This window comes from Streptomyces sp. SP18CS02 (assembly GCF_036322365.1).
GTDB lineage: Bacteria > Actinomycetota > Actinomycetes > Streptomycetales > Streptomycetaceae > Streptomyces.
On sequence record NZ_JAQYXC010000291.1, the window covers coordinates 112,982 to 227,665 of the forward strand.

Annotated in this window: 96 protein-coding genes and 2 pseudogenes (2 of these 98 only partly in view); 61 read left to right on the top strand and 37 right to left on the bottom strand. The window is 72.7% G+C overall.

All coding sequences use genetic code 11. The features are described 5' to 3' along the window. From PUR26_RS23185 to PUR26_RS23205, 5 genes and pseudogenes are all read left to right on the top strand, one after another. Positions 1–359, top strand: partial view of a hypothetical protein gene (locus PUR26_RS23185; RefSeq protein WP_329874528.1) — the 3' portion only. 13 nt of this gene lie to the left of the window's left edge; 359 of the gene's 372 nt are visible here — the last part of the coding sequence; its start codon lies beyond the left edge, outside the window; the stop codon is at positions 357–359. Positions 360–534: 175 nt separating this feature from the next. Next, positions 535–1,068: an ATP-binding protein gene (locus PUR26_RS23190; RefSeq protein ID WP_329874530.1), complete on the top strand. Its 534-nt coding sequence runs from the start codon at positions 535–537 to the stop codon at positions 1,066–1,068. A gap of 238 nt (positions 1,069–1,306) precedes the next feature. Continuing rightward, entirely contained in the window at positions 1,307–1,891 is a 585-nt protein-coding gene (locus tag PUR26_RS23195) for a TetR/AcrR family transcriptional regulator (RefSeq protein ID WP_329874532.1), read from the top strand. An 11-nt stretch (positions 1,892–1,902) separates the two neighbouring features. Beyond that, a pseudogene (locus PUR26_RS23200) lies at positions 1,903–2,424 on the top strand (DUF4865 family protein); the annotation flags it as partial. A gap of 260 nt (positions 2,425–2,684) precedes the next feature. Then, positions 2,685–3,626 (top strand): phosphotriesterase family protein, encoded by a 942-nt coding sequence (locus tag PUR26_RS23205; RefSeq protein WP_329874534.1) that lies wholly within the window; start codon positions 2,685–2,687, stop codon positions 3,624–3,626. 85 nt (positions 3,627–3,711) lie between these two features. Here PUR26_RS23205 and PUR26_RS23210 read toward each other — a convergent pair whose 3' ends face one another. Then, a complete protein-coding gene (locus tag PUR26_RS23210) occupies positions 3,712–4,941 on the bottom strand; it encodes an ROK family protein (protein WP_329874536.1) in 1,230 nt (409 codons plus the stop codon). Positions 4,942–5,237: 296 nt separating this feature from the next. Between PUR26_RS23210 and PUR26_RS23215 the strand changes: the two genes are divergently transcribed. From PUR26_RS23215 to PUR26_RS23225, 3 genes are all read left to right on the top strand, one after another. Then, positions 5,238–5,885: an endonuclease gene (locus PUR26_RS23215; RefSeq protein WP_329874538.1), complete on the top strand. Its 648-nt coding sequence runs from the start codon at positions 5,238–5,240 to the stop codon at positions 5,883–5,885. Between the two features lie 136 nt (positions 5,886–6,021). Beyond that, the gene (locus PUR26_RS23220) at positions 6,022–7,296 is read left to right on the top strand and encodes an MFS transporter (RefSeq protein WP_329874540.1); all 1,275 of its coding nucleotides are present in this window, start codon (positions 6,022–6,024) and stop codon (positions 7,294–7,296) included. Positions 7,297–7,528: 232 nt separating this feature from the next. Further along, on the top strand, positions 7,529–8,272 hold the full coding sequence (locus tag PUR26_RS23225; RefSeq protein WP_329874542.1) for a maleylpyruvate isomerase family mycothiol-dependent enzyme: 744 nt from the start codon (positions 7,529–7,531) through the stop codon (positions 8,270–8,272). A gap of 84 nt (positions 8,273–8,356) precedes the next feature. On the opposite strand, the gene PUR26_RS23230 is transcribed toward PUR26_RS23225, so the two are convergent. Further along, positions 8,357–9,211 carry an alpha/beta fold hydrolase gene (locus tag PUR26_RS23230; protein ID WP_329874544.1) on the bottom strand — a complete coding sequence of 285 codons (855 nt, stop codon included), beginning with the start codon at positions 9,209–9,211 and terminating at the stop codon, positions 8,357–8,359. Beyond that, positions 9,211–9,900: a TetR/AcrR family transcriptional regulator gene (locus PUR26_RS23235; protein ID WP_329874546.1), complete on the bottom strand. Its 690-nt coding sequence runs from the start codon at positions 9,898–9,900 to the stop codon at positions 9,211–9,213. Before PUR26_RS23235 ends, PUR26_RS23230 begins: the two co-directional genes overlap by 1 nt. 284 nt (positions 9,901–10,184) lie before the next feature. On the opposite strand from PUR26_RS23235, the gene PUR26_RS23240 reads away from it, so the two are divergent. Further along, positions 10,185–10,640 carry a nitroreductase family deazaflavin-dependent oxidoreductase gene (locus PUR26_RS23240; protein WP_329874548.1) on the top strand — a complete coding sequence of 152 codons (456 nt, stop codon included), beginning with the start codon at positions 10,185–10,187 and terminating at the stop codon, positions 10,638–10,640. Between the two features lie 69 nt (positions 10,641–10,709). Here PUR26_RS23240 and PUR26_RS23245 read toward each other — a convergent pair whose 3' ends face one another. Further along, positions 10,710–11,927, bottom strand: a complete 1,218-nt coding sequence (locus PUR26_RS23245; RefSeq protein ID WP_329874549.1) for a geranylgeranyl reductase family protein — start codon at positions 11,925–11,927, stop codon at positions 10,710–10,712. A 160-nt stretch (positions 11,928–12,087) separates the two neighbouring features. Here PUR26_RS23245 and PUR26_RS23250 point away from each other — a divergent pair, with 160 nt between their 5' ends. Continuing rightward, positions 12,088–13,473: a dipeptidase gene (locus tag PUR26_RS23250; protein WP_329874551.1), complete on the top strand. Its 1,386-nt coding sequence runs from the start codon at positions 12,088–12,090 to the stop codon at positions 13,471–13,473. A 186-nt stretch (positions 13,474–13,659) separates the two neighbouring features. After that, on the top strand, positions 13,660–14,370 hold the full coding sequence (locus PUR26_RS23255) for an MBL fold metallo-hydrolase (RefSeq protein ID WP_329874553.1): 711 nt from the start codon (positions 13,660–13,662) through the stop codon (positions 14,368–14,370). Positions 14,371–14,508: 138 nt separating this feature from the next. Here the strand turns inward: PUR26_RS23255 and PUR26_RS23260 are convergent, their stop codons facing one another. Further along, positions 14,509–15,549 (bottom strand): NUDIX hydrolase, encoded by a 1,041-nt coding sequence (locus PUR26_RS23260; protein WP_329874555.1) that lies wholly within the window; start codon positions 15,547–15,549, stop codon positions 14,509–14,511. A gap of 422 nt (positions 15,550–15,971) precedes the next feature. Next, entirely contained in the window at positions 15,972–16,919 is a 948-nt protein-coding gene (locus PUR26_RS23265; protein ID WP_329874557.1) for an ROK family protein, read from the bottom strand. A 206-nt stretch (positions 16,920–17,125) separates the two neighbouring features. Here PUR26_RS23265 and PUR26_RS23270 point away from each other — a divergent pair, with 206 nt between their 5' ends. Next, the gene (locus tag PUR26_RS23270; protein ID WP_329874950.1) at positions 17,126–18,109 is read left to right on the top strand and encodes a LacI family DNA-binding transcriptional regulator; all 984 of its coding nucleotides are present in this window, start codon (positions 17,126–17,128) and stop codon (positions 18,107–18,109) included. 368 nt (positions 18,110–18,477) lie between these two features. On the opposite strand, the gene PUR26_RS23275 is transcribed toward PUR26_RS23270, so the two are convergent. From PUR26_RS23275 to PUR26_RS23295, 5 genes are all read right to left on the bottom strand, one after another. Continuing rightward, on the bottom strand, positions 18,478–19,785 hold the full coding sequence (locus PUR26_RS23275; RefSeq protein ID WP_329874559.1) for a DUF6986 family protein: 1,308 nt from the start codon (positions 19,783–19,785) through the stop codon (positions 18,478–18,480). A gap of 161 nt (positions 19,786–19,946) precedes the next feature. Continuing rightward, a complete protein-coding gene (locus tag PUR26_RS23280; RefSeq protein ID WP_329874561.1) occupies positions 19,947–20,909 on the bottom strand; it encodes an electron transfer flavoprotein subunit alpha/FixB family protein in 963 nt (320 codons plus the stop codon). Between the two features lie 128 nt (positions 20,910–21,037). Next, a complete protein-coding gene (locus tag PUR26_RS23285; protein WP_329874563.1) occupies positions 21,038–21,823 on the bottom strand; it encodes an electron transfer flavoprotein subunit beta/FixA family protein in 786 nt (261 codons plus the stop codon). Positions 21,824–22,013: 190 nt separating this feature from the next. Then, positions 22,014–22,520, bottom strand: coding sequence for a flavin reductase family protein (locus tag PUR26_RS23290; protein ID WP_329874565.1), 507 nt, complete (start codon positions 22,518–22,520; stop codon positions 22,014–22,016). Positions 22,521–22,719: 199 nt separating this feature from the next. Further along, a complete protein-coding gene (locus PUR26_RS23295; RefSeq protein WP_443077140.1) occupies positions 22,720–23,073 on the bottom strand; it encodes a TlpA family protein disulfide reductase in 354 nt (117 codons plus the stop codon). 231 nt (positions 23,074–23,304) lie between these two features. Between PUR26_RS23295 and PUR26_RS23300 the strand changes: the two genes are divergently transcribed. Next, positions 23,305–24,018, top strand: a complete 714-nt coding sequence (locus PUR26_RS23300) for a lysophospholipid acyltransferase family protein (RefSeq protein WP_329874567.1) — start codon at positions 23,305–23,307, stop codon at positions 24,016–24,018. Positions 24,019–24,239: 221 nt separating this feature from the next. Here PUR26_RS23300 and PUR26_RS23305 read toward each other — a convergent pair whose 3' ends face one another. From PUR26_RS23305 to PUR26_RS23325, 5 genes are all read right to left on the bottom strand, one after another. Continuing rightward, positions 24,240–24,932 (bottom strand): B3/B4 domain-containing protein, encoded by a 693-nt coding sequence (locus PUR26_RS23305; RefSeq protein ID WP_329874569.1) that lies wholly within the window; start codon positions 24,930–24,932, stop codon positions 24,240–24,242. 10 nt (positions 24,933–24,942) lie between these two features. After that, positions 24,943–25,521, bottom strand: coding sequence for a transglutaminase-like domain-containing protein (locus PUR26_RS23310; RefSeq protein ID WP_329874571.1), 579 nt, complete (start codon positions 25,519–25,521; stop codon positions 24,943–24,945). Positions 25,522–25,590: 69 nt separating this feature from the next. Next, on the bottom strand, positions 25,591–26,682 hold the full coding sequence (locus PUR26_RS23315) for a threonine aldolase family protein (protein ID WP_329874574.1): 1,092 nt from the start codon (positions 26,680–26,682) through the stop codon (positions 25,591–25,593). After that, positions 26,661–27,422: an SDR family NAD(P)-dependent oxidoreductase gene (locus PUR26_RS23320; protein ID WP_329874954.1), complete on the bottom strand. Its 762-nt coding sequence runs from the start codon at positions 27,420–27,422 to the stop codon at positions 26,661–26,663. The genes PUR26_RS23315 and PUR26_RS23320 overlap by 22 nt, the downstream gene beginning before the upstream one ends. 26 nt (positions 27,423–27,448) lie before the next feature. Next, positions 27,449–28,846, bottom strand: a complete 1,398-nt coding sequence (locus tag PUR26_RS23325; RefSeq protein WP_329874575.1) for a DUF6421 family protein — start codon at positions 28,844–28,846, stop codon at positions 27,449–27,451. Positions 28,847–29,512: 666 nt separating this feature from the next. Here PUR26_RS23325 and PUR26_RS23330 point away from each other — a divergent pair. Together PUR26_RS23330 and PUR26_RS23335 are read left to right on the top strand one after the other, a co-directional pair. Further along, the gene (locus PUR26_RS23330; protein WP_329874577.1) at positions 29,513–30,196 is read left to right on the top strand and encodes a glycerophosphodiester phosphodiesterase; all 684 of its coding nucleotides are present in this window, start codon (positions 29,513–29,515) and stop codon (positions 30,194–30,196) included. Between the two features lie 189 nt (positions 30,197–30,385). Then, positions 30,386–32,983 carry an ATP-dependent Clp protease ATP-binding subunit gene (locus tag PUR26_RS23335; protein WP_329874579.1) on the top strand — a complete coding sequence of 866 codons (2,598 nt, stop codon included), beginning with the start codon at positions 30,386–30,388 and terminating at the stop codon, positions 32,981–32,983. A 115-nt stretch (positions 32,984–33,098) separates the two neighbouring features. Here the strand turns inward: PUR26_RS23335 and PUR26_RS23340 are convergent, their stop codons facing one another. After that, positions 33,099–33,668, bottom strand: coding sequence for a GNAT family N-acetyltransferase (locus tag PUR26_RS23340; RefSeq protein ID WP_329874581.1), 570 nt, complete (start codon positions 33,666–33,668; stop codon positions 33,099–33,101). A gap of 234 nt (positions 33,669–33,902) precedes the next feature. Between PUR26_RS23340 and PUR26_RS23345 the strand changes: the two genes are divergently transcribed. From PUR26_RS23345 to PUR26_RS23365, 5 genes and pseudogenes are all read left to right on the top strand, one after another. Next, on the top strand, positions 33,903–34,544 hold the full coding sequence (locus PUR26_RS23345) for a DUF5134 domain-containing protein (RefSeq protein ID WP_329874582.1): 642 nt from the start codon (positions 33,903–33,905) through the stop codon (positions 34,542–34,544). A 108-nt stretch (positions 34,545–34,652) separates the two neighbouring features. Then, the gene (locus tag PUR26_RS23350) at positions 34,653–35,588 is read left to right on the top strand and encodes a M56 family metallopeptidase (protein WP_329874584.1); all 936 of its coding nucleotides are present in this window, start codon (positions 34,653–34,655) and stop codon (positions 35,586–35,588) included. Between the two features lie 204 nt (positions 35,589–35,792). Further along, complete coding sequence (locus PUR26_RS23355) at positions 35,793–36,473, top strand: phosphatase PAP2 family protein (protein ID WP_329874586.1); 681 nt, start codon at positions 35,793–35,795, stop codon at positions 36,471–36,473. Positions 36,474–36,498: 25 nt separating this feature from the next. Then, positions 36,499–37,000, top strand: a pseudogene (locus PUR26_RS23360) (hydrolase). Positions 37,001–37,156: 156 nt separating this feature from the next. Beyond that, the gene (locus PUR26_RS23365; protein WP_329874588.1) at positions 37,157–37,846 is read left to right on the top strand and encodes a TetR/AcrR family transcriptional regulator; all 690 of its coding nucleotides are present in this window, start codon (positions 37,157–37,159) and stop codon (positions 37,844–37,846) included. A gap of 124 nt (positions 37,847–37,970) precedes the next feature. Here the strand turns inward: PUR26_RS23365 and PUR26_RS23370 are convergent, their stop codons facing one another. Further along, positions 37,971–39,476 (bottom strand): LVIVD repeat-containing protein, encoded by a 1,506-nt coding sequence (locus PUR26_RS23370; protein WP_329874590.1) that lies wholly within the window; start codon positions 39,474–39,476, stop codon positions 37,971–37,973. A gap of 187 nt (positions 39,477–39,663) precedes the next feature. Here PUR26_RS23370 and PUR26_RS23375 point away from each other — a divergent pair, with 187 nt between their 5' ends. Together PUR26_RS23375 and PUR26_RS23380 are read left to right on the top strand one after the other, a co-directional pair. After that, entirely contained in the window at positions 39,664–40,323 is a 660-nt protein-coding gene (locus PUR26_RS23375; protein ID WP_329874592.1) for a DUF305 domain-containing protein, read from the top strand. A 263-nt stretch (positions 40,324–40,586) separates the two neighbouring features. Beyond that, positions 40,587–41,957, top strand: a complete 1,371-nt coding sequence (locus PUR26_RS23380) for an FAD-dependent oxidoreductase (protein WP_329874595.1) — start codon at positions 40,587–40,589, stop codon at positions 41,955–41,957. A gap of 69 nt (positions 41,958–42,026) precedes the next feature. On the opposite strand, the gene PUR26_RS23385 is transcribed toward PUR26_RS23380, so the two are convergent. Continuing rightward, positions 42,027–42,377 (bottom strand): ArsR/SmtB family transcription factor, encoded by a 351-nt coding sequence (locus tag PUR26_RS23385; protein WP_329874597.1) that lies wholly within the window; start codon positions 42,375–42,377, stop codon positions 42,027–42,029. A 139-nt stretch (positions 42,378–42,516) separates the two neighbouring features. Between PUR26_RS23385 and PUR26_RS23390 the strand changes: the two genes are divergently transcribed. The 5 genes from PUR26_RS23390 (at position 42,517) to PUR26_RS23410 (ending at position 47,675) form a co-directional block, all read left to right on the top strand. Further along, positions 42,517–43,596: an NADH:flavin oxidoreductase/NADH oxidase gene (locus PUR26_RS23390; RefSeq protein ID WP_329874599.1), complete on the top strand. Its 1,080-nt coding sequence runs from the start codon at positions 42,517–42,519 to the stop codon at positions 43,594–43,596. Between the two features lie 199 nt (positions 43,597–43,795). Continuing rightward, positions 43,796–44,884, top strand: coding sequence for a WD40/YVTN/BNR-like repeat-containing protein (locus tag PUR26_RS23395; protein ID WP_329874601.1), 1,089 nt, complete (start codon positions 43,796–43,798; stop codon positions 44,882–44,884). Positions 44,885–44,918: 34 nt separating this feature from the next. Further along, complete coding sequence (locus PUR26_RS23400) at positions 44,919–45,596, top strand: uracil-DNA glycosylase (protein WP_329874603.1); 678 nt, start codon at positions 44,919–44,921, stop codon at positions 45,594–45,596. Further along, the gene (locus PUR26_RS23405) at positions 45,593–46,666 is read left to right on the top strand and encodes an N-acetylglucosamine kinase (protein WP_329874605.1); all 1,074 of its coding nucleotides are present in this window, start codon (positions 45,593–45,595) and stop codon (positions 46,664–46,666) included. Before PUR26_RS23400 ends, PUR26_RS23405 begins: the two co-directional genes overlap by 4 nt. An 88-nt stretch (positions 46,667–46,754) precedes the next feature. Continuing rightward, positions 46,755–47,675: a sirohydrochlorin chelatase gene (locus PUR26_RS23410; protein WP_329874607.1), complete on the top strand. Its 921-nt coding sequence runs from the start codon at positions 46,755–46,757 to the stop codon at positions 47,673–47,675. Between the two features lie 155 nt (positions 47,676–47,830). On the opposite strand, the gene PUR26_RS23415 is transcribed toward PUR26_RS23410, so the two are convergent. Together PUR26_RS23415 and PUR26_RS23420 are read right to left on the bottom strand one after the other, a co-directional pair. Then, entirely contained in the window at positions 47,831–48,898 is a 1,068-nt protein-coding gene (locus tag PUR26_RS23415) for a lactonase family protein (protein WP_329874609.1), read from the bottom strand. Between the two features lie 52 nt (positions 48,899–48,950). Continuing rightward, a complete protein-coding gene (locus tag PUR26_RS23420) occupies positions 48,951–50,477 on the bottom strand; it encodes an FUSC family protein (protein ID WP_329874611.1) in 1,527 nt (508 codons plus the stop codon). Positions 50,478–50,740: 263 nt separating this feature from the next. Between PUR26_RS23420 and PUR26_RS23425 the strand changes: the two genes are divergently transcribed. The 7 genes from PUR26_RS23425 (at position 50,741) to PUR26_RS23455 (ending at position 59,819) form a co-directional block, all read left to right on the top strand. Beyond that, positions 50,741–51,223 carry an Lrp/AsnC family transcriptional regulator gene (locus PUR26_RS23425; RefSeq protein ID WP_329874613.1) on the top strand — a complete coding sequence of 161 codons (483 nt, stop codon included), beginning with the start codon at positions 50,741–50,743 and terminating at the stop codon, positions 51,221–51,223. Between the two features lie 25 nt (positions 51,224–51,248). Next, positions 51,249–51,950: an HAD family hydrolase gene (locus PUR26_RS23430; RefSeq protein ID WP_329874615.1), complete on the top strand. Its 702-nt coding sequence runs from the start codon at positions 51,249–51,251 to the stop codon at positions 51,948–51,950. 139 nt (positions 51,951–52,089) lie between these two features. Beyond that, on the top strand, positions 52,090–52,206 hold the full coding sequence (locus PUR26_RS23435; protein ID WP_329874616.1) for a putative leader peptide: 117 nt from the start codon (positions 52,090–52,092) through the stop codon (positions 52,204–52,206). 54 nt (positions 52,207–52,260) lie between these two features. Then, positions 52,261–53,463, top strand: a complete 1,203-nt coding sequence (locus tag PUR26_RS23440) for an LLM class flavin-dependent oxidoreductase (protein ID WP_329874618.1) — start codon at positions 52,261–52,263, stop codon at positions 53,461–53,463. Next, entirely contained in the window at positions 53,460–54,860 is a 1,401-nt protein-coding gene (locus PUR26_RS23445; RefSeq protein WP_329874620.1) for an NtaA/DmoA family FMN-dependent monooxygenase, read from the top strand. Before PUR26_RS23440 ends, PUR26_RS23445 begins: the two co-directional genes overlap by 4 nt. Positions 54,861–55,041: 181 nt before the next feature. Beyond that, the gene (locus tag PUR26_RS23450; RefSeq protein WP_329874956.1) at positions 55,042–56,106 is read left to right on the top strand and encodes an AI-2E family transporter; all 1,065 of its coding nucleotides are present in this window, start codon (positions 55,042–55,044) and stop codon (positions 56,104–56,106) included. 374 nt (positions 56,107–56,480) lie between these two features. Next, positions 56,481–59,819 carry a S8 family peptidase gene (locus PUR26_RS23455; protein WP_329874622.1) on the top strand — a complete coding sequence of 1,113 codons (3,339 nt, stop codon included), beginning with the start codon at positions 56,481–56,483 and terminating at the stop codon, positions 59,817–59,819. A gap of 315 nt (positions 59,820–60,134) precedes the next feature. Here PUR26_RS23455 and PUR26_RS23460 read toward each other — a convergent pair whose 3' ends face one another. The 4 genes from PUR26_RS23460 to PUR26_RS23475 all read right to left on the bottom strand — a co-directional run bounded on the left by PUR26_RS23460 (position 60,135) and on the right by PUR26_RS23475 (position 63,940). After that, positions 60,135–60,797 carry a hypothetical protein gene (locus PUR26_RS23460; protein ID WP_329874624.1) on the bottom strand — a complete coding sequence of 221 codons (663 nt, stop codon included), beginning with the start codon at positions 60,795–60,797 and terminating at the stop codon, positions 60,135–60,137. Continuing rightward, positions 60,794–62,314, bottom strand: coding sequence for a HAMP domain-containing sensor histidine kinase (locus PUR26_RS23465; RefSeq protein WP_329874626.1), 1,521 nt, complete (start codon positions 62,312–62,314; stop codon positions 60,794–60,796). The genes PUR26_RS23460 and PUR26_RS23465 overlap by 4 nt, the downstream gene beginning before the upstream one ends. A 2-nt stretch (positions 62,315–62,316) precedes the next feature. Further along, a complete protein-coding gene (locus tag PUR26_RS23470; RefSeq protein ID WP_329874629.1) occupies positions 62,317–63,000 on the bottom strand; it encodes a response regulator transcription factor in 684 nt (227 codons plus the stop codon). Between the two features lie 517 nt (positions 63,001–63,517). After that, positions 63,518–63,940, bottom strand: a complete 423-nt coding sequence (locus tag PUR26_RS23475; RefSeq protein ID WP_329874631.1) for a secondary thiamine-phosphate synthase enzyme YjbQ — start codon at positions 63,938–63,940, stop codon at positions 63,518–63,520. 532 nt (positions 63,941–64,472) lie between these two features. Here PUR26_RS23475 and PUR26_RS23480 point away from each other — a divergent pair. Further along, the gene (locus PUR26_RS23480; RefSeq protein ID WP_329874633.1) at positions 64,473–65,231 is read left to right on the top strand and encodes an ABC transporter ATP-binding protein; all 759 of its coding nucleotides are present in this window, start codon (positions 64,473–64,475) and stop codon (positions 65,229–65,231) included. 149 nt (positions 65,232–65,380) lie between these two features. Here PUR26_RS23480 and PUR26_RS23485 read toward each other — a convergent pair whose 3' ends face one another. Then, positions 65,381–66,388: a LysR family transcriptional regulator gene (locus PUR26_RS23485; RefSeq protein ID WP_329874635.1), complete on the bottom strand. Its 1,008-nt coding sequence runs from the start codon at positions 66,386–66,388 to the stop codon at positions 65,381–65,383. A gap of 73 nt (positions 66,389–66,461) precedes the next feature. On the opposite strand from PUR26_RS23485, the gene PUR26_RS23490 reads away from it, so the two are divergent. The 4 genes from PUR26_RS23490 to PUR26_RS23505 all read left to right on the top strand — a co-directional run bounded on the left by PUR26_RS23490 (position 66,462) and on the right by PUR26_RS23505 (position 71,987). Further along, entirely contained in the window at positions 66,462–67,655 is a 1,194-nt protein-coding gene (locus tag PUR26_RS23490; protein WP_329874637.1) for an NAD(P)/FAD-dependent oxidoreductase, read from the top strand. Between the two features lie 19 nt (positions 67,656–67,674). Beyond that, entirely contained in the window at positions 67,675–69,018 is a 1,344-nt protein-coding gene (hglS, locus tag PUR26_RS23495) for a 2-oxoadipate dioxygenase/decarboxylase (RefSeq protein ID WP_329874639.1), read from the top strand. Next, complete coding sequence (gene amaB / locus PUR26_RS23500; protein WP_329874640.1) at positions 69,015–70,583, top strand: L-piperidine-6-carboxylate dehydrogenase; 1,569 nt, start codon at positions 69,015–69,017, stop codon at positions 70,581–70,583. Before hglS ends, amaB begins: the two co-directional genes overlap by 4 nt. 189 nt (positions 70,584–70,772) lie before the next feature. Further along, entirely contained in the window at positions 70,773–71,987 is a 1,215-nt protein-coding gene (locus PUR26_RS23505) for an NAD(P)-binding domain-containing protein (RefSeq protein WP_443077141.1), read from the top strand. On the opposite strand, the gene mltG is transcribed toward PUR26_RS23505, so the two are convergent. Together mltG and PUR26_RS23515 are read right to left on the bottom strand one after the other, a co-directional pair. Beyond that, the gene (gene mltG / locus PUR26_RS23510; RefSeq protein WP_329874644.1) at positions 71,953–72,801 is read right to left on the bottom strand and encodes an endolytic transglycosylase MltG; all 849 of its coding nucleotides are present in this window, start codon (positions 72,799–72,801) and stop codon (positions 71,953–71,955) included. The genes PUR26_RS23505 and mltG overlap by 35 nt on opposite strands. Positions 72,802–73,297: 496 nt before the next feature. Then, positions 73,298–75,106 (bottom strand): ABC transporter ATP-binding protein, encoded by a 1,809-nt coding sequence (locus PUR26_RS23515; RefSeq protein ID WP_329874646.1) that lies wholly within the window; start codon positions 75,104–75,106, stop codon positions 73,298–73,300. Positions 75,107–75,539: 433 nt separating this feature from the next. Here PUR26_RS23515 and PUR26_RS23520 point away from each other — a divergent pair, with 433 nt between their 5' ends. The 3 genes from PUR26_RS23520 to PUR26_RS23530 all read left to right on the top strand — a co-directional run bounded on the left by PUR26_RS23520 (position 75,540) and on the right by PUR26_RS23530 (position 80,747). Beyond that, a complete protein-coding gene (locus PUR26_RS23520; RefSeq protein ID WP_329874648.1) occupies positions 75,540–75,989 on the top strand; it encodes a MarR family winged helix-turn-helix transcriptional regulator in 450 nt (149 codons plus the stop codon). A gap of 42 nt (positions 75,990–76,031) precedes the next feature. Continuing rightward, a complete protein-coding gene (locus PUR26_RS23525; RefSeq protein WP_329874650.1) occupies positions 76,032–78,956 on the top strand; it encodes an FAD-binding and (Fe-S)-binding domain-containing protein in 2,925 nt (974 codons plus the stop codon). Positions 78,957–79,292: 336 nt separating this feature from the next. Further along, complete coding sequence (locus PUR26_RS23530; protein WP_329874652.1) at positions 79,293–80,747, top strand: Gfo/Idh/MocA family protein; 1,455 nt, start codon at positions 79,293–79,295, stop codon at positions 80,745–80,747. 58 nt (positions 80,748–80,805) lie between these two features. On the opposite strand, the gene PUR26_RS23535 is transcribed toward PUR26_RS23530, so the two are convergent. After that, complete coding sequence (locus PUR26_RS23535) at positions 80,806–82,461, bottom strand: peptide-N4-asparagine amidase (protein WP_443077147.1); 1,656 nt, start codon at positions 82,459–82,461, stop codon at positions 80,806–80,808. A 221-nt stretch (positions 82,462–82,682) separates the two neighbouring features. On the opposite strand from PUR26_RS23535, the gene PUR26_RS23540 reads away from it, so the two are divergent. Both PUR26_RS23540 and PUR26_RS23545 read left to right on the top strand, forming a co-directional pair. Beyond that, a complete protein-coding gene (locus PUR26_RS23540; RefSeq protein ID WP_329874654.1) occupies positions 82,683–84,602 on the top strand; it encodes an ABC transporter ATP-binding protein in 1,920 nt (639 codons plus the stop codon). Beyond that, positions 84,599–86,380, top strand: coding sequence for an ABC transporter ATP-binding protein (locus tag PUR26_RS23545; protein WP_329874656.1), 1,782 nt, complete (start codon positions 84,599–84,601; stop codon positions 86,378–86,380). The genes PUR26_RS23540 and PUR26_RS23545 overlap by 4 nt, the downstream gene beginning before the upstream one ends. Before the next feature lie 174 nt (positions 86,381–86,554). Here PUR26_RS23545 and PUR26_RS23550 read toward each other — a convergent pair whose 3' ends face one another. Continuing rightward, positions 86,555–88,510 (bottom strand): flavin monoamine oxidase family protein, encoded by a 1,956-nt coding sequence (locus PUR26_RS23550; RefSeq protein ID WP_329874658.1) that lies wholly within the window; start codon positions 88,508–88,510, stop codon positions 86,555–86,557. A 129-nt stretch (positions 88,511–88,639) separates the two neighbouring features. Next, complete coding sequence (locus tag PUR26_RS23555) at positions 88,640–89,431, bottom strand: metal-dependent hydrolase (RefSeq protein ID WP_329874660.1); 792 nt, start codon at positions 89,429–89,431, stop codon at positions 88,640–88,642. A 112-nt stretch (positions 89,432–89,543) separates the two neighbouring features. Between PUR26_RS23555 and PUR26_RS23560 the strand changes: the two genes are divergently transcribed. The 4 genes from PUR26_RS23560 to PUR26_RS23575 all read left to right on the top strand — a co-directional run bounded on the left by PUR26_RS23560 (position 89,544) and on the right by PUR26_RS23575 (position 94,490). After that, positions 89,544–92,075 carry a DEAD/DEAH box helicase gene (locus tag PUR26_RS23560; RefSeq protein WP_329874662.1) on the top strand — a complete coding sequence of 844 codons (2,532 nt, stop codon included), beginning with the start codon at positions 89,544–89,546 and terminating at the stop codon, positions 92,073–92,075. A gap of 63 nt (positions 92,076–92,138) precedes the next feature. After that, a complete protein-coding gene (locus PUR26_RS23565) occupies positions 92,139–93,005 on the top strand; it encodes an acyl-CoA thioesterase (RefSeq protein ID WP_329874664.1) in 867 nt (288 codons plus the stop codon). Positions 93,006–93,104: 99 nt separating this feature from the next. Beyond that, positions 93,105–93,590 (top strand): glutathione peroxidase, encoded by a 486-nt coding sequence (locus PUR26_RS23570; protein ID WP_329874958.1) that lies wholly within the window; start codon positions 93,105–93,107, stop codon positions 93,588–93,590. A gap of 123 nt (positions 93,591–93,713) precedes the next feature. Continuing rightward, the gene (locus PUR26_RS23575) at positions 93,714–94,490 is read left to right on the top strand and encodes a hypothetical protein (protein WP_329874666.1); all 777 of its coding nucleotides are present in this window, start codon (positions 93,714–93,716) and stop codon (positions 94,488–94,490) included. Between the two features lie 53 nt (positions 94,491–94,543). Here the strand turns inward: PUR26_RS23575 and PUR26_RS23580 are convergent, their stop codons facing one another. From PUR26_RS23580 to PUR26_RS23590, 3 genes are all read right to left on the bottom strand, one after another. Continuing rightward, entirely contained in the window at positions 94,544–96,829 is a 2,286-nt protein-coding gene (locus PUR26_RS23580) for an ABC transporter permease (RefSeq protein ID WP_329874668.1), read from the bottom strand. A gap of 3 nt (positions 96,830–96,832) precedes the next feature. Continuing rightward, positions 96,833–97,561 (bottom strand): ABC transporter ATP-binding protein, encoded by a 729-nt coding sequence (locus PUR26_RS23585; RefSeq protein ID WP_329874960.1) that lies wholly within the window; start codon positions 97,559–97,561, stop codon positions 96,833–96,835. Between the two features lie 86 nt (positions 97,562–97,647). Then, positions 97,648–98,163: a PadR family transcriptional regulator gene (locus PUR26_RS23590; RefSeq protein ID WP_329874670.1), complete on the bottom strand. Its 516-nt coding sequence runs from the start codon at positions 98,161–98,163 to the stop codon at positions 97,648–97,650. A 122-nt stretch (positions 98,164–98,285) separates the two neighbouring features. Between PUR26_RS23590 and PUR26_RS23595 the strand changes: the two genes are divergently transcribed. The 5 genes from PUR26_RS23595 to PUR26_RS23615 all read left to right on the top strand — a co-directional run bounded on the left by PUR26_RS23595 (position 98,286) and on the right by PUR26_RS23615 (position 105,043). Next, entirely contained in the window at positions 98,286–99,557 is a 1,272-nt protein-coding gene (locus tag PUR26_RS23595; RefSeq protein ID WP_329874672.1) for an ABC transporter substrate-binding protein, read from the top strand. A 208-nt stretch (positions 99,558–99,765) separates the two neighbouring features. Beyond that, entirely contained in the window at positions 99,766–101,442 is a 1,677-nt protein-coding gene (locus PUR26_RS23600; RefSeq protein WP_329874674.1) for a glycoside hydrolase family 13 protein, read from the top strand. 19 nt (positions 101,443–101,461) lie between these two features. After that, positions 101,462–102,793 (top strand): ABC transporter substrate-binding protein, encoded by a 1,332-nt coding sequence (locus PUR26_RS23605; protein ID WP_329874676.1) that lies wholly within the window; start codon positions 101,462–101,464, stop codon positions 102,791–102,793. A 10-nt stretch (positions 102,794–102,803) separates the two neighbouring features. Further along, the gene (locus PUR26_RS23610) at positions 102,804–104,168 is read left to right on the top strand and encodes a carbohydrate ABC transporter permease (protein ID WP_329874678.1); all 1,365 of its coding nucleotides are present in this window, start codon (positions 102,804–102,806) and stop codon (positions 104,166–104,168) included. After that, complete coding sequence (locus PUR26_RS23615; RefSeq protein ID WP_329874680.1) at positions 104,165–105,043, top strand: carbohydrate ABC transporter permease; 879 nt, start codon at positions 104,165–104,167, stop codon at positions 105,041–105,043. Before PUR26_RS23610 ends, PUR26_RS23615 begins: the two co-directional genes overlap by 4 nt. Positions 105,044–105,094: 51 nt before the next feature. On the opposite strand, the gene PUR26_RS23620 is transcribed toward PUR26_RS23615, so the two are convergent. After that, a complete protein-coding gene (locus PUR26_RS23620) occupies positions 105,095–106,321 on the bottom strand; it encodes an acyl-CoA dehydrogenase family protein (protein WP_329874682.1) in 1,227 nt (408 codons plus the stop codon). A gap of 155 nt (positions 106,322–106,476) precedes the next feature. Here PUR26_RS23620 and PUR26_RS23625 point away from each other — a divergent pair, with 155 nt between their 5' ends. Beyond that, positions 106,477–107,124, top strand: coding sequence for a TetR family transcriptional regulator (locus PUR26_RS23625; protein ID WP_329874684.1), 648 nt, complete (start codon positions 106,477–106,479; stop codon positions 107,122–107,124). A 96-nt stretch (positions 107,125–107,220) separates the two neighbouring features. Here PUR26_RS23625 and def read toward each other — a convergent pair whose 3' ends face one another. Beyond that, positions 107,221–107,772: a peptide deformylase gene (gene def, locus PUR26_RS23630; RefSeq protein ID WP_329874686.1), complete on the bottom strand. Its 552-nt coding sequence runs from the start codon at positions 107,770–107,772 to the stop codon at positions 107,221–107,223. Between the two features lie 115 nt (positions 107,773–107,887). Between def and PUR26_RS23635 the strand changes: the two genes are divergently transcribed. From PUR26_RS23635 to PUR26_RS23655, 5 genes are all read left to right on the top strand, one after another. Beyond that, positions 107,888–109,126 (top strand): Mur ligase family protein, encoded by a 1,239-nt coding sequence (locus tag PUR26_RS23635; RefSeq protein WP_329874688.1) that lies wholly within the window; start codon positions 107,888–107,890, stop codon positions 109,124–109,126. Positions 109,127–109,153: 27 nt separating this feature from the next. Further along, entirely contained in the window at positions 109,154–109,882 is a 729-nt protein-coding gene (locus PUR26_RS23640) for a type 1 glutamine amidotransferase (RefSeq protein ID WP_329874690.1), read from the top strand. A gap of 141 nt (positions 109,883–110,023) precedes the next feature. Further along, complete coding sequence (locus PUR26_RS23645) at positions 110,024–111,049, top strand: 6-phosphofructokinase (protein WP_329874692.1); 1,026 nt, start codon at positions 110,024–110,026, stop codon at positions 111,047–111,049. Between the two features lie 118 nt (positions 111,050–111,167). Continuing rightward, on the top strand, positions 111,168–112,121 hold the full coding sequence (locus PUR26_RS23650; protein WP_329874694.1) for a cytochrome c oxidase assembly protein: 954 nt from the start codon (positions 111,168–111,170) through the stop codon (positions 112,119–112,121). A 182-nt stretch (positions 112,122–112,303) separates the two neighbouring features. Further along, on the top strand, positions 112,304–112,462 hold the full coding sequence (locus PUR26_RS23655; RefSeq protein ID WP_329874696.1) for a hypothetical protein: 159 nt from the start codon (positions 112,304–112,306) through the stop codon (positions 112,460–112,462). A gap of 136 nt (positions 112,463–112,598) precedes the next feature. On the opposite strand, the gene PUR26_RS23660 is transcribed toward PUR26_RS23655, so the two are convergent. Next, a complete protein-coding gene (locus tag PUR26_RS23660; RefSeq protein ID WP_329874698.1) occupies positions 112,599–113,003 on the bottom strand; it encodes an SSI family serine proteinase inhibitor in 405 nt (134 codons plus the stop codon). Positions 113,004–113,287: 284 nt separating this feature from the next. Here PUR26_RS23660 and PUR26_RS23665 point away from each other — a divergent pair, with 284 nt between their 5' ends. Together PUR26_RS23665 and PUR26_RS23670 are read left to right on the top strand one after the other, a co-directional pair. After that, complete coding sequence (locus PUR26_RS23665) at positions 113,288–113,998, top strand: lysophospholipid acyltransferase family protein (RefSeq protein WP_329874700.1); 711 nt, start codon at positions 113,288–113,290, stop codon at positions 113,996–113,998. A gap of 300 nt (positions 113,999–114,298) precedes the next feature. Then, positions 114,299–114,684: the 5' portion of a YbaK/EbsC family protein gene (locus tag PUR26_RS23670; RefSeq protein WP_329874702.1), read on the top strand. Its footprint extends 109 nt past the window's final position; only the first 386 of its 495 coding nucleotides appear in the window; it begins with the start codon at positions 114,299–114,301; its stop codon lies off the right edge, out of view.

The following is a 114,684-nucleotide window of genomic DNA, read 5'->3' on the forward strand; positions in this document are numbered from 1 at the left end:
ATTTCAGCGCCACGGGCGTGCGGATCGAGCGCGGGCCGCGCTCATTGACCAGGGCGGGCGAGATCCTGATCAAGGACGGCAGGCTGGCGCTGCTCACCAGTTACGGCCGGGTGATCGACAGCGCCCCCGTGCGTGCCGTCACCGCGGGCAGGCCGTGGTTCGCGGGGCGTGACGCGACGGTGGCGAACCTCAACGGCACGCGTTACCGGCTCACCATGGGGCAGCGCCTGTGCGGGCCGGACGGGACGGCGGCGGCTCTGGCCGGCCGCTTCCTCGACGCCGTGCGCAGGGCTCGCGGAACCGCTCGCGACACCGCTCTCGACACCCCCCGCGACACCGCTCTCGACACCGAGGACTGAGCCGCGGCCGACCGCCGCGAGTTGCGAAGCCCCCACCGCTGGTTCACGCTGGACGGACATCACTCAGGGTGCACCGGCGGTGACGCTGCGATCCAGCCCGCCCGGTCAATGGCCAGCCACACTTCTGGATCCGATCCTTCGCCTTCTTCCGGACCTATTTCGGGGAGTCGCAGCCGTGATCAGCCAGGTAAGCAGGCATTGCACGGTAGAGCTCCAAGCCCTGCCGTCGCGGATCGGTCAGGTCCGCAGAATCGTCTCGGCGCAATTGCGCTACTGGAACGTCGACTGCTTGATCGAGAAAGCGGCGCTCGGTGTCACCGAGCTCCTGACCAACGTGCATCAGCACGCGGAGCCGGACAAGCTCTGCACCGTCGAGATCGAGCTGCTGCTCGACCGCCTGACGATCTCGGTCCATGACCACGATCCTCGGCTCCCGATGGTCAACATCCCCGATCCGCTGTCCACTTCGGGCCGCGGCCTCGCGCTGATAGAGGCGGTCAGCGAAAGCTGGGGCGCCCGCCCGCAGGGCGATACGGGGAAGGTCGTCTGGTTCACGCTGCCTGCGCCCTCGACCATGCCCGCACCGCTGCCGCCGCTCGCGGTGTACGGGGCGGCCACCAGCGGGCCGTTCACGGAACCGGTGGCCTTCGAGGGCCCCGCCGACGCGGTACGCGAACCCTCCCCCACCCGATCGCCCGTGGCCACCTGACACCGCCCCCGGACCGGACCGGAGCCGCCTCGGCCACGGGCTCGTGGTCCGGCGCGTGGCCGGATCCGCGGCCGGCCCGGAGAGCGCGACCGGTACCGGTCGGCGAGTGCGGTCGGCCGGTCGGCGAACCGGGCCCGTCAGCCGGGCGGGACCGGCCGGGCCGGGAGCCCGGCACCCCCTCGCAACGGGCGGTCGACCGCTTGCGGGGTCCTCGGCGCGCGCTTCTGTACCTACTAGTATGTACACTGACTCCATGAGCACTCCTGAACGCCTCGTCGAGGCCACCCGCGAGCTGTTGTGGGAACGGGGTTACGTGGGCACCAGCCCCAAGGCCATCCAGCAGCAGGCGGGTGCGGGCCAGGGCAGCATGTACCACCACTTCGCCGGCAAGCCGGATCTGGCGCTGGCCGCCATCCGCCGTACCGCCGAGGAGATGCGCGGGACGGCCGAACGGGTACTGGGCCGAGACGGTTCGGCGTACGAGCGCGTCGAGGGCTACCTCTTGCGGGAACGCGATGTGCTGCGCGGCTGCCCCGTCGGGCGGCTGACGATGGACCCGGACGTCATGGCCGACGACGCCCTGCGCGCACCGGTCGACGAGACGCTCGACTGGTTGCGCGGACGCCTCGCCGGGATCATCGAGGAGGGCGTGCGCGGCGGCGAGTTCTCCGTTCCGCTCGACCCGGCCGGGACAGCGGCGACGATCGTCGCGACCGTGCAGGGCGGCTATGTGCTGGCCCGCGCCTCGGGCTCTCCGGCGGCCTTCGACGCCGCCGTCAAGGGCCTTCTCGCCCTCCTGGCCCCGCTCGCCCGAACCGTCTGAGGAGCGCCCCCTTGCATGCCATGCAGTACGAGATCACGCTGCCCGCCGACTACGACATGGGCATCGTCCGCCACCGCGTCGCCACCAGGGGGCACCTTCTCGACGACTTCCCCGGGCTGGGACTGAAGGCGTATCTGATACGGGAGCGCGCCGAGGGCGCACCGGTGAACCAGTACGCCCCGTTCTATCTGTGGGCCGCTCCCGAGGGCATGAACGCCTTCCTCTGGGGCCCCGGATTCCAGGGCGTCGTCGACGACTTCGGGCGACCGCAGGTGCGGCACTGGGCGGGGCTGGCGTACGACGAGGGCCCGGCGGCCGGGGAGGTGCCCAGGTCGGCGACGCGTCGGCGGGCCCGGCTCGCCGAGCACGAGCGCCCCGCCGACGCGGTGGAGAAGGCCCTTGCCGCGCAGCGACAGCTGGCGCGGGCGGACGGGGCGGTGGCGGCCGCCGTCGCCATCGACCCCCGGCACTGGGAGCTCCTGTACTTCACGCTGTGGGCGGGGGACGCGGGGGACGCGACTGTCCCGGGGGACGCGGGGGACGCGGCTGTCCCGGGGGACGCGGGGAAGGAAGGGCACGGGGTGGACACGGCGGAGGCCGCCGGGGGCGGGCCAGGAGCGGGAAGGACACCGGGGACGGCAAGGGCACCGGAGACGGTCGTGAGGAGCGCGGTCGCTCCAGGAGCGACACGGGGGCCGCGGGGGCCGCACGAGGGGGTCGCGCTGCCGGAGGACGTCTACCGGGTGCTGCACCTGTCGGCGCCCGGGCGGGCCGGACTCGGCCGGGGCCGGCAGTGGTGAACCCGGGGCACCTGGCCCGGACCGTCCTCGGGGATGTACCGGGCGATGAGCTGGGCGTCTGCGACGCGCACGACCATCTGTTCCTGCGCAGCCCGGTGTTGCCGGGCATGGAGCTGGACGACGCCGAGGACGCGGCCGCCCGGCTGCGGGCGTTCCGGGAACTCGGCGGCGGCACGGTGGTGCAGTGGACGCCGTACGGGATGGGGCGACGCGTACGTCACCTGGCGGCGCTCTCCCGCACGGCCGGTGTCCACGTGATCGCGGCGACCGGCCTGCACCAGGCCGTGCACTACGCGCCGGCCGTGCTGGACCGGCTGCCCGAGGACCTGGCCGACCTGTTCACGACGGAGCTCGTGGAGGGCATGGCCGGCAGCGGCACACGGGCGGGGCTGATCAAGGTGGCGGGCGACTTCCACGGCCTGGACGCCCACGCCCGGCGGACGCTGACGGCGGCGGCCCGCGCCCACCACCGCACGGGCGCCCCCGTCGCCGTCCACCTGGAGCTGGGCACCGGCGCCCTTGAGGTGCTGGACCTGCTGTGCGGGGAGGGGGAAGTGCCGCCGGCCCGGGTCGTCCTCGGCCACCTCGGGCGCTGTCCCGATCCCGTCGTCCAGCGCGAGGCCGCGCGGGCGGGCGCGTTCCTCGCGTTCGACGGGCCCTCGCGCGCCCACCACGCCACCGACTGGCGGCTCCCGGAGGAGCTGGCGGCGCTGGCCGACGCGGGCTTCGCCGGCCGGCTGCTGCTGGGCGGCGACACGACGACGCCCGGCACTCCGGGGATGACGTACCTGCTGGGCGGGTTGCGCCCACGCCTCGAACGGACCCTGGGCAGCGACCTGGTGGACCGGATGCTGACGGCGAACCCGGCGGCGGCGTTCGCGTTCGTCCCTCGGCGAGCAGGGGACGCTCGTCGGCCCGCACGCCGCCCGGAGTAGTCCGGGCGGAGCAGTCCGGGCGGACGGGCCACCCGCGGGCCGGCCGGTGCCGGGCGGCACGGCGCCGGGACCACCGCCCCCGCGTTCAGCCGGTCGGGCGTCCCAGTGCCGCCAGCGGGTCGTCCAGCACCGGTTGCCACGCCAACTCGGCCGCACCGGCGAGACTGTTGTGGTCCAGGGTGCAGCCGAGGATCGGCACGCCGCCGCTGCGGCCCCACAGGCTGCGGTCGGCGACCACCGCGCGCAGGCGTTCGGGGGCCGCGGCCAGCAGCTCGCGGTGGAGGCCGCCGAGGATGATCCGGTCGGGGTTGAGGATGTTCACCAGGCCGGCCAGACCGAGGCCGAGGCGGTCCACCAGCTCCTCCGTCGCCGACCGTACGGAAGGGTCGTCGCCCTCCGCGCGGAGCAGGTCGCGGGCCTGCTGGAGCAGGGAGACCTCGGGGCCGGGCTCCCGCCCCGCCGCCATGAGGAAGGCCAGCGGGTCGGCCTCGACGTCCAGGCATCCCCGGCTGCCGCAGTAGCAGGGCCGCCCGCCTTCGGGGTTGACGGTGAGGTGTCCGACCTCCAGGGCGAGACCCGCGCTGCCGGTGTGCAGCCGGCCGTCCAGGACGAGAGCACCTCCCACCCCTCGGTGCCCGGTGGCGACGCACAGCAGGTGCGCGGCCCCCCGGCCGGCGCCGTGGCGGTGTTCCGCGAGAGCGGCGAGGTTGACGTCGTTGCCCGTGAAGGCGGGGCCCTCGATACCGGCCGCCCGGACGCGCTCGGCGAAGATGTCCCGGACCGGCGCCCCGGCGGGCCAGGCCACGTGGAGGGGGTTGAGGGCGGTGCCCTCGGGTTCGGCGACCGCGGACGGCACCGCGAGCCCGGCACCGACGCAGCGGCGGCCGCTTTCGCGCAGCAGCCCGGCACCGGCCGCGACCACCTCCTCCAGGACCTGCGCCGGGTCGGCGGAGACGGTCACGCACCCGGGGGCGGTCGCCACGACCCGCCCGCCGAGGCCGACGAGCGCCGCGCGGAACCCGTCGGCGTGGACCTGCGCGGCGAGGGCGACCGGCCCGTTCTCGTCGACGGTGAGCCGGTGCGAGGGCCGGCCCTGGGAGCCCGCGGCAGCGCCCGGGCGGGAGTCGACGCGGATGAGGCCGAGCGCCTCCAGCTCGGCGGCGACGGCCCCGGCGGTCGCCCGGGTGACGCCGAGCTCGGCGGTGAGCACGGCGCGCGTGGGCGCGCGGCCCGTGTGGACCAGTTCCAGCGCGGGGCCGAGCGCGCTGCGGCCCCTGTCAAGCCGTGTCCGGGTCGTGGTCGCCTTGCCGTTCATGGGGGCGAGTCTCCCATGATCCAGCGAGCCGCCGACGAGCCCGGTTCCGTTTCGGCCGATGGACGCCGGGTACTGCGGGGAGCGCGAGCGGGTGGGGCGGGCTGTGGACGAACCGTGCGCGCGGGGCGGGACGGCGGACGAGGCGGGGCGCCGGGGACGAGGGTGGAGGCAGGAGGAAGGGAAGGACGGGCTGGGAGGGACGGGGGACGACGTGAGGGGGACAGGGAAGGGAAGGACGGGCGGAGGGACGGAGAAGGGGGGACGGGACGAGGGACATGGAAGGGATCGGAGGCACCATGGCACGCTCCGGCGCGGAGAAGACCGTACGTGTCCTGCTCACCGAGCACGGGCGGACGTACGCGGAGGAGGCGGGGATCCACCTCAGGGACACGCCCCAGCCGCTGTTCCAGCTCCTGGTCCTGGCCGATCTGCTCAGTGCCCGGATCCGGGCCGCCACGGCGGTCGACGCCGCCCGGGCGCTGTTCGCCGCGGGGATGCGGGACGCCCGGCGCATGCGCGACGCGACCTGGCAGCAGCGGGTGGACGCGCTGGGCGAGGGCCACTACCGGCGGTACGACGAGAGGACGGCGACCCAGCTCGGTGAGGGCGCGGAGCTCGTGCTCGACCGGTACGGCGGTGATCTGCGGCGGCTGCGCGCCGAGGCGGACGGGGACCGGGACGAGGTGCGGACGCTGCTCCGGGAGGTGCCGGGGATCGGCCCGGCGGGGGCCGACATCTTTCTGCGGGAGGTGCAGGGCGTGTGGCCGGAGCTCGCCCCCTGCCTGGACTCCAAGGCGCTGGAGGGGGCGAAGCGGCTCGGCCTCCCGGAGGACCCCGCTGAACTGGCCGGGCTGGTGGAGGCCGCCGGACTGCCCCGGTTCGCCGCCGCACTGGTACGCGCCGCCCTCGACCGCCACATGGCCGACGAGGTGCGGGCGGCGTGAGCAACGGGGTGAGGCGCGTCGAGCACCCCGGGAGATCACCACTCCAGGAGGGGCGCAGAGGCGGGCGCCAAAGACGGGTGCCAAGAGGTCGTGACGTGGGTTGTACGACGGCGCCCGGGACCCCTATCCTGAGTTTGTGCCGCAACTAAACAAACTCAGGACCGCTGTTCCGGGAGAGGCCGGGGGAGATCCCGCCCTGCGCTCCCTGCCCCGCCTCCGTACCGCCCTGACCTTGTTCTTCGCCCTGGACGGCTTCCTTTTCGCCGGCTGGGTGGTCCGCATCCCGGCCATCAAGCAGCAGACCGGCTCGTCCGCCGGCGACCTCGGCCTGGCCCTCCTGGGCGTGTCGGCCGGCGCGGTGGTGACCATGACGCTCACCGGCCGGCTGTGCCGCCGCTTCGGCAGCCACCCGGTCACCGTCGCCTCCGCCGTGCTCCTCTCGCTGAGCATCGCCCTTCCGCCGCTGACCGGTTCGGCGCTCGAGCTCGGCCTGGTGCTGCTGGTGTTCGGCGCCGCGTACGGCGGCATCAACGTGGCCATGAACAGCGCCGCCGTCGACCTCGTGTCCGCCCTGGGCCGCCCGGTGATGCCCAGCTTCCACGCCGCCTTCAGCCTGGGCGGCATGCTCGGCGCGGGCCTCGGCGGCCTGGTCGCGGGCGGGCTGTCCCCCACCGCCCATCTGCTCGGGCTCACCGCCGCGGGACTCGCCCTGACCGCCGCCGCGGGGCCCGTCCTGCTCCGCCGGCCCTCCCCCGCCCGGCTCGGCGGCCTCGCCGACGCCGGTCCGGGCGACGTGCCCCGAGGCGCCGGCGGAACCCCTCCGGTGAAGCCGTCCGACCGCCGCCTCGACGGCCGGACGCGCAGGGTCGTCACCCTCTTCGGCGTGATCGCGCTCTGCACGGCCTACGGAGAAGGGGCGATGGCCGACTGGGGCGCGCTCCACCTCGAACAGGACCTGCGCGCCCACCCGGGAATCGCGGCCGCGGGCTACTCGCTGTTCGCCCTCGCCATGACCGCGGGCCGCCTTTCCGGTACGACGCTGCTGGAGCGGCTCGGACAGACCCGGACCCTCGTGGCGGGCGGGGCGACCGCGGCCACCGGCATGCTGCTGGGGGCGCTGGCTCCCACGGTCTGGCTCGCGCTGCTCGGATTCGCGGTGACCGGGCTGGGCCTGGCGAACATCTTCCCCGTCGCGGTCGCCCGGGCGGGCGCGCTGGCAGGGCCCGCCGGGGTCGCCGCCGCGTCCACCCTGGGATACGGCGGAATGCTGCTCGGCCCGCCCGCCATCGGCTTCCTCGCCGACTGGTTCTCGCTGCCGGTCGCGCTGACCACGGTCGCGGTACTGGCCGCCGGAGCGGCGGTGATCGGGTACGCCGCCAGGAACGCGTCGGTGCCGGATCCGGTGGCGTAGACGCGCGCGGCGGGCGAGCCCGCACGGCGGACGCGCAGCGGACGCGCGGCAAGCGGCGAGCGGACGGCGGGCGAGCCCGCACAGCCGGCCGGCGGCACAAGCGGCGAGCGGGCGGCCGGTGAGCCCGCACGACGGACGCGCGGCGGACGCACGACGGACGGTGCGGCGGACGTGCGGCGAGGGCCGGGAAAGGAACCGGTCACACGGTGATCGGCACTGGCACTATTCCGACATGGACATTGCCGAGCACATCAAGTTCGTCGCCCGCGAGGGTGAGTTGCTGGCCGACGCCGCCGAGCAGGCCGGCCCGGACGCGCCCGTACCGACCTGTCCCGGCTGGTGTGTGCGGGACCTGTTGCGGCACACCGGAATGGTGCACCGCTGGGCTGCGGCGTTCGTCAGGGAGGGGCACACCGAGTACCACCCGGACGGCGGTGAACCGGATCTGGACGGCGCGGCGCTGCTGCGCTGGTTCCGGGAGGGCCACGGTCTTCTCGTCACGGCCCTCACCGAGGCCCCGGGGGACCTGGAGTGCTGGACGTTCATGCCCGCGTCCTCTCCCCTGGCCTTCTGGGCGAGGCGGCAGGCGCACGAGACAGCCGTGCACCGGGTGGACGCCGAGTCGGCGCTCGGCGCGGAGGAGTTCACGGTGGACACGGCCTTCGCGGTGGACGGCATCGACGAACTGCTGGTCGCGTTCCACGCCAGGGGGAAGAGCCGGGTCCGTACACCGGAACCGGCCACCCTGCGCATACGGGCCACGGACACCGGCGACGTCTGGACGCTCGACCTGTCGGAGCAGGCGCCGCGCACCACCCGTTCCGACGAGGGGCCGGCGGACTGCGAGGTGAGCGCGGACGCCGATCGGCTCTACGCGGCCCTGTGGAACCGGCTTCCCGCCGGCGCGGTCACCGTGACGGGCGACGGGCGTCTGGCGCGACTGTGGCGTGAGAAGTCGGGGATCACCTGGGCCTGACGGTCGTGGCAGCGGGGTCCCCGGCCCTCCGGCGCGTCGCCGGCCCCGGCAACCAGGGCCGGCACGTGGTGTTCCGCGCACCCGTCAGGACGCCGGAGGCGCCGCGGTCCCGCTGGACGCGCCGGGCTCGTCGGGTTCAGCCGGCTCGCTCAGGAAGTCGAGCACCAAGGGGGTGGCGATGGCGGCGAACTCCTCGAAGTAGGCGTGCCGGGCCCCCGGAACGAGCGCCATCCGCGCTCCGGGAATGCGCGAGGTGAGCAACGGAGCGTTGGCGGTGGGGTTGAAGGCGTCGTCCGTTCCGTGGACGACGAGCGTGGGAGCGGTGATCCGCGGCAGCGCGTCCCAGGCGTCGTGCCGGGCACTGGCACGCAGGTGCCGACGGCGGGCGTGGGCCGGCATCGTCGGGTCGCCGAGGGTGTGCAGCGGTCCGCGGTGCTCGGCCAGCCAGCCGGGCGTGTACATGAGTTCCCGCAGGGCGCGCTCCGCGGCCACGGCGTCCGACCCGGCCAGAGCGCGGCGGACGTCGGGCCCGCGTTCGACGCCGTGCGGGGCGCCCGGGGACGTACAGCCCAGTACGAGACGGGCGACCCGCGCCGGATGGTCGACGGCGAGCCACTGCGCGACCCGGCCCCCCATGGAGGTTCCGTAGACGTGCGCCCGCGCGATCCCCGCGTGATCGAGCACCGCCAGGACGTCGCGGGCGAATCCCGGGGTGCTGTAGGAGTCGGTGTCGGGCCGGTCGCTCTCCCCGGTGCCGCGCCAGTCCATGACGACGGTGGTGAAGCGGGCGCCGAAACCCGCTCGTACCGCGTCCCACCAATGGTGGTCGTTCGACTGCCCGCTCAGCAGGACCAACGGCACCGCCTCGCCGGAGCACCCGGAGACGGGATGGACCCGGTAGTGGAGTGCGGCGCCGTCGGCCGCTCGTGCGAAGGGCATCAGCGCATCAGTCCCACATCACGGCCCAGCCGGTCGGCCGCCTGGGCGAAGAAGGCGTCCCGGTCCTCGACCAACCGGTTGAACTGCCCGAACACCTCGAAGGAGATCAGCCCGAAGAGCTGGGACCAGGCGGCGACCATGGCCACGGCCAGCGCGGGCGGCAGATCGGGAGCGATGTCCGCCGCGAGGCGCCGGGCCTCGGCCCCCATCGCGTCCGTGAGCGGAGGGAGCGCCACACCTTCGGCGCCGTGGGCCTCGCGGACGACGGCGATCAGAGCGAGGCCGACCCTGGACGCCGGGCCGACCGTGGTGCGCGGCGCGGTGTAACCGGGGACCGGGGAGCCGTAGATCAGCGCGTACTCGTGCGGGTGGGCCAGGGCCCAGCGGCGGACGGCGGCACAGACCTCGGTCCAGCGGGCGAGGGGGGTCATGGCTCCGGCGGAGGAGAACGCGTCCTCCGCGGCGGCGCCGATCGTGTCGTATGCGTCGACGATCAGCGCGGTCAGCAGCTCGTCCCGGCTCGGGAAGTAGCGGTAGAGGGCGGACGACACCATGCCCAGCTCTCGGGCGACGGCACGCAGGGAGAGCTTGGCAGCCCCCTCTGCCGCGAGCTGTCTGCGCGCCTCGTCCTTGATGGCGGCGGTGACCTCGGCACGGGCTCGGGCCCTGACTCCTCGCACGGTACTCATGAGAGCAGTGTGCCAGCTTTGGGAGCGCCGCACTGGAAAGAGAGCACTGCTCTTGCTTTACCCTCCCATCCGGTGCACACTGCTCTCAAGCGAGAGCGGCGCTCTCGCCCAAGAGGGCGGCAGATGACGCCCCCCGGAACCCCCACCCCGTCATTGCGCGGTCGCCACCGCCGTCGTCACCCGACCCGCGGTCGTCGACGTGAGTCGTCACCGGTCACCGGAAGTCATCCGTCGCATCCACCGACAGTCGCCGCCACGCCACCGGCCGAACCGAGGAGCACACCATGTCCACGCAGTCGACCCACGTCATGAAGCCCGGCTGGTTCACCGTGCACGTCATGAACCGCGCCGTCGCCTGGATCACCCGGCGCGGCATCAGCGTGTGGGGCTCGCGCGTCCTCGCCGTACGCGGCCGCAAGAGCGGCGAATGGCGGCGTACGCCCGTCAACGTGCTCACGGTGGACGGCGCGCAGTACCTGGTGGCCCCGCGGGGCCACGTCCAGTGGACCCACAACATGCGGGCGGCGGGCGGCGGGGAGCTGCGTCTCGGGAAGCGGGTCCGGACGTTCACGGCCGAGGAGATCGCCGACGACGACAAGCCCGTCCTGCTGCGCGCCTACCTGAAGCGCTGGAAGGCCGAGGTCGGGGTGTTCTTCGACGGCGTGGGGCCGGGCTCGACGGACGAGGAGCTGCGCGCCGTCGCGCACAAGCACCCCGTCTTCCGCATCACCACGACCTGACCGCCCCGGACGTTCACGCCGTCCCCGGCACGGTCCAACGCCTACCGTTCACCGTCCACCGCCTACCGCCTACCGCCTGCGGTCGAGCGCGTCGAGCGCGCGCCTCGCCACGCCGTGCGTCCGCACGATCCCGGCCAGCGTCGTCACTCCGCGCGTGATGTCCGCGAACGCGTGCCAGGCCGGCCTCACCCCGGTGATCATCGCGTGCAGCAGTCCGGGGCGGCGCTCGAAGAGCGCGAGCATCCGCCGGCCGACCGCCATCTCGACGCCCAGCCCGGCCTTGATCGCGAAGGCGTAGTTCAGTGCCTGACGACGTGCGTCGACCGCGTCGTGCGACTCGGCGATGCGTACCGCCCACTCCCCCGCCAGCCGCCCGGACCGCAGCGCGAAGGAGATCCCCTCGCGCGTCCACGGCTCCAGCAGCCCGGCGGCGTCGCCGCACACCAGCACCCTGCCGCGCGAGAGCGGCGAGTCGTCGCTGCGGCAGCGCGTCAGGTGCCCCGACGAGATCGCCGGCTCGAACCCCGACAGGCCGAGCCTGGCGATGAAGTCCTCCAGGTACCTCTTGGTCGCGGCGCCCTCGCCGCGCGCCGAGATGACACCCACGGTGAGCGTGTCGCCCTTGGGGAACACCCATCCGTAACTGCCGGGGATGGGCCCCCAGTCGATGAGCACGCGCCCCGCCCAGTCCTCCGCCACCGTCGGCGGCACCGGGATCTCCGCCTCCAGGCCGAGGTCGACCTGGTCGAGCTTGACCCCGACGTGGGCGCCTATCCGCCCCGCGCTGCCGTCCGCGCCGACGACCGCCCGGGCGAGCAGCGTCTCCCCGTCCGCCAGCACGACCGCGACCGTGCGGCGGTCGGGCACGGCCGAGCCGTGCTGCTCCACTCGCGAGACCGTCGCGCCGGTACGCAGCTCGGCGCCCGCCTTCTGCGCCTCCTCGACCAGGCCCGCGTCGAACTCGGGCCGGTTGATGAGCCCGAAGAGTGTCCGCCTGGACCGGCGGGTACGGCTGAACCTGCCGTTCAGCGAGAAGGTGACCGCGTGCACACGGTCCCGCAGCGGCAGTTCGAAGCCGGGCGGCAGCGCGTCGCGCGAGGGGCCGATGATGCCGCCGCCGCACGTCTTGTACCGAGGCAGCTCGGCCTTCTCGAGCAGCAGGACCCGGCGGCCCGCGACGGCCGCCGCATAGGCGGCGGACGCTCCCGCCGGTCCTGCGCCGACCACGACGACATCCCACACCGGCGCGGAGTTCTCGTTACCGGCGTCTGCGTTCTCGCTGCTCACGATGTGCTTCTGCTCCTGATCCCGACCCATGGTCCAAGCTCTCGACCGCATCCTACGGCGCAGGCCGACTCCGCTCGCTGTGGGAGGATCGGATCTACGTTCGCCGTACAAACAACGGTCACAACGTCCTCTTAACGTCGCACCCACCAGGAGCGTGCCCATGACCGCCCACCCGATCGAAGAGACCGTCGCCGCGCTGCTGCCCCGTGCCAAGGCGGAGCTCACGGAGCTGGTGGCGTTCCGGTCGGTGGCCGATCCCGCGCAGTTCCCGCCGAGCGAGTGCGAGGCCGCGGCGGCGTGGGTGGCGGACGCGCTGCGCGCCGAGGACTTCCAGGACGTCGCGGTGCTCGACACCCCGGACGGCTCACAGTCCGTGTACGGCTTCCTGCCGGGCCCCGCGGGCGCGCCGACGGTGCTGCTGTACGCGCACTACGACGTCCAGCCGCCGCTCGACCTGGCGGGGTGGGAGACGCCTCCGTTCGAGCTGACCGAGCGGGACGGCCGCTGGTACGGGCGCGGGACCGCGGACTGCAAGGGCGGCTTCATCATGCACCTGCTCGCGCTGCGCGCCCTCCGGGCGAACGGCGGCGTGCCCGTCGGCGTCAAGGTGATCGTGGAGGGCTCGGAGGAGCAGGGCACCGGCGGTCTGGAGCGGTACGCGGAGGCGCACCCGGAGCTGCTGGCCGCTGACGCGATCGTGATCGGCGACACCGGCAATTTCCGGGCCGGTCTGCCCACCGTGACCGCGACGCTGCGGGGCATGACGATGCTGCGCGTCCAGGTGGACACGTTGGCGGGCAATCTGCACTCGGGCCAGTTCGGCGGTGCCGCGCCCGACGCGCTCGCCGCTCTCATCCGGCTGCTGGACTCGCTGCGTGCCGAGGACGGCTCGACGACCGTGGACGGCCTCGCGGCCGACGCCGACTGGCGGGGGCTGGAGTACCCGGAGGAGGAGTTCCGCAACGACGCCAGGGTCCTCGACGGGGTGGAGCTGATCGGTCACGGCTCGGTCGCCGACCGGCTGTGGGCGCGCCCGGCCGTCACGGTCGTCGGTATCGACTGCCCGCCCGTCGTGGGTGCCACTCCGTCCGTCCAGGCCACCGCGCGCGCCCAGATCAGCCTGCGCGTACCGCCGGGCCAGGACGCCGCCGAGGCGACGAAGCTGCTGACGGCGCACCTGCAGGCGCACACCCCGTGGGGGGCGCGGGTCTCCGTCGAGCAGGTGGGACAGGGGCAGCCCTTCCAGGCGGACGTCACCAGCCCGGCGTACACGTCGATGGCGCAGGCCATGCGGGTCGCGTACCCGGGTGAGGAGATGCAGGCGTCCGGCATGGGCGGCTCGATCCCGCTGTGCAGCACGCTGCGGGAGCTCTACCCGGAGGCGGAGATCCTGCTGATCGGGCTGAGCGACCCGGACGCCCGGATCCACGCGGTGAACGAGAGCGTGTCCCCGCTGGAGCTGGAGCGGATGTCGGTGGCCGAGGCGCACTTCCTGGTGAACTACGCGCGCTCGCGGAAGGACGCCGGGGAGCGTTCCGCGCGGTAGCGCGCCCGGTGGCCGGGCCACGGCACCGTCGCCCCGATGCCGCGACGCCCCCGGCACCTCGCAGACGGTCCGCGCCCCCGCAGCGCGGACCCGCGGTGTCACACCGCCGACGGTTCAGCCCTCGGCTGAGATCGCGGAGGGCGAAGCCGGGGGCGCCGGGCGGCAGCGGGTGCGTAGGTTCGCGACATGGACTTCATCGAGATCACACCCCGGCTGTACATGCTCCGGTTCTCCATCGGCCAGGCCTATCTGTGGCGCGACGCGGGCGCGGCGGGCGACGACGAACTGACACTGGTCGACGCGGGCTGGGCGGACGCGGCCGACGAGATCGAGGCGGCGATACGGGGCGCGGGCATGCGCCCGGAGAACATCCGCCGGATCGTGCTCACCCACGGCCACGGAGACCATGTGGGCGCGGCCGGTGAGCTCGCCGGACGGTTCGGAGCCGAGGTGATGGCGCACCGGCTGGACGCGCCGGTGGTCAGGGGCGAGGTACCGGTCCCCGAGCCCGTACTGCTGGACTGGGAGGTTCCGCTGTACGAACGGGCGCACACCGCCGTCCCCCACCCACCGGCCACCCGGGTGGACCGTGAGCTGGAGGACGGGGACGAGCTGGGCTTCGGGGACGGGGCCAGGGTGGTGCACACCCCCGGGCACACGGACGGTTCTGTCGCGATCCATCTGCCGCACCACGGCGTGCTGTTCACGGGCGACACCGTGGCGTCGGTGGGCGAGGTGCAGCTGGGTGTCTTCCACGTGGACCGCGAGCGGGCCCGTACCTCCATGCGGGAACTGGCCTCGCTGGCGCCCGGCGTGGTCTGTTTCGGGCACGGCGAACCGCTCACGGTGGACGCCGCGGCCGTCCTGCGGGCCGCGGCCGACCGGGACACGCCCTGATCCGGCCCGCCCCGACCCTCCTCGGGGGGCCGGTGTCGGCCGGGTGCCGGTCGGCCCCGGCCGGGGCGCCGGCCCGGCCGTCGGCGCACGCACCCGCGCCGTCGGCGCACGCACCCGCGCCGCCGGCGCACGGCCCCGTCAGCCGACCGGGATGCCGGACTCCAGGTTGAGCACCGTGCCGCGCTCACGGGCGCGCAGAGCCCAGCGCAGCCGTTCGTACCGGACCGGGGGCAGCATCCCGGACGCCTCCTCCTCGGTGACGAAGCGCCAGCCGCGCAGTTCGGAACCGGGCAGCAGCACGCCCGCGGCCTGGGCCCCGGTCAGCGTGCCCCCGTCGAAGAGGAACCGCAGACCGCCGTAGCCGGGCGGTCGCGGCGGCTCCCAGTCCACGAGCAGCAGCCTGGGCACGGATTCGAGCCGCAGGCCGATCTCCTCTGCGACCTCCCGCATGCCCGCGCGGGCGGGAGGTTCCCCCTGCTCGACGACCCCGCCGGGGAACTCCCAGCCGGGCTTGTAGGTGGGGTCGACGAGCAGGACCCGGTCCTGTTCGTCGAAGAGGAGCACCCCGGCAGCGAGCGTCTCGCCGGTCGGTTCCGGTGTCTGGACGATCCCGCAGGCGCGGGCGGTGTCCGTCCGTACCGCGTCGGCGATGGCCTCGGCGGTCTCCAACGGGGTGAGGGCGCTGTTGTCGACGGCGTAGGCGTCACCGGACAGCCAGCCGCCGAGCGCCGCCCGATAGGGCTCGACGTGGTCGTACGCCCACTGCCTGACCCGCTCGTTGCCGTCGGCGTCGTTCTCGAACTCCTCGCGGCTCGCTATCCGGCCGCGAAGGATCGTTTCGTCAGGTGTCAGCACCACATGCCGTACGGATATCCGGCGCGAGGCGAGCCCACCGAATATCTCGTCGCGATACTCCTGACGCAGCAGTGTCATCGGCACCACCAGCACGCCGCCCACCTCCGCGAGCAGCGCGGCGGCCGTGTCGACCACCATGCGCCGCCAGATCGGCAGGTCCTGGTAGTCGGTCACCTCGGCGAGTCTCTTCTGCGGCAGCAGGTGACGCAGTCCCCCGCCGATCACCTCGGGGTCGTACAAGGTGCTGTTAGGGATCAGATCGATCAGTTCGCGTGCGGCGCTGGTCTTGCCCGCACTGAACGCACCGTTGATCCAGACGATCACGGTTCCCCCTCCTCCGTAGCCCCCAGTGGCTTGCCCGCAACACCCTGCCACGGAAACCCGTGGAGGGCGGGAACTCGGTCGCTGCACCGGCCGCGTGAGCGGGTTTCGGCGGTCGCCGCCCCTCCCGGACCGACTGCCGGCTCCTCGACGGCGGCCCGGACGACCAGGCCCACCGGACCGGGCGACGGCCCCGGTGACGTGGTGTCGCGTCACCCCTGACGGGGAGGGCGCCGTCGGCGCCGTGGCGAACGCGCCGGCGTCCGGTGGACCGCCGCCCGACAGGAACCGGCCTTACCGAAGCGGCCCTGGCGAACCGGCCCCGCCGGAGCGCTCCGTCGCGGACGCGGGCCGTCGCACGCCGCCGGTCCGGCCCCGCCCAGCCCCCGCCCGGAGGCCACCGGGCCACCGGGCCACCGTGTGGTTCAGCCGGCCGCCGCCACGGCCGGCCGGCGCGGCGCGGCGGCGGCCGCGCCCAGCAGGCCCGCGTCCGTACCCGTGAGGGCGGGAGCCACCGTCAGGTGCCGGACGAAGGAGAGGGTGGCGTACTCCCGCAGCGCGCGCCGCAGAGGGGTGAACAGCACCTCTCCCGCGCCCGCCACTCCCCCTCCGATCACCGCGATGTCGATCTCGACCAGCGTCGCGGTGGCCGCGATCCCGGCGGCCAGCGCCTGGGCGGCGCGCTCGAAGGAGGCGGTGGCGATCGTGTCGCCCCCACGGGCGGACGCGGCCACCGCGGCGGCGGAGGTGTCACCGTCGGGGCCGGGGCGCCACCCGTTGTCGAAGGCGCGACGGGCGATGTTGGGGCCGCTGGCGATCCGTTCGACGCAGCCGCGTGCCCCGCACGGGCACGGATCACCGTCCAGGTCGACGCTGATGTGACCGATGTGGCCGGCGTTGCCGCTCGGCCCGGTGTGGAGGCGCCCGCCGAGGACCAGTCCGCCGCCGACGCCGGTGGAGACGACCAGGCAGAGCGCGTTGTCGTAGCCGCGGGCCGCGCCCTGCCAATGCTCTGCCGCCGTCATCGCGACCCCGTCGCCGACGAGCCCGACGGGCAGGCCGCCGGCCGCCCGGCGCACCCTTGCGACGAGCGGGTAGTCGCGCCAGCCGGGGACGTTGACGGGGCTGACCGTTCCGGCCGAGGCGTCCACCGGGCCCGCGCTGCCGATGCCCACGGCGCCGACGGCGGGCCACAGGGGCGAGGCGGCCAGCTCTTCGAGGACCGCTTCGACGGCACGCATCACCGTCTCTCCGTCCTCATGTGCCGGCGTCGGCCGCTGAGCCCGTACGAGGAGGTGCCCGCTGTCGTCGACCAGCGCCCCGGCGATCTTGGTGCCACCGATGTCGAGGGCGGCGACGAGGTCGGTATGCATCGGTGTGGATCCCCCGTGTGAGCTGTCGGACCTGCGGATTCGAGAACAGTCTCCACCAGTCTCCCTACCCTTGACAACGTTGTCCAGGGCCTATGCTCGACGCCACACGGTTGGACACACCATCCGCACACCGGACGACGACAGGACAGCGCACTGTGGCCGAGACAGCCCGCCGCCCCGACCACCGCTACGGCAACCGTCCCACCATGAAGGACGTCGCCGCCCGGGCGGGTGTGGGGCTCAAGACCGTGTCGCGGGTCGTCAACGGCGAGCCGGGGGTGACTCCCGACACCGAGCGGCGGGTCCAGGAGGCCATCGAGGCGCTCGGCTTCCGCCGCAACGACAGCGCGCGGGTGCTGCGCAAGGGCCGTACCGCCTCCATCGGCCTGGTGCTGGAGGACCTGGCCGACCCCTTCTACGGGCCGCTCAGCCGGGCGGTCGAAGAGGTCGCCCGGGCTCACGGCGCACTGCTGATCAACGGCTCCAGCGCCGAGGATCCGGAGCGTGAGCAGGAGCTGGCGCTGGCCCTGTGCGCCCGCCGTGTGGACGGGCTGATCGTGATCCCGGCGGGTACCGACCACCGCTATCTGGAACCCGAGATCAAGGCGGGCGTGGCGACGGTGTTCGTGGACCGCCCCGCCGGGCGGATCGACGCCGACGTGGTGCTCTCGGACAGCTTCGGCGGCGCCCGCTCAGGCGTCGCGCACCTTATCGCGCACGGTCATCGCAGGATCGGCTTCGTCGGCGACCAGCCGCGCATCCACACCGCCGTGGAGCGGCTGCGCGGCTACCGCGCGGCGATGGAGGACGCGGGGCTCACGGTGGACGCCTCCTGGGTGGCCCTGGGCTCGACCGAGCCCCGGCGGGTACGGGACGCGGTGTGCGCGATGCTCTCCGGTCCCGAGCCGGTGACCGCGATATTCACCGGCAACAACCGGGTGACGGTGACGGCCGTGCGGACGCTCGCGGGGCGCGAACGGCCGGTCGCCCTTGTCGGGTTCGACGACATCGAGCTGGCCGACCTGCTGGGCATCACGGTCATCGCGCAGGACGCCGCCGCCCTCGGACGCACGGCGGCGGAGCGGCTCTTCCGCCGCCTGGACGGCTTCGAGGAGGCCCCGGCTCGGGTGCAGCTGGCGACCACGCTGATCGCGCGTGGTTCGGGCGAGATCCCGCCATCTGCCGCGTAGCCCGCGCGCGCGGACCCGGCCGGGGGCCGGCTTCGCCAGGGGGTCGCGGTGGCCCGTGGCCATGACACCGGCCGGGCGCCGGGCCTCGCCGTGCACCGTACGGAGGCCCGTGGGCGTACAGAGCTCGGTGGACGTACAGAGACACGCGTACGGAGACCCGTGGGCGTACAGAGACACGCGTACGGAGACCCGTGGGCGTACGGAGCCCCTGGACGGCCGTCTCCCGGTCCAGTACCTCGCCCCTCTCCGTGCCCCGTTTCCCCCCTCGCCCCGGGCCAGCGGTCCCGCCGCGCACCGCGACCTCGTTTCCGCGATCGCGAGCAGCCCGGAGGGCGGTGGTGACGGCGGTGACCGGACTCGACGGGGCGTTACTGGGCCGTCGCGGTGAGGTCGCCGCGGCGCGGTGCGGCGAAGCCGTCCAGATCCGCCCGGTCCAGACCGGTGAGGCGGAGGACCTCGGCATTGTCGAGGGCACCGCAGTCGATGCCCCGCAGCAGGTACGAGCTGAGCGCCTTGGCGGTGGCCGGTTCGTCCATGACGTCGCCGCCCGCGTGGTTGGCGTAGGCCGACAGGCGCGCGGCGGCCTGCTCGAAGCCCTCGCGGTAGAAGGCGAAGACCGCGGCGTACCGGGTGGGCAGGTGGCCCGGGTGCATGTCCCAGCCCTGGTAGTAGGCACGGGCCAGGGCGCGGCGCGTGAGCCCGTAGTGGAGGCGCCAGGCGTCGTGGACCTTCGCGGTGGACCCGACCGGGAGGACGTTGGTGGAGCCGTCGGAGACACGTACGCCGGTGCCGGCCGCGGCGACCTGCATGATGGCCTTGGCGTGGTCGGCGGCGGGGTGGTCGCTGGCCTGGTAGGCGGCGGAGACGCCGAGGCAGGCGCTGTAGTCGAAGGTTCCGTAGTGCAGGCCGGTGGCGCGGCCCTCGGCGGCGTCGATCATGCGGGCGACGGTGGCGGTCCCGTCGGGCGCGAGGATGGCCTGGCTGGTCTCGATCTGGATCTCGAAGCCGATCCGGCCCGCGTCGAGACCGTGCGCCTTCTCGAACTCCTCCAGGAGCCGCACCATGGCGGCGACCTGCTCGGCGTAGGTGACCTTGGGCAGGGTGAGGACGAGCCCGTCGGGCAGGCCGCCGGCGTTCATCAGGCCGGTGAGGAAGATGTCGAGGGTGCGGATGCCACGATCGCGTACGGCGGCCTCCATGCACTTCATGCGGATGCCCATGTACGGGGGCGTGCCGGCCGGGGTTCCCGTGGCGTACGCCTCCGAGACCAGCCGTGCGGCCCGGGCGGCGGCCTCGTCCTCGTCGGCGTCCCCACGGCCGCCGTAGCCGTCCTCGAAATCGATGCGGAGGTCCTCGACGGGCTCTCGCTCCAGCTTCGCCCGTACGCGCGCGTGGACGTCCTCGGCGAGCCCGTCGGGGAGGCCGAGGACGGCCGCGAGCGAGGCGGCGTCCGGCGCGTGCTCGTCGAGGGCCGCGAGGGCCTGGTCGCCCCATGAGCGGACGGTGCCCGCCGCGAAGACGTCACCGGGTACGTAGACGGTGTGGACCGGCTGCCGGGTGCCGGGGTCGCCCGGGTAGCGACGGGCGAGCTCGGCGTCCACCGACACCAGGGAGGCGCTGACGCCTTCGCTGACCGCACCGGCGAGGCTCGTCGCCACCTTCTCCTGCTGACCCATTCCCACACCCTCCACACTCTTCATATTTCCGCTGCACGGAATCAACAATCCGTATGGCGAAGTTAATGGGTGGCTGTGATCTGCGTCAATGGTGGCCCGAACGACGCGGGGCCGCGCGGTGAAGATCACCACGCGGCCCCGGGCCGTACGGACGTCGCAGGTCAGCCCTTGCGGGTCTTGACCTCTTCGGTCAGCTGCGGGACGACCTCGAAGAGGTCGCCGACCACGCCGTAGTCGACCAGATCGAAGATCGGGGCCTCGGCGTCCTTGTTGATGGCCACGATGGTCTTCGAGGTCTGCATGCCCGCGCGGTGCTGGATCGCGCCGGAGATGCCGGAGGCGATGTACAGCTGCGGGGAGACCGACTTGCCGGTCTGGCCGACCTGGTTGGAGTGCGGGTACCAGCCGGCGTCGACGGCGGCGCGCGAGGCGCCCACGGCCGCGCCCAGCGAGTCGGCGAGGTTCTCGATGATCGAGAAGTTCTCCGCGCCGTTGACGCCGCGGCCGCCGGAGACCACGATCGCGGCCTCGGTCAGCTCCGGGCGGCCGGTCGACTCGCGCGGCGTACGGGCGACGACCTTGGTGCCGGTGGCCTTCTCGGAGAAGGAGACCGCCAGGGCCTCGACCGCGCCGGCGGCCGGCGCGGCCTCCACGGCGGCCGAGTTCGGCTTGACCGTGATGACCGGGGTGCCCTTGGAGACCCGCGACTTGGTGGTGAAGGAGGCGGCGAAGGCGGACTGGGTCGCCACCGGGCCCTCCACGCCGGCCTCCAGGTCGACGGCGTCGGTGATGATGCCCGAACCGATGCGGACCGCGAGGCGGGCCGCGATCTCCTTGCCCTCGGCCGAGGACGGGACCAGCACGGCGGCCGGGGAGACGGCCTCGTAGGCGGCCTGCAGGGCGTCGACCTTGGGCACGACGAGGTAGTCGGCGAACTCCGGCGCGTCGGCGGTCAGCACACGGACGGCACCGTGCTCACCGAGCGCGGCGGCGGTCGCCTCGGCACCGGCACCGAGGGCCACGGCCACCGGCTCACCGATACGGCGGGCCAGGGTCAGCAGCTCCAGCGTGGGCTTGCGGACGGCACCGTCCACGTGGTCGACATAGACGAGAACTTCAGCCATGGGATTGCTCTCCTGCGAATGCGAAGAATCTGGGGGCGGTGGTGGCTCTGCGCGAGCCCTGGTGCTGCTCCGGTCCGGGGAGGGCGGCCCGTGCGGCTCGGCCGTGCGGTCCCCGGACCCGGGGGCACCTAGATGAACTTCTGGCTCGCGAGGAACTCGGCCAGCTGCTTGCCGCCCTCGCCCTCGTCCTTGACGATCGTGCCGGCCGTGCGGGCCGGACGCTCCGCGGCGGAGTCGACCTTGGTCCAGGAGCCCTCCAGGCCGACCTCGTCGGCCTCGATCTCCAGGGCGTCCAGGTCCAGGGACTCCACCGGCTTCTTCTTGGCGGCCATGATGCCCTTGAAGGACGGGTAGCGCGCCTCGCCCGACTGGTCCGTCACGGACACGACGGCCGGCAGGGACGCCTCCAGCTGCTCGGAGGCGGTGTCACCGTCACGGCGGCCCTTGACCTTGCCGTCCTCGACCGAGACCTCGGAGAGCAGGGTGACCTGCGGGACACCCAGACGCTCGGCGAGGATCGCCGGCAGGACACCCATGGTGCCGTCGGTGGACGCCATGCCGGCGATGACCAGGTCGTAACCGGTCTTCTCGATGGCCTTGGCGAGCACCAGCGAGGTGCCCATGACGTCGGTGCCGTGGAGGTCGTCGTCCTCGACGTGGACGGCCTTGTCGGCACCCATGGACAGCGCCTTGCGCAGCGCGTCCTTGGCGTCCTCGGGACCGACGGTCAGCACGGTGATCTCCGCGTCGTCCGCCTCGTCCGCGATCTGCAGCGCCTGCTCGACCGCGTACTCATCCAGCTCCGACAGCAGGCCGTCGACGTCGTCGCGGTCGACGGTCAGGTCATCGGCGAAGTGCCGATCGCCGGTGGCGTCGGGCACGTACTTCACACAGACAACGATCCTCAAGCTCACGCCGGCTCTCCTACTGCATCGTCATAACTGGGCTGCCTTGTTGCACGCAGCATAGGCGCCTGAAGGGACGGTTTCCGTTCGGGGCGACGGACGCCCCGAACGAAATATTACTCGCCAGTACACCCAGTGCTTTACCCGTAAGCAAGCGCTTTGGACTGTGACCTTGCCGACGCCGGGCAGGCGCGATGCCTCAGTCCCGCAGAGCGTTGAAGCGCCCCTCGTGGTAGAGCAGCGGCCGCCCGGCGCCCGCGGGATCGCCCGCGACGGCCTGCGCGACCACGATCCGGTGGTCGCCGGCCGGTACGCGCGCGACCACCCGGCACACCAGCCACGCCAGTACGCCGTCGAGGACCGGCACCCCTTCGGGCCCCTCGCGCCAGCGCGTGGGGGCGCCGAACCGGTCCGCGCCACTGCGCGCGAAGGTGGCGGCGAGCTCCTCCTGGTGCTCCCCGAGCACGTGCACGCCTATGTGCTCGGCCTGCGACACGACGGGCCAGCTGGACGAGGAGACGCCGACCCCGAACGAGATCAACGGCGGATCGGCGGCTACCGAATTGAGGGAGGTCGCGGTGAATCCGACGGGCTGCTCCCCCTGTGCCGTGATCACCGCGACACCTGCCGCGTGCCGGCGGAAGACGGAGCGGAGCAGGTCGGGGGTGGCGAGTCGAGGAGTGCCGAGATCGGGCGTGGCCGTCATGGAGTTGTCCTTCTGCGAGGGGCGCGTGGGGATGGTCCGTGGTTGCTCAGGCACCAGGACAGCGGGCGCTCGCGTTACGGGCCAGGTCCACGTGAACCCGCCCGTAGAGAAGGATTTCTGGGGGCACACCGTCAGCCTGTCCATGCGTGGCGCGCGCAGTCAAGCGCGTTCCGGGATATGGGAGATGCGTCACGGTCCGTCACATGGCGTGTCCGAGTGCCACGATGACGTCGGCCTTGCGGGGCTGGCCCGCCGCTCTTCGCACGATCCGCCCCGTGCCGTCCAGTACGAGCACGGTGGGCGTTCTGACGATGTCCAGCGCGCGTACGAGGCCGAGGCGGTCCTCGGCGTCGATCTCGACGTGCGCGACGCCGTCGACCATCCGCGCCACCTCCGCCAGGGTCCGCCTGGTCGCCCGGCAGGGCTGGCAGAAGGCACTGGAGAACTGCACGAGCGTCGCCCGCTCCCCCAGCTCGGCGCCCAGGTCGGCCGGGCCCAGCCGGTGCCCCTCCGGATCGGCGCCGTTCCCGTCCTCGCGCACCGCTTCAGACACGGCTTCACCCTCCCGATTCGTCGTCGGGAGGTTCAGCGCCCGCGAGGGGCGGGAAGATTCCCGGCAACGCCCTGAGCGGCCATGACGTGACAAGAATCTCGCCCGCCGAAGCCGCCAGGACTGGCCTGTGCGCCGTGCATGGGGCACGATCTGCCCCATGCCGGAAACCTACGGCTGCGTAACTTCCGCCGGGAGAACCCTCCCACGGCACAGAAGAAGGGCATTCTCCAGATGGCAGAACTCGTCTATCGGCCGGTCATCGGCGCCGCTCTCACGATGTTCAAGGCGCTCGACCTGAAGATCGACACTCAGGGTTCGGAGAACATCCCGCGCAGTGGTGGGGCCGTGCTGGTCAGCAACCACATCAGCTATCTGGACTTCATCTTCTCCGGTCTCGCGGCCCTGCCGCAGAGACGGCTCGTGCGCTTCATGGCCAAGGAGTCGGTGTTCCGGCACAAGATCTCCGGGCCACTGATGCGCGGCATGAAGCACATTCCGGTGGACCGCGAGCAGGGCGAGCAGGCGTATCAGCACGCTCTGGACTCGCTGCGCTCCGGCGAGGTCATCGGGGTGTTCCCCGAGGCGACCATCTCGCAGTCGTTCACGCTCAAGAGCTTCAAGTCGGGTGCGGCACGGCTGGCGCAGGACGCCGGCGTGCCCCTGATCCCGATGGCCCTGTGGGGCACCCAGCGGATCTGGACCAAGGGCCGTCCGCGCAACTTCAGGCGCAGCCACATCCCGGTGACGATCCGCGTCGGCGAGCCGATGGAGGCGCCGACCGACCAGTACGCCGGTGCGATCACGCGCCGCCTGCGCGAGCGTGTGCAGGAGCTTCTGGAGGCGGCCCAGCGCGCCTATCCGGTCCGCCCGAAGGACGCCGGTGACACCTGGTGGGTGCCCGCCCACCTCGGCGGCACGGCGCCGACCGCGGCCGAGGCCCGCTGAGCACGGCCCACGGATGACCGGGGCGGCCCGCGGGACGGGCCCGCCCGCACGCGCTCCCGGACGGGACCCGTGGCCCCGAGCTTCCGATGGGTGCGCCCGAGCCCACGCGCCCCGCCTGCCCGACGGAACGACCGCACGGACGGCGCCCGAGCCGGACGGGACGGTCCGGCCGTCCCGGGCGGGCGCTCAGGACCGTGGGCGCGGCCCCTGTCCCCGAAGGGTCAGGCGGGGCTGCCGACGGTGATCTCCGCGCCGGGGCACAGCTTCTCCAGTGACTCGACGAGCTCCGCACCGGCGACTTCCAGCTCCCCGCGTGTCATGGGCGCCAGGCCCTCCAGCAGGAAGATCGCGTTCACCGACTCCTCGGTCAGCCGGGTGCGCGGCCCCTGCCGCCAGTTCCAGCGCCGGCAGGTGACGCCCTCGTCGTCGCGCCAGACGATCTCGCCCGCGTCGGGGTGCTCCACCACCTCGTCGCCGCCGGCGACGGTGACGAACGGCTCCTCGCCGGTGGCACGGACCAGGCGCATCGTGCCGCGGACGCGGTCCGAGTCCTCGCCTCCGACCGGGATGAGGTGGGCGACGCTGACCGCGTTGTAGGCGTCGACCAGCAGATTGATCCGCGGCAGGCCGCCGTCGGCGAGCGCGCGCCTGGCGAGCGCCTCGGCGGAGTTACGCGTACGGGACGGCTTGGCGCCGAAGGCGCCGTAGGCATCCCGCCAGGCGGCGATGTGCGGGTCCTCGTGCGGCGCACGGCCGCCGAGCCGGTCGGCCAGGCGCCGGGCCGCGTCGTCGAGCAGCGCCGAACTGACCGCGTCACTGGGGCCGTTGACCAGACCGCGGGCCTCGATGGCGAGAGGGGTGAAGCCGGGGACGAGGGCGCGCACCTCGTCGTCGACGATGAGCGTCAGGGGCATGATCCGCCGTTCACAGTTGCGTGGGAAGCGTCTTCATCAGGATCGATCGGTCGGGCGCGGTACGCAGGGCGTCGAGCACAGCCGGATGCGGTTCAGCATACAGCACCGGGCAGTCCACTCCATTGGACTCTTCGCCTGCGGGGAAGGCCAGTCGCTCCTCATCGAGCGCGAACCGGGCGTCGATCCCGGGCTTGTTGCCGCGAGGGTCCTGACGGGCCCACACCGCGCGACCGGGCAGCTTGACGGCGACCAGTCCGTGCAGGACCTCGAAGCGCTGGTAGCACAGGGCCGCGGGGATGGACCGGGCACGCAGGAGCGCCACCAGCGCGTGCGCCTTGGCGTGGCAGATGCCGGTCCGGTGCGCCAGGACGTCGGAGGCGCGCCAGGTGACCCGGGGATCACCCGAGTCCGCCGAATGCGTGATGGTGTCGCGGACGAACTCGTACGCGGCTTGGGCGTATGCGTATGCACTTCCGTGCTCGGCCGCCAGCCGTTCGGCGACCTCCCGCACCAAGGGGTGCTCGTGATCGATGGCTTCGTCAGCCCGCAGATAGGCCGCAACATCGGGGATTTGCTGGATGAGCTCCATGCGTGAAGACCATAGGAAGACGGCCGACCGGAGTCAATATGTTTCCGGTCGGCCGCATGTCTATTCACTCTATCGGTGTGCCATCTCTTCCTTCAGGGCGAGGACGAACGCGTCGACGTCGTCCTCCGTGGTGTCGAAGGAGCACATCCAGCGCACGTCGCCGGCCGCCTCGTCCCAGAAGTAGAAGCGGAAGCGCTGCTGGAGGCGCAGGCTCACCTTGTGCGGCAGGCGGGCGAAGACCGCGTTCGCCTGCACCGGGTGCAGGATCTCCACCCCCTCCACCGTCCGCACGCCCTGCGCCAGCCGCTGGGCCATGGCGTTGGAGTGCCGGGCGTTGCGCAGCCACAGGTCCTTGGCGAGCAGGGCCTCCAGCTGGACCGAGACGAAGCGCATCTTGGAGGCGAGCTGCATGGACATCTTGCGCAGGTGCTTCATGTGGCTCACCGCGTCCGGATCGAGGACGACCACCGCCTCGCCGAAGAGCATGCCGTTCTTGGTGCCGCCGTACGACAACACGTCGACACCCACCGCGTTGGTGAAGGCGCGCATCGGTACGTCCAGGGCGGCGGCCGCGTTGGCTATCCGGGCGCCGTCGAGGTGGACCTTCATACCGAGGCCGTGTGCGTGCTCGACGATCGCCCGGATCTCCTCCGGGGTGTAGAGCGTGCCCAGTTCGGTGTTCTGGGCGAGGGAGACGACCTGCGGCATGGCCCGGTGCTCGTCGTCCCATCCGTACGCCTGCCGGTCGATGAGCTCGGGCGTCAGCTTGCCGTCCGGGGTGGGGACGGTCAGCAGCTTCAGTCCGCCCATCCGCTCGGGCGCGCCGCCCTCGTCCACGTTGATGTGGGCGGTCTCGGCGCAGATCACCGCGCCCCAGCGGTCGGTCAGCGCCTGGAGGGCGGTGACGTTGGCGCCGGTCCCGTTGAAGACGGGGAACGCCTCGGCGATGGGGCCGAAGTGGCTGCGCATGACCCGCTGGAGGTGCTCGGTGTAGTCGTCCTCGCCGTAGGCGACCTGGTGGCCGCCGTTGGCGAGGGCGAGCGCCGCGAGGATCTCCGGGTGGGCACCGGCGTAGTTGTCGCTGGCGAATCCCCGGACCGCCGGGTCGTGGTGAGGGCGGGCGTCGGTCTTCCCGGACGTCACGGCTTGGGGGTCAGCCACAGACGCTGTCCGTTCACTTCCCCGGCGGGCCGGTCCCAGACTCCCGCGATGGCATCGGCCAGTTCCTTGACGTCCGTGAAGCCGGCGAACTTCGCGTTCGGGCGTTCGGCGCGCATGGCGTCGTGGACCAGCGCCTTGATGACCAGGACCGCGGCGGCGGCCTTGGGCCCCTGGTCGCCGCCCGCCTTGCGGAAGGCGTCGCCGAGCGCGAGCGTCCACGCCTCGGCGGCCGCCTTGGCGGCGGCGTAGGCGGCGTTGCCGGCGGTCGGCTTGGTGGCGCCCGAGGCGCTGATCAGCAGGTAGCGGCCGCGGTCGCTGCGCAGCAGCCCGTCGTGGAAGGCGAGCGAGGTGTGCTGGACGGTGCGGATCAGCAGCTTCTCCAGCAGATCCCAGTCGGCGAGGTCGGTCTCGGCGAACGACGCGCTGCCGCGCCAGCCGCCGACGAGATGGACCAGGCCGTCGACCCGGCCGAACTCCTTCTCCGTCTTGTCCGCCCACTCGCGCGTGTGGTCGAGGTTCAGCAGATCGACCGTGTCACCGGTGACGGTGGCACCGCCGTGCGCGTAGCGCGCCGCGTCGACCGCCTCGGCGAGCCTGGCGGCGTCGGCGTCCGCCGCGACGACGGTCGCTCCCGCCTCCGCGAGCCTCAGCAGTGCGGCACGGCCGGCCGGACCCGCCGCGCCGGCCACCGCGATGACTGCGCCGTCGAGCACACCGTTCCCGTTGCCGTTGGCGTTCATGGTCGTCGTCTCCTCCGTACGAGAGCTCACGCGGCGATCCGCTCGGCAGTCTCGGCGGTGATCCCCTTGGTGGAGGCGATCACGCCCTTCAGCTTCTTGGAGAGAGCCTCATAGAACATGCTGAGCGGAAACTCGTCCGGAAGCACGTCGTCGACGAGCTTGCGGGGCGGCAGCGTCAGGTCCAGGGCGTCGGGACCCTTGGCCCAGCGGGAGCCGGGGTGCGGGGCGAGGTAGGTGGAGACGAGGTCGTAGGCCGCGAACCAGTGGACCAGCTTGGGCCGGTCGATGCCGTCGCGGTAGAGCTTCTCGATCTCGGCGCAGAGCTGGTTGGTGACCTCGGGTGCGCGCGCCCAGTCGATCTTCAGCGTGTTGTCGGTCCAGCGCAACACGTCGTGCTTGTGCAGGTATGCGAAGAGCAGCTGGCCGCCCAGACCGTCGTAGTTGCGCACCCGGTCACCGGTCACGGGGAAGCGGAACATGCGGTCGAACAGGATGGTGTACTGCACGTCCCGTCCGTGCCGGTTGCCCTCGGCCTCCAGCTTCACGGCCTCCTTGAAGGCGGTGAGGTCGCAGCGCAGCTCCTCCAGGCCGTACATCCAGAACGGCTGGCGCTGCTTGATCATGAAGGGGTCGAACGGCAGGTCGCCATGGCTGTGGGTGCGGTCGTGGACCATGTCCCACAGGACGAAGGCCTGCTCGCAGCGTGCCTGGTCGGTGACCATCTCCTGGATGTCCTCGGGCAGCTCCAGCCCCAGGGTGTCCACGGCCGCCTCGGTCACGGCCCGGAAGCGTGCGGCCTCCCGGTCGCAGAAGATCCCGCCCCAGCTGAAACGCTCGGGAGCCTCGCGCACGGCGATGGTCTCGGGGAAGAGGACCGCCGAGTTGGTGTCGTAACCGGCCGTGAAGTCCTCGAAGGTGATGCCGCAGAAGAGCGGGTTGTCGTAGCGGGTCGCCTCCAGCTCGGCGAGCCACTCCGGCCAGACCATGCGCAGCACGACGGCCTCGAAGTTGCGGTCGGGGTTGCCGTTCTGCGTGTACATCGGGAAGAGCACGAGGTGCTGGAGACCGTCCACCCGGTCGGCGGCGGGCTGGAAGGCCAGCAGGGAGTCGAGGAAGTCCGGCACCGCGAACCCGCCGTCGACCCATTTGCGCAGGTCGGCCACGCAGGCCCGGTGGTAGGCGAGGTCGTGCGGAACGAGGGGGGAGAGCCTCTCGACCGCGGCGACGGCCCGGGCGACGGTGGCCGCGGCCTCTGCCCTGGAGGGTGCGCCCTCGGCCTCGAAGTCGATGGAACCGTCCGCGGACTGCCAGGGGCGGATCTGCTCCACGGCATTCTTGAGCTCGGGCCAGGCCGGGTGGTCGATCACCCTGGCATCGGCGGATACATCACCACCGGCTATGTCCTGCACAAGAATTTCCGTCATCACTCTTCCTCCACAGCAGAACCTCGCGTTAAGGCACCGTATCCATGGGCGGTTCTCCGCCACAAGGGACACAGGAAGAAAATATCCTGCCGATCCACATGTCAACCGCTGTTTTTCCTGTCGGGTACGGGGTAGACGGCGGCATCCGCTCCCGATTGCGGCGTGGGGCGAGGGCGGCTCGGGAGTCGTGTGCGCCCGCTGCCCCGCCCGCGCCTCGCGGCTCCTGCCCGGGGCGGCCGCCTCGGCGCGCCGCAGCCGGCGCGCCGTGTCCCGCTTCGCGGCCCTCTCCGCGCGACGCGGGCCCGCGCCGGCGGTGCCCACGCGCGACCCAGGACGCCACGCACGGCTGCCGAGGCCGGCCGAACGCCTGCCCCCGCCGCGCCCACGTGCGGGTGAACCCGTTCGCGGCGCGCCGGGAGCCACCGGTAGGACGGAGGACGTCCTGCCGTCCCCGCCCCCCCCCGGAGCCGTCCACGTGAGCATGCGTGCCGTCCTTGTCGCCGCCCTGGTAACGGGCTTCCTGCTCGGCGTCGCGGGCGGCGGGGCGAACCCTCCCGCCCCGCCGCGCGAGACCCCTTCCGCGACGGACGGACGCCATTAGGCTGCGGCCGTGCCGCGTCGGCACGCCGCCACGCGGGAGCCGCCGTCGACGGAAGCGAGAAGATCTTGAGTTTCCTCACCATCGGTCATCGCGGGGTCATGGGTGCCGAGCCGGAGAACACCCTGCGTTCCTTCCGCCGCGCCGAGAGCGCGGGCATGGACGCCATCGAGCTGGACCTTCATCTGAGCAAGGACGGCGCGCTCGTCGTCATGCACGACGCGGAGGTGGACCGCACGACGGACGGACGTGGGCTCATCGCCGAGAAGACCCTCGCCGAACTGCGCGAACTCGACGCCGGGCAGGGCGAGCGCGTCCCGGTCCTGGAGGAGGTCCTGGACGCGGTCCGCTCGCCGATCCAGGCCGAGATCAAGGACACCGCGGCCGCCCGGGCACTGGCCGAGCTGATGCACCGGCGCGATCTGGTCGACCGGGTCGAGGTCTCGTCCTTCCACGACGAGGCGGTCGCCGAGATCGCCAGGCTGGTGCCGGGGGCGCGTACGGCGCTCATCGCCGGCCGCTGGGGCGACGACATCGTCGAACGCGCCCGGGCGGTGGGTGCGGCCACCCTGGCTCTGGACATCCGCCGGCTGACCCTGGAGACCACCGAGCGGGCCCACGCGGCCGGGCTCCGGGTCATCGGCTGGGTGGTCAACACCCAGGACCACCTGCGGCTCGCCCGCGCCCTGGAGCTGGACGGGGTGACCACCGACCACCCGGAGATCCGGCGCACCGGCCGCTTCACCGCGTGAGCCCGCCCCGTGTCGGCCCGGAGCCCGTCCGCCCCGCCCGAAGCCCGTGCGGGCCGCCGCCGGGGCGCCCCTCGTGTCCCGTTCCTCACAGGTGTAACCGGATGGCGCTCGGGAACCCGCGACCTGGATCCAGCAGGTCTCTCTGTACAGCGTGTTCCAGCCCTTTGTGGAACACCGGAACGGACGCATATGAGCAGCGGCTACTCGGGGCCGGAGGACTACGGTTCCGACCCCTTCAGCGATTTCCTGGCCCGCTTCTTCGGCGGGGCGGGGTCCGGCACGGGGCAGCAGACCGGGCCCCGGTACATCGACCTCGGGCGCCTCATGAGCGGATCCGCACGGCGGATGGTGGACGAGGCCGCCTCGTACGCGGCGGAGCACGGCAGCACGGACCTGGAGACCGAACACCTCCTGCGGGCGGCGCTCACCACGGAGCCGACCCGCGAGCTGGTGGCCCGGGCGGGCGCCGACCCCGACGCGCTGGCCGCGGAGATCGACCGCACGGCCGGCGACGGGCCCCCGCAGTCCGCCATCGCCGTCACTCCCGCGGTCAAGCGCGCCCTCCTCGACGCCCACGACCTGGCCCGGCACACGGGCGCCTCCTACATAGGGCCCGAGCACGTGCTCGCCGCTCTGGCGGCCAACCGCGAATCGGCCGCCGGGCGCATCCTCAACGCCGCCAGGTTCGACCCGGGCGGCTTCCCCGGCCCGCTGCGCGGCGGGCCCGGCCCGCGCGACACCGCGCCCGAGCAGCGCCCGGCGCCCCAGCACGGCACGCCCAACCTGGACAAGTACGGACGCGACCTGACCGACATGGCCCGGGAGGGCCGTATCGATCCGGTCATAGGGCGCGAGGAGGAGATCGAGCAGACGGTGGAGGTGCTCTCCCGGCGCGGCAAGAACAACCCCGTACTGATCGGTGACGCGGGGGTCGGCAAGACGGCCATAGTCGAGGGACTCGCGCAGCGCATCGCCGAGGGCGATGTGCCCGGGACGCTGCTGAACCGGCGGGTCGTCGCGCTCGACCTGTCGGGCGTGGTGGCCGGGACCCGCTACCGGGGCGACTTCGAGGAGCGGCTGAACGGGATCATCGAGGACATCAGGACGCACTCGGACGAGCTCGTCGTCTTCATCGACGAGTTGCACACCGTCGTGGGGGCCGGCGCGGGCAGCGGCGGCTCGGAGGGCGGCTCGATGGACGCGGGCAACATGCTCAAGCCCGCCCTGGCCCGCGGGGAACTGCATGTGATCGGGGCGACGACGCTGGAGGAGTACCGCCGTCACATCGAGAAGGACGCGGCCCTGGCCCGCCGCTTCCAGCCGATCCTGGTCCCCGAACCGGCCCCGCAGGACGCGGTGGAGATCCTGCGCGGGCTGCGCGACCGGTACGAGGCGCACCATCAGGTCCGCTACACCGACGAGGCGCTGGTCGCCGCCGTCGAACTGTCCGACCGCTACCTCACCGAGCGCTTCCTGCCCGACAAGGCGATCGACCTCATCGACCAGGCGGGCGCCCGGGTCCGGTTGCGCGCGGGGGCCAAGAACACCGACGTGCGCAGCCTGGAACGGCAGGCGGAGCAGCTGACGCGGGACAAGGACCAGGCGGTCGCCGCCGAGCAGTACGAACGGGCCACCGAGCTGCGCGACCGGATCCAGGAGATCGAGAAGCGGATCAGCGCCGGACGGAACGAGAGCCCGGCCGGTGACGGCCGGATCATCGAGGTCACCGCCGAGGACATCGCCGAAGTGGTCAGCCGTCGCACCGGCATCCCGGTCAGCAGCCTCACCCAGGAGGAGAAGGAGCGGCTGCTGGGCCTGGAGGAGCACCTGCGCAAGCGTGTCATCGGGCAGGACGAGGCGGTCACCGCCGTCTCCGAGGCGGTGCTGCGTTCCCGGGCCGGGCTGGCCGATCCGCGCCGCCCGATCGGCAGCTTCCTCTTCCTGGGGCCCACCGGCGTGGGCAAGACCGAGCTCGCACGGGCCCTGGCGGACGCGTTGTTCGGCAGTGAGGACCGCATGGTGCGCCTCGACATGAGCGAGTTCCAGGAACGGCACACGGTGAGCCGGCTGGTCGGCGCGCCGCCCGGGTACGTGGGGCACGAGGAGGCGGGTCAGCTCACCGAGGCGGTGCGCCGCCACCCCTACTCGCTGCTGCTGCTGGACGAGGTGGAGAAGGCCCACCCGGACGTCTTCAACATCCTGCTCCAGGTACTGGACGACGGCCGGCTGACCGACGCGCAGGGCCGCACGGTCGACTTCAAGAACACGGTCGTCGTGATGACCAGCAACCTCGGCTCGGAGGCGGTGGGCACGGGCCGCGGCATGCTCGGATTCGGCGGCACCGGGCAGGACGCGGAGGAGGTGCGGGAGCGGGCCCTGCGGCCGCTGCGCGAGCATTTCCGCCCCGAGTTCCTCAACCGCATAGACGAGATCGTCATCTTCCAGCGCCTGTCGGAGGAGCAGTTGCGCCGGATCACCGATCTGCTGCTGGAGGAGACGCGCCGCCGGATGCGCGCCCAGGGTGTCTCGGTGGACTTCGCCCCCGAGGCGGTCGACTGGCTCGCCCGGCGCGGCCACCAGCCCGAGTACGGCGCTCGTCCGCTGCGCCGCACGATCCAGCGGGAGGTGGACAACCGGCTGTCGCGGCTGCTGCTGGACGGTGGCCTGCCGAAGGGCGCCCGGGTCCGGGTCACCGTCGAGGACGGAGAACTCTCCTTCCCCGTCGAGGGCGCCGAGGCCGGCCGGGCGGGGGAAGAGCCCCCGGCCGGAGCCAGGACCGGCTTCTAGGGAGTGTCTTCGCCACGGCGTCGTCCGCCCGAAGGGCGGGGCCGGCGCCTGCGGTCGCGGTCCCGTCCGCCCCGCCGGCCTACGAGAGGCGGGGCGGACGGGACCGCGGCCGATGTCACCGCGCGGGTGGGGTGGCTTCGAGCTCCTTCACCAGGAGCTCGAACCGGAGGTCGTCGCGCTGGGGCACCCCGAAACGCTCGTCACCGTAGGGAAACGGGGTCATACGTCCCGTACGGCGGTATCCGCGCCGCTCGTACCAGGCGATGAGCTCCTCGCGTACGGAGATGACGGTCATGTGCATCTCCCGCACGCCCCAGTCCTCCCGCACCAGGCGCTCCGCCTCCGCGATGATCCGTCGGCCCAGGCCACCGCCCTGGAGGCCGGGGCGGACCGCGAACATCCCGAAGTAGGCCGCCCCACCCCGGCGTTCGAGCTGGCAGCAGGCGATCGTCTCGCCACCGCGCCGAACGGTGAGCAGTCGGGAGCCCTCCGCGGCGATGACCTGGCGTACGCCTTCCGGGTCGGTGCGCTGTCCCTTGAGGAGGTCCGCCTCGGTGGTCCAACCGCTCCTGCTGGACTCGCCGCGGTACGCCGACTCGATCAGTTCGACGAGAGCGGGCACGTCGGCCTCGACGGCGTCGCGGTAGATCAGCTCCTCCGCGTCCTGAGGCGTTGCGGTGTCCATGTGGGCGGTCTCCCCTCGGCTGGCGTCCGGTGATCCCGTCGAGGTTAACGCGCCCGCTCCGCGCCCCCCTGTACGCCCCTGCGCTCGCGTGCACCCGACGTGACCGGGGCATCGTCCAGTGGGGCGTCCGTGGCGGGGCGCCGTCCTCGTCGGGACGGGGCGGCCCCGCCCGGCGGTGGGCACCCCACACGACCTGGGGCCGTCTGGGGGAGGTTCGCCGTGCACGGATCCGCGATGTCCGGGTGGCTGCTGGTGACGGTGTGCGCGATGAGCGGTGCGTACTGCCTGATACGGATGCGGAACTGCGCCCGCGAGGAGCGCGAGGCGGTCGGCGGCGAGGCGGTCATGGGCTTCGGGATGGCCGCGATGGCTCTGCCGGCCGCGGCGGTCACGCCACCGGAGTGGGGCTGGGCGGTGTACGCCGTGGTGTTCGGTGCGGCGGCCGCGCGCGCCCTGTGGTCGTCGCGCGACAGTGGACACCATCTGCACCATCTCCACCATCTGATGGGGTCGCTGGCCATGGTGTACATGGCGGTCGCCATGTCCGGGAGCGGTGGCGCGCACGCGGGGCACGGTCCGGCCGGGGTCCCCCTGGTGACCGGCGCGCTGCTCGTCTACTACGCGGCGTACGTGCTGCGGGCGGGCGGGCGGCTGATACCGGTCGCCGCGAGCCTGCCGTCGGACGCCCCGGCGGTGCCGGCCTCCGCCCCGCCTTCGGCCGTGCTCTCGATGGCGCCGGATACGGCGGCCTCGGCCGCCCCCGCGTCCACGACGGGCCGGCCGGCCGACGGCGGGTGGGGGACGCGTCCCGAGCTGGCTCTCGCGTGCCGCCTGTCGATGGGAATGGCGATGCTCGCCATGCTCCTCACGCTCTGACGGGCCGGGCTCGCGGCCGGCCGTCCGGGTGTCGACGAACCCGTGGCGTGCGTCACTTGCCGTGCGAGGGCATACCGATGAGTCCTGCCGCGCTCATAGGGTGACTGCATGCTGGTCTCCCTCGCGCTGCTCACGCTCGGCGTCCTGGTCGCCCTGGTGGCCCCGCGGCTGCTGGCGCCGGCCGACTGGCCGGAGCGCGAGCCGGTGGTGGCCCTGTGGGTGTGGCAGTGCGTGGTCGCCGCGGTGCTGCTGAGCTTCGCGCTGTCGATGACCTTCAGCGCGGCAGCCGCCTGGCAGGCGGTGCAGGGCCATGTGTTCGCGTCCGCGCCGCACGGGGTGGTCGAGGCGTACGCGCTGGGAACCCACCGGCCCTGGTCCGCTCTTCTGGCGGTGCTCCTGGCCTGTGGCGGCCTGTGGACCGGGGCCAAGCTCTTCCTGGAGGTGCGCCGGGCCCGCTCGCATCGCAGACGGCGCCGCGCCGAACTCCTCGTCCGCGCGCCGCTGCTGCCGGGTGAGGAACCCGGCACCGGCCCGCTGGTACTGCTGGAGGGCGAGCGCCCGGACGCCTGGTGGATGCCGGGAGCGGCACCCCGACTGGTCGTCACCACCGCCGCGTTGCGGCGCCTGAAGGGTCATCAGCTGGATGCGGTGCTCGCCCATGAGCAGGGGCACGCGCGGGCCCGGCACGACTGGCTGCTGCACTGCTCGGCCGCCCTCGCCGCGGGGTTCCCCCGCATCCCGGTCTTCGCCGCCTTCCACGGCGCGATGCACCGGCTGGTCGAACTGGCCGCCGACGATGTGGCGTCGAAGCGGTTCGGGCGGCTGACGATCGCACTGGCACTCGTCGAACTCAACGAGCACCGGGGCGTGTTCGGACCGTGCCCCACACCCGACGCCCAGCTGCCGCAGCGGGTGGACCGGCTTCTCGCGGCGGCGCCCCGGCTCACGCCGGGGCGCAGGCTGCGGCTGACGGCGGCCGCCGCGCTCGTGCCGGTGGTCCCGCTCCTGGTGGCGTTCGTGCCCGCGCTGCGCGCCCTGGGCTGAACCGGCAACGGAGACGCCGGGCCCGCCCCCCGGCGTCGGCCCACCGATGGGAGCGTGGGCACGCCCCTGCCGGCTCCTCATCCGCGCTCGGGCTCGGGCGACGTCCCGCCCGGAAGGCAGCGCCGGAAGAGGCGGACGGATCCGGGGCGGCACGCTCCCGCACGATGCTGGCGTGCGGCGCGGATATTCGGAAAGCATCGTTCCATGCCCTCCACAGCGCTTCCGCCGTCCCGTGCCCCGTCCGCCGCCGTGGCCGCGGCCTGCTCCGGCGCCCTCGCCGTGCTCCTCCTCGTGCTCGTCATGATCAACTGGGCACCGTTGATCGCGATGGACCGCGCGGTCGCCGACGACCTGCACGACTCGGCCGTGCGCGACCCGGGCCTCACCCAGACCAACCGGGTGCTGAGCGACTGGGTGTGGGACCCGTGGACGATGCGCGCCCTGGTCGCCGTGACCGTGGTGTGGCTCTGGCGGCACGCGGAGCGGCTGCTCGCCGTGTGGCTCGGCGCGGTCACCGTGCTCTCCTCGGCGCTCCAGCAGCTGCTGAAAGCGGCCGTGGGCAGGGAGCGGCCCCAGTGGCCGGACCCGGTCGACACCGCCCATTTCGCGGCCTTCCCCTCCGGCCACGCCATGACGGCGACGGTCACCTGCGGGTTGCTGCTGTGGGTGCTGGCCCGCTCCGAGGCGGGCTCCCGCCTCTGGCTGACCGCCGTGACGCTCGCCGCGGTCTCGGTGCTGGGTGTGGGACTGACCAGGATGTACCTGGGCGTCCACTGGTTCTCGGATGTGGTGGGCGGCTGGCTGCTCGGTGTGTGCGTGGTCGCCCTGGCTGTCGTGACGTACGACCGTGCGGCCATGCGCGCGGTCCTGGCCGGGAGAAACTGAGCGGGAAGGGAACGCCCCCGTCACGATCAAGGGCGTGCTCTTCGACTTCTCGGGAACCCTCTTCCGCGTCGAGCCGGCGGACGTCTGGCTGCGCGCGGTCGCGGCCGCGCGGGGGGCCGTGGTGGCGCCCGAGGCCCTCCCCCGGTGGGCCCGTGACCTCGGCACGGCCGGGGCGCTGCCCGGCGGAGCGTCGCCCGAGCGGATTCCTGACCACCTGGCCGGCCCCTGGGCCGGCCACCCGCGACAGGAGTGCGACGCCGCACCGGGCGGCGACACGGGCCGGGACCGCTTCGTGGACACCCACGTCCTGTCGTACCGACACGGTGTCCAGAAATCGGACGGGCGGCTCTTCCCGTCGGCCCGCGAGGCGCTCGGACACGAACGGGCGACATACTGAAGGTGGGCGACGACCGGCAGGCCGACGGCGGCGCGGCGCAGGTGGGGGCGAGATGTGTTTCGTGGACCACCTTCCGACCCGTGATCGGCCGCCGGGCCTGCGCCCCCTGCCGGACGTGCTCGGCATATGACGGCAGGACAGGACGGCCGGACGGCCACCCGGACCGGGCGATCCCCCGCGTCGCCCGGTCCTGATGACACACCCCACTGACCAGCCGCACGAAGGGCGTCGCAGCAGGGACGCGCTGAGTATATTGGCTGTGAGCCAGTCAACGCAGGAGTTAAGCATGTCCCCGCGCAGCGCATCGGTCAATGAAGAGCTGCGGCGGCGTTCCCGTGAGCGGCTCCTCCAGGCGACGGTGGAGCTGGTCGCCGAACGGGGGTACGAGGCGACGACCCTCGCGGACATCGCGGACCGGGCGGGTTCGGCACGCGGCCTGGTGTCGTACTACTTCCCCGGCAAGCGTCAGCTCCTGCAGTCGGCGGTGCACCGGCTGATGCACCGGACGCTGGAGGCGGCCCTGGAGCGCGAGCCGTCGAGCGAGGACGGGCGCGAGCGGCTGGCCCGGGCGATCGACGCGATCATGGGCCTGGCCGAGCAGCAGCCGGTCCTCATGCGCACGCATATGGCGGGCATCCTGCAGGCCCAGGGATTCGTGCAGTGCCCCGAGCAGCAGCGACTGGCCTTCCTGCTGCGGGACACGGTCACCCGGTACGGGGCCCGGGACGTGGACACCGACTATCCCCTGCTGCGGGCGCTGCTCATGGGCGCGGTCTTCGCCATGCTCCTGCCGGGGGCGCCGATGCCCCGGGCGCGGCTGCGCGCCGAGCTCTTCCAGCGGTACGGGCTGGACTGGGAGCTCGGCGTTCCGCCGGGCGTCAGACCGCCCGGCGGAACGCGTGACCGCGCTGCGGACCAGCCGGCGGCACCGCAGCCGCGGCGGGAGCCGCCGGCCCGTATGGAGCCGCCGGTCTAGGGTTTCTCGTTCGGATCGGGCGGGCCGGACCAGGCGGGACCGGACCGAGCCGGACCGGGCCGGGCCGGGCCGGGCCGGGCCGGGCCGGGCCGATCCACGCACCGATCCGGTCCGGACGGGGACCCTAGCGGTCGAAGTAGTCCGGCTGCGTCTGCACGTTCAGCTCGTGCGTCCGCACCCGCTTCGCCGGGTCCGTGCGACGGTCGTCGAGCCTCAGCACGTCGAGCCCCTTGATCTCGTCGTTCGAGTAGATGTAGCCGTTGTAGTAGTACGCCGACCAGGCGCCACCGGTCTTGAGCACATCCGTGGTGAGCGGACCGCGCTCGAAGTAGGCGATCTCCTCCGGCGCGGCGGAGTCGGTGAAGTCCCAGACGGAGACGCCGCCCTGGTACCAGGCCTGGACCATGATGTCCTTGCCCTTGACCGGGATCAGCGAGCCGTTGTGGGCGACGCAGTTCTCGGTGTCGGCCTGATAGCGGTCGATCTTGAAGTAGTTGCGGAAGACGAGCTTGCGCTTGTCGCCCTTGCCGACGATGTCGTAGATGCCGTCGGCTCCGCGGGTGGGACCGGTCCGCTCGTTGCAGGTGGCGCCGACGCCGCCGCCCAGCTCGTCGGTGAAGACGACCTTGTCGGCCTTCTGGTTGAAGGTCGCGGAGTGCCAGAAGGCGAAGTTGGTGTTGTCCTGCACCCGGTCGATGACCTTCGGGTTCTCCGGGTCCTTGAGGGAGAACAGGAGGCCGTCACCCATGCAGGCACCGGCCGCCAGGTCCTTGGACGGGAGGACGGTGATGTCGTGGCAGCCGGTGGTCTTGGAGACGCCGGGGTTGGTGGGCGAACCGGGGTTGCCACCGCCGTCGGGCCCCTCACCGGGGAAGAGCACCGGGAAGTTCACGATCGCGGACTTCTCGGGGGCCTTGCGCGGCACCTTGATGACCGAGATGCCGTCATGCGGCGGCTGGCAGTCCGGGAAGGTAGCGCTCGGGGCGTACGAGGAGACGTAGATGTAGATGTTCCTGCGCTCCGGCACCAGGGTGTGCGTGTGCGAGCCGCAGGCCGTCTCGACAGCGGCGACGTACTTCGGGTTGCTCTTGTCGCTGATGTCGAAGATCTTCATGCCCTCCCAGGAGGACTTCTCGGTCGCGGGCTGCGTGGTGCTGGTGCAGGAGTTGTCGCTGCGCGAGGAGTCGGTCGAGAGGAAGAGCAGGTTCCCCGACACGGAGATGTCGTTCTGGGAGCCGGGGCACAGGACCTGGGCGACCGTCTTCGGCGACTTCGGGTCGCTGATGTCGAAGATGCGGAAGCCGTCGTAGTTCCCGGCGAAGGCGTACGTGCCCTGGAACGCCAGGTCCGTGTTGATGCCGGCGAAGGCCTCACGCGGGACGTTGGCGACATGGGTGATGTTGTCGCTGTGGACGACCTCGTCCACTCCGGGTATCTCGCCGCCCTGAATGGCTGCCCGGGCCTGGGCCTCCTGCTGCGAGGAGACGGTGCCCGGGGTGGCCGGCGCGTCTCCGGGGTCGGGTGTGGCGGCCGCGGGTCCGGCCGTCAGCAGGGTGGCGAGAAGTCCGGCGGCGGCGGTGGCCACGCCCAGACGTCTGCGCCGCACGCGTGTGGTGCGCAACGAGCTCAAAGCGTCCTCCCTTGTATCCGTTCATCGCGAACGGGCGTACGTGAACACGTCACGGACCCCGGCAGTATCTTCCTTTGCATGCACATCTCAACAGATGGCAACAGAGACGTAATGAAAGAGTTCGATCACCGGCACACGGAAGCGTGCTAGGACGGTCCCATCCACCCAAGTGCCACTGGAGGTCTCCGTGTTGCACCGCATCAGGGCCGCGAGCGTCCGCAGGTCCGCCGTCACGGCGGCGGCCGTCCTCGCCGTACTCGCCCTGAACGCCTGTGAGTCGCCGTCCGAGGACAAGCCGCAGACCAGGGCGAGCGGAGGTCCGGTGGTGGTGGCCCCCGGCAAGCCCGGCGAACCGGCGAGGAAGCTGACTCCCGAGGAGGCCGTCAGGGCCGTCCCCTCCGACACTCCCAACTCGGCGGACTTCACATATACGCAGATGATGATCGTCCATCACGGGCAGGCCCTGGAGATGACCGCTCTGGCCCCCGAGCGGGCGTCGTCGTCGCAGGTGAAGAAGGTCGCCGCTCGGATATCGGCCGCCCAGCAGCCGGAGATCGGGGCGATGGAGGGATGGCTGGAAACCCACGGTGGGGCGAGGACCCACAGCGGGCACGACCACGGTTCGATGCCCGGTATGGCCACCGCGGCACAGCTGAAGCAGTTGCGGGACTCCCGGGGCACGGCCTTCGACGAGCTCTTCCTCAAGCTGATGATCACCCATCACCAGGGCGCCGTCACCATGGCCACCGACGCGCTCGCCCAGGGGAACAACCTCCAGGTGGAGGAGATGGCGAACGACGTCATCGCGCAGCAGACCGCCGAGATCAACCGCATGCGCTCGATGTGACGCCCCCGCCGGGTGCCCGGGCCGCCGGGAGACGCGGGGCGCCGGGAGACGCGCCGCTTCCCGGGCGGGCGGGTCGCGCCCACGGGCCACGCCTCCGGGACGGCCGCTCGGAGGCCGGCGAGCGTACGGCGGGAGCTGGGCACGCGGCCGAACGGCTTCACCCTGGCCCGTACGGGACACCGGCCACGACACCCCGGCGGCACACCTCCCCCATCGGGCACTCCGGTGCGATGCTGGGAGTCCCCGCGGGAAGGAGCGCACTCGTGCTTCGCGTCGCCGTCGTCGGTTCCGGACCCAGTGGGGTCTACACCGCCCAGTCACTCGTCGAACAGTCCGCGGTGCCCGGGATCCAGGTGCACGTACTGGACAGGCTGCCGTGCCCGTACGGTCTGGTGCGCTACGGGGTGGCGCCCGACCACGAGAAGATCAAGTCCCTGCAGAGCAACCTGCGGACGGTGCTGGAGCACGAGCGGATCGGCTTCGTCGGCAACGTCGAGGTCGGGCCGCACGGCCTCACTCCCGAGCGGTTGCTGGAGCTCTACCACGCGGTGGTGTACTGCGTCGGCGCGGCGCGCGACCGCAGGCTCTGCGTACCGGGTGAGGACCTGCCGGGCAGTTTCTCGGCCACCGACTTCGTCTCCTGGTACAGCGCCCACCCGGACGCCGCCGAGGACGGCTTCGTGCTCGGCGCCCGCTCGGCGGTGGTGATCGGCGTGGGCAACGTGGCGGTCGACGTCGCGCGGATCCTGGCGCGCGGACCGCGCGAGCTGTATCCCACGGACGTGCCGCAGGCGGCGCTGGGCGCCCTGGCGGCGAGCCGTGTGCGGGAGGTGCACATGGTGGGGCGGCGCGGCCCGTCCCAGGCCAAGTTCACCACCAAGGAGCTGCGCGAGCTCGGCTCCCTGCCCTGTGCGCGGGTCCTGGTGGACCCCGCCGACCTGGCACTCGACCCCGCATTCGCCGCCCCGGAGGAGCTGCCCGCGGTGAACCGCCGGAATGTGGAGGTGGTGCGCGGCTGGGCCGCGGCGGGAGCCGGCGCCGGGCGGGAGCCCGACGGGCGGGAGCCGGACGGGCGGACCATCCGGGTGCGGTTCTTCCTGCGACCGGTGGAGGTGCTCGCCGAGCACGGCCGGGTGGCCGGGGTGCGTTTCGAGCGCACCGTCCCGGACGGTACGGGCGGGGTCCGCGGCACCGGGACGTACGAGGACATCGAGGCGCAGCTGGTGCTGCGGGCGGTCGGCTACCGGGGTGTACCGATGGCCGGGCTGCCGTTCGACCCCGCACAGGGCACGGTGCCGCACGCGGCGGGACGCGTGCTGCGCGACGGGGCACCGTCGGCCGGCGAGTACGTGGCGGGCTGGATCAAGCGCGGCCCGACAGGCGTGATCGGCACCAACCGCCCGTGCGCCAAGGAGACGGCGGGATCGCTGCTGGCGGACGCGCCCGCACTGGCCCGGCGGGTGGTGGCCGCCGACCCGCTGGCCACGCTGCGCGCGTGGGGGCACGAGCCGGTGGAATGGAAGGGCTGGCTGGCGATCGAGCAGGCGGAGGCGGCGCTCGGGCACTCCCTGGGCCGCGGTTCCGTGAAGATCGCCGACTGGCAGGGACTCCTCGCCGCCGCGCAGAGACGCTAGGCCGTGCCCCTGGGGGGTACAGGCGCACAGGCCCGGAGCTCCGGAAGCCCGGGCCCGTGCGGACCGGGCTCAGCCCCCGCCCAGGCGGACGGCCTGCCGCGACGCGGCGGCCAGCACACAGTCCAGGAGGCCGGGGAAGAGATCGTCGAGGTCCTCGGACCGCACGCGGCTCATCTTGGCCGTGCCCCGGTACGTCTGCCGGATGACACCGCACTCGCGCAGCACCCGGTAGTGGTGCGTCACGGTGGACTTGGTCACCGGCAGCTCGATCGCCGAGCAGGTCAACTCGCCCGGAGCGGCGAGAAGTTCGCGTACGACCCTCAGCCGGATCGGGTCGGCGAGCGCGTGGAGCACCTCTTCCAGGCGGATCTCGTCGCGCGCGGGGTGGGCGAGATCGCGCGAGCTGGGCGCGGTGGTCACGGCGGCTCCACTTCGTCGGGAGCTCCCATTGTACGAGTGGTACGAGACTCCTCGTAGTTTGACAGGTGCCGTACTACGACGTCTATCGTACGAGGCGTATCACCGGCCCTGCCGGCCCCCACTCCCGAAGGAGTCCGCCGTGAGCGCACTGTTCGAGCCCCGCACCCTGCGGTCGCTGACCATCCCCAATCGCGTATGGATGGCCCCGATGTGCCAGTACAGCGCGGAGCCCTGCGGACCGGAGGCGGGCGCCCCCCACGACTGGCACTTCGCCCACTACGCGGCCCGCGCGGCCGGCGGCACGGGCCTGATCCTGGTGGAGGCGACCGCGGTCTCCCCCGAGGGGCGCATCAGCCCCTACGACCTCGGCATCTGGAACGATCACCAGGTCGAGGCGTTCCGCCGCATCACCGGCTTCCTGAAGGACCAGGGCACCGTGGCCGGCCTCCAGATCGGGCACGCGGGCCGCAAGGCGTCCACCGAACGTCCCTGGAAGGGGGGAGCACCGGTCGGCGCCGACGAGCACGGATGGCAGCCCGTCGCACCGAGCCCGCTGCCGTTCGACGACGACGCCCCGGTGCCCGACGAGCTGACGCGGGAGCAGATCCACGTGATCACGGAGCAGTTCGCGGCCGCCGCGCGCCGCGCGCTGGACGCGGGTTTCCAGGTCGTCGAGATCCATGGCGCCCACGGCTACCTGATCGGCGAGTTCCTGTCCCCGCACAGCAACCACCGCACCGACGAGTACGGCGGCACCTTCGAGAACCGCACGCGCTTCGCCCTGGAGGTCGTCGACGCGGTGCGCGGGGCATGGCCCGAGGAGCTGCCTCTGTTCTTCCGGATCTCGGCCACCGACTGGCTGGACGAGGCGGGCTGGACCGCCGACGACACGGTGCGGTTCGCCGCCCTGCTGCGGGAGCACGGTGTCGACCTGCTCGATGTGTCGAGCGGCGGCAACGCCCCGCGGGCCGCGATCCCGGTGGCCCCCGGATACCAGGTGCCCTTCGCCGCGCGGGTACGCGCGGAGACGGGACTGCCGGTCGCGGCGGTGGGACTGATCACGGAGGCCGGACAGGCCGAGAAGATCGTCGCGAACGGTGAGGCCGACGCCGTGCTGCTGGGGCGCGAGCTGCTGCGCAGCCCGTCCTGGGCCCGGCAGGCGGCCCGCGAGCTCGGCGGCGAGGTCCACGTGCCCGACCCCTACCACCGCTCGGTCTGAGCCGGGGCGGCCGTCGGGAGCGGACCCGCTCCCGACGGTGCCGGGGCGCACCGGCGCGAGCGGCCGCGCCGGACCCCGGCCGGGCCGGGGTCCGGCGCGGCCGGTCCGACCTGCGGCGGCGTCGGCCGAGGGGCCGCTGTCAGTGCTCGGGTGCAGACTGGCCCGTATCCGAGACAACGGCGTCCTGGAGGTGCCGGCCATGACCGACGTACTGCTCACCGTGGGCACGCGCAAGGGCCTCTTCATCGGCCGCAGGCGCGGCGGCCGATGGGATTTCGGCGGCCCCCCGCACTTCAACGCGCAGGCCGTGTACGCGATCGGGATCGACGCACGGGGTGCCGTGCCCCGGCTTCTGGTGGGCGGTGACAGCGCGCACTGGGGCCCGTCCGTGTTCCGCTCGGACGACCTGGGCGCGACCTGGACCGAGCCGGCCGAGCCGGCCGTCAGGTTCCCCAAGGACACCGGTGCCTCCGTGGAGCGGGTCTGGCAGTTGCATCCCGCAGGGCCCGCCGCACCGGGCGTGGTGTACGCGGGCACGGAGCCGGCCGCCCTGTTCCGCTCGGCGGACGGCGGGGAGAGCTTCGAGCTGGTACGGCCCCTGTGGGAACACCCGACCAGATCGCAGTGGATGCCCGGCGGGGGCGGCGAGGCGGTGCACACGGTCGTCACGGACCCCCGGGACCCGGACGCGGTCACGGTCGCGGTCTCGGCGGCCGGAGTGTTCCGCTCCCGCGACGGCGGCGGGAGCTGGTCCCCCTCCAACCACGGGGTGTCGGCGGTCTTCCTGCCGGACCCGAACCCGGAGTTCGGGCAGTGCGTGCACAAGATCGCCCAGGACGGGGGCGATCCGGACCGGCTGTACCTGCAGAACCACTGGGGGGTGTACCGCAGCGACGACGCCGGCGTGCGGTGGACCGACATCGGCGGGGGTCTGCCGTCCGACTTCGGCTTCGCCGCCGTGGCGCACCCGCACCGGGCCGATGTCGCCTATGTCTTCCCGATCACCGCCGACGCCGACCGGGTCCCGGCCGGCCGGCGCTGCCGCGTCTACCGCACGAGCGACGCGGGCGGCACCTGGGAGGCCCTCGGCGCGGGGCTGCCCGAGGGCGACCACTACGGCACGGTACTGCGGGACGCGATGTGCACGGACGGCGCGGACCCCGCGGGGGTCTACTTCGGCAACCGCAACGGGGAGTTGTACGCGAGCGCGGACGACGGCGACAGCTGGCAGCTGCTCCGGTCGCACCTGCCGGACGTGCTGTGCGTACGGGCGGCGGTGATCGGTTGATGAAGGCGGCCGCTGCGCCAGTAGAGTGACGGCCGTGGCAGCACGACCGTTGAATGAAATCGTCGAGCCGGGGTGGGCCGAGGCCCTCGCACCCGTGGCCGAACGCGTCGCCGCGATGGGCGACTTCCTGCGAACCGAGATCGCCGCCGGGCGCACCTACCTGCCGGCCGGACCGAATGTGCTGCGAGCCTTCCAGCAGCCGTTCGACGAGGTGCGGGTACTGATCGTGGGACAGGACCCGTATCCGACGCCGGGGCACGCGGTGGGGCTGAGCTTCTCGGTCGCCCCGGAAGTGCGCCCGCTGCCCGGCAGCCTGGAGAACATCTTCCGCGAAATGCACTCCGACCTGGGGCTGCCCCGGCCGGCGAACGGGGATCTGACGCCCTGGACGCGTCAGGGGGTGCTGCTGCTCAACCGTGCCCTGACCACGGCGCCCCGCAAGCCGGCCGCGCACCGCGGCAAGGGCTGGGAGGAGGTGACCGAGCAGGCCATCCGGGCCCTCGTCGCCCGGGGCAAGCCCCTGGTGTCCGTGCTGTGGGGGCGCGACGCACGCAATCTGCGTCCGCTGCTCGGCGACCTCCCCGCCATCGAGTCGGCCCACCCCTCCCCCATGTCGGCGGACCGCGGCTTCTTCGGGTCACGCCCGTTCAGCCGCACGAACGACCTGTTGGTCCGGCACGGGGCGCAGCCGGTCGAGTGGCGACTGCCGTGACGCCCCGCCCCGGCCCCGGGACCTCCGGCCACGGCGTGCCGGGCCCCTGGGTGCTGGGGGTGGACTCGGGCGGGTCGGGGCTCCGGATCGCGCTCGCGAGGACGGGACCGGGTACGGCCCCCGGGCGGGCGGAACCGGCCGTAGCGGCCGGGGAAGCCGTACCGGCCGGCGGGGCCCCCGAAGCGGTCGAGGTGGTGACGTTCGGCGAGCCGGTGCCCACCGGTCCGGGCGGGATCGACGCCGGCCGTCTGCTGGAGCGGCTGCTGCCCGCCGCCGAAGGGCTGCTGGCGCGCGCCGGAGCGGGGGCGGTGGCGGCCGTCGCGGTCGGGGCCGCCGGGATGGCGACGCTCGGGGACGATCTGCGCGCCCGCCTGCCGGCGGCCCTCAAGGGCGCGCTGGGCGTGGACCGCGTGGCCCTGGCCGCGGACGCCGTCACGGCGTACGCGGGGGCGCTCGGACAGCGTCGCGGGGTGGTGGTCGCCGCGGGGACGGGCGTGATCGCCCTCGGGACCGACCTCGCGCGCTGGCGCCGCGCCGACGGCTGGGGCCATCTGCTGGGCGACTGCGGCAGCGGGGCCTGGATCGGCCGGGCCGGCCTGGAGGCGGCACTGCGGGCCCATGACGGGCGGCGCGGGGGTTCGGCGGCGCTGCTGGCACGCGCCGAGGCGGTGTTCGGGCCTCCCGCCGGGCTGCCGGGGCGGCTCTATCCGCGTACCGACCGGCCCGCGGTGCTGGCCTCCTTCGCGCCCGAGGTGGCCGCCTGCTCCGGCGGCGACCCGGTGGCGAGGGACATCCTGGCGCGGGCGGCGCGGCACATCGCGGAAGCGGCGGCGGCCGTGTGCCCGCCCGGAGAGGGCCGCGAGATCGCCCTGACCGGAGGGCTGTTCAGGATGGGCGAACCCCTGCTCGTACCGCTGCGGGCCGAGCTGGCGGAGCAACTGCCCCTGGCCCGGCCGGTGTCCGCCGGCGGTGATCCCCTCACCGGTGCGCTGACCGTCGCCGCCGGGCTCGCGACGGACACGCTTCGACTGCCCAGCGAGCCGGGCATGTTGGACACAGCGGGCTTGTAACGGATTGATCGGACAAAGGCGGACAGAGGTCACTCGACCGCCCCCTCCCCGAACAGCGGGCGGGACAAAACCAGTAGCATGCGGCGCCATGAGCTCCCCCACTGGGCCCGCCAACGGCCTGCCTGTACGAATGCCGCGACCCCGCCAGTCAGGGCGGCACCGTCGCCCCGAACCCGTGGCGGCTCCCGAGGGCGCGCCCGCGCTCGTCCTCGCCGTTCCCGGCACCCCTTCCGCCGCTGTGCGCAGCCTGGCCGAAGAGGTCGTGAGCATCGCCCGTTCCGAGCTGCCCGGCCTTGAGGCCGCGGTCGGTTTCCTGGACGGCGACGGCGCCGAGTACCCCACGCTCGCGGGTGTCCTGGCTCAGGCGGCCGCGCTGCGTGTGGAGCGTTACGAGCTGGCCACGGCCGCCGGCCGCGAGGTCGCCGCGCCCGAGGGTCCGGCCGCCGTGGTGGTGCCGCTGCTGGCAGGCCCCCACGGCACTCTGATGAACCGGATACGGGAGGCCGTCGCCGAGAGCGGCGCCTCCGTCGAGCTGTCCGACGTGCTCGGCCCGCACCCCCTGCTCGCCGAGGCGCTGCACGTCCGGCTGTCCGAGGCCGGGCTGGCGCGCGCCGACCGCGCGCGGCTGTTCACGGTGGCAACGGCCGCCGACGGCATCGTCCTGGCCACCGTCGGCGGTGAGGAGGCCGTGCAGGCGGCAGGGATCACCGGCATGCTGCTGGCCGCCCGGCTCGCGGTGCCGGTCATGGCCGCCGCCGTGGACCAGCAGGGCTCGGTGGCAGCGGTCGCCGACCAGCTGCGCGGCTCCGGCTCGCTCCAGCTGGCCCTGGCGCCCTATCTGATCGGCCCGGAGCTTCCCGAGGGTCTGCTGGACGACGCCGCGAAGGACGCCGGCTGCGCGGTCGCCGAGCCGCTCGGCGCGTACCCGGCGGTCGGCAAACTGGTGCTCTCGCAGTACACGGCGGCGCTGGGCATCGCTCCCCAGCCGCAGGACGCCCCGGTGCGCTGAGGCGACCCGCAGGACACCGTGGGCCCGCGCGAGGAGCGCCGAGGCCCCGTAGGAGGACGGGAAGGGGCCCGCGCCGGGAGGTACCGGCGCGGGCCCCTTCCGCGCCACCGCCCGGTCGGCGGGGCCGTGAAGGCCCGCGCCCGGCGGGCGGGCGTTCAGACGAGGACCACGCAGGACGCGGCCGGCACCGCGATCGCGCCGGCGCGCTCCGGGACGCCCGTCGCCGGGTCGAGGGCGAACCAGGTCACGTCGCCGGAGCGCTCGTTCGCCACGTACAGACGGCGGCCACGGGGGTCCAGGGTGAGGTCCCTGGGCCAGTGGCCCCCGCAGGGCACCGTCGAGGTCAGGAAAGGCTTTTCGTCCGGCCCGTCGAGCCGCAGGACGGCGATGGCGTCGGATCCGCGGACGGCGGCCCACACGCACCGGCCGTCGGGCGCGACGACGAGCCCGGAGGGGTACCGCCCGGCCGTCTCGGCCCCGCTCGGCAGGACGGACGTACCGGCCACGGCATCGAGGCCGCCGGTGTGCGCGTCCCAGCGGCAGACGTAGAGCGTGGGCTCCAGCTCGCAGAGCACGTAGACATGGCCGCCCGAGGGGTGGAAAGCCAGGTGGCGGGGGCCGGAGCCGGGCGGCAGCGCGGTTTCCCCGTGTTGCGTGAGCCGCCCCGTGGCGGGGTCGAGCGCGCAGACGCGTACGGAGTCGGTGCCCAGGTCCACGCTGAGCACCCAGCGGCCGCTGGGGTCGGGCAGCACCTGGTGGGCGTGCGGTCCGGCCTGACGGTCGGGGTCGGGCCCGGAGCCCCGGTGCCGCAGCGCGTCGGTGGCGGCGCGCGGAACGCCGTCGGGGCCGAGGGGCAGTACGGTGACGCCGCCGGAGCCGTAGTCGGCCGTCAGCACGTGCCCCGAGGCGATCGTCAGGTGGGCGGGGCCCGCGCCGCGCACCGGGACCGGAGCGCCGATGAGCCGGGGGGCGGGGCCGCTGGTGTCGAAGGCCGCGACGGCGCCCGCCTCCGTCTCGGAGACCGCGTAGAGCACGGCACGGTCCGTCGCGGGGGCGAGGAACGACGGGTCGGCCACCGCGTCCGTCGCCCCGGTCACCGTCAGGGCGCCCGTTTCGCGGTCCACGTCCGCCGCGACCACTCCACGTCCGCCCGCCGAGGTGAACGAGCCGATGAAGGCCCGCCCGCCGCCCGGGTCCCGCTCCCCCGCCGCGTTGTCCGTCACTCCCGCACGCCCCTCTCGCCGCCGCTCCGGTGTGCGGCCGACCGTAGCAGGTCTAGACCAAGGGGGCGGTGGCGGTCAGAGGAGCGCGGGTGGGGCTGCGGAGCGGGGCCGCGAGTCCCGCCAGGGCCTTCTCCAGACCGTGCAGGTGGCTGAGCGCGGCCTCGGCGCCGGGGTGGTGGGCGACCGGTACCGAGTCGGGTTGCGGACGGGCGGGGGCGCCGGGTGCCACCAGGGCGTGCACGGCCGCCTCGACGCGCCAGCAGGCCGCGGCCAGACGGGCGTCGTGCGAGGCGTCCGGGTCGGCGGCCACGGAGGCCAGCCCGCGCACCTCACGGGCGCAGGCGTCGAGCAGGACGATGACCTGGCGGGCGCGGGCCTTGCGGGCCCGCAGCGGGCTGAGCGGATGCACCAGCGGGGCGAGCGAGAGCCGTACGCGGCCCAGCAGCAGCTCCAGCTCGGCCGCCAGGGGCGCCGGATCGGCGTCCGGGTCGCCGGCCAGCCTGCGCGCGGCGGCGGTCGTGCAGCCGTGGACGCAGTGCAGGGCGCGCTGGATCCAGGCGTCGGTGGCGGCGTGCGTCGTGACGGGAAGGATCAGCGCGACGCCGAGGGCCGCGCCCACGGCGCCGGCCGCCGTCTCCTCGAAGCGCAGGAGCAGCAGGCCGGGGTGCAGCACGCCGAGCAGCCCGTACAGCAGCCCCGCCATCACCGTGACGAAGAACATCATCCAGCTGTAGGAGGGGGCGGCCGTGTAGAAGATGCCGAAGACGCAGACGCCGACGAGGGCCGCGGTCGGGCCGGGCGCCCCGCCCAGCGGGACGGCGATCAGCAGGCCGGCCGCGATGCCGGTGACGGTGCCCACGACCCGGCGGAAGCCCCGGACGAGGGTCTCGCCGCGCGACGCGGTGTTGACGAAGATCCACCACGCGGTGCCGACCGCCCAGTACCAGCGCTCGTGGGAGAGCAGCTGACCCGCCGCGAGCGCGAACCCGCAGGCCGCCACCGCCTGGAACGCCTGTCGGGTGGTGGGGCGGGCCAGTCCCGTGCCGGGCAGCGGGGCGGGCACCGCGGGCGGGGGCGAGGTGCGCTCGACGCACCACAGTCCGAAGCGGACGACGGAGGACGAGACGACGGCCAGGGCGACCGCACCGTACAGCTCCGGCAGCTGCGCGGGGACGGCGTGCAGGAACTGGGTGACGAAGAACATCATGAACGCGAAGATGCCCAGCGCGTGCCCGCGCGGCCCCCAGCGCCGGGCGTACACGCCGCAGAAGACGACCGCCAGCCAGGAGGCGTCACGCAGCGCCGGCACCCCGTGCAGCACGGTCGCCAGGGCCAGTACCGGGAAGCCGACGGCCGGAAGCAGCGCGGTGGTGACGGCCTGGCGGCGGACCGTCGGGTCGCCGACGGTGAACAGGGCGAGCAGGGCGGCGAGACCTCCGGTGATGGAGGCGGTGAGGGACAGCCCCGCGGTCTCGGCCGCCGCCACCGCGAGACCCACGCCCACCACGGCCCGGAGGGAGACGCGCAGACGCACCCGACCCGGATCCGGAGCCGTGAACATTTTCTTGACGCTCTTCATGACGGCCGTCCCGCCCCCCTCGCCCTGCGGATGCCGCGCGGGACCCGTTCTCCGGGTCCCTCGGCCTCTTCACGCTTCTCGTCCTGACATGGCAAAGGCGCCGCGGGTCCGGTCCGGCTCCCTCGCCGCCCCGGCGCTGCGCAGCGCCATCTACCCCAAGAGGAAAGCATCAGTCCGCCCAGTGGCTCAACCGGCGCAGGAGGCGATGGGCCATTGGTACAGTCGGAGCGAGGATTCTTCAGCCAGAAGGGGGCCAACGGACCATGGCCGTGGACGAGCTCGACACCCGGATCCTGCGGCTGCTGATCGAGCAGCCGCGCACGAGCGTGCGGGAGTACGCCCGGATCCTCGGCATCGCGCGCGGCACGCTCCAGGCGCGGCTCGACCGGCTGGAGCGGGAGGGCGTGATCACCAGCACCGGCCCGGTGCTCTCGCCCGCCGCGCTCGGACATCCGGTGCTCGCCTTCGTCCACATCGAGGTCACCCAGGGGCACCTGGACGAGGTGGGTGACGCGCTCGCCGCCGTGCCCGAGATCGTCGAGGCGTTCTCGATCACCGGCGGCGGTGACCTGCTGACCAGGGTGGTCGCCCGGGACAACGGCCATCTGGAGGATGTGATCCAGCAGCTGATCCAGCTGCCGGGGGTGGTGCGCACACGGACGGAGATGGCGCTGCGCGAGCGGGTGCCCCACCGGCTGCTGCCGCTGGTCGAGGCGGTGGGCCGGGCCTCCGGCGTCCGGCGCTGAGACACGCCTTGGCATGCTGGACCCCATGAGAGCCTCACGGACCGCGGTCATCTTCGATCTCGACGGGACGCTGGTGGACAGCGAACCGAACTACTACGAGGCGGGTCGCCGGCTGCTGGAGCACTACGGTGTGACGGGTTTCAGCTGGGAACGCCATACGGACTTCATCGGCATCGGCACCCGCGAGACACTGGCCGCCCTCAAGAAGGAGTACGGGATCGGGGCGCCCCTCGACGAACTGCTGGCCGGCAAGAACCGTCACTATCTGGAGTTGGCCCGCGCGGCGACCGAGGTGTTCCCGCAGATGCGGACCTTCGTGGAGCGGCTGCACGGGGAGGGCGTGCCGATGGCGGTGGCGTCAGGCTCCTCCCGGGCGGCGATCGAGGCGGTCCTGGCCGGTACCGGGCTGGACGCGTATCTCCCCGTGCGGGTCTCGGCCGAGGAGGTCGAGCGCGGCAAGCCCGAACCCGACGTCTTCCTGGAGGCCGCGCGACGGCTGGGCGCCGAGCCGGCCGACTGTGTGGTCCTGGAGGACGCACCGCCCGGGGCGGCCGCCGCGCACGCCGCCGGAATGCGGTGTGTGGCCGTCCCGTACGTGGCGGGGACGGCGGACGACCCGGCGTTCCGCCGGGCGGGGCTGCTGTTCCCGGGAGGTCAGGACGAGTTCACGGCGCAGGCGGCCCACGCGTATGTGACGGGTCTTCAGAATCCTTCGCAGCGGCTCTGATCAGGCTCCTGCCGGGCTCCCGCCCCTCGGCGGCCCGCCCGGCGGGAGCGGACCGGCGACTCCTCACCGGCAGACCTTGACAGTGTCGCCGTGGCGCCGCCTAAGGTGAGCTGATCTCTTCCTCTCCGTGGAGGCACTCGTGTACGCACCGACTGCGGCGCCCCTCGGTGTCCGCGCGGGCACGAGGCTGATCAGCCGTCGGCACGTCGACTACTGCCGGACCTCCTCAGCCATCTGTCCTTCCACGCGCATCTGATCGCCCGTCGGCACCCCGCGCCGACGGCCCCGTCGTGCCCTCGGAAGGATTCCCATGCCCACCCCTGCCCTGCACCTGGCCGTCGAGATCGACGGCGACGGTGCCCATCCGGCCGCGTGGCGCCACGCCGCGCACGCGCCCGACCGGCTGCTGAGCCCACGCCATGTGGCGCGTGTCGCCTCGGCCGCGGAGAACGCCGGCTTCACCCTCGTCACCCTGGACGACAGTCTGCTGCCCCCCGACAGCGGGACCGGCGTCGTGGGGCGCATCGGCTCGGTGGAGCGCGCCGCCTTCATCGCGGCGTCGACCAGCGTCCTGGGCGTCGCGCCGATCGTGCCCACGACGTACGCCGAGCCGTTCCACGTCTCCTCGCAGCTCGCCTCGCTCGACCACATCGCGGCCGGCCGGGCGGGCTGGGTCGTGACCGCCGAGGAGAGCGACGAGGCCGCACGCGCCTGGGGCCGTCCCCTCGTGGAGGGTGCCGCCGCCCGCAGCCGGGAGGCCCGGGACTCGGTGCGCGTCTCCCGTGACCTGTGGGACTCGTGGGAGGACGACGCGGTGATCCGTTCGGTCGCCACCAGCCGCTACCTCGATCGCGACCGGCTGCACTACGTCGACTTCACCGGCGAGACCTTCGCCGTCAAGGGTCCGGCGATCGTGCCGCGTCCGCCCCAGGGCCAGCTCGTCGTACTCGCCGAGCACGGCCTCGTACCGCCCGAGCAGCTCGACGTGGCCCTGGTCGGCGGCCACGACACCGCGGCCGTGCGCGCCGCGGCCTCCGCCTCCGGCACGCCGCTCACCTTCGCGGAGGTGGAGGTCGCCCTGGACACCCCGCGACACACCGCCCGGGAACGGGTCGCCGACCTGGAACGGTACGCGCCCTGGCGCGACCGGGGCAGGCTCCGTCACACCGGCTCCGCCGGGGAACTGGTCGCGCTGCTGGCCGAGTTGGGCCGGTACGTGGACGGGGTGCGGCTGCATCCGCTGGTACTGGACGAGGACCTGCCCGTGCTCTCCCGTCTCGTCCTGCCCGACCTGTTGGGCCGCAGGCTCGCCGCCCGGCCCACGGCGGGCTCCTCGCTGCGGACCACACTGGGCCTGCCCCGGCCCGACAGCCGCTTCGCCGCTTCCTCCGCCGCCGCACATGCCACTGCGCCCGCCCCTGCCACCGCCGCTGTCGCCGCCGGTGCGACCACGGCTCACACGACCACCGCTGCCGACGCCGTCGCCACCGCCGTCCCGGAGGAGACCCGATGACCCGCACCGACCCCGGTGACGTGCCCCGTCCCGACGCCCAGCTGCACTTCGGCGTGTTCTTCCAGGGCGTCAACCACTGGACGATCTGGTCGGACCCTTCGAGCGGCTCGCAGATCGACCCCGCGTCGTACCGCAAGGTCGCGCAGACGGCCGAGCGCGGTCTCTTCGACGCGTTCTTCCTCGGCGAGGGGCTGCGTCTGCGCGAAGTGGGCGGGCTCATACACGACCTGGACGTCGCGGGCAGGCCCGACGCCATCACCCAGCTCGCCGCGCTGGCCGCCGTCACCGATCGCATCGGCCTGGTCAGCACCTCCAACACCACCTTCAACGAGCCGGCCGACCTCGCCCGCCGCCTCGGCGGGCTCGACCTGCTCTCCGGGGGCCGCGCCGGCTGGAACGTCGTCACCACGGACAACGCCTGGACCGGCGCCAACTTCCGCCGCGGCGGCTACCTCGACCACGCCGACCGCTACCGCCGTGCCGAGGAGTTCCTCGGCACCGCCCGGGCGATCTGGGACAGCTGGGCCGATGGGGCCGCCGCCACCTCGGCCGACGCCGCCTCATGGTCCGCGCCGGGCGCGGTGAGCCGGGTGCGGACCCGGGGCGAACACTTCGACGTCGATCTCGTCCCGACCCTGCCGCGCAGCGCCCAGGGCCATCCGGTGATCTTCCAGGCGGGTGACTCGGCCGAAGGCCGCGACTTCGCCGCCCGCAACGCCGATGTCATCTTCTCCGCCCACGGGACCGACTTCGACGACGCGCTGGCCTTCGCCCAGGACGTCAGACGCCGTCTGCGGGCCGCGGGCCGGCCTGAGGACGACCTGCGGATCCTGCCCGGCACCGAGGTGATCATCGGTGCCACCGAGAAGGAGGCGGAGGAGAAGGCCCGCTGGGTACGCCTCCAGCAGGTCACCCCGGCGACCGCGCTGGGCATCGCGGGGCTGCTGTGGAACATCGACCTCTCCGACCGGGACGCGGACGGTCCCCTCCCCGCGGAGGATCCCGTCGTGGTGGAGAACACCGGATCCTTCGGCAACCGCCGGGTCGCCGATCCGCACGCGGTCGTGGCCACCTGGCGGGAGAAGGCCGAGGCCAACGGCTGGTCCCTGCGCGAGACGGTCATCGAGCTCGGCCCGCAGCACGGACACGTGGGTACGCCGGCCGGCCTGGCGGAGAAGTTCATCCACTTCGCCCGGCACGGCGCCATCGACGGCTTCAACCTCTCGCCCTACCTCGTGCCCGACGGACTCGACGACGTCGTCGACCTGCTGATCCCGGAGCTCCAGGAGCGCGGCGCCTACCGCGCCTCCTACTCCGGCACCACCCTGCGCGAACACCTGGGCCTGCGCGAACCGCTCACCCACCGCTCCCCGCTGGAGGAGCGCCGGGCCGGATAGCGACCGGGCCGCCCGCTGCCCGGCCGCCGACCGGGCAGCGGCGTCTCGCGCCCGTACGAGTGGCCGGACGTCTCCCGACGGGCCCGGCCGGGTCCCCGCATTCGCCCGTCCGGACCCCAGGCCGGGGGAATGCCGGGCCGTGCGCGTGGGCGGCCGGCCCCACGGTGGTACGTCGATGGCCATGCAGCCACCCACCCCTGCGCCGGTGTCTCCGTTCCTTCGCACGGCCGCCGCGTACGCGTGGCGCCTGCTCGCCGTGGGAACGGCCGTGTACGCCGTCTTCGCCCTCCTCGGGCGCTTCCACGAGATCGGCGTGGCCATCTTCCTCGGTCTGGTGATCACCGCGCTGCTGCGGCCCCCCGCCGACGTGGCGGCCCGCGTACTGCCCCGCCCGGTGGCCGTCGCCCTGACGCTCATCGGGAGCGTCGTGCTCGTCCTCGGGCTGCTCGCGCTGGTGGGCGAGGCGGTGGCGGGCGAGCGCGCGACACTGGTGCGTGAGTTCCGGGACGGCGTCGACCGGATCGAGCAGTGGCTGCAACGGCCGCCTTTCCGGCTGAACGCGGATGCGCTCTCCGATGTCCAGACCAGGATCGGGCAGTTCCTGTCCAGCCATCGCTCGACCCTGGCCAGTGAGGCGCTGAGCGGGGCGAGCCACCTCGTGGAGGTCTTCACCACCCTGGCCCTGGCACTGTTCTGCTCGGTGTTCTTCATCCACTCGGGAGACCGTCAGTGGGCGTGGCTCCAGGACCAGTCGCCCTCCCGGATGCGGGACCGTCTGGGGATCGGCGGACGTGCCGCCTGGCGCACCTTCACCGGCTACACGCACGGCATCGTGCTGGTGGCCGCGACGAACGCGATCCTCGTGGGCCTGGCGCTCTGGCTCCTCGGGGTGCCGCTGGCCCTCCCGCTGGCGCTGCTGGAGTTCCTGGCGGCGTTCGTCCCCCTGATCGGCTCACCGGTCGCGCTCGCGGTAGCCGCCGTGGTGGCACTCGCGTCGGAGGGGCCGCTCGTGGCGGGGATCGTGGTCGCCCTGATCGTGGTCATCGGGCAGATCGAGGGCCATGTCCTGCACCCGCTCGTGATGAGCTGGGCCGTACGGCTGCACCCCCTGGTGGTGGCGATCTCGGTGATCGCCGGGGCGATCGCCGCCGGAGTCGTGGGGGCCGTGGTCGCGGTACCGCTGGTGTCGGTGATCTGGTCGGTGCGTACCGCGCTGCGGGACACCCGCGAGGCGGCGCGGGAGTGACCCACGCCCGTCCGCCTCACGCCACCCGCCGCTGCCGTCCCTCCCGCCTCCCCCGTCTCTCCCACTTTCCCCGTCTCTCCGGCCTCCGCCGCCGCTGCCGCCGCTGCCGTCGACGTTGCTGTCCGAGGAACGACAACCGCGCCCGACGGTCCGGGCCGTCCTCGTCGGCGACCCGTGCGTCAGCTCCGTCGCCGACGAGCCGTACGCCTTCCCTGACGGGCCCGTTCGTCCCGGACGGCTGTTACACAACGATCATTGAGTGCGTCCGAGCGACCCCGGAATACTTCGGAACCCGGGGCCCGTACACGTATGCGAACTCGCCCCGTGCGGGCCGGGCCTTCGCCCGCCCGATCCACTCCTGAGCAGGGGCAATCTTGCGTAAACGACCAAAGAAGGCGTACGCCGTCGTCGCTGCGGCCGCCGTCGCCCTGACGGCGGGCATGACCGGCGCGGCATCGGCGGGGACCAGCGGCCCGGACACGGCGTCCCCGGTCGCCGCCAAGGACTCGCGGCCGGCCGACAGGGCCGCGCACAGCGTCACCCTGATCACCGGTGACCGGGTCCTCCTTGACTCCCGTGGCCGGGTCGGCGGCATCCAGCGGGCGAAGGGCCGGGAGGACATCCCCTTCTTCACCCGGACCCACGACGGCCGTACCTATGTGATCCCTCGTGACGCCCGGCGGCTGATCGCCGAAGGCACGCTGGACCAGCGGCTGTTCGACATCACCGCACTCTCCCGGCCGGAGGCCGGCAAGGCCGGCCGGGCCGGGCTCAAGGTGATCGTCGGCTACCGGGGACCGGCGGCCGGGTCCGCCCGCGCCGAGGTGCGGTCCTCCGACGGCACCACCGTCCGGCGGACTCTGCCGGCCCTCGACGCCGACGCCGTCACCAGCACCACCGACAGCGCGGCCTCCCTGTGGGACGCCCTCACCCGTCAGCAGGACGACGGTTCGGCTGCCATGACCTCCGGCATCGCGCGGATCTGGCTGGACGGCGTACGGAAGGCATCGCTCGACCGCAGCACCGGCCGGATCGGCGCCCCGGCGGCCTGGGCCCGCTCGTACGACGGCACCGGTGTGAAGATCGCCGTCGTGGACACCGGGATCGACGCCACCCACCCGGATCTGACGGGCCGGGTGGTGGCGGAGCGGAACTTCAGTGGCTCCCCGGACGCCCGGGACCGGGTCGGACACGGCACGCATGTGGCCTCTGTCGCGGCCGGTACGGGGGCGAAGGACGCCCGCTTCAAAGGCGTGGCGCCCGCTGCACAGTTGATCAACGCCAAGGTGCTGGACGACCGGGGGGTCGGTGACGACTCGGGCATCCTCGCGGGTGTCGACTGGGCTGTCGCCCAGGGCGCCGACATCATCAACATGAGCCTGGGCAGCACCGACACCCTTGGGATCGACCCGCTGGAAGCCCAGGTCAACCAGGTCTCCGCGGAGAAGGGCGTCCTGTTCGCGATAGCCGCGGGCAACAGCGGGCCGGGGCGGGGCACGGTCGCGTCGCCGGGCAGCGCCGACGCGGCCCTGACGGTGGGCGCCGTCGACGACGACGACCTGATCGCCGACTTCTCCGGCGTCGGGCCCCGTACCGGGGACGGGGCCGTCAAGCCCGACATCACGGCGCCGGGCGTGGAGATCACGGCGGCCGCGGCGGCCGGCGTCCCTGGCCAGAACCCTCCCGGCTACATCAGCCAGAGCGGTACGTCGATGGCGACCCCGCACGTCGCGGGCGCCGCTGCGCTGCTCAAGCAGAAGAACCCCACCTGGACGGGCGCACAGATCAAGGCTGTCCTGACGGGCTCGGCCAAGGGCGGCTCCCACTCGGTCTTCCAGCAGGGCGCGGGCCGGCTCGCCGTCGACAAGGCGATCGACCAGACGCTCGTCTCCGAACCGGGCTCGGTCGGCCTGGGCACCCAGCAGTGGCCCCACACCGACGACACACCCGTCACCAAGCAGGTGAGGTACCGGAACAACGGCACCGCCGACGTGACGCTGGACCTGTCGCTGGCGGCGCCCACCGGCGGGGACGGGCAGCCCGCCCCGGCCGGGTTCTTCACCCTCGGGGCGCAGCGGATCACGGTCCCGGCGGGCGGCGCCGCCGCCGTGGACCTGACGGCCGACACCCGGCTCGGCGGTACGGTCGACGGCTCGTACTCGGCCACGGTCGTCGCGTCCGGGGGCGGCCAAAACGTGCGCACCGCGGTGGCGGTGGAGCGTGAGAGCGAGTCGTACGACGTCACCTTCAAGACCATCGGACGGGACGGTGCCGCCAGCACCACCTGGCAGGCCGACCTGAAGGGCTATCGCGAGTCCGCCGCGGGCCTGCGCTTCTTCCCGGACCTGTCGTCGGGCTCCACCACGGTCCGGCTGCCGCGTGGTACCTACAGCCTCGCTGCCGACATGCTGGTCGACCCCGCGGCCCCCAGGAAGGGAGCCGATCTGATCAACAATCCGGAGCTCTCGGTGACCGGTCCCACCACTGTCACCCTCGACGCCCGGACCACCCGGCCCGTGACCTTCAAGGTGCCGGACGCGGCCGCGCGCCCCACGCGCGCCGGGATGATGTACACCCTGAGCACACCCGAGACCTTCCTCATCGAGGGGGGCGAGTTCAGCAGCTTCGACAACCTGCGCACCGCGTACCAGGGCCCCACGATGGACGAGGGTGCCCTTGCCCAGCAGTGGTCCGCGCACTGGGAGCGGGGCACCACCGAATACAACGTCCTCACCGGCGGCCCGGTCAGGGAGCTGGCGACCGGCTACAGCAAGACCTACGCCCTCAAGGACATGGCCCTGGTGAAGGCGAGGATCGGGTCGTCCGTACCCGGCCGTGAGGGCGCCCTCGCGGCGCACGGCGTGCTGGACTACGGAGGCGGCGTCGAGGCCCCCTACTCCGTGCAGCCGGCACCGGGCACGCGCCATGTCTATCTGTCCACGGCCGACGGGGCCGCCTGGAACATCGTCGCGGGTGTTCTGGGCGAGGCGGACCCGACGGGCTACCGGGGCTTCGACTCGGCGTACGAGCTCGACGGGCCGCAGCGGTTCACGGCGGGGACGACCCACACCGAGACCTTCAACGTCGGTGTGGTGGGGCCGCGGTTGAACGCGAACGACGGGATCGTGCGCGACGGCGACGACATCTACGGCGCGTTGCCACTGGTCAGTGACGGTTCGGGCCATTCCGGGTTCGCCCAGTACTCGGCTGCGAGCACGACCATCCACCGCAACGGCGAGCTGTACGTGACGAAGGACGCCGCCATCGACCAGGAGCCCTTCGCGCTGCCGTCGGAACCCGCCGCCTACACGGTGTCGACCACGATCCGCCGGAATCCGACGATCAACCGCGCCGGGACCCGGATCGACGCCTCGTGGACCTTCGACTCGGCCCGCACCGAGAGCCCGACCACGCTCCCGGTCTCCACGGTCCGCTTCCTGCCGCAGCTCGCGTTGGACTCCACTGTGCCGGCGGGCAGCAAGCAGACCTTCCCCGTCGAGGTGCAGGGCGCGGCGGCCGGCGCGCAGCTGAAGACCCTGCAAGTCCTGGTGTCGTACGACGGCGCGACGTGGCTGCCCGTGCCGGTCAGGGCGGACAGGATCACGGTACGCGCCCCGGAGAAGGGCAAGGCGATCTCGCTGAAGGCAGTCGTCACGGACAAGGACGACAACCGGTCGACGGTCACGATCCACGACGCCTTCCTCGGCCGGTGAGGCGCCGCGGGCGGGAACCCGTCGGCGGCGCGCGGCCGGTGAGGCTCCGACGGCCGGGCCACGGCCCCTGGTGAGTCGACGGGAGAGGCCCGCCGGGACGGATGTTCCGGCGGGCCGCTGTCTTCCGTGCGGGCCCGCCGGGGCGCCTCGCTTCCGCCGGGGCCGTGCCCCGCCGCTGTCGGCGGCGGGGCGCCCCGGGTCCGTCGGACGGCCGGGCGCCGTCCCGGGCGGCCGTGGTCGACGGCACCCCCGGGGCGTGAGCCGGTCCTGGCCTCCTGACCGGTGACGAGCCGTCCGCGTGTCCTGTGCCGGGGGTCAGCGTGCCGGCACCGGCACCGCGCGAACGGGGCACTCGGCCGGCGCGAGGCGTCCTTCCTGCCCGACCAGACTGACGGACACGGCCCCCCGCGCCTGCGCCGCGTACGCCGCCGTGCAGACGATCTGGTCGCGGGCTGAGGACGTCAGCCCTGTCACCCGCAGACGCAGCTTCACCTCGACGTCGAGGCCGCCCGGCACGACCCGGTCCACGGCGGACGCCGCGCGGGGCAGCGACGGAGCGTTGCGGAACCCGGCCCGTGTTTCGGCCTTGTCCGGCCCCGCGAACAGGGCGGTGACGGCCGCGAGTGGAGAGACGGCCCCGCTCATCTCCGTACCCGCCGACGGCGAACCGCCGAGGCCGTCCCGTTCCTGCGACCCGTCCGGGCGAGCCGACGGGTCGTCCGGACCGACGGAGCCGGCGACACCGCTCTGCCACGGTGCTTCGACGGTCCGTGGCACGGGCAGCAGTTCACCGTCGGGGGAGAAGAAGAACAACAGCACACGTCCCTCGCGCGGGGGAAGCAGGTCGGCGACGGCCGGGCCACCGGCCTCGATCACGGCCGTCTCCTGGATGCCGCAGCCCGCGAGCGTGCCCCCGGCGAGCGCCATCAGCGCGGCGAGCCGGACCGCTCGACGCGCACGGGGCGCCGGCTTCCTCACCCCTTGCGCTCCGTCCGGTCGCGGCCCTCCGCCGGCACCGTGCCACCCCGCGCGGGCGACGGGCCGTCCGGCTCGCCGCACCCGGACGCGGGCCCGCCGAAGGGCAGTTCCACGGTGAACAGGGCTCCGCCGCCGGGCGCGTTCTCCGCGCGGATCGTGCCGCCGTGCAGCTGTACGTTCTCCGCCGTGATCGCAAGCCCCAGGCCGCTGCCCGCCGAGCGGGAACGCGCGGCCTCCGCCTTGTAGAAACGGTCGAAGATGTGCGGCAGCGCGTCCGGCGCGATCCCGGGGCCGCTGTCGCGCACCTCGGTGATCAGCACGTCCCCGTGCGCCGACAGCCGCACCGTGACCGGTTCGGCACCGTGGCGAAGGGCGTTGCCGACCAGGTTGGCCACGATGACGTCGAAGCGGCGCGGGTCGAGACGGATGCGGACGCCGTCGGGCAGCTCCGCGCGGATCCGGCCGAGCCACTGCCTGCCGGACAGGGTCCTGCGCACGGCCTCTCCCGCGTCCACCTCGTCGGTGTTGAGCTCCGCCGCGCGGGCGTCGAAGCGGGAGATCTCCATCAGATCCTCCACCAGTACGGCCAGTTTTCCGGTCTCGGCGCTGATCAGGCGCACCGCCCGAGCCGTGTCCGGGGCGAGCGTCCCGGCGTCCTCGTCCACCACGTCCGTGACGGCGAGCATACCGGCGAGGGGGGTGCGCAACTCGTGCGAGACGTCCGAGGCGAAGCGCCGGGCCCGCGCCCCGGCGTCCCGCAACTCCTGCACGGAGCGTTCGAGGCGGGCTGCCGACTCGTTGAACGTCCGCGCCAGGTCGGCCATCTCGTCCCGGCCGTGTACGGGGATACGCGTGTCGAGCCGCCCGCCGCCCATGGACGTGGTGGCACGCCGCAGTTCACGGACAGGGCGGAGCACGCTGCGCGCCGCGAGCAGTGCGGGCACCAGGGCCACGGCCAGTCCTGGCAGCGCGCCGTCCCGGGCGGCGGACACCAGTGCGTCGATGTCCACCTCCTCGTTGGTCATGGGCATCACGGCGAAGAGCACCAGGCCACTGGGCACCGCGTCGCCGCCGGCGACGACTCGCGTCATCACCGGCATCCCGATCGTCAGATACGCCCTTCCGTCCTTGACGACCCGCTCGAAGCTGCCGTGCGGCGAAGTGAGCGCGGTGCGGCGCAGCTCCTCGGTCAGAACACCGGAGACGGGCTTGTCACCCGATGAGGCGCGCAGCGACCCGTACTCGGCGAAGACGATCCAGGGATGGGGTTTGGCGCGCGCCGCGATGTCGTAGAGGTACCACCGCAGTGAATCCGGGTCCAGGGGCAGGCTGGGGGCGAACTGCTCGACCTCCTCGCGGAAGGAGGCGACGGCCGTGTCCTGCGCACGCACGAGGACCGCGCTGCGCGCCGCCCGGTAGGTCAGCGCGGCGGTCGTGACGGCGCTGACAGCGGCCACCAGCAGGAACGCGATCACCAGCCGGGTGCGCAGCCCGAACGCGGCGGTCGCTCCGGACATCCTCACAGCGGACCGAAGCGGTATCCGAAGCCCCGAAGGGTCTGGATGTACCGAGGGTCGCCGGACGGATCCTCGATCTTGGCGCGCAGCCGGCGCACGCAGGCGTCCACCAGACGGACGTCGCTGTGGTAGCTGTGCTCCCAGACCTCTTCCAGGAGCAGCTGTCTGCTGAAGACCTGTTCCGGCGCCGCGGACAGGTGCAGCAACAGCCTCAGTTCGGAGGGTGCGAGGGCGACCGGGTCGCCCGACTTGAGGACGGTGTGACCGGCGCGGTCGATGTCGAGTTCACCGTGGTGCTCAACGGCGGGCCTCGCGCCGACCGGACTTTCGATGCGGCGCAGCACGGCGCGTATGCGGGCCTCGATGACCTCGGTGCGGGCGGGCTTGACGATGTAGTCGTCCGCACCCGCCTCCAGACCGACGACGATGTCGACGTCGTCGCCGCGCGCGGTCAGCATGATGATCGGTATCTGGCTGGTCTCGCGTACGCGGTGACACACCTGGACGCCGCTCATGGCGGGCAGCATCAGGTCGAGCAGCAGGATGCCGGGGCGAAAGGCATGCAGTGCCTCCATACCGGCCTCGCCGGTCGCGACGGCGAGAACATCGTGCCCGCACCGGCGCAACCCGATCCCGACGCCCTCGCGCACGGAGGGGTCGTCTTCGACGAGGAGGACGCGTGGCATGGCGGTGTCTCCGGGGTCGCGGGGAATGGGGGGCGTAGAGGGTTCGGCGGCCGGGCGGCGGGGGGCAGCACGGAAGAGCGGATGGGCGTGTCCGTGATGGCCTGCGCGTCACAGGCAGGACCGGCGGAGCCCTCCGGCCGCGGACACGAGGTGGTGACGCGTCATGTCGTACTCCAGGAGGTGAGGCAGCGGTGACCCCTCATACTCCCAGGCCCGCGCCGGATGATGACGGGCGGTCAGAGGCTCCTCGTACGACCCGGTTTCGTCATGTCCGGGGGCCCGGACCGGAAGTACGGCACCGACTCCTCGACACACCGACGGTGCGCCGGCACGCCGGTACGGTCCCTCGGCGCGACCGCCCGATGCGCCGGTACGGACCCCTCGGCGCCGACCGCCCGGACCGCTCCTCGCGCCTCGTACCGCCACACAGGGCTGCTCCGCGGCCCCGACCGGAGACCGGAGCCTCCCCCCACCGGGTGCGGCCGGACATCGCTCCCGCAGTCGTGCCGCGCCGGAGTCACCCGAGGAACGACAACCGCACCTGACGGTCCGGGTTGTCCTTGTTGGTGTCGACCACGCACACCGACTGCCAGGTGCCCAGCGCCATCTCTCCGCCGGTGACCGGGACGGTCGCGTGCGGCGGGACCAGGGCGGGGAGCACATGGTCCCGGCCGTGTCCCGGGCTGCCGTGGCGGTGCTGCCAGCGGTCGTCGGCGGGCAGGAGGACGTGCAGGGCCGCGAGCAGGTCGTCGTCGCTCCCGGCGCCGGTCTCGATGATGGCCACTCCGGTCGTGGCGTGAGGCGTGAAGATGTTCAGCAGTCCGTCCCGCCCCGCCGCCGCTTCGCGCAGGAACGAGGCGCACTCGTGTGTCAGGTCGTGGATGCCCTCCGTCCTTCCGGTCGTGATCCGCAGCGTACGTGTGAGGAATGCGGCGCTCATCCCCCCATGGTGACGTACTTCCTCCCCGCCTGTCCCGCCCGCATCACAAGACGGCGTGTCCGGCTGACGAGACGACATTGACCGGCCGTACGGGCGTGGTTACGTTCGGCGCCATGACGCTCACCGCTCTGCTCACCACGCGCGGTCACATCGACCTGCTGTGGGTGGCCTCCGCCGCGTGTCGCCGCGGCCGCTGACGTCGTTTCGGCGCTCTCGCGCCCCTCTCCTCCTTTCCGGCGTCCTTTGACCCCGTGCCCGGGTGACTCCGGTGTGCACGGGCGCTGAGGCACCCGCCTCCCTGCCCATGGAGTTGCCATGACCCCCGACCGCGTCGCGCCGGCCACCTCCCCCTTATCCCGGGACCGCCCTCCGCTCGAACCCGGGCCGGTGACCCCGCCGCCCCGAGGCGCCCGCCGCCCGGCGCACTGCCCGGCGCGATGACGGGCCCGGCGCGGCCTCCGCGCCCCGTCTCGCGCACCTTCCCCGGCCTGTTCGCCGACGCCGGCGTCCTTACTCCCGAAAGGCTGCCGTCATGGCGACCGATCTTCATCGGCCACTGATCGAGGACACGGTGGTGTGCGTACGGGGCCTGCACCGCTCCCTCGATGGCCGGCCCGTCATCGACGGCCTCGATCTGACCCTGCGCCAGGGGGAGTTCACCGCCCTGCTCGGCCGCAGCGGATCCGGCAAGACGACCCTGCTCCGGGTTCTCGCGGGGCTCGACCGCGACATCACCGGCACGGTCATGGTGCCGAAGCGACGGGCCGTCACCGCCCAGGCGCCGCAGCTGATGCCGTGGAAACGGGTGTGGCGCAACGTACTGCTGGGGCTGCCGGGCAAACCCGGGCGCAGTGTCGCCGAGAAGGTCCTGGCGGAAGTGGGCCTCGGCCACCGGGCGGGGGCATGGCCGAGAAGGCTGTCCGGCGCGGAGGCACAGCGCGTCTCGCTCGCCCGGGCGCTGGTGCGCGAGCCCGATCTGCTTCTGCTCGACGAGCCGTTCGGCGCGCTCGGTGCCCTGCCCCGGCTCGACGCCCAGGCGATGATGGCCGAGGTGTGGCGGCGGCGCCGCTGCACGGTGCTCCTGGTCACCCATGACGTCGACGAGGCGCTGGTGCTCGCGGACCGTGCGCTGGTGATGCGTGACGGTGGCATCGCGTACCAGACGCGGATCGGTTTCGACCGTCCCCGTACCCCCTCCGATCCGGCGTTCGCCGCGCTGCGCTCCCGGCTGCTCACCGAGCTCGGCAGTGACCGCCTCGCAGAGGGGCCCACCGGGGACGCGCACACCTGAGGGAATGCGTTCCGCTTCTTCCCCGGCCCTGCTCGCGTCGTCCTCCCCGGCCCTGCTCGTGTTCACTCGGCCCTGCTCGCGTCGTCCTCCCCGGCCCTGCTCGCGCGGCTCGCCCGTCGGCCGGGCAAGGCGCGGACAGGGCCCCGCGCTCACGCGGTGGCTCCGCGGCGCAGGGCCTCGATGAGCGCCTCCACCGAGGCGCGGGCGCGGGCGCCGCGGCGGACGGCCACCACCACGTGCCGCTCGACGAGGTCGGTGAGCGGGACGGGCGTGATGCCGGCCGAACGCAGGCGCAGCATCAGCTCGGTGACGGGTGCCACGCCCAGTCCCGCGCCGACCATGGCCAGGGAGGTCGCCGTGTCCGTGACCTCGTGGGCGACACGGGGCTCGAATCCGGCCCTCCGGCACGCGGTGCGGATGGCCCGCCCGTAGTGGGTCGACGGCGAGGGCAGGATCCAGTCCTGCTCGGCGGCGTCGGCCAGCCCCAGGGACGCGGGAAGCCCGCCCGCTGCCGACGGCACCCATGACGGCCCGGTCGTGGCAGGGGCCCCGGCCGGCCGGACGGTCACGTCTCCCGGGCCCCGCGCTGGAGCGGACATCGCGGCTCCGGCGAGCGGCGGCCGGGCCGGTACCGCGAGGGCGAAGCGCTCCGAACGCAGCCGGATCAGTTCGGACTCCCCGTCCCTGGCCAGCGGGGCGTCCGGGTAGTCCAGGCCGAGGGCCAGGTCGACCCGCCCGGCGCGGACCTCGGCGTGGGCGTGGTCGACGTCGACCTCCTGGCTCACCACGCGCACCCCCGGGTGGCGGCCGCGCAGCCAGCACAGCGCCGGGGGCAGGAAGGCCGCGGCGGCCGTCCCGAACACCCCGAGCCTCAGCCGGGCCGTGATCTGGTGGGGGACGTTCTCCAGGGCGGCCGCCGCCTCCGCCTGGGCGGCGAGGATGCGCCCCGCGTGGGCGACCAGGACGTGTCCGGCGTCGGTGAGCTCGACCCGACGGCCGACCGGCCGGATCAGCCGGGCTCCCGCGATGCGTTCCAGGGCCGCGATCTGCTGCGAGATCGCGCCGGGCGTGTACCCGAGGGCCGCGGCGGCGGCCGTCATGGTGCCGCAGCGGGCCAGTTCGACCAGAGCCCTCAGCCGTGCTCCACCGAGTTCCATGCAGCGGATCTAAAAGATCGACTGCCGGAAGTGTCAATGGACGCGACGAGCCGGGACGCGTCACCATCTCCCCATGGCGACCGACGCTGTTGCTTCCGGTACGGCTCCGCTGCCCCGCTCCGCCGCTGTGGTGATCGTCGGAGGTGGTGTGATCGGCGCGAGCATCGCGTTCCATCTGGCCGAGGCAGGTGTCACGGACGTCGTGCTGGTGGAGCGCGACACACCGGCGTCCGGCTCCTCGGGCAAACCGATCGGCGGGGTGCGTGCCCAGTTCTCCGACCCGCTCAACATCCGTCTCGGGCAGCGCAGCCTGGAGGCGTGGCGGGCGTTCGCCGAGCGCCCGGGCGCCGATGTCGGACTGCGGGACGTCGGCTACCTCTTCCTGCTCGCCGACGACGAGCAGCTGGAGACCTTCCGCGAAGGCGTGGAGGTGCAGAACGGGCTCGGGGTGCCCAGCCGCATCGTCTCCCCCCGCGAGGCGCACGCGCTGTGCCCGTACCTCGATCCCGGCTCGATCGTGGCCGCCGCCTGGTGCCCGTCCGACGGGTACGCCCTGCCCGGCGCCGCGGTCGGAGGTTATCTGCGCGCCGCGCGGGCCCTCGGCGCCACGGTGCGCACCCACTGCGCCGTGACCGGCGTCGACGCGTCGGGCGGCGAGGTCCGCGCGGTGCGCACCACCGCGGGGACCGTCCGGACCGGGACGGTGATCTGCGCGGCGGGTGCCTGGTCCCGGGAGATCGGCGCGATGGCGGGGCTCGATCTGCCGGTCACACCGCTGCGCAGACAGATCGCCCTGACCGGCCCGTTGTCCCCGCCGCCCCCTCGGGTGCCGTTCACCCTCGACTACGGATCCACCCTGTACTTCCACGGTGACGGCGCCGGCGGACTCGTCCTCGGCCTCTCGGATCCGGACGAACGGCCGGGGTTCGCGCGGGAGTACAGCGAGGAGTGGCTGGACCTCTTCCGCGCGGCGGCGGCCCGGCGCGCCCCCGCCCTCGCCGGGGTACCGGTGAGGGGTGGATGGGCGGGGCTGTACGAGATGACGCCCGACCGCAACGCCCTGATCGGCGAGGCGCCGGGCTCCGGACGGTTCCTGTACGCCACCGGGTTCTCGGGCCACGGCTTCCTCCAGGCGCCCGCCGTCGGCGAGGTGGTGCGCGACCTGTACCTCGGCCGGACGCCCTTCCTCGACGTCGGCCCGCTCGCCGCGGACCGGTTCGACGGGCCTGCCTCCTCGGGCGTACGCCCCGAGGCCCACATCATCTGACCGCCCCCGGAGGTCCCCCATGGTCCCCACCTGGCGGCTGCGCGCCGCGTTCGCCCGTCGGCTCTCCGACATGTACGGCGCCGAGGTCCCGGCGTACACGACGCTGCTGGAGGCCGCGGGGCAGGTGAACGACGACGTGCTCCGCGGGAGCGGGCCCGCGGCGGAGCGGCTGGGAAGCATCGAGCGGGTCACCGCCGAACGGCACGGTGCCATCCGGGTCGGCACCCCGCGCGAGCTGCGCCAGGTGGCACAGGTGTTCGCAGCGCTCGGGATGGAGCCGGTCGGGTTCTACGACCTGCGGGACGCGGCGGCCAGCGCCGTACCCGTGGTCTCCACGGCCTTCCGGCCGGTCGGAGCGCCGGAACTGGCCCGCAATCCCTTCCGGGTCTTCACCTCTCTGCTGACCTCGGGCGATCGGCGGTTCTTCGACGAGGAACTGAGCGGGCGACTCGACGCGTTCCTGGCCCGGCGCGTCCTCTTCCCGCCCGAACTGCTGGCGCTGGCGGAACATGCCGAGCGGGAGGGCGGACTGCCGCCGGAGCGGGCCGAGCGCTTCCTGACACTGGCGGTGGCCGCCTTCGAGCTGTCCCCGGAGCCGGTGGACCGGGCCTGGTACGCGGAGCTGGAGCGGGTGTCGGCCGTGGCGGCGGACATCGGCGGGGTGGGCAGCACCCACATCAACCACCTGACGCCCCGGGTGCTCGACATCGACGAGCTGTACCGGCGGATGTCGGACCTCGGCGTCACGATGATCGACCGGATCCAGGGGCCGCCCCGCTGGGACGGCCCCGCCGTGCTGCTGCGCCAGACCTCCTTCCGGGCACTCGCCGAGGCCCGCTCCTTCCGCGAGCCGGACGGCCGGGTCACGCGCGGCTCCCTGCGGGTGCGGTTCGGCGAGGTGGAGGCACGGGGCATCGCCCTGACACGCGCGGGCCGCGCGCTGTACGACGACCTGATCGCCGAGCCCGCGGAGGTGTGGACGGCCCGTTTCCCCCGCACGGAACGCGAGCTGGCGGTCGGGCGGCAGGCGTATTTCACGTACGAACCCGTCCCGGACCGGCCGCGCGACGGCATGCGCCCACCGCACGACCTGGCCGGCCTGCTCGACGGGGGCTGGCTCGCCGCCCGGCCGATCGTCTACGAGGACTTCCTCCCCCGGTCGGCCGCCGGGATCTTCCAGTCGAACCTCGACCACTCCGGCACCCGGAGTGCGGGGCTGCCGGACGCCCATTACGACCAGGAGTGGCTGGCGGGGGCGATGGGACGGCCGGTGCACGACCCGTTCGACCTCTGCGCCGCACAGCAGGAACGCTCGCTGGCGCGGGCCCTGACCGCTCTCGACCTTCCCGAGGAGACCGTATGACTCTCTCGTCCCTTCCCACCACCGACGAGCTCCGGGGCCGGGCCGAGGCGGCGCTGCTGCGCTGCGGGGCACGGCTTCCGCGGGCCGCGACCGCCGGCGCAGGCCTGGAGACGGCCGCCGGGGGCGACGGGATCGTCTCCCGTACTCCGGTGACCGGCGGCGTCCTGTACCGGCTGCCCGCCTCCCCGCCCGCCGAGGTGGACGCGGCGGTCGCGGATGCCGAGGAGGCGTTCCGGCAGTGGCGCTCGGTCCCCGCGCCCAGTCGCGGCGCGCTGGTCAAGCGGCTCGGTGAACTGCTGACCGAGCACAAGGAGGACCTCGCCGAGCTGGTCACCGCGGAAGCGGGGAAGATCCGTTCGGAGGCACTGGGCGAGGTCCAGGAAATGATCGACATCTGCGACTTCGCGGTCGGTCTGTCGCGGCAGCTGTACGGGCGGACCATGGCGTCCGAGCGGCCCGGTCACCGGCTGTCGGAGACCTGGCATCCGCTGGGCGTCGTCGGGGTGATCTCCGCCTTCAACTTCCCGGTGGCCGTCTGGTCGTGGAACACCGCCGTCGCGCTGGTCTGCGGTGACACCGTGGTGTGGAAGCCGTCGGAGGCGACCCCGCTCACGGCGCTCGCGTGCGACGCGCTGCTGGCCCGCGCCGTCGCCGACTGCGCGGCCCCCTCGGCGGTCCACCGGCTGGTCGTCGGCTGGCGGGACACCGGCGCGCGGCTGGCCGACGATCCGCGCGTGGCGCTGGTGAGCGCGACGGGTTCGGTGCGGATGGGGCGGGAGGTGGCGCCCCGCGTCGCCGCGCGGTTCGGGCGCTGCCTGCTGGAACTGGGCGGCAACAACGCGGCCGTGGTCGCCCCCTCGGCCGATCTGGACCTCGCCGTGCGCGGCATCGTCTTCTCGGCCGCGGGGACGGCGGGCCAGCGTTGCACGACGCTGCGCCGGCTGATCGTCCACGAGGACGTGGTGGACCGGCTGGTGGAGAAGGTCGTGCACGCCTACGGGCAGCTGCCGGTGGGGGATCCGTACGACGCGGGCACACTGGTCGGCCCGCTGATCGACGGGCGGGCGCGGCGGTCGATGGCGGACGCGCTGGCCCAGGCGCAGGCGGACGGCGGGAAGGTGCTCGTGGGCGGGGAGCGCGTCCTCGCCGAGGCGGCACCCGAGGCGGCCTATGTGCGGCCCGCGGTGGTGCGCATGCCCGCGCAGAGCGATGTCGTACGCCGGGAGACCTTCGCCCCGATCCTCTACGTTCTCACCTATCGCACGCTCGACGAGGCGATCGCCCTGCACAACGGCGTACCCCAGGGGTTGTCGTCGAGCATTTTCACCCGCGACCAGCGCGAGGCCGAACGGTTCCTGGCCGCCGACGGCTCCGACTGCGGCATCGCCAACGTCAACATCGGCACCTCGGGCGCCGAGATCGGCGGCGCGTTCGGCGGGGAGAAGGAGACCGGCGGCGGCCGTGAATCGGGCTCGGACGCCTGGCGCGCCTATATGCGGCGGGCGACGAACACCGTGAACTACTCCGACGACCTGCCCCTCGCCCAGGGAGTGAACTTCGGCTAGCTCTGGCGTGTCACCGGTGCGAGCGGGCCCGCTCGGGGCCGGCTCGCACCGGCTGGGGGCCGGTGCGGGCCCGCTCGGGGCCGGCCGAAGAGGGTCCGGGCCGGTCGAAGAGGGAAGAACCGGGCCGGTCCCCCAGGCCCCTGGCCCCCGGTACACCCGGCCCCGTCGGGGAAGATCCGTGCACGCCCCATGGTTGGTGGAGACGTGAACAGCTTTGGGGTGCGAGACGTGCGGGACAGGTCCGTGGACGTGGTCGTCATCGGTGCCAGCCAGGCGGGTCTGTCCGCCGCCTATCACCTGCGGCGCGCCGGTTTCGCGCCCGACCGGGACTTCGTCGTCCTCGACCACGCACCGCGCCCCGGCGGGGCATGGCAGTTCCGTTGGCCCTCGCTGACGTACGGCAAGGTGCACGGGATGCACGCCCTGCCCGGCATGGAACTGACCGGCGCGGACGAGAGCCGTCCCTCCGCCGAGGTGATCGGCGGGTACTTCACCCGGTACGAGGACGCCTTCGGCCTGCGGGTGCACCGGCCCGTCGACGTCACCGCGGTACGGGAGGGCGAGGAGGGCCGTCTGCGGGTCGAGACCTCCGAGGGGACGTACACGACACGCGCCCTGATCAACGCCACCGGCACATGGGACCGGCCGTTCTGGCCGCGCTATCCGGGCCAGGAGACGTTCGGCGGCCGGCAGGTGCACACGGCGGACTACCCCGGCCCGGAGGCGTTCGCCGGGCTGCGGGTGATCGTGGTCGGCGGCGGGGCATCAGGCACTCAGCATCTGATGGAGATCGCCGAGGTGGCCGCCGGGACGACCTGGGTGACCCGCCGGGAACCGGTCTACCGCGAGGGGCCGTTCGGCGAGGTGCAGGGGCGTGCCGCGGTCGCCCTGGTGGAGGAGCGCGTACGACGGGGGCTGCCGCCGCAGAGCGTGGTGAGCGTGACGGGTCTGCCGCTGACGGACGCCATCAGAAGCGCCCGTGAGCGCGGAGTGCTCGACCGGCAGCCGATGTTCGACCGGATCACCCCGACCGGAGTGGCCTGGGACGACGGGCGCGCGGTGGAGGCCGACGCGATCCTCTGGGCCACCGGGTTCCGGGCCGCGATCGACCATCTGGCCCCGCTGCGGCTGCGGGAGCCGGGTGGCGGCATCAGGCTGGAGGGCACGCGCGCGGCACGCGACGAGCGCGTCCATCTGGTGGGGTACGGCCCCTCGGCGTCGACGATCGGCGCGAACCGGGCGGGCAGGACCGCCGTTCACGACATCGGGCGTCTGCTGAAGGGCCTGCCCGTGGCGGACGGACCGGCGGAGGCGGCCGGCCGAGGGGCGAGCGCCGCCGAGCGGATACCGGCGGCCCTGGGCCGAGGTGTCAGCCGGCCGTCGCCGCCCGGCGGTTCTCGTTGAACTCCATGACGTTCCGTTGCTGTTCCGCGTAGCTGTCGGTGAAGCGCGTGTCCCCCGGTTTCACCGTCACGAAGTACAGCCAGTCGCCGGGCGGCGGATCGACGGCCGCCCGAACGGCCTGTGCGCCGGGGTTGGCGATCGGGGTCGGCGGCAGCCCCTGGCGCGCGTAGGTGTTGTACGGGCTGTCGATCCTGGTGTCGGACCGGGTGGTGTCGAGGGTGGAGCGGCCGAGCGCGTAGTTGAGGGTCGAGTCCATCTGCAGGGCCATGCCCCGGGCGATGCGGTTGTAGATGACCCGTGCCACCTTTCCCATGTCCTCGGCGGTGTCGGCCTCGGCCTGCACGATGCTGGCGATGGTCACCGTCTGGTACGGGCTCACGCCGTTGCGCCGTGCCCCGGCCGCGAGGCGGTCCGCCCCGAGCTGCCGGTCGGCCGTGCTGACCATGTACCGCAGCAGGCTCTCCGGAGTCGTCGTGGAGGTCACGGGATAGGTGGCCGGGAAGAGGAAGCCCTCGGGGTTGCCCTGGGCGTCCGCAGGCAGCCGCAGACCGCCGTCGGCGGCCACCTTCCGCGTGGTCCCGGCCGGTACGCCGAGGACCTTGTCGACCGCCGCGTACACCTGTGTGGCGCGCCAGCCCTCCGGGACCAGCAGGGTTTTCGGCTTCTCCGGCGGCTCCTTCACCAGCAACAACGGCACCAGCACCGCGGCGGCCACGCCGACGGCCACAGCGGCGGCCAGGGCCAGGATCCAGCGGCGTCGCCGCGTCGTACGGGGCCTGCGCCGGGGGCCGGCCCATGGGGGCTCGTTCACCATGGAGGCACGCTAACCCGGGGCCCGGGCCGCGTGCGGCACCGCTCGCACCACGGGCACGTCGGCGCCGAACACGCGAACGCGGGATCGGATGTTCGCTGGAACGTGTGATCGCGTCGCCTTTCCCTCACTCGTTCGCCCGTCGCGCAGGATGCTTACGGTGCGCAAGCGAAGGGCTGCAGACCGCGATTGCGCAGTCCCACACAGCACGATGCACAAGGAGAACGCACCGCCATGAACTTCCTCACCAACCTGCTCGCCGGTGTCGTCCACTTCGTGGGTTGGCTCGTCTGACACTCGTCCCTGGCGCCGCCGCTCCCCCGTCCCACGGGAGCGGCGGCGCCGCCGTTCGTCCCCGCGTACGCCCGTAGACCCGCGCCCAGCCGGATGGCGTCCTGCCGGCTGGCGCCCTGCCGGGGGCCGGCTCCCCGGCGCCTCCGCCCCGTCGGAAGCCGTTCGGCAGCCGCGCCCCGTGAGGGACGCCGTCAGCCGCGCCCGCTCATGGCGCAGCGGGAGCGAGCTCCGCGTCACCGCGCACCAGCGCGGCGTAGCGGCCGTCCCGGTCCAGCAGTTCGTCGTGGGTGCCGCGCTCGGCTATACGTCCTCGGTCCAGCACCACGATCTCGTCAGCGTCCCGGATGGTGGAGAGCCGGTGGGCGATGGTGATGGTGGTGCGTCCGGCGGAGAGCGCGTCGATCGCCTGCTGCACCGCCTGTTCCGTCCGGGTGTCGAGGGCGCTGGTCGCTTCGTCGAGGATGAGGACGGGCGGGTCGCGCAGGATGGTGCGGGCAATGGCGAGACGCTGCTTCTCCCCACCGGAGAAGCGGTACCCGCGCTCGCCCACCAGTGTGTCGTACCCATCGGGCAGGGACGCGATGTGGTCGTGGATCTGCGCCGCCCGCGCGGCGGCCTCGATCTCCTCGTCCGTGGCGTCGGGCCGGGCGAAGCGCAGGTTGTCGGCGACGGAGGCATGGAAGAGGTACGTCTCCTGGGAGACGACACCGACGGCTCGGGCGAGGCTGCCGAAGTCCAGGTCCCGCACGTCGACCCCGTCGAGGGTGACCCGGCCCGCGGTGACGTCGTAGAGCCGGGGCACCAGATAGCTGAGGGTGGACTTGCCGGAGCCCGTGGGTCCGACCACGGCCAGGCTGCCCCCCGCCGGTACGGTCACATCGATCCCGTCGAGCGTGCTGCCGCTCTTGTCGTCGTACCGGAAGTCGACGTCCTGGAAGCGGACCTCCCCACGGATCTTCTCCAGCCGGACAGGCTTCTCGGGCTCGGTGATGTCGACGGGAAGGTCCAGGTACTCGAAGATCCGCTGGAAGAGTGCGAGCGAGGTCTGGATGTCCACGCCGGTCGAGAGCAGGCTCACCGCCGGGCGGAACAGGCCCTGCTGGAGCGAGACGAAGGCGACGAGCGTGCCGACGGATATGCCGGGTCCGCCCGACTGGAGGGCGAGGCCGGCGGCCCAGTAGATCAGGGCGGGCATCGCGGCCATGACGATGCCGATGGTGGACATCCGCCACCGGCCGGCCATCGAGGAGCGCACCTCCAGGTCGACGAGCCGCTCGGACTCGGCGGCGAAGGACGTGGTCAGGGAGTCCGCGCGGCCCATGGTGCGGCCGAGCAGGATGCCGCTGACGGAGAGCGACTCGGTGACGGTGGCGGCCATGGCGGCCATCTGCTTCTGCCGCTCGGTGGTGATCCGCTTGCGTTCACGGCCGACACGCCGGCTGATCCACACGAACAGCGGCAGCAGGAGCAGCGAGACGGCGGTGAGCCGCCAGTCCAGCGCCAGCATCGCGACGACGGTGGCCACGACGGCGGTCAGGTTGGAGACGAGCGAGGTCGCGGTCGAGGTCACGGTGGCCTGCATGCCGCCGATGTCGTTGGCGATGCGGGACTGGACCTCGCCGGTCCGGGTCCTGGTGAAGAACGCGAGCGGCATGCGCTGGAGCTGGGCGTAGACCGCGGTGCGCAGGTCGTGCATGACCCGCTGGCCCACGGTCGTGGAGATCAGCGTCTGGAGCACGCCGAAGACACTGGTCACCACGGCCGTGAGGATCATGCCGAGCGCCAGCAGGCTGAGCAATCCGGTGCGGCCCTGCGGGATCGCGGTGTCGAGGATCTCGCGGAGCAGGAAGGGTGAGGCGACCGAGACGAGCGACGAGGCGCCGACGAGCAGGCCGACCAGGGCCAGCCGGGCCCGGTAGGGCCGGAAGAGGCGCAGGATGCGCCGGATCTGGGCCGGTGGCTGGTCGGGTCCGGCGGGTGGTGGCGTCCAGGTGGACTCTGCGTGGATACGCATGGGCTCCTTCGATGGTCGAGCGCGGTGGGACCCGCGGGCCGGTCGTCCGCGGCCGGCGGCGGCGATCGTCGCGGGCGCGCAGACCGGCCACCTTTCGATGATGAGGGCAAAACACGAGCGATGGCGCGTGAGCGAGCCGGCCCGGGCGAGGCCGCCTGAGCGAGGCAGCTCGGCCGAGCCGACCCGGGCGGGGCCCGATCAAGCCGACCCGGCCGGGACAGGACGGAGCAAGCCAGAACACAGCAAACAGCGCACAAGTCCGATCAGAGCAAATCAGATCAGAGCACGCGAGGGCGGAGCGAGCCGGGACACAGTCAGGACGGAGGGGCGCATCCGCAGAGGCGCCCTACGGCGTGACCCGCTCGACCCTTTGAGAGCATAGCTCACTGTTACCGTACTTCACAATGAACATCCTCCTGATACCATTCCGGCCATGGACACCCCCGACCCCGACGGACTGCTGGCCGAGCAGCTGCTGCGGCTGACCCGTCGGATCCACCGCAGCCAGAAGCGGCAGCTGGAGTCCGCCGACGTGGCCATCACCCCGGCCCAGTCCCGGCTGCTGCGCACCCTGGCGCACTACGACCGGCCACCGCGCATGGCCGATCTGGCCGAGCGGCTGGAGGTCGTGCCGCGCGCCGTGACGAGCCTGGTGGACGGCCTGGAGGCGAGCGGACGCGTGCGCCGCGCTCCGGATCCGGCCAACCGCCGGGTGGTGCGGATCGAGCTCACGGACACCGGCCGCGCCACGCTGAGGCAGCTGCGCAGCGCGCGCCGGGCCGCCGCAGAGGACATCCTGGCTCCATTGACCGCCGAACAGCGCGAGGTGCTCGGCGGCCTGCTGTCCGCTCTGGTCGACGGTGTGCCGGAGCGCGGCTGCTGAGGCCGTCGTGCGTCCCCGCGTCCGCGACGAGGGGACCGTGACATGCCGCTGCTGGAGCCCAAGCCGGACGCCTTCCGCCCGGGCCCGGAGCGTGCCCCCTCCCCCGACCGGGTGCCGGACCTGCTGGCACGCGGCACCCCCGGCAGCCTGCGCGACGAGCTGATCGCGGTCCTCGGGCCCGACAAGGTGCTGTGGCACGTGTCCGACCTTGTGAGATATGCGTCGGACGCCAGCCCCTACCGGTTCGTACCGCAGGTGGTCGTGGTCGTGGAGGACATCGACGACGTCTCGGCGATCCTGTCGTTCGCGCACGGCAAGGGCCGCGAGGTGGTCTTCCGGGCGGCCGGGACCAGCCTGAACGGCCAGGCGCAGGGCGAGGACATCCTGGTGGACGTGCGCAGGCACTGGGCGGGGATCGAGGTCCTTGACGACGGCGCCCGCGCCCGGGTACTGCCCGGCACCACCGTCGCCCGGGCCAACGCCACGCTCGCCCGGTACGGCCGGGTGCTGGGTCCCGACCCGGCGAGCGCCGTCGCGTGCACCATCGGCGGTGTCGTCGCGAACAACGCGTCCGGCATGACGGCCGGCATCCGCCGCAACGCCTACCGGACCGTCTCCTCGCTCTCCTTCGTCCTGCCGAGCGGCACGGTCGTCGACACCGGCGACCCCGCCGCCGACGAGGAGCTGGCACGCGCCGAGCCCAAGCTGTGCGAGGAACTGCTCGCGCTGAAGGCGGAGATCGAGGCCGACGAGGCGCTGACGGCCCGTATCCGCGCCAAGTACGAGATCAAGAACACCAACGGCTACCGTCTCGACGCCTTTCTGGACGGCTCGACACCCGTCGAGATCCTGCGGGGACTGATGGTCGGGTCCCAGGGGACGTTCGGCTTCATCTCCGAGGTCGTGTTCGACACCCTGCCCCTGGACCGCGAGGTGTCCACGGCGATGCTCTTCTTCCCCTCCCTGCCGGCCGCGGCGGCGGCCGTGCCGCTGTTCACCGAGGCCGGGGCGCTGGCCGTCGAGCTGATGGACGGCCATACGCTCCGTGCCTCCGTGAGCGTGGAGGGGGTGCCCGCCGACTGGGCGGAGCTGCCCCGGGGCACGACGGCGCTGCTGGTGGAGTTCCGCGCGCCCGACCGGGTGACTCTGGAGGGCCGGGAGCGGACGGCGGAGCGGCTGCTCCGGTCGCTGGAGCTGGTGGCCCCCGTCGCGTCGGTGACGAACACGTTCACCCGCGACACCGCGACGATCGGCGGCTACTGGAGGGCTCGCAAGGCGTTCGTGACGGCGGTCGGCGGATCCCGTCCCAGCGGTACGACGCTGATCACCGAGGATTTCGCGGTGCCGCCGGGGCGGCTCGCGGAAGCGTGCGAGGCGCTGCTGGCCCTGCAGTCGCGGCACGGCTTCGACGCTGCCGTCGCGGGGCACGCCGCGCACGGGAACCTCCACTTCCTGCTGGCCTTCGACGCGTCCGATCCGGCGGACGTGGACCGCTACGCCGCCTTCATGGACGAGTTCTGCCGGCTCACGGTCGAACGGTTCGACGGGTCCCTCAAGGGCGAGCACGCCACCGGCCGCAACATCGCGCCGTTCCTGGAACTGGAGTGGGGCCCCGAGGCGACCGAGCTGATGTGGCGCACCAAGCAGGCCATCGACCCCGACGGCGTCCTGGCCCCCCGGATCGTCCTGGACCGCGATCCCCTGGCCCATCTGCGGGGTCTGAAGACGATTCCGAAGGTCGAGGCGGTCGCGGACCCGTGCATCGAGTGCGGTTTCTGCGAACCGGCCTGCCCCAGCAAGGACCTGACGACGACACCGCGGCAGAGGATCGTGCTGCGGCGGGAGATGATGCGGCAGAGTCATGGATCGCCCGTCGAGGACGCGCTGGTCGCGGCGTACGGCTATGACGCCGTGGACACCTGTGCGGGCGACTCGGCCTGCAAGCTGGCCTGCCCGGTGGGCATCGACACCGGTGCGCTCATGAGGGGCTTCCGGCACCGGCGCAATTCACGACGCGAGGAGCGGACGGCGGCGCTCGCCGCTCGTGACTTCAAGGTGGTGGAGGTGTCGGCCCGGCTCGCGGTGGGCGCCGCCGGCCGGCTGGGCGACCGGCTGGCGGGATCGGTGACGGCGTTGGTCCGCAAGGCCGTCAGGCCCGACCTCGTCCCCGAGTGGCTGCCGGAGATTCCCGGCCCGGCGGCGGCCAGGCTCCCCCGTACGGAGCGGACGCACGCGGTGGCCGTCTACTACCCGGCCTGTGTGAACCGGATCTTCGGCGAGCCCGACGGGCACTCCGGGCCGTCCCTGCCGCAGGCGGTGGTGGCGCTGTCGGCGCGGGCCGGGCGACCGGTGTGGATCCCCGAGGACGTGGTGGGAACCTGCTGCGCCACCATCTGGCATTCCAAGGGGTACGACGAGGGCAACCACGTGATGGCCGACCGGATCGTCGAGGCGGCGTGGGGCTGGACGGCGGGCGGACGGCTTCCGCTGATCGTCGACGCCTCGTCGTGCGCGCTGGGGATCGGCCGGGAGGTGGTGCCGTACCTCAGCGAGCACAACCGCGGGCTGCACGGGGAGCTGACGGTGATCGACTCGATCGTCTGGGCCGCGGACGAGCTGCTGCCGCGCCTCGCCGTACGGCGCACGGTGGGCTCGGCGGTGGTGCACCCCACGTGCTCGATGCACCATCTCGGCGACGCGGACCGGCTGACGGTCATCGCGGAGGCGTGCGCCGACGAGGTGGTGGTTCCGGACGACGCGGGGTGCTGTGCCTTCGCGGGCGACCGCGGCATGCTGCACCGGGAACTGACCGAGTCGGCGACGGCCCGTGAGGCAGCCGAGGTGCGGGCCCGGTCCTTCGACGCGCATCTGTCCGCGAACCGCATGTGCGAGATCGGCATGGACCACGCGACGGGCCGCCGCTACTACTCGGCACTGCTGGAGCTGGAGCGCGCGACCCGCCCCTGAGGAAGCGGCACCGGCCCGGCCCGCGCCCGATCGGCGGACGCGTCCGGCGCGCCCGTACGTCCCCGTGTGCCCGTGCACCGGAGGCCCCGCCCCTCCCGAACGCACCCACCGGTGCCGCCCACCGGCGCCCTCCGCGGGTCCGCCGGTCTTCGCCCCCCCCTGCGCGGTCACGGCGATGCGCGGGCGGGGGCTCCCGCCCATGGCCGGTCCGGTGAGAAGAGTCCATGGGCCCGTTCCAAGAGTCCAATCGGCGCTCTTGCGCGCCACGAGCCCCAACAGCCAGGGTCCTTCCCGGGATTCATGAACCAGCCACGCACATCACGTACTGGAGGTTCGATGAACGACGCAGAACCGGGGAACCAGGGCTCGGCCGACGACTCCCCCACCACCCCCAGCCGACGCTCCGTCCTGAGGACCACCGCGGGCGTGGCAGGCACCGGGCTGGGCCTCGGCGCGCTGGGCGGCACGGCCGCCGCCGCCGGGCACCCGGCCTCGCCCGCCCCCGGCACGGCCGCCGCGGCCCCGGACTCCGCACCCCGGCGCCAGGGCCGCACAATGGCCGGTGTCCCCTTCGACCGGCGCGGCACCGTACGGGTCGGCATCGTCGGGCTGGGCAACCGCGGCGGCAGCATGATCGACCTGTTCCTGGCCGTCCCCGATGTGCGGGTGGTCGCGGTCTGCGACCCGGTCCGGGCGAAGGCCGAGGCGGCGTCGGCCAAGGTCGTCCGGGCCGGCCGGCCGGCACCGGCCGTCTACACCAGCGGTGAGGACGACTACGAGAACCTCTGCGAGCGCGGCGACATCGACTTCGTGTACGTGGCCACTCCGTGGGAGTTCCACTTCGAGATGGCGAGAACGGCCATGCTCAACGGCAAGCACGTCGGTGTGGAGTGCCCCGTCGCGATGCGGCTCGACGAGCTGTGGGAGCTGGTCGACCTCTCCGAACGCACCCGCCGCCACTGCATGCAGCTGGAGAACTGCTGTTACGGCAGGAACGAAATGCGGGTGCTGCGGATGGCACACGCAGGCAAGTTCGGCCAACTGCTGCACGGCGCCGGTGCGTACAACCACGACCTGCGCGGGCTGATGTTCTCACCGACGTACTACGAGGGGCCGTGGCGCCGGCTGTGGCACACCCGGCTGCGCGGTGATCTCTACCCCAACCACGGGTTCGGCCCGGTGGCCAACTACATGGACATCAACCGGGGCGACCGGGCCGTCAGCATCAGCAGCTTCGGAACGCCCGCGCTCGGGCTCGCCGAGTACCGCGAGGCCAACATGGCGCCCGGCGACCCGAGCTGGAAGGAGACGTACATCGAGAGCGACCGGACGATCAGCATGGTGCAGACGGCCAGGGGCCGGGTGATCCGGCTGGAGCATGATGTGTCGACACCACATCCGTACAGCCGCATCAACAGCCTCGGCGGCACGAAAGGTGTGTTCGAGGACTACCCGGAGCGCATCTACATCGAGCCGGACCACCAGGACGACCGCTGGGCCGACTTCTCGGCGTACGCGGCCGAGTTCGACCACTGGCTGTGGAAGGAACACGCCAACCCGCCCGGCGGCCACGGCGGCATGGACTACATCATGGTGTTCCGTCTGATGCAGTGCATGCGGCTCGGGCTCGTCCCGGACTTCGACGTGTACGACGCGGCGACCTGGACGGCCCCGGTCCCGCTGAGCCACGCCTCGATCAAGGCGAAGGGCGCTCCCCAGCAGATCCCGGACTTCACCCGGGGCGAGTGGCGGAAGGCGCGGTCCGGAATGGACTCGGCCAAACCCGCCTGACGGCCCTCGCGGGGGCCCGGTCCGCACCGGCCGGGCCCCCGCGCACCGACCGGCCGCCTCAGCAGCGCCGGCGGTCCAGCGTCAGCGTCCCCTGAGCGGTCCGCAGATGGCGGTCGTGGCAGCCCTCCGACCCGTACAGCCGGTAGCGCTCGGACGTGGTGCCGACCGCGTGCCGCCGGTCGCGGGGTACACCCGCGGTGTACGTGGCGTCGCCCTCGTACGCGTCGTCGTGCCGCGACCACGCGAGCCGCTTCCCGCCGCGTACGTCGACGGTGGCCGTGTCGGCGCGGTCGCCCAGCGCGAGCACCGTGCGCAGCCGGTCACCGGCGCCCAGGGTGGTCTCACCGTCCATGGTGTACGTGCGGTGGGTACGGGTGACGGCATGGCCCGCGGTCACCGTCTCCCGGTCGGTCCAGGTCGCCTCCAGCGCGTCCAGTCGCTCGTCCTCGGTCCAGCGGTGGACGGAGGAGTTGGCGACGGCCCGCGTCACGGTGGTGGTGACCCTCCCGTGCGAGGTGTCGAGGTGTCCCGCGACGGTGAGCCGATGGCTGCCCTCGGCGTCCAGCCGGTGCACCGCACCGGGCGTGTGGCGGGTGGAGCCGCGCGGTGCGCTCTCCTCGTGGCGGGTCAGCGCACCGGTGACGGCCTCCCTGCCCTCGTCCTGCCACACGAGCACGTTGGTGGGCGTCGACCAGCCGGGCCGTCCGGCGGGCACGCCCGCCACCTGGACCTCGACCCGGTGCGGGCGTCCGTCGTTGAGGAGGGCCGCGAAGGGGGTCAGGTCGTAGACGAGCGGCTTGATGTCGAAGGCGCGCGGGGCGGGGGTGACGTACCAGAGGAACGGGTTGGACCAGCCGCCGGTCCACACCGTCGGGAACGGCGCGGCGATGCCGGCGAGGGTGCCGTCGACCGAGAGCCGCACCTCCCGGTAGGGGCCGTCGGCCGCCCGGCAGGAGTAGGGCAACGTGTCCGGGACGCTCAGGTACCAGTACTCCTCGCAGCCGCCGCCCGAGCCGGTCGCGTACACCTCGGCGAGGATCCGCTCGGAGTTGCGCGGCGTGGTGAGGGCCGTGGAGTCCAGGGTGAGCACCCGGTCCGGCACGTCGTCGGAGGCGCGGTCGTCGTCGGCGGGGTCGTCGGCGGCGTGGAAGGTGAGCGTGACCCTGACGTCCAGGACGCCGGTGTAGGTCTCGTCGACGACGTTGCCGATGAGCATCTCGACCGGCTGGGGCCGCCGCAGGGTGTCGCTGTACCGGGTGACGTCCTTCTCCACCGACCAGGTGATGCCGTCGGGCGAGGGTTGCGGGGTGGAGGTCCGGAAGATCTCCACCCCGCCGATGGCCAGGTGGCCCAGCCGGTCGTACTGCCGTCCCTTCACGCTTCCCTCCAGACGCAGCACCACGGCGCTCCACCGGCTGCCGCACTTCTCGGGGGGCCGGTAACTCCCCCGGTAGGGCGTGAAGTCGCGGAACTGCGCCTGGGCCACCGTCACTTCGCAGGACCGGCCGGAGGAGGGGCGGGCGACGGGCGGAGCGGCGGTGACCGGGTCGTGCCAGTCGGTACCGAACTCGTCGGGCGGAGCCTCCCTTTCCGAAGGCCGCGGGGCGGGGGCTTCGGGGGCGGGTGCCGGCGTCCGCTGGGACGGTGTCCCGGGGGCGGCCGTCGGCGGCCGGGGCGGGGTCTGTCCGGCGGCCGCCGGTGGCGCGGTGAGCAGCGCACCGGCGACCAGCACCAGCCCTCCGAGCATGCTCATGACTCTGCGATGTCTCATGGGTCAGGAGTGAAGCGCGGGCCGGGCAGGGCCACCAGGGCCGGATGCCCGGCCTTGGCGCGTTCTGTGCCCGGGCACGGAAAACCAATTGCCGGGGGTGCGAACACAACGCGAAAATTGCACGGTTTGAGCCAACCGACCGTCGATGCGATCCCTGGGACGCCATGCAGATTCGAGATCTCCCGTACGCAGATCCAGGTGACCCCGACATCAGGTCGGGCACACGGTTCCTCCTGTGGCTCGGGCGCAATCAGATGGGCGGCCAGGTCAAGTCCCTGTGCTGGGGCCTGCTGAACCAGCTCGGCATCGCCGGCCTGCCGGTCGGTGTGGGCCTCGCGGTCCAGGCCGTCGTGGAACGCTCCGCGGAGCGGCTCGCCTGGGCCGGCCTGGTGATCGCCCTGCTGGGGGCGGCGATCGCGGTGGGCGACACCATGCTCCACCGGACGGCGGTGACCAACTGGATCACCGCCGCCGCCCGGGTGCAGCAGCTGCTGGCCCGCAAGACCGCCGAGCTCGGCTCGCTGCTGACCCGGCGGGTCGCCGCGGGTGAGGTCGTCGCCGTCTCCACGGGCGATGTGGAGAAGATCGGCTGGTTCGTGGAGGCGCTCTCGCGGTTCGCCGCGGCGGCGGTCACCCTGGTCGCGGTCTGCGTCGGGCTGGTGCTCTACCAGCCCGCGCTGGGCGGCGTGGTGGCCGTGGGCATCCCGGTGCTGGCGCTGGCCGTCCTGCCGCTGCTCCCCCGTGCCACCCGGCGCGCGGACATCCAGCGGGAGAAGGCGGGGCGCGCCACCGAGCTTGCCTCGGACACCGTCGCCGGACTGCGGGTCCTGCGCGGGATCGGCGGCGAGGACCTCTTCCTGGACCGCTACCGCGAGGCCTCCCAGGAGGTGCGCAGGGCCGCCGTGCGCAGCGCCCGGATGTGGGCGCTGATCTCGGGCATCCAGGTCCTGCTTCCGGGTCTGCTGCTGATCGGTGTGGTGCTGTACGGGACCGGGCTCGCCCTCGACGGCCGGATCACCGTGGGGGAACTGGTCACCGTCTACAGCACGGTCATGCTGACGCACTACCCGCTGCGCCACTTCGAGGAGATCGCCATGGCGTTCTCCTTCTCGCGGCCCTCGGCGAGGCGGGCCGCGCGCGTGCTGTCGCTGACCCGTACGACCACCACGACCGGGACGCACGGGCGACCGAGCGGTGATCTGTACGACCCGGTGACCGGGCTGCTCGCGCCGACCGGTCTGTTCACGGCCGTGGTGTGCGGCGACCCGGACGCGGCCGGAAGGCTGGCCGACCGGCTGGGCGGCCACCCCGCTCCGGAAGCGGCTGATCCGGCTGCCGGCTCCGCTGCGACGGCCGGTGCGGCAGGTGCGGCAGGTGCCGGGGACGAACCGGACGCCGCGGGCAGGACCGTCGGCTCCGATCGCGTCCGTGACGTCCCGGACGCACACGTGTCCGTGCTGCTGGGCGGGGTGCCGCTGGACGAACTGGCCCTCGACGACGCCCGCACCGCCGTCCTCGTGCAGGACAAGGACCCGATCCTGCTCTCCGGCACCCTGCGGGAACTGCTGGACGTGCCGTCGAACGGCACGGTCACCGCCGGGGAGGCGCTGGCCGCCGCCCAGTGCGGCGACGTACTGGACGCGCTGGCCCAGGCGTCGGCGGACGCCGACGGCGACCCGATGGACACCCGCATCACCGAGCGCGGCCGTTCGCTCTCCGGCGGGCAGCGGCAGCGTCTCGCGCTGGCCCGCTCGCTGGTCACCGACCCCGAGGTGCTGGTCCTGGACGAGCCGACGTCGGCCGTGGACTCCCACACCGAGGCACGGGTCGCGGCCGGTGTCCGCCGGCTGCGCACGGGCCGGACGACCGTGGTGCTCGCCTCCTCGCCGCTGCTGCTCGACCTGGCGGACCGGGTGGTGCTGGTGCACGGGGACGCGGTGGTCGCGGTCGGTACCCACCGCGATCTGCTGCGCGCCGAGCCGCTCTACCGGGCCGTGGTCACTCGCGACACCGACGAGGAACTGGCCGCGGCGCCCGCCGCGCGACCGGCCGAGGTACCCGCAGAGATGGAGGAGTCGGCATGATCGGTATGGCGCCACCGGAGTACGACCCGGCGGCCCCGGAGTCCGCGACGACGCTGCCCGTCGGCACCTCCGCGACCGTCCGCGGCTATGTGCGGGAACTTCTGCGCCGCCACCGCGGGGCCTTCGTCCTGCTCGTCGTCGTCAACGCGGTCGCTGTCGTCGCGTCGATGGCCGGTCCGTATCTGCTCGGCTCGCTGGTCGACAGGATCGCGGAAGGGGCGCGCGACCTCCGGCTGGAGTCCACCGTCGTGGTGTTCGCGCTCGCCCTGCTCGTCCAGACCGTCTTCGTGCGGCTGGTACGGCTGCGCGGCGCCGTGCTCGGCGAGGAGATGCTGGCCGATCTGCGCGAGGACTTCCTCGTACGGTCGGTACGGCTGCCGCCGGGGGTGCTGGAGCGGGCGGGGACCGGCGATCTGCTCTCGCGCATCACCACGGACATCGACCGGCTCGCCAACGCCATGCGGGAGGCCGTGCCGCAGCTCGCCATCGGCGTGGTGTGGGCGGTGCTCCTGATCGGCGGCCTCACGGTGACCGCCCCGCCGCTCGCCCTGTCGGTCCTGGTCGCCGCGCCGCTGCTGATCGTGGGCTGCCGCTGGTACTTCAGGCGGGCGCCCGCGGCGTACCGCTCGGAGGCCGCGGGGTACGCGGCGGTCGCCGCCGTGCTCGCCGAGACCGTCGACGCGGGCCGCACCGTCGAGGCCCACCGCCTCGGCGCGCGGCGGATCGGGCTGTCGGACCGGCGGATCAAGGAGTGGACGGCCTGGGAGCGGTACACGTTGTACCTGCGCTCGGTCCTCTTCCCCGTCATCAACCTCACGCACGTCACGGTCCTCGGCTCGGTGCTGATGATCGGTGGTGTCTTCGTGCTCCGGGGCTGGATGGACGTCGGCCAGCTGACGACCGGCGCGCTGCTGGCCCAGATGCTCGTGGACCCCATGGGGATCATCCTGCGCTGGTACGACGAGCTCCAGGTCGCCCAGGTGTCGCTGGCCAGGCTTGTCGGCGTGCGCGAGATCGAGCCGGCCTCGGGGGACGAGGCGCTCCGTCCCGAGGGGCGCGAGGTGCGGGCGGAGCGCGTGCGCTTCGGCTACCGCGAGGGCGTCGACGTGCTGCACCAGGTGTCGATGGACGTGGCACCCGGGACGCGGCTCGCCCTGGTCGGCCCGTCCGGTGCGGGCAAGTCGACGCTGGGCCGGCTGCTCGCCGGGATCTACGCCCCGCGCACCGGCCAGGTCACGCTGGGCGCGGCCGAGCTGTCGGGAATGCCGCCCGAGCGGGTGCGCGAGCACGTGGCGCTGGTCAACCAGGAGCACCACGTCTTCGTCGGCTCCCTGCGGGACAATCTGCTGCTGGCCAGGGCCGGTGCGCGGGACGCCGAGCTGTGGGCGGCGCTGGCCGCGGTCGACGCGGACGCCTGGGCCCGGGCGCTGGACGACGGCCTGGACGCCCAGGTCGGTTCGGGCGGGCTGGCCCTCACCCCGGCGCAGGCGCAGCAGATCGCGCTGGCGCGGCTGGTGCTGGCCGATCCGCACACCCTGGTCCTGGACGAGGCGACCTCGCTGCTCGACCCGCGGGCGGCCCGGCACCTGGAGCGGTCCCTGGCCCGGGTGCTGGAGGGGCGGACCGTGGTGGCGATCGCGCACCGGCTGCACACGGCCCATGACGCGGACGTGATCGCGGTCGTCGAGGAGGGCCGGATCAGCGAACTGGGCAGTCACGACGAGCTGGTGGCGGCGGACGGCGCGTACGCCGCCCTGTGGCGGTCCTGGCACGGCTGACCGCGTCGGCCCGGGACGAGCGGGGCAGACGGCCGGGGGCCGGACCGCGTCGGCCCGGGAGCGGCGTCGGCCGCCCCCGGGCCCGGGACCGTGTGCGGCGTACCGGGGCGCGGGCCGCACCGGCGCACCGGACGGTACGGTGCGCCGGTGCGGCCGGTCCGGAGCGGGTCCGCGTCAGCCGCCGTGGACCTCCAGCGCCGTGCGCACCGCTGACTCCAGCGCCCCCTCGATCCAGGCGGGCTTGATCGAGGTGTGACAGCCCGCGAAGTGCAGCGGACCTTCCGGTGTGCGCATGTCGGGGAAGATCTCCGTGTGCTGGCCGGGCAGCAGGACGGACGCCTCGCCGTAGGCGTACGGGTCGCGCTGCCAGCTCTGGGTGCGGCCGACGCCCGTGAAGAAGACCTCCAGCCGCTTCCCGTACACCTCCTGCATGCCGCGCAGCGCCAGGGCGTAACGGGCCTCGTCGTCGTAGGAGTCCCAGCGCCTGGCGTCGTCCGCCCAGCTGTAGGAGGCGAGGACGACGCCTCCGTCGCTCCCGGGCACCGGGTGGGACGGGTTGAACATGAAACGGTTCGGGTTGTCGGTCACCGAGCCGCCGCCGATGACGTCCGCGGCCTCGGGCTGGTCGCGGGAGACCCAGGCGTTCGCGGCGTAGTGCGTGCGCTGGGCCTCCGAGAGGTATCCGCGGGGCACGGAGGGGTGCTCGCCGAGCAGACGCCCGTCGTCGGGGACCTGCCCCTTGCGGTACTTGTCGTACAGTCCGGGCTCGATGGCGTCGAGCTCGCGCCGCCAGTCGTCCTCGCTCATCTCCCACCAGCGGCGGCTGAATTCCAGCAGCACCTTGGTGGCACTGTCGTAGTGCACCTCGTTGACGGCGCGACGCTTCCCGTAGGACAGCTGGGGCGAGATCTGGATGTGCCGCAGCCCCGAGAAGGGAACGGTGACGATGGCCGCGTCGCCGGTGAACCGTTCGCGGACGACCTTGCCGTCGCGTCCCTCCGAGACGGTGTCGACCCGGACCCGGTCGCCGTCCTCATGGGTCTCGATCCGGGTGACGCGCCGGTCGAAGCGCACGAGGTCGCGCACCTCGTCGAGGAGGGCGTCGGCGAGGACCGCGGTGCCGCCGTCGAGCTCGTAGAACGCCGTGCCGGGGCTGATCAGGGACGCGCTGATGAAGCTGTGGAGGAACGACAGCGGCAGCCGGGACGTCATGTTCTCCAGCGTCCCGATCAGGTCGATCGTGCGCGCGTCGAGCTTCGCGTACTCGGTGAGGAAGCGGTACATCGACCAGTCGCCGAAACGCTGCAGGACGCGGGCCCAGCCTTCGAGCAGCTCGGGCATCGGCTTGTTGACGCGGGTGCCGTCGGGCTGGAGCACGCTGTACTCGTCGCGGACGGGGTCCAGGGCCTTGCGCACGATGTCCGCCGCGGGGACCTTCTCGTACTTCGCCGGGACACCGAACGAGCGATTGATCGCCAGCGGGTTCCTGGCGTAGTCGGCGCGCCGGGCCCTGATGCCGTTGACGCGGATCCAGGTGCGGTGGAGCGGCTTGCCCTGTGGGTCGACGTCGACGTAGTGGAAGGGCCTCCGCTTGATCCCGAACCTGTCGATCAGTCCGATGACCAGCGGATGGCTGCCGGGAATGCGCATGGCGCCGGCCTCGGCGTACTGCTTGGGGTCGGCGAACGGCTGCTTCGCCTTCTCGTGGCCGCCCGTGCGGAAGGTCTTGATGCGGCCGCCGGCCCGGTTGCCGTTGGCCTCGATGACCGTGACGCGGTGGCCCGCCCGCCGCAGCAGGGCCGCGGCGGCCATGCCGGCCGGTCCCGCACCGATGACCAGGACCTTCTTGGGCGCGGAGCGGGTCTTGGGCAGGCCGTCGTGGAGCAGGATCTTCTCGTAGCGCGGGACCAGGGGCTTGTCGTCCTCGTCCAGGACCAGCAGGGCGCGGGCGACCTTCAGGCAGGTCTGCCAGTCGGCGGTGGACCGGGCGGCGGCGGGTGCGGCCGACACCGGGGCGGCGGATGCGGCCGTCCGGGCCAACGCGGCCGAGGCCGCCCCGGTCAGGGCGACGGCGGCGGCCGTACCGGTGCCGGCGGTGAACCGGCGGCGCGTCAAAGGGTTTTCATGCATGCCCGGTAGAACTAGATCTTGTTCGGCCCGGGAGCGGGTAAGTATGCCGATTCACCCGAACGGGACGTGCGGCTCGGCGGCGCCCGGGGAGGGGCTCGGGAGCGGTGAGGCCGCTGCGGGTGGATACGCCTAGATGAAGTTCAGCGCCGCGGCCCCGCCCACACCGCCGAGCAGCATGAAGGCCGGCATCAGCACCTTCAGCTCGACCCAGCTGCCCGCCCGGAACCGCAGCCCCTTCGGGGGTCCCAGCGGGTACCAGCGCTTGCGGCCGATCGGGATCGGCCACAGGATCGGGCAGCCGGAGACGGTCAGGGCGTCGCCGATGTCGTGGACCAGCGCGCCGAGCACGATCGGCAGTCCGAGCCACAGGTACTCCTGGCCGGGCGCGGAGAACAGCCAGTCCGAGCCCTGGCCGGGCTGGTCCAGGACGCCCGCCAGGATCCAGGCGCTGGTGGCGCCCAGCAGCCACACCAGGACGTCGCTGGAGACCCGCGCGGCCCGCCACAGCAGCCCCTCCACCGCGAGCACCAGGTGGACGAAGAGGAGGGCGAGGACGGCCCAGCGGCCGCCGGTGACGGCCAGGGCCGACGCGCCCGCGCCGATCAGGACGGCCCACAGCCAGGTGTGCGTGAGGGTGCGGTGACCACCGCTCCTGCGCGGGTCGCCCTGCTTCTTCGTGGCCTTGTAGACGGCGTACGAGAGCTTGTCGACGATCTCGCACAAGCCGCGGGATATGGGGCCGAAGGCGCGCGAGATGGTCGCCGACTTGTGATCGAGGTCCGGGGCGAGGGCCGCCCCGGCGCAGATCAGGGCTCCTACGACGAGTACCGGCCAGGGCATCGGATGGCCCGCCGCGGCGGTCGCGGCTCCCACGCCCAGCCAGGCGGCCGCCCCGGAGAGTGAGTGCGCCGGTCCCATCATGTGCGTGCCCGCCCCGTTTTTCCTGTGGTGATGCCGAGTTGACGGGACAGCCTATCGCTCATGATCTTCATACCGGTGGCCGGTTCCCTCATCCGGGCGGAAGCCAGGCAAGATGGGGGGCGTGACCCTTATCGATCAGCTGCCGCCGGATGCCGACCCCGATGCCCTCTTCGAGTCCTTCTCCTCATGGGCCGAGGAGCAGGGCATCACGCTCTATCCGGCCCAGGAGGAGGCGCTGATCGAGGTGGTCTCCGGGGCCAACGTGATCCTTTCCACCCCTACCGGATCGGGAAAGAGCCTGGTCGCGGCGGGTGCGCACTTCACGGCGCTGGCCAACGACCAGGTCACCTTCTACACCGCGCCGATCAAGGCGCTGGTGTCGGAGAAGTTCTTCGACCTGTGCAAGCTGTTCGGCACGGAGAACGTCGGCATGCTGACCGGCGACGCGTCCGTGAACGCCGACGCCCCGGTCATCTGCTGCACGGCCGAGGTGCTCGCCTCGATCGCGCTGCGTGACGGCAAGGACGCGGACGTCGGCCAGGTCGTCATGGACGAGTTCCACTTCTACGCCGAGGGCGACCGCGGCTGGGCCTGGCAGATTCCGCTGCTGGAGCTGCCGCAGGCACAGTTCGTGCTGATGTCGGCGACGCTCGGTGACGTCTCGATGTTCGAGAAGGACCTGACCCGCCGCACCGGCCGCCCCACCTCGGTGGTCCGCTCGGCGACCCGGCCGGTCCCGCTGAGCTACGAGTACCGGCTCACGCCCATCACCGAGACGCTGACCGAGCTGCTGGACACCAAGCAGGCCCCGGTCTACATCGTCCACTTCACCCAGGCACAGGCCGTCGAGCGCGCGCAGTCGCTGATGAGCATCAACATGTGCACGCGCGAGGAGAAGGACAGGATCGCCGAGCTCATCGGCAGTTTCCGCTTCACCACCAAGTTCGGACAGAACCTCTCGCGCTTCGTGCGGCACGGCATCGGCGTGCACCACGCGGGCATGCTGCCCAAGTACCGCCGCCTGGTCGAGAAGCTCGCCCAGGCCGGTCTGCTGAAGGTGATCTGCGGTACGGACACGCTCGGTGTCGGCGTGAACGTGCCGATCCGCACGGTGCTGTTCACCGCGCTCACCAAGTACGACGGCAACCGGGTGCGGACCCTGCGCGCGCGTGAGTTCCACCAGATCGCGGGCCGGGCGGGCCGAGCCGGGTTCGACACGGCCGGCCTCGTCGTCGCGCAGGCGCCCGAGCACGTCATCGAGAACGAGAAGGCGCTCTCCAAGGCGGGGGACGATCCCAAGAAGCGGCGCAAGGTGGTGCGCAAGAAGGCCCCGGAGGGCTTCGTCGCCTGGTCGGACACCACCTTCGAGAAGCTCATCGGCTCCGAGCCGGAGCCCTTGACCTCGCGCTTCCGGGTCACCAACGTCATGCTGCTGTCGGTGATCGCACGGCCCGGCAACGCCTTCGACGCGATGCGCCGCCTCCTGGAGGACAACCACGAGCCGCGCAAGGCCCAGCTGCGCCACATCCGCCGGGCCATCGCGATCTACCGCTCGCTGCTCGACGGCGGAGTGGTCGAGCAGCTGGACACACCCGACGCCGAGGGCCGCACCATCCGGCTCACCGTCGACCTCCAGCAGGACTTCGCCCTGAACCAGCCGCTGTCGACGTTCGCGCTCGCCGCCTTCGACCTGCTGGACCCCGAGTCGCCGTCGTACGCCCTGGACATGGTGTCCGTCGTCGAGTCGACCCTGGACGATCCGCGCCAGATCCTCGCCGCCCAGCAGAACAAGGCGCGCGGCGAGGCGGTCGGGCAGATGAAGGCCGACGGCGTCGAGTACGAGGAGCGCATGGAGCGCCTCCAGGACGTCTCGTACCCGAAGCCGCTGGAGGAGCTCCTCTGGCACGCGTACAACGTCTACAAGAAGTCGCACCCGTGGGTCGGCGACCACCCGGTCTCCCCGAAGTCCGTCATCCGTGACATGTACGAACGGGCCCTGACCTTCACGGAGTTCACCTCCTGGTACGAGCTCGCGCGCACCGAGGGCATCGTGCTGCGCTATCTGGCCAGTGCGTACAAGGCGCTGGAGCACACGATCCCGGACGATCTGAAGACCGAGGACCTGGAGGACCTGATCGCCTGGCTGGGCGAGATGGTGCGCCAGGTCGACTCCAGTCTGCTGGACGAGTGGGAACAGCTCGCCAACCCGGAGGTGGAGACGGCCGAGGAGGCCCAGGAGAAGGCCGACCAGGTCAAGCCGGTCACGGCAAACTCCCGCGCCTTCCGGGTCCTCGTGCGCAACGCGATGTTCCGGCGGGTGGAGCTCGCCGCTCTCGACCAGGTCGCCGCACTGGGCGAGCTGGACGCGGGCTCCGGCTGGGACGAGGACGCCTGGGGCGAGGCGATGGACGCGTACTGGGACGAGTACGAGGACCTCGGGACCGGCCCCGACGCGCGCGGCCCCAAGCTGCTGGCCATCGAGGAGGAACCGCAGCACGGGCTGTGGCGCGTCCGGCAGACCTTCGCCGACCCGAACGGCGACCATGACTGGGGCATCAGCGCGGAGGTGGATCTGGCGGCCTCCGACGAGGAGGGCCGGGCGGTCATCCGCGTGACGGACGTGGGCCAGCTGTCGGGGAACTGAGACGAGTGACGGAACCGAGGACACAAGAGACATAAGGGACATAAGGGACATCGAGAGGACAGCATGACGAACCCCGCAGAGAGACTCGTCGACTTGCTCGACCTGGAGCAGATCGAGGTCGACATCTTCCGCGGCGCCAGCCCGCAGGAGTCCCTGCAACGGGTCTTCGGCGGCCAGGTCGCCGGCCAGGCCCTGGTGGCCGCCGGACGCACCACCGGTGGCGACCGGCCGGTCCACTCGCTGCACGCGTATTTCCTGCGCCCGGGCATTCCCGGCGTGCCGATCGTCTACCAGGTCGAGCGGGTGCGGGACGGCCGCTCGTTCACCACGCGGCGGGTCACCGCGATCCAGCGGGGCAAGACGATCTTCAACCTGACGGCCTCCTTCCACCAGCCGGAGGAGGCGGGCTTCGAGCACCAGCTGCCGCCGCGCCAGGACTTCCCGCTCCCGGAGACCCTCCCCTCGGTCACCGACGAGATCCGTGAGCACCTCGGTGAGCTGCCGGAGGCGCTGGAGCGGATGGCGCGGCGCCAGCCGTTCGACATCCGCTACGTCGACCGGCTGAGGTGGACGAAGGAGGAGGTCGAGGAGGCCGACCCGCGCAGCGCGGTGTGGATGCGCGCGGTGGGGCCCCTGGGCGACGACCCGCTCGTGCACACCTGCGCGCTGACGTACGCCTCCGACATGACCTTGCTGGACGCGGTCCGCATCCCGGTCGAGCCCCTCTGGGGGCCGCGCGGCTTCGACATGGCGTCGCTGGACCACGCGATGTGGTTCCACCGGCCGTTCCGGTCGGACGAGTGGTTCCTGTACGACCAGGAGTCGCCGATCGCGACCGGCGGCCGGGGTCTGGCGCGCGGCCGCATCTACGACCGCGAGGGCCGTCTGCTGGTCTCCGTGGTGCAGGAAGGTCTCTTCCGCCGCCACTGAGGCGGCGCGTGGCCGCCGCCGGGCCGGATGGCCGGACCGGCAGGGCGGCGTGCTTTGATCGAGCCGGTGACGAGCCCCCCTTTCGACGAGGAGTTCCCGATGAGCCTGTACGACATCCCGCTGCGCACGCTGTCCGGAGAGACGACCGGTCTGGCCGCGTTCAAGGACACGGCGGTCCTGGTGGTCAACGTGGCCTCGAAGTGCGGTCTGACCCCCCAGTACGCGGGCCTTGAGCGCCTGCAGCAGAAGTACGCCGAGCGCGGCTTCACGGTGCTGGGCGTGCCGTGCAACCAGTTCGCCGGCCAGGAGCCGGGGAGCGCGGAGGAGATCCGGACCTTCTGCTCGGCGTCCTACGGTGTGACGTTCCCGCTGCTGGAGAAGACGGATGTCAACGGCGAGCAGCGGCACCCGCTGTACGCGGAGCTGACCAAGGTCGCCGACGCCGACGGCGAGGCCGGGGACGTCCAGTGGAACTTCGAGAAGTTCCTGATCTCTCCGCAGGGCGAGGTCGTCCGGTTCCGGCCGCGCACGGAGCCGGAGGCCCCGGAGGTCGTGGCGGCGATCGAGGCGCGGCTGCCGCGCTGACGACGTCCGTGAAGCCCCGGTCCCGGCCGGGGCTTCCGTGTGTACGCCGCCCGGCTCCCCGGACGGGCAACTGCACCCGATCGGCGGGCGGGCGGACGGGGCCGCGGGTGGAAGGAGCACTCTGTGAGCTCACTACCGCCCTCAGGGCCGCCGACCGGGCCCCTCTCCCCCACCCCGCCGCCCCGGCCCGATCCCGGACCGCCCCCGGGACAGGGAGGAGGCCCGCGCTGGCGCTCCAAGCGGTTCCTGGTGTGGCTGGTCGTGGGCGTCGTGATCGTGGTGGCCGCGGCGGTGGTGCTGGTCCCGATGCTCGGCGGGAAGGACGAGAAGCCGAGCAGGACCCCCGAGGAGGCGAAACAGCTGGCGGCGGCCGTGGCCGCGCGGTCGGCGGACTGGGGAGCGGGATTCACCGATGGCGACGAGAGCTACGACACGGGTGAACTGGTTCCGCAGCAGGACTGCAAGGTGGTTCTGAAGGCCGACCGCCCGGGCACCGTCGTGTCGTTCAATCGCACCGCGCTGAAGGGTGACGCCATGGGCGGGTACTCCGAAGTGTGGGTGTTCGAGGACGAGGACAAGGCGAAGACGTTCGTGGACGACTTCGAGGACGGAATCCACCGCTGCCCGGCCCAGACGTACGGCGAGGCCCGCTACGGCAGCATCCGCGAGGGCGCGACCGGGCAGCTCACGGGGTTCGAGGAGGTCGTGGCCGAGCAGGGCGTCCTTCTCGTGGACGACTACGGGACGAAGATGAACCAGCCGTACAGCACGATCACGGGCTGGTCGGGCGAGGTCGTCCTGCTCACCTACCTGCTCGGGCCGACGGGCAAGGAGAAGGACGTCCACGCCATCGCCCTCAGCACGCTGCAGAAGATGCAGAAGCGCCTGGCCGAGCAGTGAGCCTGCCAGGCCCGCGCACCTGACCTCATGCCCGTCACGGCTCGCCGACTCCGTCAGGCCACCGCGCTGAGCGTGTCCACGAGCCTGCGGCGGGCGGCGCGGGCCGCCGGGAGCACCGCGAGGGCGACGGCGCCGAGGACGGCGGCCGCGCCGATGGTGACGAGCTGGAGGAGCGGCGGGGCGTGGGCGATCCCGGCGCCGATGCCGCTGGAGCGGCCCTCGCGGTCGATCAGCCAGTTCGCCAGGGGTACCCCGAGGGCCGTTCCGGCCACCGCCGCGGCGAGGGCCGTGCAGCCCACGGCCGTCACGGTGACCGCGGTGATCTGGCGCGGGGAGAGCCCGATGGCCTTCAGCGCCAGCAGGTCGCGCCCGCCCTCCCGGACGGTGCCACCGATCACGGTCGACAGCTCGGTCAGCCCGATCAGGGCCAGCACGGCGATCAGGCCGGCCACGACCCCGCGCAACGGCGAGAGCCGGTCGGTGGGGCTCGTCACCTCGTGGATGTCGAGCCGTCCCCGTGAGCCGTCCGCCAGAGCGGCGCGTACGTCCCCCGGGTCGGCGCCGGGGCGCAGCCGGAGCTGGTAGAGGGTGGGGCGCAGGGCCGGGTCGTTCTCGCGCAGGGTCTCCAGCGAGGTGGAGATGACCCGTCCCGCGTTCTCCGGTTCGATGCTGCGGCCCACGAGGTGCAGGACCTGCGGATGACCGCCGACCGTGACGCGCACCCAGTCCCCGACGCGTACGCCGAGCAGGTCGAGCAGTCCCTGTCCCGCCACGGCCTCGTCGGGGCCGGTGGCCGGGCGGCCCTCGGCGATCGTGTACGGGTACGGGTCCTGGTGGGTGCCGAGGCCGCGCAGGGCGATCGTGCCGGTCTGGCCGGGGACGAGGGCCGCCACCTCCAGGCCGGGGTGGACCGCGGCGACCCGGTTGTCGCGGGTGAGCAGGGTGCGGGCCTCGCGGTCGTCGACGCCTTCCTCGGCCCGCGCGGTGAGGGGGGCGGCGAGACCGAGCTGCTCGGGCCTGCTGTCGAAGCGTTCGATGGTGCTCCAGGCGCCGAGGGCGACCGTGATCAGGAGCAGCGGCAGGGCGAGGCGGACGATGGTGGCGGGGGCCCGTCGGCCGCGGGCGAAGGCCCGGTGCCAGCCCAGGACCAGGACGGGCGGCACCCGCAGCCCGAGCGCCCTTCTCGCCGGGGCGGACAGTCCGCCGCCGGCGGACGCCGCGGCGGGCAGTACCGGCACGGGCGGTACCCGGCCCGCGCGCCAGGCGGCGAGGCAGGTGGTGGCCCCGATGAACAGTACGGCGGCGACGGGCACCGCCAGGAGCGCCGCGGTGTGTCCCGGCAGTCCTTGCCAGGTCGCGATCGCGTCCCCGAGCCTGCCCGGGACCCGGCTGCCCAGTGTCTCGACGATCACGGCGGCGAGAGTCGCGCCGAGTACCGCGAACGCCAGGTGCTGGACGAGGAAGACCCGGACCAGCTGGCCCGGGGTGAAGCCGATGGCCTTCAGCACGGAGATGTCGCGGAGGTGCCCGCGCACTCGGGTGCTGATGGCTCCGAACACGGCGAGCGCGGCGGCGATCAGCGCGCCGAGGCCGAAGAGCCCCAGCACCTGGCCGAGCAGCCTGGTGTCGCCCTGCGCCTCGGCCCGGGCCTGCTGCCAGCTGGAGACGTCGGTGACGGCCCCCGCCCCGAGGGCGGTCACCGCGCGCTGCACCGCGTAGTCCGTGTCGTCGGGCTCGGTCAGCAGCAGTCCGACGACCTGGCCGTCGGCGCCGCGCAGTGCCGGCGGCAGCGCCCAGACCGTGCCGAGGCGCTCTCCGGGCCGGTAGCGGGGTTCGGCGCTGTCGGCCACGCCGAGAACCGTGACGGTGCGGGCGCTGTCGGGGAGGGTGAGGCGGTCGCCCGGCTCGGCCCACAGGGCGCGGGCGAGGCTGGACTCGAGGACGACGCCGTCGGGGACCGCGGGGTCGAGCCAGCGTCCCGAGGAGAGGAGGGGGCGGCCGGTCGAGGGCGGCCGGTCGCCGGTGGCGCGCAGTTCCGCGCCGGCCCGCGCGCCGCGCGACTCGACGGTGACGGAGGCCGTGCGATAGGGGCCGGAGAGGGCCCGTACGCCGTCCAGCGCGGCGAGCCTGCCGGTGTCGGCCTCGGGTCCGGTGCGGATCCAGACGTGGGCTCCGTGGGACTGGGCGAAGATCCGCTGCCACGGGTTGGTGGCGTATCCGAACAGGGCCGTCGCGAGGAGGAGGGAGGCGACGATGCCCGCGGTGGCGGCGACGAGGAACAGCGCCTCCCCCCGGTGCGTACGAAGATCGGCGTGCGCCCAGCGCAGCATCGCCCGCACGGGTCAGTCCTTCAGCTCGAGTACGCCGGAGAGCCCGGTGCCGCGCGCCGGCGTGCCGCCGAGCTCCGCGTCGTCGGCTATCCGGCCGTCGAAGAAGCTGATCACCCGGTCCGCCGCGCTGGCGAGCCGCGCGTCGTGGGTGACGAGCACGATGGTCTGGCCGCGCTGGTGGAACCGGGACAGCAGGCGCATCACCTCGCGGGTGCCCTTGCTGTCGAGGCTGCCGGCCGGCTCGTCGGCGAGCAGCAGTCTGGGCTGGTTGACCAGGGCGCGTGCCAGGGCGACGCGCTGCTGCTCGCCGCCGGACAGTTCGCCGGGCATGGAGCGGGCCTTGTGCTCCAGGCCGAGCTCGGCGAGGAGCTTCTCGCGCTCGGCACGGGCCTGCCGGGAGGAGGTGCCGGCGAGCAGGGCGGGGAGTTCGACGTTGTCGGCGACGGTCAGGTTGGAGACGAGGTTGAAGAACTGGAAGACGATGCCGATCCGGCGCCGTCGCTCGACCGCCCAGCGGGCCTCGCTGTAGCCGTCGGTGCTTTCGCCGTCGAGCAGGAGGGTTCCGCCGTCGGGGCGCTGGAGGCCGCCGAGGAGGTGCAGCAGGGTGGACTTCCCGGCGCCCGACGGTCCGGTGATCGCCACGAATTCGCCGCGTCGCACGGTCAGGTCGACCCCGCGGACGGCATGGGCGGGGGCGCCCTCGCCGTGGTGGGTCTTGACCAGGCCCCGGGCGAGCAGCAGCGGGTGCGGGGTGTCGCCGGACGCCTCCGTGCCGGAGGGGGTGCCGTCGGTGCCCTCGTCGGGGCGTGCGGAGTCGGGGGCGTCGCTCACTCCAGCTCCTCCAGCTCCTCCTGGCAGCGCTCCAGCCAGTCGAGGTCTGCCTGCAGGTGCAGCATGGCTCCCTCTATCAGCAGGTGGGCGATGCGGTTGTCACGGTCCTCGGTCGCGGCGAGCCTGGACAGATTGCGCATGGTGTTGAGGTATTCGCGCCGCTGCTTGTTGATGAGTGCGACCTGGTCGGCGATCCCGGTCCGCGGGGCGAGGGCGAGCTTCATGAAGAACTCGTCCCTGACCCTCGGTTCGTCGGCCGTCTCCTCGAACCACCCGCGCAGCGCTTCGCGCCCGGCGTCGGTGAGGCGGTAGATCTTCTTGTTGGGCCGGCTCTCCTGGGCGATCTCCTCGCCCTCGATCAGCCCCGACTTCTCCAGCCGCCCGAGCGTCACGTAGATCTGGCCGACGTTGGTTGGAGGGTACGCGGCCCCCAGCAGTTGCTCAAGGTCCTGCTTGAGCTCGTAGCCGTGGGCCGGGCCGCGCGCGAGGAGAGCCAGGAGCGGCAGGCGCACTCGTCGCTCCCCTCCTCCGTATCTCAATCCGGTACGGGCTCTAGTATCGCCCATGCCTAACGGGTATACATGCCCGTGACGCGGGACGAGGGTGTTCGGCGCCGGTGTACAGGGAGGAACCTATGCGGTGGATACGTGCCGCGGGTAGGGGTCTCCTGGTCGCGGCGGTCGTCCTGTCCGGCTACGTGTCGTCGGGCGCCCCCGCGGGCGGTGCGCGCGACGGGGGCCGGGGGCCCATGACGCTGGCGACGGCGGGAGACCTGACGGGCTACCTCGGTCCGGTGCTGGAGGACTGGAACCGGGGCCACCCCGGTGAGAGGGTCACCCTGGTCGAGCTGCCGGACTCGGCCGACGAGACCCGCTCCCAGATGATCAGCGGGCTGCGTTCGGGCGAGGGCCGGTTCGACATCCTCAACATCGACGTCGCCTGGACGTCGCAGTTCGCCGCCGCGGGCTGGATCGCCCCGCTGGAGCGCGAACGTTTCCCGCTGAGCAGTCTCCTGCCGCCCGTGGTGGACACGGCGACGTACGACGGAAAGCTGTACGCCGTCCCGTATGTCACCAATGCCGGGATGCTCTTCTACCGCAAGGACATCCTCGACCGCGAGGGCGAGCGTCCGCCCGGCACCTGGGCGGAGCTGGAGCGGCAGGCCGGCACCCTCGCGCCGAAGTACGGCCTCGGGGGGTACGCGGGCCAGTTCCTGCCGTACGAGGGCCTCACCGTCAACGCCGCCGAGGCGGTGTACTCGGCCGGGGGCACGATCCTCGGGGACGAGGGCGAGCGGGTCACCGTGGATTCGACCGCGGCCCGTCGCGGTATCGCTTTCCTGGCCCGGGGAGTGCGCGACGGCTGGATCCCCCGGGAGGCGCTGACGTACAAGGAGGAGGAGTCCCGGCAGGCGTTCCAGGACGGCCGGCTCCTCTTCCTGCGCAACTGGCCGTACGCCTACGTCGGCGCGTCCGGCAAGGACTCCGAGGTCGCGGGGAAGTTCGGCGCGGTACCGCTGCCGGGTCCCGACGGGCCGGGCACCAGCGTGCTCGGCGGTTCCAATCTCGCGGTCAGCACCGACGCGCGCCACCCGGAGTCAGCGCGCGACCTGATCGCCTACCTCACCAGCGACCGGGTGCAGCGCCGCGTCCTGACCGAGGGCGCGCTGCCGCCCGTGCGGGCGGCGCTGTACGGGGACCCGGCCCTGACGCGCCGGTTCCCCTACCTGCCGACGCTGCGCGCGAGCGTGCTGTCGGCCGCCCCGCGGCCCAAGAGCCCGCGGTACGAGCAGGTGAGCCTGGCCGTGCAGGCCGTCGCGCATGACGCGATGGCTCAGCACCAGTCGCCCCCGGCAGCCGTGCGGCGTCTCGCCGATGAGCTCGCCGCTCTCGCCCACCACCACTGACCCTACTTACCTGTTAGGTATCGGCCCGCCTTTTCGAGGCGGGCTTTCTGTTGGTCAAATCGGTACATACTCCCCCAACTTTGGCTCCATTTCTGCACAGTCGTTGACACCCTCTCGACACCTCTACTTAACATGCATGCATAACCGCTAACCTCTCTGGATAGCGCACCCCGTCCACGTAGAACACGCAGAAACAGGTCAACGGGTGATGCTCACAGCTCCGGCCGACGACGGCCTCTCCCACCGCCTCCGGCACCACTGGTGGCGGGACGCGGTGATCTACCAGGTGTACGTCCGCAGCTTCCTGGACAGCACGGGCGACGGGATCGGCGACCTGGCCGGTGTCCGCGCCGGACTTCCGTACCTCAAGAAGCTCGGTGTCGACGGCATATGGCTGAGCCCCTTCTACCCGTCCCCGCAGCACGACCACGGATACGACGTCGCCGACTACTGCGACGTCGACCCCGTCTTCGGTGACCTGGCCGAGTTCGGCAGGCTCGTCGAGGACGCGCACCGCCTGGGCGTCAAGGTGCTGCTGGACATCGTCCCCAACCACTGCTCCAGCGAGCACCAGTGGTTCCGCGAGGCGCTCGCCTCGGCGCCCGGCAGCGAGGCCCGCTCCCGTTTCCACTTCGCGGAGGGGCGCGGCCCGGGCGGTGACGTACCGCCGAACAACTGGCACGCGATGTTCGGCGGACCCGCCTGGAGCCGGGTCGTCGAGGCGGACGGCACGCCGGGCCAGTGGTACCTGCACATGTTCACGCCCGAGCAGCCCGACCTGAACTGGCGCAACCCCGAGGTGGGCCTGCACTTCGACCGTGTGCTGCGGTTCTGGCTGGACCGGGGCGTGGACGGCTTCCGGATCGATGTGGCCGCGGGGCTCTTCAAGCACCCCGAACTGCCCGACTCCCCGGACCCCGAGGCCGACGCCAGGACCCGCGACTCGGTCAACCCGCTCGCCTGGAACCAGCCCGAGGTGCACGACGTGTGGCGCCACTGGCGGTCGGTGTGCGAGGAGTACACGGTCCGCGACGGCCGTGAGCGGCTGCTGGTCGGCGAGGTGTCCGTGCCGACCGCCCGCGAGCACGCGCGTTACGTACGCCCGGACGAGCTCCACCAGGCCTTCTTCTTCGACCTGCTCGGCGCGCCGTGGGACGCCGACACCTTCCGCAAGGTCATCGCGGAGGCGATGCGCGACATCGCCGGCACCGGATCCACCGTGACCTGGGTCCTCAACAACCACGACCAGGTCAGGACGGTCACCCGGTACGGGGAGTCCGGCACCGAGGGCAGCGGCCTGGGCACCGCCCGCGCCCGCGCCGCCGCTCTGCTGATGCTGGCACTGCCCGGCGCGGCGTACATCTACCAGGGCGAGGAGCTCGGCCTGCCGGAGGTCGTCGACCTGCCGGACGAGGTACTCACCGACCCGATCTTCCGCCGCACCGGCAGCCGGGCCCGGATCCGCGACGGCTGCCGCGTGCCGTTGCCCTGGTCGGGACACGCGTCCCCGTTCGGCTTCAGCACGGGTGCCGAGAGCGCCAAGCCGTGGCTGCCCCAGCCGGGCTGGTTCGCCGAGCACGCCACCGACCGCGCGCTGGCCGACACCCGCTCGTTCTGGCACCTGTACCGCGACGGACTGCAGCTGCGCCGGGGCCTGCCGCAACTGGGCGAGGGCTCCCTGCGCTGGCTGGACTCGCCGCCCGGCGTCCTCGCCTTCACGCGCGGCGAGGGCCTCGTCTGCGCGGTCAACTTCGGCACCGCCCCGGTGCCCGCCCCCGTCCACGGCGCGCCGCTGCTGTCCAGCGGGCCGTGCCCGGACGGCGTACTGCCCGGCTCGACGGCCGCCTGGTGGATCGGCGACCGGCCCACCACACCCAACCCCTGATCCCCCTGGAGGGACGGCAATGATGATGCGACGACGAACAGCGGTGGCAGGCTGCACGGCAATCGCCCTGGCACTGGGCGCCACCGCCTGCGGCGGCGACCCGGTGGCCGCCGGCGGCGGCAGCGGCGGCAAGGAGCTCGGAGGGCAGACCCTCACCGTGGCCGGTGTCTGGTCCGGCGCCGAGCAGAAGAACTTCCAGAAGGTGCTCGACGCCTTCGGCGAGAAGACCGGGGCCAAGACCCAGTTCGTCTCCACCGGCGACAACGTCTCCACGGTCGTCGGCAGCAAGATCGAGGGCGGCAACGCCCCCGACGTCGTGATGGTCCCCCAGGTCGGCGTGCTCCAGCAGTTCGCGAAGCAGAACTGGCTCAAGCCGCTGTCCAAGACCGCCCAGCAGTCCGTCGACGCCAACTACGCCTCGGTGTGGAAGAGTTACGGCACGGTCGACGGCTCCCTGTACGGCCTGTACTTCAAGGCGGCCCACAAGTCGACCGTCTGGTACAGCCCCACGGCGTACGAGCAGGCCGGTGTGAAGCCGCCGAAGAGCTACGAGGAGATGCTCACCACCGGGCAGGCGCTCTCCGACTCCGGCCTGCCGGCCTTCTCGGTCGCCGGCGAGGACGGCTGGACGCTCACCGACTGGTTCGAGAACATCTACCTCTCCCAGGCGGGACCGGAGAAGTACGACCAGCTCGCCGCGCACAAGATCAAGTGGACCGACCCCACGGTGGTCAAGGCCCTGACCACGCTCGGCACCCTCTTCTCCGACAAGAAGCTGATCGCGGGCGGCCAGAAGGGCGCCCTCGGCACCGATTTCCCCGGCTCCGTCGAGAAGGTCTTCGGTCCCGACCCGGAGGCGGCGATGGTGTACGAGGGCGACTTCGTCGCCGGGATCGCTAAGGACCAGTTCGGCAAGAAGATCGGCGAGGACGCCGCCTTCTTCCCCTTCCCCGCGGTCGCCGGCGGCAAGGCGCCGGTGGTCAGCGGCGGTGACGCGGCCGTCGTCCTGAAGGACGGCAGGAACCCGAAGGCCGCCATGGCCTTCCTGGAGTACCTGGCCACCCCCGAGGCCGCCGCCGTATGGGCCGAGGCGGGCGGCTTCCTGTCGCCGAACAAGGAGCTCGACCCCGCCTCGTACGGTGACGACACCCTCCGCGAGACGGCCAAGTCGCTGATCGACGCGGGGGATTCGGTCCGCTTCGACATGTCGGACCAGGCGCCCGCGGCGTTCGGCGGCACCAAGGGCATGGGCGAGTGGAAGCTCCTGCAGGACTTCCTGCGCGACCCGTCGGACCCGGCCGCCACCGCGGCCGGGCTGGAGGCCGCCGCGGCCAAGGCGTACAAGGGCTGAGGCGACCGCCATGACCACTGTCACCGCTCCTCCGCCGCCCGCCGCCCGGGCCGCGTCCGCCGGGCCCCGGGGCGCGAACCCCCGGCAGCGCGCGCGTCGGCGCAGACGGCTCGTCGCCGTGGTGTTCGTCCTGCCGGCGCTGCTGCTCCTGGGCGCGCTGGTCGTGTACCCCGTGCTGTTCTCGGTGGGACGGAGCTTCTTCGACGCCTCGGGCAGCCGGTTCGTCGGCGGGGGCAACTACGCGGAGATCTTCCGCGACCCGGCCACCTTGAAGGCCATCCGCAACAGCACCATCTGGGTGGTCGTCGCCCCGACGCTGCTGACCGGGTTCGGACTGATCTTCGCCGTACTGGTGGAGAAGGTCCGCTGGGCCAGTGCGTTCAAGCTGCTGATGTTCATGCCGATGGCGGTGTCCTTCCTCGCGGCCGGGATCATCTTCCGGCTGGCCTACGAGGAGGACCCCGACAAGGGCGTGCTCAACGCGGCCGTCACCGGGGTGCACGACGCCTTCGAGGGCGCCTCCTCCTATCCGACGGCCCGGGCCCGCGAGGGGCATGGCGTGGTCAAGGCGGCCGACGGGTCCTACACGACCGCCGCGCTCGCTCCCGGAACCGGCGTCGGCCTCGGCTTCGTCGGCGTACCGCCCAAGGAACTGCCGGGCGACGCCCGGCCGGCGTCCCCGCCGGCCGCGGCGGGACCGGGCGAGCTCCGTGGAGTCGTCTACCTGGACTTCACGGCGGGCGGCGGCGGGCGGCCGGGAACGGTCGACGCCGGCGAGCGAGGGCTGCCGGGGATGTCCGTCGAGGCCGTACGGGACGGCGCGGCGGTCGCCACCGCCACCACGGCGGCCGACGGCTCGTTCCGCTTCGGGGACCTCGCGAAGGGCTCGTACACCGTGCGGCTGCCCGCGCAGAACTTCGCCCCGCCCTACGAGGGCGTCTCATGGCTCGGCCCGGCCCTGGTCACCCCGGCGATCATCGGCGCCTATCTGTGGATCTGGACGGGCTTCGCCATGGTGCTCATCGGCGCCGGACTGTCCGCACTGCCGCGCGACACCCTGGAGGCGGCGCGGATGGACGGCGCGAACGAGTGGCAGGTGTTCCGGCGGATCACCGTTCCGCTGCTGGCGCCGGTGCTGACCGTCGTCTTCGTGACCCTGGTGATCAATGTGATGAAGGTCTTCGACCTCATCTACATCATCGCGCCGGGACCGGTCCAGGAGGACGCCACCGTACTGGCCACCCAGATGTGGCTGGTCTCCTTCGGCGGTGGCAACAACCAGGGGCTCGGCAGCGCGCTCGGCGTTCTGCTCCTGCTGCTGGTGATCCCGGCCATGGTCTTCAACGTCCGCCGCTTCCGCAGGAGCCAGTCATGAGCGCGACCGCATCCACCCGGCCCACCGGAACGAGGAGGGGCGGGCCCGGCCGGTGGCTCGGCAACGGGCTGGTCCAGGCGTTCCTCATCGTCGTCGGCCTCATCTGGATCACCCCTCTCGCCGGACTGCTGCTGTCCTCGCTGCGCTCGGCGCGGGACAACGCGGGCAGCGGCTGGTGGACCACGCTGACCAGCCCGGGCCAGTTGTCCTTCGACAACTACACGGCGCTGCTGGGCAACGCGGGCATCACCAAGGCCTTGTGGAACACGGTGCTGATCTCGGTGCCGACGACCGTTCTGGTCGTGGTCCTCGCCGCGCTCGCCGGTTACGCCTTCGCCTGGCTGGAGTTCCCCGGCCGCGACTGGATCTTCCTGCTGGTGGTGGCGCTGCTGGTGGTGCCGGTCCAGGTGGGCCTGCTGCCGGTCGCCAAGCTCTTCGGCGAGCTCGGGCTGTTCGGCACGATCCCCGGTGTGGTGCTGTTCCACGTCGCCTACGGCCTGCCGTTCGCCGTCTTCCTGCTGCGCAACTACTTCGCGGAGATCCCCCGGGAGATGCTGGAGGCGGCCCGGATGGACGGTGGCGGCGAGTGGCGGATCTTCACCCGGCTGGTGTTGCCGGTGGGCCGCCCGGCCATCGCCAGCCTGGCGATCTTCCAGTTCCTGTGGGTGTGGAACGACATGCTCGTGGCACTGCTCTTCGCGGACAGTTCCTCGCAGCCGCTGACCGTGGAACTCCAGTCCCAGGTGCGGCAGTTCGGCAGCAACATCGATGTGCTGGCGCCCGGCGCGTTCCTCTCCCTGATCGTGCCGGTGGTGGTCTTCTTCGCCTTCCAGCGGCACTTCGTCCAGGGAGTCATGGCGGGCTCGGTGAAGTGAGCGCGAGGAAGGGGCGCCTGGTGGCCCGCGGGCCGCGGGGCGCCCCTTCGGTCAGCGGATCTGCATGCCCGACAGGGTGCGTGCGATGACCAGACGCTGGATCTCGCTCGTGCCCTCGAAGATCGTGTAGATGGCGGCGTCACGGTGCATGCGCTCCACCGGGTACTCACGGGTGAAGCCGTTGCCGCCCAGGATCTGTACGGCCTGCGCCGTGACCTTCTTGGCGATCTCACTGGCGTACAGCTTGGACATCGAGCCCTCGGCCGAGGTGAACGGCTTGCCGGTCGTCGCCATCCAGGAGGCGCGCCACACCAGCAGCCGGGCCGCGTCGATCTGGGTGCGCATGTCCGCGAGCTGGAAGGCCACGCCCTGGTTGTCGATGATCGGGCGGCCGAACTGCTCGCGCGTCCTCGCGTAGTCGAGCGCCACTTCGTAGGCGGCGCGGGCGGTGCCCACGGCCATGGCGCCGACCGCCGGGCGCGACGCCTCGAAGGTGGCCATCGCGGCGTTCTTGACGCGCTCGCCGCCCTTCCTGGCCTTCTCGCGGGCCCGGGCGAGGCGCTCGTCCAGCTTCTCCTTGCCGCCGAGGAGGCAGTGGCCGGGGACGCGGACGTTCTCCAGGACGACCTCGGCGGTGTGGGAGGCGCGGATGCCGTGCTTCTTGAACTTCTGGCCCTGGGAGAGGCCCGGGGTGCCCGGCGGGACGATGAAGGAGGCGTGCCCCTTGGAACCGATGTCGGGGTCGACCACGGCGACCACGACGTGGACGTTGGCGATGCCGCCGTTGGTGGCCCAGGTCTTGGTGCCGTTGAGGACCCACTCGTCCTTCGCCTCGTCGTACACGGCACGGGTGCGCATGGAGGCGACGTCCGAGCCGGCGTCGGGCTCGGAGGAGCAGAACGCGGCGACCTTGACGTTCTCGACGTCGCCGTACATCTGGGGGATCCAGGTGCCGATCTGCTCCTCGGTGCCGTTGGCGAGGACGCCGACGGCCGCCAGGCCCGTACCGACGATGGACAGGGCGATGCCCGCGTCGCCCCAGAAGAGCTCCTCCATCGCCACCGGGATGCCGAGGCCGGTCGGGTCGAAGAACTGCTGCGCGTAGAAGTCGAGGGAGTAGATGCCGACCTTGGCCGCCTCCTGGATGATCGGCCAGGGGGTCTCCTCACGCTCGTCCCACTCCGCGGCGGCCGGTCGCATCACGTCCTTGGCGAATCCGTGCAGCCAGTCACGGACCTGCTTCTGGTCGTCGTTGAGATCGAGCGTGAACTCGGCCATGTTCCCTCCCTGCACTGCGGTGTCACCCACGGTATGTTACTTGCGGTAACCGCAGTCTGTTACCGGTAAGTAGCAGCTGTCAACCGGCAGCGGTCGCGACCTGGGTGTTACGTTGCGCTGGCTTCGAGGAATTCGCACGGGCGGGGAGACACGCTATGGAGACCACACACCGGACCGACCAACAGCGGTCGGCGGACCAGCGGCGACGCGAACTGCTCGAAGCCGCCGACCGGGTGGTCCTCCGGGACGGACCGCAGGCGTCGATGAACGCCATCGCCGCCGAGGCGGGCATCACCAAGCCCATCCTCTACCGGCACTTCGGCGACAAGGGCGGCCTGTACCGGGCCCTCGCCAAGCGCCACACCGACGCCCTGCTGTCCGCACTGCGCAGCGCGCTCGACGCGCCCGCCGAGCGCCGTCAGCGGGTCGAGGCGACGCTCGACACCTATCTCGCGGCGATCGAGGCGAGGCCGCAGGTGTACCGCTTTCTGATGCACCCGTCCGAGGACGCCGCCCAGCAGGCGGAGCGGGGGTTCGACGTGGGGCGGCACTCCGCGCCGGTCCTGCGCCGGATGGGTGAGGAGCTCGCCGAGGTGATCGCCGAGCGCGTCGACCTGGGGCCGAACAGCGCGGTGCTCGCACGGGTGTGGGGCCACGGAATCGTCGGCATGATGCACGCGGCGGGCGACTGGTGGCTCGGCGAACGCCCCTGTTCGAGAGCCGACCTGGTACGCGCCCTGGCCGACCTGCTGTGGGGGCGGCTGGAGACCGTCGACGACAGGGTGGACAGCCCGGGCCTCTAGGTCGTGTCGGTCGGGCCGGACGAAAAACCTGAGTGGGTCCGTGAAGTCCCGCCCGTCCCGCGCCGATCCGCCGGACCGGGCGGCGGGACTCCCGGGTCACTTCCCGGCGGTACGGGCCCAGGGGGCCCGCCGCGCCGCCCTGAGGGCACGCGCGCGCCGCCAGCCGGTGAGACGGTCGGGGTAGACCGTACCCTCCAGGTGATCGCACTCGTGCTGGAGGCAGCGGGCGAAGAATCCCGTACCCTCGACCCGGACCGGATCGCCCAGCGTGTCGACGCCCTCGACCACCGCGCGGTCGAACCGTGTCGTCCCCGCCTCGATGCCCGGCAGCGACAGACAGCCCTCCGGACCGCGTACCGTCACCCCGTCGGCCTCCACGAGCCGAGGATTGACGATGTGACCGAGATGGCGGACATCCTCGTCGTCCGGGCAGTCGTACACGAAGACCCGCAGGGACTCGCCGATCTGGTTCGCCGCGAGGCCGACGCCCTGGGCCGCGTACATCGTCGCGAACATGTCCTCGACGAGCCGGGACAGGGACGGACCGAAATCGGTGACGGTCTCACAGGCGGTGTGCAGTACCGGGTCGCCGAGCAGACTCATGGCTCGTACGCGCCCGGAACTGCCGGGGATCGGGCGGTTTCGCATGGCCTCCAGCCTACGTTCCGCCACGACCTTGGCTTTCGGACAGGTGGCGCGGTTCGGGCCGTCGGCCGGAGCTCGATAGGCTGAGCCCGGACCCACGCTAGGAGGAACAAGGACGATGGCAGGCAACACGGAGCCGCTGTCGCCGCGCGCCAAGCTGGCCGTGACGGCAGGAAAGGCCGCAGCGGCGGTGTCACGCGCCGCGGGACGCGGCAGCGGATCGGTGATCGGCGGCCGGGTGGCGCTCAAGCTCGACCCCGACCTGCTGGGGCGGCTCGCGCAGCATCTGGACGTCGTCCTGGTGTCGGCGACCAACGGCAAGACGACCACCACCCGGCTGATCGCCGAGGCACTGCGGGCCAGCGGCCCGGTGGTGTCGAACGCGCTCGGCGCGAACATGCCCGCGGGCATCACCTCGGCGCTGGCGGGCGGCTCGGACGCCAAGTTCGGCGTCATCGAGGTCGACGAGAAGTACCTGGCCGGCGTCGCGCGCGACGTGACGCCGAAGGCGATCGCGCTGCTCAACCTCTCGCGCGACCAGCTCGACCGCGCCGCGGAGACCCGGATGCTCGCGGAGAAGTGGCGCGAGGGCCTGTCCGGCACGAAGGCGGTGGTCATCGCCAACGCGGACGACCCGCTGATCGTGTGGGCCGCGTCCTCCTCCGCCAACGTCGTGTGGGTGGCGGCAGGACAGGAGTGGAAGGACGACGCCTGGTCGTGCCCCGCCTGCGGCGGTGTGATGCAGCGCCCCGGCGACGACTGGTTCTGCGGCGAGTGCGGCTTCCGCCGGCCCGCGCCGAGCTGGGTGCTGAGCGGCGACCACGTGCTGGACCCGCACGGCTCGGCCTGGCCGATCCACCTCCAGCTGCCCGGCCGTGCCAACAAGGCGAACGCCGCGACCTCCGCGGCCGTCGCCGCGGTCTTCGGGGTACCGCCGCAGGTGGCCCTGGAGCGCATGTACCAGGTGCAGGCCGTGGCCGGCCGGTACGACGTGGTCTCGTTCCTCGGGCGCGAGCTCCGGCTGCTGCTGGCGAAGAACCCCGCGGGCTGGCTGGAGACGTTCTCGCTCATCGACCCGCCGCCGACCCCGGTGATCCTCTCGGTCAACGCGCGCGGCGCCGACGGCACGGACACGTCCTGGCTCTGGGACGTCGACTACACCCGGCTGGCCGGGCACCCGATCTTCGTGATCGGCGACCGCAGGCTGGACCTCGCGGTGCGGCTGGAGGTCGCCGGCCTGGACTTCCGGGTGTGCGACACGGTCGACGAGGCGGTGCAGCTGGCACCGCCCGGACGGATCGAGCTGATCGCCAACTACACCGCCTTCCAGGACGTACGCCGCCGCGTCGGCAACTGACCGGGACCGATCGCAGAGGAAATGAGCATGAGCGACAGCAGTCTGCGTCTGGTGTGGGTCTATCCCGACCTGCTCAGCACGTACGGAGACCAGGGCAACGCCCTCGTGGTCGAGCGCCGGGCACGCCAGCGCGGCCTGGACGTCCAGCGGGTGGACGTGCGCAGCGACCAGCCGGTGCCGACGTCCGGCGACATCTATCTGATCGGCGGTGGCGAGGACCGGCCGCAGCGGCTGGCGGCCGAGCGGCTGCGCCGCGACACCGGGCTGGTCAGGGCCGCGGAGAACGGCGCGATCATCTTCTCGGTCTGCGCCGGGTACCAGATCCTCGGTCACGAGTTCATCAACGACCTCGGTGAGCGCGAGCCGGGCCTGGGGCTGATCGACGTGATCTCGACCCGGGGCGAGGGTGAGCGGTGCGTCGGCGACGTGCTCGCCGACATCGACCCGCGGCTGGGCCTCCCCCAGCTGACCGGGTTCGAGAACCACCAGGGCGTCACCCACCTCGGGCCGACGGCCCGCCCGTTCGCCCGTACCGTGTTCGGCAACGGCAACGGGACCGGGGACGGCACCGAGGGGGCGTACAACGACACCGTCTTCGGTACGTACATGCACGGCCCCGTCATGGCGCGCAACCCGCAGATCGCGGACCTGCTGCTGAAGCTGGCCCTCGACGTGAACGCGCTGCCGCCGACCGACGACCGGTGGTACGAGGCGCTGCGCGCCGAGCGGATCTCGGCGGCGTCCCAGCCCGCCTGACGCTTTGGCCGTTCGTACGAGATCCGTCCAGCAGGCGGACGCCCGGTTCGGCCCCGCCACCTCTCGCCGGTAGGGTGGCGGGGATCCAACCGGACGACGTGGTCCGGGAGTCGGCCCACGTTGCAAAGGTATTTTCGGGCTATGCGCATTGGTGTGCTCACCTCCGGCGGCGACTGCCCCGGTCTGAACGCCGTCATCCGTTCCGTCGTGCACCGTGCCGTCGCCGACCACGGCGATGAGGTCATCGGCTTCCACGACGGGTGGAGGGGCCTGCTGGAGTGCGACTACCGCAAGCTCGACCTGGAGGCGGTGGGCGGCATCCTCGCCCGGGGCGGCACCATCCTCGGCTCCTCCCGCGTCCAGCCGGCGCATCTGCGCGACGGCGTCGAGCGGGCCAGGGGCCACGTCAGCGAGCTCGGTCTCGACGCCATCATCCCGATCGGTGGCGAGGGGACGCTCAAGGCGGCCAATCTGCTCTCCGAGGCGGGCCTGCCCATCGTCGGCGTCCCGAAGACCATCGACAACGACATCGCGTCGACCGATGTGACCTTCGGTTTCGACACGGCCGTCGGCGTCGCCACCGAGGCGCTCGACCGGCTGAAGACGACCGCCGAATCGCACCAGCGGGTGCTGATCGTGGAGGTCATGGGCCGGCACACCGGATGGATCGCCCTGCACTCCGGCATGGCCGCGGGCGCCCACGCCATCGTCGTTCCCGAGCGGCCCTTCGACATCGGGGAGCTGACCGAGCGCGTCGGGGAGCGCTTCTCGGCGGGCAAGAAGTTCGCGATCGTCGTGGTCGCGGAGGGCGCCAAGCCGCGCGAGGGCTCGATGAGCTTCGACGAGGGCGGCAAGGACATCTACGGCCACGAGCGCTTCGCCGGTGTGGCCCAGCAGCTGTCCATCGAGCTGGAGCAGCGGCTGGGCAAGGAGGCCCGTGCCGTGATCCTGGGCCATGTGCAGCGCGGCGGGACGCCCACCGCGTACGACAGGGTGCTCGCGACGCGGTTCGGCTGGCACGCGGTGGAGGCGGCGCACCGCGGCGAGTTCGGCATGATGACCGCGCTGCGCGGCACGGACATCACCATGGTGCCGCTGGCGCAGGCCGTGGAGACCCTCAAGACGGTTCCCGCGGAGCGCTACGACGAGGCCGAGACGGTCCTCTGATCCTCGTCCGGTCCTCGCTCCGCACCGAACGACCCGCCCCCGGACGCAGCCGCGTCCGGGGGCGGCTCTAGTCTGGACCCCGCAAGCGGACAACCCAGCACGAATCAGGAGCCGGCGGATGGATCACAGCGGGCACGGCATGACGATGGATCTGCCGCCGTTCACGCTGGGACGGGGGCTCGCGTTCTCACCCGACGCCTTCTTTCTCATCGGCTGTCTGCTGGGCCTCGCCCTGTACGGCTGGGCGGTCGTGAGGCTGCGCGGACGCGGCGACGCCTGGCCGGTGGGCCGGACCGTCTTCTTCACCCTCGGCGTGCTGAGCGTCGCCCTGGTGATGTGCACCAGGCTGAACGACTACGGCATGGTCATGTTCAGCGTGCACATGGTGCAGCACATGGTGATCAGCATGCTGTCGCCGATCCTGCTGCTGCTCGGCGCCCCGGTCACCCTGGCGCTGCGGGCGCTGCCGGTGGCGGCCCGGCGCGGTGCCAAGGGGCCGCGCGAGCTGCTGCTGATGCTGCTGCACAGCCGCTATATGCGGATCATCACACATCCGGTCTTCACGATCCCGCTGTTCATCGCGAGCCTGTACGCGCTGTACTTCACCCCGCTCTTCGACTTCCTGATGGGCTCGAAGCCGGGCCACATCGCGATGATGGTGCACTTCCTCGCCGTCGGTCTGGTCTTCTTCTGGCCGATCATGGGCGTGGACCCCGGCCCGCACCGGCCCGGCTATGTGATGCGGATGCTGGAGCTGTTCGCGGGCATGCCGTTCCACGCGTTCTTCGGCATCGCGCTGATGATGGCCACGGAGCCGATGGTCCAGGTGTACCGCGATCCGCCCGCCTCGCTCGGTATCGACGCCCTGTCCGACCAGAACGCGGCGGGCGGCATCGCCTGGGCCTTCAGCGAGATCCCCTCGGTCCTGGTGCTGATCGCGCTGGTGTACCAGTGGTACCGGTCGGAACAGCGGACGGCGAAGCGGGCGGACCGGGCGGCGGACCGGGACGGCGACAAGGAGCTCGAGGCGTACAACGCCTATCTCGCCTCGCTCCAGACGCGCGGACGGTAGCGCGGGAGCCTCCTCACGGTTCACGATGGCTCTGGGAGTGTCCGCGAGGCTGCGCCGTCCGTCCGAGCGGCGGGACCGCGGTGTCCGGTGCGGGCCGGAGCCGTGGGAGCGGCGCGGCTTCGCGGACACGTCCCGGGGCCCGTCCGACCGGGCCTCCCGCCCGCGGCCGGAGGAGGACTCGTATGTCCGGATCCACGAAGACCATGGGGATGCTCACCCTCGCCGCCCTGGTGATGACGACGGCGTACACGGCGGCGCTCGGCAGCAACGGGTGGCTGTGGTTCGGCTGGGTGGTGCTCGGACTGGCGACCATCGGGATGGCCGCCACCCGCGACACCTGAGGCCGGCCGCCGGCCTCCCGGCGGGCACGGACCCCTGAGGGCCCACGGACGGCCCCCGGGCGGCCCGCCCGGACGGCTCGCGGAAGACCCCGGGGCCGGCCCGCCCGGACAGCTCCCGGCCCGCTGCCCGGCGGGCTCAGAAGCGGAAGACGGGTCCGGTCGCCGCGTCCAGCAGGCACGCGTTGCCGTAGGTCCTGCTCCAGTCGACGGCGCGGCCCTTCCAGGTGCCGTCCGCACCGACGGTGACCGGCTCGGAGCGCTTCGTGCAGGCCCTCGACCGTCCCGCGAGCCGGTCGAGGTCGCCGCCCACCCTGGCGAGGGCCGCGCAGGCGCCCTTGGCGTCGGGGTGGGGGCCGTACGGCTCCGGGGCGCAGTGCAGCCGCACGCCGCGGATCCAGCTCTCATCGGCGCCCGAGACGGTGAGGAAGAGGCCCTGGTCGGGGGTGTCGCCCCGATCACCGGCCGGGGGGCCGGCAAGCGCCGGGGCCACCGGGGTGAGGGCGACGAGAACGGCGGCGACGACTGCGGCGCGGAGGTTCATCCGGTAGCTCCTGGGGGTGCGGGGACACGCACGGACAGGGCACCCCCGCCCGGCGCGTACGCCAAGCCGCCGCGCCGCACCGTCCCGCGTACGACCCGCGATCTCGCCCGCCCGGCCCCCGTCCCGCTCGACCGGGCGGGAGGCCCCGCGGCGCTCCGACGACGACGCGCGCGCGGGTGGTTACCCCCGGGCACCCCTGCACCTACACTGGCCCTTTCCGGACCGACCCCGTGACCTGGCAGAACGCAGCCCTTGAGCCGACCCTCACAGCTGGGAGCCGCACTGTGTTCTATTACGTCCTGAAGTACGTCCTTCTCGGGCCCCTCCTGCGGCTGCTCTTCCGGCCGAGGACCGAGGGCCTGGAGCACATCCCTCAGGACGGCGCGGCGATCGTCGCGGGCAATCACCTGTCCTTCTCGGACCACTTCCTGATGCCGGTGGTGCTGAAGCGGCGCATCACCTTCCTGGCGAAGCAGGAGTACTTCACCGGGCCCGGCCTCAAGGGCCGGCTGACGGCCGCCTTCTTCCGCAGCGCCGGGCAGATCCCGGTGGACCGGTCCGGCAAGGAGGCCGGACAGGCGGCGATCCGCGAGGGCCTCGGGGTGCTGTCCAAGGGCGAGCTGCTGGGCATCTACCCGGAGGGCACCCGCTCGCACGACGGCCGTCTGTACAAGGGCAAGGTCGGGGTGGCGGTGATGGCCCTGAAGGCTGGGGTCCCCGTGATCCCCTGCGCCATGGTCGGGACGTTCGAGATCCAGCCGCCCGGTCAGGTCGTTCCCCGGATCAAGCGGGTCAGGATCCGTTTCGGAGCGCCGCTGGACTTCTCCCGGTACGCGGGGATGGAGAACGAGAAGGCGGTGATCCGCGCGGCGACCGACGAGATCATGTCCGCGATCCTCGTCCTGTCCGGCCAGGAGTACGTGGACGCGTACGCGGCCGACGTGAAGGCGGCCGAGACCCCGCAGGGCAGGAAGTTCCCGCGTCTGCGGCACTGACCGCCGGGGCGACCGGTACGGCGGGGGACGGTGCCGGTGGACGGGGCGGCGGCCCTGGATAGGGTCGGACCGACCCGTGGGGGTCGGACCGTCCGATCGTGTACGACATGACCGCCGCCGGAGGGGGCGGGCCACCGGTGCCGGGCCGCGGACAGCCGCTCGCGGTGGCCGCCGAGTGGCCCGCGTGCCTGCCGGAGGGGGGACGGGAAGGGCTCGCCGCCTTCCCTCGTACCCGGTCGCCCGGTCCCCGGAGGGGTGCTCCGGCCACGCGGCCGTGCACTCCTGGCTGAAGGGAACAAGGTGAGCGAGCAGCACGAGACATACGAGAAGCTGATCGGCCTGCTGGACGAACGCGGGGCGGTGTACCGGGTCATCGAGCACCCGGCGGAGGGCGCGACCGAGGCGGTCAGCGCGTTGCGCGGGAACACACCGGCGCAGGCCGCCAAGTGCATCGTGGTGATGGTGAAGACCGGCAAGAAGACGAAGCGCCATGTGCTGGCCGTGGTGCCGGGTGACCGGCGGGTGGACCTCGGCGCGGTGAAGGCCCTGCTGGGCGGCGGCTACGCCGGGTTCGCGACACCCGAGGTGGCGGAGCGGCTGGCCGGGAGCGTGAGCGGCACGATCCTGCCCTTCTCCTTCGATCCGGAACTCGAACTGGTCGTGGACCCGGCGCTGCTGGAGCAGGA

Bases quoted from the DNA above. Each gene is read 5' to 3' on its own strand.
- PUR26_RS23195 (WP_329874532.1), top strand. From the start codon at position 1,307: ATGTACACTGACTCCATGAGCACTCCTGAACGCCTCGTCGAGGCCACC.
- PUR26_RS23210 (WP_329874536.1), bottom strand. From the start codon at position 4,941: ATGAACGGCAAGGCGACCACGACCCGGACACGGCTTGACAGGGGCCGC.
- PUR26_RS23215 (WP_329874538.1), top strand. From the start codon at position 5,238: ATGGCACGCTCCGGCGCGGAGAAGACCGTACGTGTCCTGCTCACCGAG.
- PUR26_RS23225 (WP_329874542.1), top strand. From the start codon at position 7,529: ATGGACATTGCCGAGCACATCAAGTTCGTCGCCCGCGAGGGTGAGTTG.
- PUR26_RS23230 (WP_329874544.1), bottom strand. From the start codon at position 9,211: ATGCCCTTCGCACGAGCGGCCGACGGCGCCGCACTCCACTACCGGGTC.
- PUR26_RS23235 (WP_329874546.1), bottom strand. From the start codon at position 9,900: ATGAGTACCGTGCGAGGAGTCAGGGCCCGAGCCCGTGCCGAGGTCACC.
- PUR26_RS23240 (WP_329874548.1), top strand. From the start codon at position 10,185: ATGTCCACGCAGTCGACCCACGTCATGAAGCCCGGCTGGTTCACCGTG.
- PUR26_RS23250 (WP_329874551.1), top strand. From the start codon at position 12,088: ATGACCGCCCACCCGATCGAAGAGACCGTCGCCGCGCTGCTGCCCCGT.
- PUR26_RS23255 (WP_329874553.1), top strand. From the start codon at position 13,660: ATGGACTTCATCGAGATCACACCCCGGCTGTACATGCTCCGGTTCTCC.
- PUR26_RS23265 (WP_329874557.1), bottom strand. From the start codon at position 16,919: ATGCATACCGACCTCGTCGCCGCCCTCGACATCGGTGGCACCAAGATC.
- PUR26_RS23270 (WP_329874950.1), top strand. From the start codon at position 17,126: ATGAAGGACGTCGCCGCCCGGGCGGGTGTGGGGCTCAAGACCGTGTCG.
- PUR26_RS23275 (WP_329874559.1), bottom strand. From the start codon at position 19,785: ATGGGTCAGCAGGAGAAGGTGGCGACGAGCCTCGCCGGTGCGGTCAGC.
- PUR26_RS23280 (WP_329874561.1), bottom strand. From the start codon at position 20,909: ATGGCTGAAGTTCTCGTCTATGTCGACCACGTGGACGGTGCCGTCCGC.
- PUR26_RS23290 (WP_329874565.1), bottom strand. From the start codon at position 22,520: ATGACGGCCACGCCCGATCTCGGCACTCCTCGACTCGCCACCCCCGAC.
- PUR26_RS23300 (WP_329874567.1), top strand. From the start codon at position 23,305: ATGGCAGAACTCGTCTATCGGCCGGTCATCGGCGCCGCTCTCACGATG.
- PUR26_RS23305 (WP_329874569.1), bottom strand. From the start codon at position 24,932: ATGCCCCTGACGCTCATCGTCGACGACGAGGTGCGCGCCCTCGTCCCC.
- PUR26_RS23310 (WP_329874571.1), bottom strand. From the start codon at position 25,521: ATGGAGCTCATCCAGCAAATCCCCGATGTTGCGGCCTATCTGCGGGCT.
- PUR26_RS23320 (WP_329874954.1), bottom strand. From the start codon at position 27,422: ATGAACGCCAACGGCAACGGGAACGGTGTGCTCGACGGCGCAGTCATC.
- PUR26_RS23325 (WP_329874575.1), bottom strand. From the start codon at position 28,846: ATGACGGAAATTCTTGTGCAGGACATAGCCGGTGGTGATGTATCCGCC.
- PUR26_RS23335 (WP_329874579.1), top strand. From the start codon at position 30,386: ATGAGCAGCGGCTACTCGGGGCCGGAGGACTACGGTTCCGACCCCTTC.
- PUR26_RS23340 (WP_329874581.1), bottom strand. From the start codon at position 33,668: ATGGACACCGCAACGCCTCAGGACGCGGAGGAGCTGATCTACCGCGAC.
- PUR26_RS23345 (WP_329874582.1), top strand. From the start codon at position 33,903: ATGTCCGGGTGGCTGCTGGTGACGGTGTGCGCGATGAGCGGTGCGTAC.
- PUR26_RS23350 (WP_329874584.1), top strand. From the start codon at position 34,653: ATGCTGGTCTCCCTCGCGCTGCTCACGCTCGGCGTCCTGGTCGCCCTG.
- PUR26_RS23355 (WP_329874586.1), top strand. From the start codon at position 35,793: ATGCCCTCCACAGCGCTTCCGCCGTCCCGTGCCCCGTCCGCCGCCGTG.
- PUR26_RS23365 (WP_329874588.1), top strand. From the start codon at position 37,157: ATGTCCCCGCGCAGCGCATCGGTCAATGAAGAGCTGCGGCGGCGTTCC.
- PUR26_RS23395 (WP_329874601.1), top strand. From the start codon at position 43,796: ATGACCGACGTACTGCTCACCGTGGGCACGCGCAAGGGCCTCTTCATC.
- PUR26_RS23410 (WP_329874607.1), top strand. From the start codon at position 46,755: ATGAGCTCCCCCACTGGGCCCGCCAACGGCCTGCCTGTACGAATGCCG.
- PUR26_RS23420 (WP_329874611.1), bottom strand. From the start codon at position 50,477: ATGAAGAGCGTCAAGAAAATGTTCACGGCTCCGGATCCGGGTCGGGTG.
- PUR26_RS23425 (WP_329874613.1), top strand. From the start codon at position 50,741: ATGGCCGTGGACGAGCTCGACACCCGGATCCTGCGGCTGCTGATCGAG.
- PUR26_RS23430 (WP_329874615.1), top strand. From the start codon at position 51,249: ATGAGAGCCTCACGGACCGCGGTCATCTTCGATCTCGACGGGACGCTG.
- PUR26_RS23440 (WP_329874618.1), top strand. From the start codon at position 52,261: ATGCCCACCCCTGCCCTGCACCTGGCCGTCGAGATCGACGGCGACGGT.
- PUR26_RS23445 (WP_329874620.1), top strand. From the start codon at position 53,460: ATGACCCGCACCGACCCCGGTGACGTGCCCCGTCCCGACGCCCAGCTG.
- PUR26_RS23450 (WP_329874956.1), top strand. From the start codon at position 55,042: ATGCAGCCACCCACCCCTGCGCCGGTGTCTCCGTTCCTTCGCACGGCC.
- PUR26_RS23465 (WP_329874626.1), bottom strand. From the start codon at position 62,314: ATGTCCGGAGCGACCGCCGCGTTCGGGCTGCGCACCCGGCTGGTGATC.
- PUR26_RS23470 (WP_329874629.1), bottom strand. From the start codon at position 63,000: ATGCCACGCGTCCTCCTCGTCGAAGACGACCCCTCCGTGCGCGAGGGC.
- PUR26_RS23475 (WP_329874631.1), bottom strand. From the start codon at position 63,940: ATGAGCGCCGCATTCCTCACACGTACGCTGCGGATCACGACCGGAAGG.
- PUR26_RS23480 (WP_329874633.1), top strand. From the start codon at position 64,473: ATGGCGACCGATCTTCATCGGCCACTGATCGAGGACACGGTGGTGTGC.
- PUR26_RS23485 (WP_329874635.1), bottom strand. From the start codon at position 66,388: ATGGAACTCGGTGGAGCACGGCTGAGGGCTCTGGTCGAACTGGCCCGC.
- PUR26_RS23490 (WP_329874637.1), top strand. From the start codon at position 66,462: ATGGCGACCGACGCTGTTGCTTCCGGTACGGCTCCGCTGCCCCGCTCC.
- hglS (WP_329874639.1), top strand. From the start codon at position 67,675: ATGGTCCCCACCTGGCGGCTGCGCGCCGCGTTCGCCCGTCGGCTCTCC.
- amaB (WP_329874640.1), top strand. From the start codon at position 69,015: ATGACTCTCTCGTCCCTTCCCACCACCGACGAGCTCCGGGGCCGGGCC.
- PUR26_RS23505 (WP_443077141.1), top strand. From the start codon at position 70,773: ATGGTTGGTGGAGACGTGAACAGCTTTGGGGTGCGAGACGTGCGGGAC.
- mltG (WP_329874644.1), bottom strand. From the start codon at position 72,801: ATGGTGAACGAGCCCCCATGGGCCGGCCCCCGGCGCAGGCCCCGTACG.
- PUR26_RS23515 (WP_329874646.1), bottom strand. From the start codon at position 75,106: ATGCGTATCCACGCAGAGTCCACCTGGACGCCACCACCCGCCGGACCC.
- PUR26_RS23520 (WP_329874648.1), top strand. From the start codon at position 75,540: ATGGACACCCCCGACCCCGACGGACTGCTGGCCGAGCAGCTGCTGCGG.
- PUR26_RS23525 (WP_329874650.1), top strand. From the start codon at position 76,032: ATGCCGCTGCTGGAGCCCAAGCCGGACGCCTTCCGCCCGGGCCCGGAG.
- PUR26_RS23530 (WP_329874652.1), top strand. From the start codon at position 79,293: ATGAACGACGCAGAACCGGGGAACCAGGGCTCGGCCGACGACTCCCCC.
- PUR26_RS23540 (WP_329874654.1), top strand. From the start codon at position 82,683: ATGCAGATTCGAGATCTCCCGTACGCAGATCCAGGTGACCCCGACATC.
- PUR26_RS23545 (WP_329874656.1), top strand. From the start codon at position 84,599: ATGATCGGTATGGCGCCACCGGAGTACGACCCGGCGGCCCCGGAGTCC.
- PUR26_RS23550 (WP_329874658.1), bottom strand. From the start codon at position 88,510: ATGCATGAAAACCCTTTGACGCGCCGCCGGTTCACCGCCGGCACCGGT.
- PUR26_RS23555 (WP_329874660.1), bottom strand. From the start codon at position 89,431: ATGATGGGACCGGCGCACTCACTCTCCGGGGCGGCCGCCTGGCTGGGC.
- PUR26_RS23560 (WP_329874662.1), top strand. From the start codon at position 89,544: ATGGGGGGCGTGACCCTTATCGATCAGCTGCCGCCGGATGCCGACCCC.
- PUR26_RS23565 (WP_329874664.1), top strand. From the start codon at position 92,139: ATGACGAACCCCGCAGAGAGACTCGTCGACTTGCTCGACCTGGAGCAG.
- PUR26_RS23570 (WP_329874958.1), top strand. From the start codon at position 93,105: ATGAGCCTGTACGACATCCCGCTGCGCACGCTGTCCGGAGAGACGACC.
- PUR26_RS23595 (WP_329874672.1), top strand. From the start codon at position 98,286: ATGCGGTGGATACGTGCCGCGGGTAGGGGTCTCCTGGTCGCGGCGGTC.
- PUR26_RS23600 (WP_329874674.1), top strand. From the start codon at position 99,766: ATGCTCACAGCTCCGGCCGACGACGGCCTCTCCCACCGCCTCCGGCAC.
- PUR26_RS23605 (WP_329874676.1), top strand. From the start codon at position 101,462: ATGATGATGCGACGACGAACAGCGGTGGCAGGCTGCACGGCAATCGCC.
- PUR26_RS23610 (WP_329874678.1), top strand. From the start codon at position 102,804: ATGACCACTGTCACCGCTCCTCCGCCGCCCGCCGCCCGGGCCGCGTCC.
- PUR26_RS23615 (WP_329874680.1), top strand. From the start codon at position 104,165: ATGAGCGCGACCGCATCCACCCGGCCCACCGGAACGAGGAGGGGCGGG.
- PUR26_RS23620 (WP_329874682.1), bottom strand. From the start codon at position 106,321: ATGGCCGAGTTCACGCTCGATCTCAACGACGACCAGAAGCAGGTCCGT.
- PUR26_RS23625 (WP_329874684.1), top strand. From the start codon at position 106,477: ATGGAGACCACACACCGGACCGACCAACAGCGGTCGGCGGACCAGCGG.
- def (WP_329874686.1), bottom strand. From the start codon at position 107,772: ATGCGAAACCGCCCGATCCCCGGCAGTTCCGGGCGCGTACGAGCCATG.
- PUR26_RS23635 (WP_329874688.1), top strand. From the start codon at position 107,888: ATGGCAGGCAACACGGAGCCGCTGTCGCCGCGCGCCAAGCTGGCCGTG.
- PUR26_RS23640 (WP_329874690.1), top strand. From the start codon at position 109,154: ATGAGCGACAGCAGTCTGCGTCTGGTGTGGGTCTATCCCGACCTGCTC.
- PUR26_RS23645 (WP_329874692.1), top strand. From the start codon at position 110,024: ATGCGCATTGGTGTGCTCACCTCCGGCGGCGACTGCCCCGGTCTGAAC.
- PUR26_RS23650 (WP_329874694.1), top strand. From the start codon at position 111,168: ATGGATCACAGCGGGCACGGCATGACGATGGATCTGCCGCCGTTCACG.
- PUR26_RS23655 (WP_329874696.1), top strand. From the start codon at position 112,304: ATGTCCGGATCCACGAAGACCATGGGGATGCTCACCCTCGCCGCCCTG.
- PUR26_RS23660 (WP_329874698.1), bottom strand. From the start codon at position 113,003: ATGAACCTCCGCGCCGCAGTCGTCGCCGCCGTTCTCGTCGCCCTCACC.